Origin of the sequence: Leptospira adleri, from assembly GCF_002811985.1 — a bacterium.
GTDB classification, from domain to species: domain Bacteria; phylum Spirochaetota; class Leptospiria; order Leptospirales; family Leptospiraceae; genus Leptospira; species Leptospira adleri.
The window spans coordinates 1-115343 of the sequence record NZ_NPDU01000001.1 but is presented as its reverse complement, the minus strand read 5'-3'; the positions used below and the strand labels follow the sequence as shown (position 1 = coordinate 115343).

Sequence of the window (115343 nt, the reverse complement as noted above, 5' to 3'; positions counted from 1 at the left end):
CGGAAGGTTCGTCCGCGAGAAGAAGTTCAGGTTCGTTGATGAGCGATCTCGCGATTGCCGTCATCTGAATCTGACCGCCCGAAAGTTTACTCGGATAACTCTTACGAATCGATTCGAGTCGAAGGCTCCGGATGAGGTATTCGCATTTTTCCAAATATTCTTTTTGGCTGAACTTTCCGACGAGAAGGGCCGGAAGCAGAATATTCTCCTCAACGTCGAGATGAGGAAGCAATTCCGAAAACTGAAAGATGAGTCCGATGTTTCTCGCGCGAAAATTCGCCAAGGCTCCGTGACCCATGTCGCTCACCTTGGTCGTGTCGAAATAAACTTCCCCCGAAGAACTGGAAAGCATTCCCGTGATCATCGAAAGAAGGGTGGTTTTTCCGGAACCGGAAGGCCCGACGATCGCCACGTAATCGGATTGGTTCATGTCGAAAGATACGCCGTTCACGGCCTTGGACTTTCCGTATTCTCTTGAGAGGTTGTTGATGCGAAGAATCATTTGCCCCTCCGGATTGAACGATATGGATCTAAGAATGTAAGAATCACGGAAACGATTCCTCCGGTTCCCGATATCAAAGAAATGCAGATGAGAAACGCCTTTCCGTAATCCAAAAGGCTGGAACTTTCGCCGAGCCAAGGAGGAAATAGGATCGCTGCCAAAACGCTCAGGAAGAATCCGGTCCCGTGTAAAATCCAGAGTTCCGCGACCAAAAGTCGGACGGTTCCGATTCGATTGCCTCCGACCGCCATCATAATTCCCGCGTCCGCGGTTCGAAGAAGAGTCCGGGAAAGCGCCATAAAAACCAATCCGGCGCCGCTGAGCAATAAAACCAACTGTGGATAATTCCGGAAGAGTTCGATACTAGAAGGGTTAGAGGGGACTTTGTCCATTCTCAGTAGAAAAATCCCGAAAATCAGGAAAAAACAAAAGAGTACTGAAAATCCTATATGAAGAATACTGATTGTAATATCGCGTTTCACGATAGAATACGCAAATCTGAGGTAGGTAAGTTTTCCCATCTGGTTTTAGTTTCTACAAATGATTTGATTTTATCCCAAGATTGGGCAATACCCGGATCGGCTCCCGGGATTTTATCCATTTACTAACTGGAACCTGAAAGAAAAACAAAAAAAATGATCTTCGTCATTCTTGTAGCCATTGGAATCATTCTGATCGTCGCGTTTGGATCTTTTCTGATCCAGACCAAGAAAGACGCTTTTGAAAAAGCCCTCGCGCTGGCGGCTATGGGCAATTATGTCGACGCCCGAGTTATCATTCGGGACATCCTGGACAATTCTCCTTCCAACGTTCGGGCCCACTACGTGATCGCAAAGATCTATGCGATGGAGGGGGATACGACCAACGAAGCCCGTCATCTTGAGAAAATCAAAAAGATCGGAACCTATGAAAAGGGAATCAACGAGGTCGCCGTTTCCAATCGGATCGCGGACATCTACTATCAGCAAGATCTTTTTGAAGAAGCCTTGTTTCATTATTTGGATACGGTGCAGATCGATTCGGAAAACGCGGAAGCAAACGTTCGGATCGCCTTTATGGCCTTGGGTCAGAAAGAGTTCGGAATCGCGGATCGATTCTTAAGCAAGATTCCGAACGAAAAAATCAAGGTGGCTTCGATTTTTATCGGGAAAGGAGTGATTGCCGCGGCGCTTCGCAAAGGAAATCCGGTGGAATTCTTCGCAAAGGCGTACGAGCTGGATCCGGCTTCTCCGGTCGGAGGATTTCTCTACGCGCTGAGTCTGACTCGGGACGGAAAATACGACGAGGCGACTAAGGTCGCAAACTCGGTCGCGGATCTGATCGAAGACGATTACGTGCGTTATACGATCTTTCAATTCTTAATGTGCAATTATATTCTTCAAAAGAATTTGAGCGAGGCTCTGAAACACGCGAGGCTCTGTATGGAGATGGCGAGGAACAGCGGTTGGAAACAGGAGATGATCGACTCGGACGTTCACTTTTCCCTTCTCGCGGTGAAACTCGGAAAACTCGAAGAAGCGAGCGAATATCTCATCGAAGCCGAGTCGGAAAGAATCGACGACAAACGAATCATCGATCTCGCCAATTATAAATTCCAATTGGAAACAAAACGAGCCGACGCAAACAAAGCGGCGCAGAGCGGATTCTCTTTGGACGAAGAGATCGGAAGAATCTTCGGAGAACTTTTTCCGATGGAAAGATTCTACGAACTTTCCGGACTCAAATCCTCCAAATCGTTTCATATCAAGGGAATTATCGACGAACAGGGAAACAAACTCTTAGCGGACGTTTCCAAAATCGGAGTCGGAGTTCTGGATCACTATCGTCAACTCAAGGGAGTCGAGTTTAAGAATCTTTGCGTTCGAATCGTGATGGCTCTGAATTACACGGTAAGCCGGGAGGTTCCGAACAAGGAAGGGGACGGACTCAATCTGACGGGCTTAAATAAAACGGACAAAGAGACTAGGGCCCTTTTTAAATTTAGAAAGTGGAAGGACGCGAAGATCTCCGACATTTTTTTACGGGATACGATCGCTCAGTTGAAAGAATTGGGCGTGGACAAAGCGTTCGTCTTAGGAGACGCGGAGTTCACGGAAGGAGCCAAACGTTTTCTCACCGATAACCCGAGTCTTCTCACGGTTGTCTACGGAAAAGATCTCGAAGAGCTTTTGAAAAAAGCGCTTCGACTCGAAGCGAAGGGAGCGTAATTCGGAATCGCTCGATCTTCGAAGGTCCTAACCATCTATTATTAAAATTGAATCTCTTTATTCTCAAATACGAAGTTTGATTTTATGGGCCCGTTTGAAACCGGGCTCAGATTCGTACGGTATTCAATTCCGGAAAATTCTTGATTTAGAATCTACGCTCCAATCGAAAGCGCGAGTTCCAATTGATTGCATCGTATCACCTTCAATCCGGACTTTTGTCACGGAAAAACTAAAACACCGGATTCCGAAATCATATCTTTTTGTGATTCAGGAGAAGGGATCTTAAGTTCAAAAGATTCCGACTTTTTAGATTCGTATTTGATTCGGAAAAAACCGCGCAGACTTCTACCCGTTACAACAGACCATATCAAAAATCAAAATTTGTTTTTTCTCTTCGAACAATTCTTACCTGCGATGATCGGGGAATTCTCCGCGAACGACCGGTGATAATTGACGAACGAAGGATTGATCGTTCACGAGGCCGGCATTTCATGATAACAAAGGGAAACGTCTAAGAAAGACCCGAATTGTTCCGAACCGGTTTCCCTTTTTTGTTTTCCGATTTCTTATTTTCACATTCTTAGAAAACAAGGCCGTCTTTTTTGGGAGGATCGGATCTTATCGAAGAGTCCGTTCAGTCGATAAAAAAGAAAACTTTCGTTCGACTTTCAGGACGATTTTCAGAGACTGGACTCGTTCCCTGATTCTTCCGAGTTCAAATCCGTTATGATGCCCTTGTTCTCACATTCGATTCGAAAAATCGCCCGAGGATTTCTCTGGTTCGGGATTCTCTTGTCTTTTTCTTGTCATACTACTTCCGAGCAGGAATTGTTTCTTTCCCGAGGAGATCTCCAGGCTCCTGAAATTCTCGCCGGAAAAATTTTTCTCGCGGGTCATACGGGAGATCACAGCAAGGACACTCCTGAAATTCTTCTCTTAATGAAATCTTTGATAGATGATACGATCCGTAAGGATTTTTCCAAATTACCCGAACGAGTGGCTCCGAAGGACGGATTGCTTTTGGATCTCAAAGGGACTTGGACCCGGGAACAGATCGCAAAGGAACTTCAAAAAAAAGAGAATTATTTTCAGACTTACTTTTTCGATCGGGAACTTCTCAAAAAACAAAAGAACTCCGAGAACGTTAGAACCGTTCGGGATTTATTTTTACTTTCGGGCGGAATCGAAGCCGAGTTTTATTACGAAAGTTTGACGGAATGCGAATTGAAACTCAGATTCAAAGATAACATAGAACTGGAGAAGGAACTTCTCAATCCATACTTTAAGAAAGTGCAGGGAAAATGGTATCTTCACAGAATGTTCTAACCAACCGCAGTAAAGAATTCTTTGTTATGAACAAAGTTTTTTCCGGAGACGGAGAAAGAGAGAATTCTTTTTCTCCGAACTTTCATCCGTTCCGATTTCTCAAAACCGTTTTGGTCTTGGGTTTTTTGAGTTTCGTTTCCTTTGTGATCGCCCCCGTTCAAGCGGAAGTGATCCCTTTGGAATCGACTTCCGCGACCGAAGAGGATAAAAAGAAAAACGGCGTTTCGGATAACGATAAATCTCTTTCCGCACCTTTGGACGCGACCGAAAAACAGCCCGCTCCGACTTCTTCGATTCCGGTTACGTTTTCCGGAAAGATCATAGACTGGGACGTGGAACGACTGACCGAGTATGCGGTTTCAAACAATCCGCTCTACTTATCCGAAAGACAAAACATGGGAATCGAAAGAGGAAAGGTGATCACCGCTTCTCTTTCGAGAAACCCGATCATTCAGTTTCAACAGCAATTCATCGGAGTTCCCGGCGGAGGATCCTCGAGCCCGAACGTTCTCGGACAAAACGGATCTCAGGGCGGAAGCACGGAGATCGCTCCCGCGATGTATCAGGACTTGGACGTCTACGGAGTCATCTCCTTGCGCTCCAAAGTCGCAAAAAAATCCTTCGAAGCGGTCTTGGGAGAATTTGAAAACTTCGACAGACTCTTTCGTCTTCGTCTCAGGCAGAACTACTGGGCTTATCTCTTCCTAACTAATTTAGTAGATTATAATAAAGAATTTTACGAAAACTACAGCGACCTTCTCGAACTCACTAAGTTTCGGGTCGAAAAAGGGGACATTTCTCCTCTCGAATTCGAAAGACTCGAGCTTGAAAGAATCCAGGTGGAAAAGTTTTACAGGGACGCCTTGGTTCGAAGACAAATCGTCGAAAAAGAACTCCGCATTCTTTCCGGAATCCGGGAATCGGAAGGGGTTTTCGCGTTCAAGTCGGAGATGAAATTTAAATCCCTGGAAGATCTCGGATTGCGATTGAAGGATTCTTCGGTAGCCGCGATCCATCGTCCGGACATCGCCGCACTCGAAGAAAGGGTCAAAGAGAAAAAACTCAATATCGATCTTCAGAGAAGGGAAAGCCTCGGTTATCTCCAAGTCGGCGGAGAATGGAGAATCAAGGGAAACGAACACTACGCGGGCGTTTTTGCTACGATTCCTCTTCCGATCAACGATCGAGGACAGGGAAAAGTCCTCTCCGCCAAAGAAGAACACAAGAAGTTCGAACTCGCCCTGGAAGCGAAAAAGAGGGAAGTCAACGAGGAAATCGAGGCTTCTAAGAAGGAACTCCTCGCGCGAGAAGATCTTCTTGCAAAGTACGAAAGAATCAATCTATTACAAAAAAACAAGCAGTTAGAACAAAAATCCAGGATAGCTTATGTCCGTGGTGCGTCCGACCAAGTGACCTTTCTCCAGGCCGAAAAGAATTATCTCACGGTCTTGAGGGATTACTACGAAGTGTTGTATCTCTATTACAACGCCGTGGAACTCTATAAGGCCGCGGTCGGTAAAAAAACAGAGAGGGATTAAAAATCCGTCCCGGAGATTTGTATGATCAATTTCTTGAACCGCTATAAAACTACGATCGTTCTGCTCGCAGTTTTAGGAGCGGCCTATTTCGGTTACAAAAAATTCTTCTCGAAGAAAGCCGACGAGAAGAAGCCGGTCGCCGTGAGCAAGAGTAGGTTCACGGTCTCGGAAGAAATTCTCAAACGGCATCCGCTGAGCGTGGTTACTCTGAGAGAAGTCGCTTCGGTGGACGAGGTCGCGCTTCCGGGGAGAATTTCCTACGACCCGGAAAGTATGGCGAGAGCAGGTTCGACGGTGGAAGCGAGGATCAAAAAGGTTCTCGTGAGAGAAGGAGATCATGTGAGCCAAGGTTCTCCTCTTGCGATTCTTTCTTCCGTGATGCTCGGAGAAGTGGAAGCCTCTTATGTGAAGGCGAGGGCGAGTTTGGAAGCTCTGAAACTGCAGGCGGATCGCGCGAAAGAACTCTTCGATATGAAAGTGACTTCCGCAAAAGATTTTGAGTTTGCGAACATGCAATACAAAACCGCGAAGACCGAAGTCGAAACGACTCGGATCAAACTCGAAAACTACGGACTCACTCCCGGAGAAATCGCCGGAATCGAAAGAGGGGTTTATGTTTCCTCCAATCTGGTTCTTCGAAGTCCGATCAATGGAGAAGTCACCGAAAGAAAAGCGATCCAAGGTCAACAGGTAACGCGCAACGAAGATCTATTCACGATCGCAAATCTTACGAACCTGATGGTTCTTTTGGAAGTTTACGAAAAGGATATCGGTTCCATCTCCGAAGGCGCAAGCGCGATGATCTATCCTCTGGGCGACGAAAAATCTCCGGGAATCAAAGGAGAAGTCGCGTATGTAGGAACGGTTTTGGACAACGTCAAAAGAACCGCAAAATTAAGAATCATGGTTTCCAACCGAAACGGAAAACTCAAACCCGGACAATCCGTGACCGCCAAGGTGAAAGGAATCGTCGCGAACACCGGATCCGAAGCGAGAAAAACCCTTCCTCTCGAAGCCGTGCACGAAATCGAAGGAAAGTCTATGGTCTTTGTCCAGAACGACGACGGAAGTTTTGAGGCGACCGAGGTTCTCACGGGAGAAACGGTGGGAGACGAAGTGATCATCAAGTCCGGGCTCAGAGACGGGGCGCAGGTCGTTTCCAGAGGATCCTTTATTCTAAAAAGTGAATATTTGAAACTCTAAGGAGAAGGGCGTTTTCGAACGTCCCATTCTACCCCTTCCTTTTTACTATTTTTGTGTTGACTTAGCATTTATTCACTACTAAGTTGTTTAGTATGAAAGACCTGACAGACAAGCAACAGGCTGTTCTCACATTCATTACCGGCATCATCAAGGAGCGGGGTTTTCCGCCGACGATTCGAGAAATCGGAGACGAGTTCGGAATTACCGCAAAAGGCGCCTACGATCACCTCAAGGCGATCGAAAAGAAAGGATATCTCAAAACCGCCAAGAATCAATCCAGGGCGATCGAACTCATCCGTCAGAGTCCTTTGGAATCTCTTCCCGTTCAGGCGACGAGTATTCCCGTGATCGGTCGGGTTGCGGCGGGTCTTCCGATCTTTGCCGAGGAAAACATCGAATCCTACATCCCCGTTCCGGACGAAATGGTTGGATCCAATGTTCCGACTTACGCGCTTCGGGTTCAGGGAGATTCTATGATCGACGCGGGGATCAACGACGGGGACATCGCGATCATTGAAAAAAGAGACATCGCGCGAAACGGGGAGATCATCGTAGCCCTCATCGAAGACGAGGCCACTCTCAAAGTATATTACAAAGAACAGGACCAGATTCGTCTCGAAGCGAGAAATCCGAAATACAAACCGATCCGCACAAAGAAGGCGACGGTGATGGGAAAGCTCGTCGGACTCTATAGAATTTACTGATTGACAGAGGAAGAAACTCGACTGAAACTTCGGACAGAGTGTTTCAAAGAAATTTCTTCCTCTCCATTCTTCTTCTCCTCACCCTCCAATGCAGCGCGCAAAAGACCGAAATCACCGATGGTGATGTAAAGCGGGTTTTGGAGAGAGTCAGCATCGCGAGAATCAACGCGAACCTCAAAGCCACTGCGGGAAAATCGGCTCCGAACGATCTGACATTTTTTCTCGAAGCGTGTTCAGTCTATCGATTGAATCCCGATAAAGTACTGGAACGACTCAAAGAAAAAAGCCCTGCGCTGTATGAGGCCTTAAACAAAGAATATGAAAAATAAAGAAAGAATGATCTGGATCGGAGTTGTCTCCTTTCTCAGCTTCGCACTCATTCTCCCGACCGGAACCGTAAAAGGAATTTCTAAAAATGGAGAATCCTATCTCCAGATTTTCCACGAAGTATTATCTTATATACAAACCGACTACGTAGAATCCGTGGACGAAGAAAAGCTCTACGTAGGAGCGATCCGAGGACTCATCTCCTCTTTGGGGGATCCCCATTCTCGCTTTATGGATAAGGATGATTTTTCCCAGCTCCAAGAAGAGACGAGAGGAAGTTTTGGCGGCCTTGGAATGGAAGTTTCTTTTGCCGACGGAGCCATCGTCGTCATTTCTCCGATCGAAGATACGCCGGCGATGAAAGCGGGAGTTCTTCCTCAGGATCGAATCGTGGAAATCGACGGAAAGAAAACCAACGATCTTTCTCTTTCCGATTCCATCAAACTGATGAGAGGAAAAGTAGGAACTTCCGTTAATATCAAAATTGAAAGAAAGAATCAGAAGGAACCGATCAATCTCACGTTAACCCGGGAGATGATTAAGATCCGGTACGTACGATCTTCGTATTTGGAAAAGGAAAAGCTCGGATATATCAAACTCAATCAGTTCATGGGAAAGGATAGCACACTTACCGAATTTAAAAAAGAACTGAATTCCCTCAAAGAAAAGGGTGCGGAAGGACTGATCGTGGATTTAAGAATGAATCCCGGAGGACTTTTGGATCTCGCGATTTCTCTTTCGGATCTTTTTCTAAAGCCGGACATGGATATCGTTTCCGTGAGAGGGAGGGGAGGAGAACTCGTCCGCGTTTTTCGTTCTACTCAGGCGAACGATAAGTTTACCAGTCTTCCTCTCGTCGTTTTGATCAACGAAGGATCCGCGAGCGCTTCCGAAATTTTTGCGGGCGCGATGCAGGATCATGGAAGAGGAAAAATTCTGGGGACCGTTTCTTTCGGAAAGGGTTCGGTCCAAAATATCTATCCGCTTTCGCATAACACGGGTATTGCGCTCACGATTCAAAAGTATTATACTCCGAGCGGGAAGTCGATTCACGGTAAGGGAATTCAACCGGACGTCGTAGTAAAATCGGTGGAACCGACCGAAGACGATCGATTCTACATCAGAAAGATGGCGGAGAAAAAAATGCTCGAAGCCTTTCTTGCAAAGAATCCCGCTTATTCCGAAGCCAACTTTCTTCTTTTTGAAAAGTATCTGACTGAAAAAGGAATCAAACTTTCCACGGACGTCGCCAAATTCTTATATAAAACTAGAAGCGTTCAAGAAGGACAGAATGGAATTCTGGATTTGGAATTGGATCCTCAGATGAGAAAGGCGATCGAAATTCTTACCGGTCCCAAAGAGGGAGAAAAGAAAATACAGACCCAATGATCGGATTTTCCCCGCTTAATAAGTTAAGGTAAAAAACGATTTTAAAAAAGTCTTTGTAGGAGTTCCTACAGAGACGTTTCGATTGCAAAATTATGATTTTATGATAGAGCAGAATCTCCCGATTTTTCCTTACGACTTGAAGCAGAGAGAGCAGCGTCGCGCGGAATTCTCTAAATCCGCACGAACCCAATCTGAATTTTTATCGGAGTTCCGACTCAAAGGGAAGATAACTTTATACTTGCAAAAATTATGTTTTTATGATAGAGCAAAATCCTCCGATTTTTTCCCGCGAGCCCGCTTCCTCCGCCCCGCATGGCGCCCCATAGGAAGCGAAGCGCCTAGTTTCTGGGCGGGGGCGCGCGCCTTTTACGGAGGTCTGTCGTTGTTACGACGGTCCTCTTCAAAACTCAATTCATTTGTGGGTCGGGATCTCTCATGATCGGAATCGGAATCGAAACCAGTTGCGACGAAACTTCGATCGGGATCGTCCGCGACGGAAAAGAAAATCTAAGCCTCCGGATTTTCAGCCAGATCGACCTCCACAAGCCTTACGGCGGAATCGTCCCCGAAATCGCTTCTCGAGCGCATTTGGAAAAAATCAATCTTCTCCTGGAAGAAGCGATGGAGGAAGCGAAGGTTTCCTTCGAAGAACTTTCCTATGTCGCCGTGACTTCCTCACCCGGCTTGACCGGTTCCCTGATGGTCGGAGCTCAGATGGCCCGTTGTATCCAGATGGTCTACGGAACACCGATCTTACCGGTCTGTCATCTTCAGTCTCACTTCGCCGTCCTTCACTTAGAGGGAGTTCCCACAGAATTTCCGGTTCTCGGTCTTCTCCTTTCCGGGGGCAATTCTGCAATTTACAATTTGAAAGAATTTGGAAGAATGGAACTGGTCGGTGATACGATGGACGACGCTCTCGGAGAAGCCTTTGACAAGGTCGCCGGTCTTTTGGATCTTCCTTATCCCGGCGGCCCCTACATAGAAGCCAAGGCCGCAGAATACAAACCGGCGCCGGACGAGAAGCCGATTCTTCCCCCGCTTTTGCGCAATCTTCCTCAGGATCAGGTCTCTTTTTCTTTTAGCGGGCTCAAGACCGCTGTGATGGTCCTTCTTGAAAAGCAAAAAGATATTTCCAAAGAACAAATCTGTTGGAATTTTCAGAATTCGGCTTTTGATCTCGTGGAAAGAAATCTCAAACGAGCCGTTTTAAAAACGGGGATTCGAAGGGTTTTTGCCGGAGGAGGGGTGCTTGCAAACTCCACACTTCAGAAACGATTGCAGTCTTGGGCGGAAAGGAATTCTGTGGAACTTTTTAGCCCGAAGAAAAAAATTTATTGTACGGACAACGGGGCGATGGTAGCTACACTGGGATACTATTTGTTCCGGAAAGGTTACAAAAGAGATATTGATTTTACCGTAAGTCCCTCTAGACAGGAGATCTTTTTATGAAACTCAAACTCGGCTGGGTTCCCAATACAATCACTCTTGGAAATCTCACGATGGGATTTAGTGCGATGCTCGTCGCCTCCGAAGCCGGAACAAGAGGCGGAAGCGAATTGCAGGCATATACGCTTGCAGGATTCTTTATATTGCTTGCGGCTCTTTTCGACGGATTGGACGGAATGGTCGCGCGAGCATTGAATGCGACTTCCGAGCTCGGTGCGGATCTCGACAGTCTCGCGGATCTCACCGCCTTCGGAATCGCTCCCGGATATCTGATGTATCAGATGGTTCTTTCGGAATACAAGATCGACGTCTTCGGAAAAGAAGATCTTTTCCCGATCGGTATGCTCATAGCCGCGATCTTTCCGATCTGCGCCGCATATCGACTCGCGAGATTCAACGTCGCCCACGATCCGAAATCTTTTACGGGACTTCCTTCCCCGGTCGCCGGAGTTACGGTCGGATTTTTTCCGATTTTTTTAAACGCGAACTCGGCTCCTCATTGGCTCACGATCATCGGGTTTGTATTGATCGCGATTCTGATGGTATCGAACATACGTTATTCGAAACCGCAAGCCGCAATCAAATCCAAACTCAATCCTACGAGAATATTTTTGTTGATCGGAGGAGTTACACTTCTTCTCGTTTCGATCGGACTCAATCGTTGGCCTTGGCTTATCTACGGATTGATTTTCTTTTATATCTTTTCGGGAATCATGACCTTTCTCATCCATCTCATTCAGGAATTTAGAGTGAAACTCGACTAGAGTTCCGTAACTTGCTATTTCTCCGAATTGAAATATTAGAGATTCGTAATTTACCCTAATTTTTTTCCGAAAAAAGGAAAGCCTACGTTACCTCAAAAGAATATTCTCAAGAAAACGGGAGTAGCGGACTTTCAAGTCCGGAAAATACGAGAGTCGGAGAAATATTGGTTTTGAAAAAACCAATTGGAACCAACACGATTCAAAATGGTTCTTTTGTAGGAGTTCCGACAAAAATTCGGAGAGAATTTTACTTGTAAAAAACCTCATTTTCTGATAGAGCAAAGTCACCCGGGGTTTTCCGCCTCCCACCCCTCCACCCTAAATTTGGGTGGGGTGCGCGACGTTTTACAGAGGATTGTCGTTGTTGCGACAGACTTTTCCGAGGATTCAAACCATTCTCAAATAGAGTGATTCGTTTGAAACGGTTCTTCCACCAAAAAACTTAAGCTTCTCCGGACGAACCTCGTTAAAGCTCTCCCCAAAAAACGCAGGAGTTCCCGCAAATTCCCCGCGTTCGCGGTTCAGAATCGTTTTCGGAAGACGGTTTTTCGTTTAGGAAGCTAAGCCAAAAACGTAAGACGTAGGAACTCTCACATCCTCTATTGGACGAAAGAAGAGCGGTAAGAAAAAGAAGCAAAAAATTGAACCGTTGCACTTCTCGAAAATCCATAGAGTATATTCGAATTTTATAAAGTAATGTATTTTTTTCTCCCGGTGTTTTGGAACAAGTTTACGATTCGCATAGGTGTTCCTACTTTTCCGGCGTTCGCTTTTGGTGAATTCGAAAGTCTTAATTCAAGAGTTAAAAAGGAAATTGAACCTGAAGATTGATCCAGATCCCGTCGCTTTTATTTTCTTTTTTTCGAGAGTGACTGACCGTAAAAGCGATGTAAGGCGAAAGAAGCCTCAGACGAAACGAAGAATTTCGATCGGTGAAGATCAGACTGGTTTCATCCCTCGCGGTCCTCGCCTCGAAAAGAGAATCCGTTTGATTCCCTTCTTTCTGAAATAAAAAAGCGCCTTCCAAATTCCAGGATTCATCCAGACGAAAGGACCATTTCCCTTCCGTGATCGAATCGCCGTTGGTTCTCCATTCTTGACCGGCCTCGATCGAAAAATTCCTCTTTTGAAGGGAATAGTAAAGACCTCTTCCCAAAGTTTCCGAAGAACCTTGGTTGTAGTTTCGGAGCGAAAAAAGAATTCCACCGAATTCTCCGAAATAAAGAGGAGCCTTTCCGCCGACGATCTGCCAGCGCCGAAAATCGGAAGAAGTCGGCTCCGCAGAATTCGGAAAAAACGCCGGAAAAGGCGCTTCAACGGGAAGAGATTTTTTCCAAGCGCGGATCCATTCCAAAGAAAAGTAAGAATGCGAAGTGATTCCAAAACGCGCCAGAGAAGCCTTTCCGTCGAGTTCTCCGCGGTCCGGATCGATCGCGAAAAGATCCCGGCCTTTCCCCCGATAACCGGTCGCTCTAAATTCGGAGTCCAGCCTCTGCGAAAAGACCGAAGTATAAAAAGTTCCGTCCCATTCTTTTTTGATTCCGAATGTTTGGATCCGGGAAACGATCTTAGGGCCCGGGAGATCGAAGTTTTTCGACTTAAAATCGAGGGACGCATAATGGGTGCCTAGTTCAGGAGCATAAGCAAATTCGAATATTCTCCGCGGAGAAATTAGAAAATAACCGCCGCGTTTACGAGCTTCGGCTTCGGAATAAAAGGAACCGAAGGCCCAGCCCGCAAATTTTAAATGGACGAACGCGGATCTATGGATCGCTTGTTCGATCTCGGGAAGAGCCGTGTAAAAATCGTTGTCCCGCAAAAAATAAAAATTCTCCAGAGGACGAAAACGATGGCCGGCGCTCGCTCTTCCAAAACGATTTTCCCATTGAACGGAAAAAAACGGACGACCGTCCCTCGTTTCGAAAAAAGCGTATCGGCACGAAGGAAATTCTTCGCTCGGTTTTTTGAGTTTTAACGGACAATTGGAGGTCTTAAAAAACCAGTTCTCTTTTTCGTTTCGGAGATAACGGGAATTATAGGTTTCAAAGGTCGCTCCGATCCTGGATTCTTCGGAGAAAATTAAAGGCGGAAACGCAAAAAAAAAGATTCCCAAAAAGACTTTCCAATAAAAAAGAAGAATAGAATATTCTAAAAAAAGAATGTGTTTTCGGCGCGAATCGGAAATCCTCCGTAAATTGTATGCGAGTTCCCGAACCGGAGGCCCTAGGTGAAAACCCGATTTCCGGAAAGCGAGGATTTGTGAGAAAGGACGATCGCCTGCAAGCCGGCTTCGAAAATCGAAAGCGAGCGGGGATGGAGATATTTGAAACCGAAGAAAGGAAAACATCAGGAATTTCCCTTTTTCAAAGTTTTCGAAGTCGGATTCTTTTTTCTCAAAAGAAGGAAAACTTTGTTTTTGTCCTTTTCGGAAAGGGAATCTATGAATTCAAAAAATTCTTCGCGTGCGCGAAAACTTTCCCTAGAAATTTTTAACGCGGAGTTTAAGGAAAATCCGGCCGACAAAAGTTCCTCGGTCGAAAGGGAAAAGACGGCGAACGGAGGATGTTTTTTTCTTTCGAAATTCTTCTTAGGCTCCGGATCCGACTTTTCCGCGTTTCCGACAGGATCAGGAATATTCTGAAATTCAAATATTCCGGAAATAGAATGTTCATTGCTTTCCGTTCCTTCGCCGGAGACGGAAGCCTGGAAACGATCCCAGGAAAAACCGATCCCGAGAAAAAAACGGTCTTCCGTCCGCGTTTCGTTCCAAGTCCTGGAAACTCCCAGAAAAAGTTTGATTTCCTTTTCCAGAGGAGAATGGAGTAGAATCGAAACGTTTTCGAAATCTCCGCCGCGTTTCCCGAAAAACTGAATTTCTTGTTTTCCGGAAAATTCCAAACGGGTTCCAAAAACAAAAAGATCGATTTCTCCCCTTTCCCAACCTGCGAACCAGGAAATACAAAATCGATCTTCGAAGGAAAGATAAGAATATTCCAAACCGGAAAACGTCCGATGGAACGCGCGATTCTCCCTCGCCGGAATCCTTTCGTTTTCGTAGAGAAAATTTATTTTCCAGAGATGTTTTGAATTCTTCCGGAAGAATGGGACCGAAAGTTTCGCCCCATAGGAAGGGAGGTTTTCCTTTTTGGATTCGGAGAGAATTCCAAAAACCAAAGAAGAATCGGGTTTTGCGGAAAAGAAAAACGGACTCAAATCTCCGGAAGAATTTTCAGCGGAACCGCTTTCTGCGCGGATCGCAGAATACAGAAAAAGAAAGGGAATGAGGAACCGAAGCCCCCTCATTCCCTTTCCAAGTTCTATGCTTTGAGTTTTCCCCACACCGGAGACGGTTCTCGGGTCCGAAGGGTCGGGGCGGAAATTCTAAAAAAAAAGTAAGGAATGCCTTAAAAAAAAATCCAAATGCAAACGTTTTGTCCGGGGGAAACGTTAAGATAAAGAACAGAAACGGAGGAAAACCACGGGTTTTATTACTCAAGATCATTCTGGATTCTAAAATCGAAGGATTTTAAAAAAATGGAACGTTTTTTGTTGACATTTACTAATGTTTTGAGTAGTATATACATATCCGTTAAGTGGAATTATTTGTGGTTTTATCGGTTTATGTCGTCTAATTTAATAAGAATGGAGAGAAGACTATGATCATTCGATCTCTGCAAGAATCAGCAAATTACCAGAGAAAACGTGGTGGTCTCGCAGGCGCTGGCCCTAATTGGAGGGAAAGAAGTCGTGCGGGAGAGTCCAATCTGAAATCCTTCGCGGATTATCTGGAAGAAGCGTTTGAAGGGGAAGTAGTTCAACAGGGAACCTGGTTTGCAGATTCTTTGTCTGAACTCAGTAAAAACAACCTGAAGCGGATTTGAAGTCTGGCGGAAAACTCTCGGAAAGGTTGAGTCCTTTCCCGGATCCCAGAGCGCGCATAGCGTACGAAGCCGAATCCCTGCAAGATTGGGAACTTTTGGCGGTACTTCTGGGAAGGGGAAATCGGGCTCAACCGATCGACGAGCTCAGCCGGAGCATTCTGCATCACAGTCGAGGACTTGGTGGACTTCTGCAAAAGAAAGTTTCGGATCTAATGCAGGTTCCGGGCGTCGGTCCCGCTAAGGCTACTACGTTACTCGCCGCGGTAGAATTCGCAAGACGCCTCAAATGGGAAGCCCTCAAAGGAAAACGTTATTCTTCCGAACATCTCATCAACTATCTTTCCACCAGTCTCATACCTAAAAACAGGGAATGTTTTGTTCTCATTACGCTTTCGCCGGAGAGGGCCGTTTTACGGGCCGAGATCGTTGCGGTCGGAAGTTTGGAAGAGGTGGGGGTACAAACCAGAGATCTTTTGAAGATCATCTTAAACGATGCGGCTTCTTCCGTCATCATTGCACACAATCATCCCGAGTCGAGTTCCAGACCGAGTAAGGACGATATTTGGATCTATAAGAATTTCAAAAAACTTCTGGGATCGCTCGGATTGGAACTCGTAGACCAGTGGATTTTTGGAATTGACGGGATCTATTCCTGTAAGGAAGGTAAGGTTCTTCAGGCTGAAACGAAGTGTTGAAAAATTTACCGATTCTTTGGATTTTAGTAAGGAGAGATTACGCCTTACAATTTGCCGGAAGCTCCCTCGGAATCTCCTGGATGCTCGTCCAAAACATCAGCATCATTCTCATCTACACGATCGTATTTTTGTTCTTACATCTCAAAGGGAATCCTGAATCCGCGGTTGATTTTATAGGCTACGCGTTCAGCGGTCTCCTTTTTTGGGTTCCTCTTCAGGAATATATGATTCGCGGAACTTCCATCCTCACCGAAAATCGTCAATTGATCAAAAGATCTCCTCTGGGTCCGGAAATATTTCTTTGGATTCCGTTCGTTCAGATGCTCGTTCATTTTCTTGTGACCGGGATTCCCGTTCTGATCGTTCTTATTATATTCCAAAAATTGAATGTGTATTTATTTCCGCTTTCTATCTTGGTGATGTTCGGGGTCGGTTATCTTTTGTCTTTTGTGCAGGGATATTTGGCGAGGGCTAACGTGATTCTTCGCGACATTACTCCTTTGATTCGGCTGATCTCCCAATTCTTCTTTTGGTCTTTGCCGATCCTTTATTTATCTTCCGGTTTTTTACATTCGATCAACGTCTGGAATCCTCTTAACTTTCCGTTGGAGGTTTTTCGTTTTGTTTTGTTAAACGACTTCGTCCCGGTTTTCCACTGGAAAGAATTTCTTCCGTATCTGATTCTATTTCCCGCCGTCGGGATTCTCTGCCGTTCAAAATTTCATTCCGTGATCCTGGACCATCTTTGAGCTTAAAAGTAGAAAATCTCAATAAGGTCTATAACGGTTTCAGCGGACCTTTCAAAAGAATTCTCAACGTCCTTACGCTCGGTTTTTTCGGGAACGACGTGCGGTATAACGCTCTCAAAGACGTAGGCTTTCAGGTGAAACCCGGAGAAATCGTCGGTTTGATCGGAAGGAACGGAGCCGGAAAATCCACGCTCTTAAAGGTTCTTACGGGTGTTTCGTCTTACGCGTCCGGAAAAATCACAAAAACCGGATCGCTTCGTTCCATTTTGGAACTCGGAGTCGGATTCAATCCCGAACTTTCGGGAGAGGAAAATCTCTACTACAACGGTCTTGTCTGGGGACTCAGTCCGAAGGAGATCTCGTCTTCGATGGACGAAATTTTCGAATTCTCGGGTTTAAAAGAATTTAAGAATATTCCAATAAAGCAATATTCTTCCGGAATGGTGATGCGCCTCGGTTTTGCATTGGCCACGTTTTCAAGACCCGATATTCTGATCGTGGACGAGGCCCTCGCAGTCGGGGACGCGAGCTTTCAACAAAAATGTCTTCACCGTTTCCGTTCTTTTCAAGAACAGGGAACCATGACCTTGATCGTGAGTCACGATCTCGAACTTCTGAAATCCGTATGTTCGAGGGTTTTGATTTTGGAAAAGGGCAAACTCGTTTTTGACGGAGATCCGGTGGAAGGATTTCGGGAATATATGCAGATCATTGCGGATTCCGGAACGGGAGAAGAATCGATTCTTCCCTTACAAAAGGATTCTCCTTTGGAAAATCTTTCCCTGAGTTTGAAGTATAAGGGCCAGATCAATCCGAAAATTCTTCCCGTAGGCGCCGAGATCGAAATCGAAGTCGGAGCTAAATTTAGAAAAGACATTCCGGATTTGACGGTGGGTTTTCATATCGACGACGCGAGAGGGATCCGCGCGTTCGGAACCAACACGTTTCATCTCGGTAATTCTTTGAAAAACGTCAAAGCGGGAGAATCGGTTACGGCGAACTTCCGACTTCCTCTCAACTTTTCGGCGGGAAAATATTCGCTTGGTCTCGCTTTGCACGAAGGGGACAATCACGTAGGAAACAGTTATCTCTGGAAGGACGGGATTCTTTCCTTCGAATTGGAACGTCTGGATCTTCCCAAATTCGAAGGCGCGGCTTGGTTGCCGGTAAAGAGCAGTCTCAAAAAAGACGTTTGATCCCGATTTATTTTTCTTTCTAAGCCCGGAAACTCCGGAATCCTGGTTCTCAATATGAAAGTTTGCGTGATTGGAAGCGGTTATGTCGGCCTTGTTGCAGGCGCTTGTTTTGCAGAATACGGAAATCAAGTGATTTGCGTCGATAAAGACGAAACAAAGATCTCAAATCTCAAAAAAGGAATCATTCCCATCTATGAACCCGGTCTTTCCGAGCTCGTTTTGAACAACGCCAAGGAAAAAAGACTCGAGTTTACCACTTCTCTCAAAGAAGGAGTGGAAAAAACGGACCTCATTTTCATCGCCGTGGGAACTCCCACGCTTCCCGACGGTTCTTCCGATCTTTCCGCGGTTTTCGCGGTCGCGAGAGAAATCGGGAAATCGATCAACGGCTACAAGGTCATCGTTGATAAATCCACGGTTCCAGTCGGAACTGCGGCGCAGGTCAAAGCGATCATCGCAAACGAAACAAAAGAAGAATTCGACGTGGTTTCCAATCCCGAATTTTTAAAAGAAGGCGCGGCCATAGACGACTTTATGCGCCCCGAAAGGGTGGTGATCGGTTCCGACACGCAGAGGGCCGGGGACTTGGTCGCGCAACTCTACGCTCCTTTCGTATTAAACGGAAATCCGATTTTAAGGATGGGGGTCGTTTCCGCCGAACTCACGAAATACGCGTGTAACGCTTTCCTCGCGACAAAAATTTCCTTCTCGAACGAGATCGCCAATCTCTGCGAAGTCGTGGGAGCCAACTACGAAGACGTCCGCAAAGGAATGGGAACCGATTCTAGAATCGGGAGACAATTTCTCTACGCGGGAATCGGTTACGGCGGATCCTGTTTCCCGAAAGACGTTCGAGCGCTGATCAAAACTTCCGAAGACGAAGGCGCTCCGCTTCAGATCATCCGCAAAGTCGAAGAAGTCAACGAAGCGCAAAAGCTCAGACTCTATGAGAAAATCGTAAAGTTTTACGGAGAATCGGATCTTTCCGGAAAAACCTTCGCGGTCTGGGGACTTTCCTTCAAACCGGGAACGGACGATATGAGAGAAGCTCCGTCGATTCCTCTTCTCTTACAGCTTCATGATAAAAACGTTAAGTTGCAGGTTTACGATCCGGTCTCCAAGGAAACTTCTGCGACATACTTTCAGGGAAAGGTGGAATATTCGGCGGACGCTTATTCCGCTCTCAAGGGCGCGGACGCTCTTCTTCTTCTCACCGAATGGAGAGAATTCAGAGAACCCGATTTCGGAAAGATTAAAACATTATTAAAATCGAATGTGATCTTCGACGGCAGAAATCAGTATTCTCCGGAGCTCATGAAAAAAGAAGGGTTTCAATATTTTTCGATCGGTAAGCCGAACGTTTGATTTTCGGACTTGGAAGAAACGAAGGTTCGCCGGCGTTTTCTTCCTAAGATTTTCCTGACGGATCTCGATCGGGTTCTAAATTTAGCTTTCGGATAAGAACCTTTAGAAAAATTGAATATACGGATGATTTTTTAGTATATTCAATTTCGGATTAAGTCCGTTTGCGATCTTTTTTAGGCAGAATTCTTTGTCGGAACAATCGATCGCAAAATAAAAGAGAATCCTGTTTTACAGCTTATCTCAAAAGATTCTTTTACTTTGTTAGAAAGATCTATCTGCGAGAACCTGTCCCAATTTTGGAACACGTCCTCTTACAATTTGAATTTATCTGCGTGAGTTCCCGCAATTTACGTCGTATCGATCTTTTGGCGAGATTCAATCTTGATCCATCTTGAAAATCCGTGTGAGTTCCCACGTTTATTTTTTAGAAAAAGATTCAATCGGGTCCCAAAGACAGGCTTCCCGCCGCCTTCTGTCCGAACAAATTCTATCGAAATAGAAACGAGACGTTTGATTCGAAGAAATCGATTTGATCCAAAGCGATCGAATTTCCAAAAGAAAGTCCGTTCGAATAAGTGAGAGTGGCCGTAGCCCTCCCTCCCACGCTTAGATTTTGATTACCTGGACCGACGGAAGGAGTATTTTTAAAAAAATGAACCTTACCTTTTCCTGCCTGCGAAGCTCCGGTCGCGATCGGATCCGGAGCCGATACGAGAATATCGGACAATCCGTCTCCGTTTACGTCCTGAAGAACGGAAAAAATGCCGAAGTTCAGGCCGGCGGATTCTCCACCTAACACTGCAACGGCGGAACCGCCGGAGCCTAGGTCCGTGTTTGCGATTCCGCTCGTTCCCGCGCTTTGAAATAAATAGACGTTTCCAAAATTGGCGGAGCTTTGATAGGCCCCGACGATCAGGTCGGCAAATCCGTCCCCATTTGTGTCGCCTGCGGACATGGAAGCGCCGAAGCTACAATTGTTTCCGGCGTTGCAAGTGGAAAGTGCGGGGCCGAACAAAGTCGTGTTAGGCAAATTCGAAAAAGGATTTGCGGAGCCGCAATTGGAATGATAAACGAAAACAAGCCCTCTGTTCGTGTTGTAACCTTGTGCGGTTGTTGCGAGATCCGCGCAAGAATCTCCGTTGAAATCCGCGAGCTGAATCATGGAACCACCGTAGCTACAACCGCCTCCGGGAGGACATTGTGCGTTAGGCGAAACCAAATACTGAGGAGTCTGCGGAAGAACTCCCGCATTCGAGATATAAATATAAATTCTTCCTTGGTTGCTGTTGAATGTAGGAGCGCCCACGACAAGATCCATATATCCGTCGGCGTTGATATCTCCGACACTGGACGTTTGTCCGAAGTTATCGGCGGCGCCTAAGTGTTTGATGTCGGCTAACGCACCGGCGCCTAGGTTTTTGGAAGGAACACCGGACGATCCTTGGCTGTAAAAAATATATCCGACGCTGATCCAGGGAGAAGTAAGAATCGCGTCGTCATAACCGTCGTTATTTACGTCTCCACCTAACACCATTGATCCGAGTCGTTCCCCGCCGTTCTGTCCTTGGATCATCGTATTGTACGAACCGCCGGATTGTAAATTTTGACTTCGGATTCCGTTTTGACCGGCGCTGTGAAAAATATACGCGGCCCCGATGGTCCCGAACGCCGGATAGGCTTGTGATCCGATAAGCATATCCGCATAACCGTCCCCGTTAAAATCGCCGGCGCTGATTCTGTCTCCGAAATAGGTTCCGCCCGCTTGCCCGTCCGTAAGAATCGAGTCCGGAGTGGAAGAGGGCATCCCCGTATCTCCGTGGCTTAGAAAGACAACGCCGTAACCTACGACCGAGTTGCTCGGAGAAACCGAAAGGATCACGTCCGCAAAACCGTCCCCGTTCGTATCTCGATTATTTCCTTTGATCACATTCACGATCTTTTCGCCGAAAGCGTTTCCGAACGCATCCACAGCTTTCACCGAAATTTTGTGTTTCGTTCCCAACTTCCAAAACGATCCCGTGACCGCGGGAGCGGGAAGCTGGTATCTCCAACTGGAAATCCCGTCCACTGATACTAGGGTTCCGGGAGCGTCGTCTAAGGAAACATACACCGAGGGTGTGAGCGCCTTCCCCACTAAAAAACCGGATTGTACAATAGAATAATTTACTAAATTAGAAATTGTGACCGCGTTTTCGGCGTATAAGAATCCGGCAAGAATGCCGCTCCAAAAGAATCCGAGAGAATCCTCTTTCGGACAAAGTGTGTTGTTGATCTTTCCTAAGCATTCCACCGGAGGTTTGTAAAAAGGGTTGGACCAGCAATTGATCAAAGACGCGCTTAAAAGAATGAAAATAAAAAAACGAAGAATGGAAACGCATAACCCGGATTTGATTACATTGGAGAATTTCACTTTGCCTTTCCTAAGATACAACTGCTCTTCGATTTGAAGAGCGAGGAAAGAAAAAAAAGTCTTCTTATAAAAAAATATTAAATTTTAGAAAAAAATCAGCGTAGAACTTACGTTAGTTTCCGTGAAAATCAGGATCTGTTTCCTTTTTAAGCAGATCGACGGGTTGCCTCAAAGATACTCTTATCGGAGAATCCGGATTCTATTTCCAATCGTTAAACGCGGATTCAGGATTTGGTCCCGAATAATTCCAGTGACCCATTTTTCTTCCCTTTCTTGCTTCCGTTTTCCCGTAGAGATGAAGACGATAATGAGGATTCTCTAATGTTTGGCTCCAGAGCTTCGATTCCGGTTTATAATCTTCACCGAGAATATTCTTCATCGTTACGGATCTTACCGGAATTTCCTTCGGAGCCGGAAGTCCGCAGAGAGTTCTCAATTGAAGAGAAAACTGAGAGAGGGAACCGCAGTCCTGACTAAAGTGTCCGGAGTTATGAGGTCTGGGAGCGAATTCGTTACAAAGAATCCGATCTCCTTGGATGAAAAACTCGATCCCGAACACGCCGACGTAGTCGATCTCTTCAGCCAATTTTTTCGCGTAGTCGACGAGATTCTTTTCCACATCCGGAGAAAAATTTCCGGGATGAAAGGTAAGGTCCAAGATATGATTTTTATGAACGTTCCGCGACGGGCGAAAGTTTGCGATCGTTCCGTCCTGAAATCTGGCAAGAATAACCGACGCTTCCGAAGTAAAGGGAAAAAACTCCTCTACGATATGATTCGGATTCTTTAGAGAGGAAAGGGCCTGTTCCAATTCTTCTTTTGAATTGCATTTCACTTGTCCCTTTCCGTCATAACCCATCGTATTCGTTTTTAAGATACAAGGGAATTTCACCTTCGTAGGAGTCTCGCTCTTTTCTGATTCCGTAAAAACGGGAAAAAAATTTACCGTGGGAATATGCGCTTCTTGAAAGGCGGATTTTTCCTTCCACCGATTCTGGGCGATCCGGATACAGTTCGCCGAAGGCCGAACGATCAGATCGGAATTTTTCTCGAATTCCTCGACGACGGAAAGTGCAATTTCCGGAATATTCTCAAATTCGAATGTAAGCGCGTCGATTGATTTTAAAAAAGTCAAGAGCGCTTCTTTGTCTTCGTACTCCGAGACGAATTCTTTAGCTCCGACTCCCCCTGCCGGAGAATGTAATTCGGGAGAATAAACCGATACCTCGTATCCGCTTGGAATCGCTTCCAGCGCGAACATTCTCGCGAGTTGACCTGAACCCATCACTCCGAGTTTGGCCCCCGGAAGAAGAACTTTTTTTTGCGTCACAGAAGATCCTTATTCTTGGAAAGCGCGTCTTCGCGGATTTGATCCCTATATTTGGAAAGTTTTTCCGAAAGTTTCAAATCCTGAAGAGATAAGATTCGGATCGCGAGTAGAGCCGCATTCTTGGCGCCGGCTGCTCCGATTGCCAAGGTTCCTACGGGAACTCCGCCCGGCATCTGAACGATGGAAAGAAGGCTGTCCAATCCATTCAACGCTTTGCTCTGAATTGGAACGCCTAACACTGGAAGTGTGGTCATGGAAGCGACCATTCCCGGAAGATGAGCGGCTCCTCCGGCTCCCGCGATGATAACTGAGTATCCGGCGTCTTTCGCAGTTTTAGAAAATTCCAACATAAGCTCGGGAGATCTGTGCGCGGAAACGATTTCTTTATGAACGGAAATTCCGAAATCCTTGAGGATGAGTTCGGCTTCCTTCATCGTTTCCCAATCGGAATGACTTCCCATAATGATTGCAACTTTCGCGCTCAAGTTTGTTTCTCCTGCGTTAGATATTTCTTTCGGATAAGAGGTCTGCAAGTACTAAACGGGAAGACGTTCCACGAAACGTTCCAGTTGGATTCCTCTCGAAGCCTTTGCTAAAACGACGGCGGATTCGGGGACTTTTTCTACAAAGGTCTCGACGAGTTCCTTGAGACCGTCCTCCGTTCCCGGAAAATGAAAGGAGAATTTTTGCGGGTCCGCACGTTTGCTGAATTCTTCTTGGATCCATTTTGAATCCTGTCCGAAGGTAAAAAGTCCTTTTAGGTTTTTAAATCGAATACAGTGTTTTCCCAATTTTTTATGAAACGCAAAAGAATGTTTTCCCAATTCTTTCATGTCTCCTAAGACCGCGTAGAATTCTTTTCCGTCGGCGAGCTGATCCGCGACTTCAAGAGAGGAAATCATAGATTCGTAATTCGCGTTGTATGTGTCGTTGACGATCGAATACTTTCCGTTTTGAAGATCGAGACGTTTGTTGCCGGATCGAAAGCCGGAAATTCCCTCCGAGATCCATTCCTCCGGTGTTCCGATCGTTTTCAGACATTCGACCGCAAGGGCCAGATTCCCGAGGAGTTTTTCTCCGGGAAGATTCCAATCTATCTTTTTACCTTTGTAATCGAGGACGAACCCGAGAGGTTTTTTTTCTACGATCTTGAAAGTTTTTTCCGGTTCCGTTAGAACCAATTCTCCGTGGTGTTTTCTAAGTTTCTTCTTTAGGATTTTTGAATATTCTCCGGAGTTCGGGAAAAAAAGTTTTCCTCCGCTGGGAAGACCTTCGACAACCTCGGCCTTAGCTTTCGCAATATTTTTCTGGCTTCCCAAAAACTCTATGTGTGCGGTTCCGATCGTCGTTATAATCGCTAGATCCGGTTTTGCGATCGCGGAAAGTCTGGAAATTTCCCCCTTGTGATTCATTCCCATTTCACAAACGACGATCCGGGTTCCGTTCGTGATTCTAAAAAGCGTGAATGGAAGTCCGATCTCGTTGTTATAATTTTTTTCAGTGACGACTAACGCGTCCGAGCCTATATTCCGGAGGCAATTCCCCAGAAGTTCCTTTGTTGTAGTCTTTCCACTTGAACCCGTTACCGCGATGAGAATCGGCCGAAACCGCGAGCGATGAAACGCGGCGAGGCCACCAAGAGCGAGTAACGTGTCTTTTACCGGAATCGCTTTCCGTTCTTCTTCCGAAGAAAGTTGCTTGCGGAGGGGATGATCTTTTTCGATCAGAAAATACGATGCGCCTCTGGAAATTGCGTCTCTTATAAATTCATGTCCGTCTCGGTTTCCCCGGAGCGGAACAAAAAGAGAACCGGCTTCCGCTTCGCCGGACGCGGTCGTGATATTGGTGATCTGAACATCCTCTTTGAACCAAGTATCATCCTCTGTTCCCAAGACTCGCCGGATCGTTTCCGGATCGTAAAAGAAGTCTGCCTTCATGGGTCCAGGATGTGGAGGGAGAATGATTTGAAAATTCTATTTTTTGAAAGAGGAAGGCTGATTTTCTCGGGAACCTAGTCGTCGATGTTTCTCGAGTTTTTTAAAGAGATATTTTTGAGAGAATTTGCGTTTAGACGAAGTTCGTATAAACGCCGAATTTAAAAAAGAATACGATTTCCTCCTTAAATTCGTAGTCTCACAGCCGGGATTTTCCGTAGCCCTTTATATAAAAAAAACGGGTTGTAAATTTTTTATGAAAAGGAACCGATTTGGATTCAATGACGATCGTTAGAATCAGCCGAAAGAGTTTCGTTCTCTCAAAACAAAAGCAATTAGACGAAGTTCGTATAAACGCCGAAATGATGAAAGATCGGAAGCACGTATCTCTTTCTACGCGGAATTTTCCACTGTTCGTATAAACGCAAGAATTCGGAAGCGGGCGGTTCCAGTCCCCGATTTTCGGTTAACCTCGGTCCCGGTTTTGGCAAAGTTTGCGATCGTTTCAAAGTGAGCCGTAACGAAGATCGTTAAGTTTTACGAAGTTCGTATAAACGCCGAGGTTCTAATCCGATGCGTTGACATCCGAAACCGTTCGCCGGGTTAGGAAGTTTTTCAAAACGAAAGCCGATTTAAGATCCTCTTGGCCAAAGTCTTCCTTGTATGAAGACAAGAAACGTTCGACCTTGAAATGAAAATAAGATGGATCGTAATTGTTAAAAGGAAAAGGAGAACCGAGCTCGACGTATGGAGAAAATATTTATTTACAATCGGCCCGCTCCTCGCACTTTGCTTTGGAGTTCGATATCGATCGTACTCGGCTGTTTATTTCTTTTTATTGTCTATTCATTCGTGCGCCAGACGATGGAAAGACCCGAAAGAATCAGCGATCAATTCTCTTCCGATTTTTTTGTCCTCGTCATCATGTCTCTTTTTTTTCTATCCCTTTCCTTGTTTTTACTTTGGTTCGGTTTCAAACGTTCAATAAGAATCGAACGGATCATAGTGAATCAAGAATTTATTTCTTTATCGGGAGGCCTTTTTCTTTCTTCCGGAAAACGGTTTTATGCCGGAGGTTTGCTCAAGATTCCGATATCTTCCGATTTTCGATTTCGAGCGGTTAAAGACGGTTTTCTAAAGAGTGTAGGCTTTTATCTCGATTTACCAGTGGAAAGCGGAAGTCACTCGTATTTGATCGTGGAACACTGTGTGGACCCGCTTCGTTTGGCGCAAAGGATCAACTCGGTCCTCGAAAAAAACGGATGCGCTCCGAGGGAAGTGCATATGTCCAGAGCTCTGGAAAAGTCATTGTATGAGAAAAACGTAAAGAATCAAAACGCCCAAACAACGAAAAAAGCCCGCAAAAAAAATCCACACAATCGATAAATCTTTGATTCGGGTTTTTACTTTCGATAGAGGCCGTTCTTCTTTATGTATTGGCGCAGATTGGAGGCGATCTTCGAAGTTTCACTAGAGGATTGAAATTCCCGCCGTAATTCCGTAGAACTCACCGGGAGAAGGGGATTGTCTAAAAAGATGAATTTTTCGGAAGCGTCTTTGAGGTTTGGATTTACCGGAATTGTCTCCGAGGCTCTGCGAAACACACAGACATTCTTAACGTTTTCGAGAATTTTTTTCCAGTTCTTCCATTCGTGAAAGTTGTCGTAGTTATCCTCGCCTATCAAAAGGACGAACTCCCGTTTCGGATATGCCGCCCGTAGTTCGATCAGGGTATCAACCGTATAACTTGGATCTTTTCGTCTTAATTCCAAATCCAAAACCGCGACACGGTCCTTGAAATCAGAAACAAACAAATTCAACATTTCTAATATGTCTTCCGCCGACGTCATTTTTTTTTCTTTGAGAGGATTTTGACGATTGGGGACGATGAAAACTTCTTTGCATTCCGGAACTTCCTCAAAAAAAGACTTTAGAATTCCTGAATGTCCTTCATGAGGAGGATCGAAACTTCCTCCGAAAATTCCGGTGAGTATTTTTTGTTCCGAGGACATTTTTATCCTCGGATTTGTCCGTTCCCGGTAACGTAAGTGGTCGTCGTCGTGAGGTGAACCAAACCCATCGGTCCTCTTACGTGAAGTTTTCCGGTGGAAATTCCGACTTCCGCGCCGAGACCGAACTCTCCGCCGTCGTGAAAACGGGTGGAACAATTGATAAAAAGAGCCGCCGAATCCAAAGAACTCGTGAAAATTTTAGCCGTGCTTAAATCTTCGGTTACGATCGCTTCGGTGTGACCGGAAGAAGTTCTTTCGATAAAAGATAACGCTTCCTCCAAAGAAGAAACCGTTTTTACGGAAAGTCTAAGATCCAAAAATTCTTCGAAGTAATCCTCTTCTTTAACCGGCTTCCCTTTTGGATAAAGAGAAAGCGAAGAAGGATCAAGCAAAAGTTCCACTCCTTCTTTTGCAAGAGCCTCTAAAAGTTCTTTGCGAAAAGGATATCCGGTATGAAGAATCAAATTCTCCGTCGCGTTACAAACTCCGGGTCTTTGCACCTTGGAGTTGATTACGATCGGAATCACTTTTTCCGGATCCGCGTCTTGATCGATATAAAGATTACAAACGCCTTTGTCGTGTTTTACGACCGGAATCTTGGAATGTTCTGAAACAAACCTGATCAATCCTTCGCCGCCCCTCGGAACCACGATATCGATCGTAGAAGTTTGCTGAAAGAAAGGAAGCATAAACGCGCGATCCGTCTTGTCCACAAAAGTAACGGCTCCTACGTCGATCCCTTCTTTTTGAAGAACTTCGTGAAACAGTTTTACCAAAGCCGTGTTGGAATGAAACGCTTCGCTTCCGCCGCGGAGAATACAAGCGTTTCCTGATTTAAAAGAAAGCGCTCCGACGTCTATCGTAACGTTTGGTCGCGATTCGTAGATTACCATTACAACGCCCAGAGGAACTCTTCTTGTGACGAGTTCAAGTCCGTTCGGAAGAGTCAATCCTCTCGTCACTTCTCCGACCGGATCGGGAAGAGATACGATTTCGCGAAGAGCCGAAGCCATTCCGGAAATTCGTTTCTCGTTGAGAAGAAGGCGATCCATGAGTGCGGACGAAAGATTTTTTTCCTTTCCGTCTTTAAGATCCAGTGCGTTTGCTTTAAGAATCTCTTCTTTCCGTTTTTCTAATATATCTGCGAGATCAAGAAGGACTTTATTTTTCAGGGAAGACGGAAGCGACTTGAGGGTTCTGGAAGCTTTTTTGGCGCGGGCGCAGAGATTTTCGACGTATTCCGATTCTTTCATATATGATTTCCTCCGTTACCGTTTCCATTCCGATTCTTACGAATGATTTCCTTTACATCCTCTTCCGAAAACACACGGTTGCCCGAAGGAGCGACTAACGTTCCGATCGAGTTTTTATCCAAAAACTCCCGAATGACGTGCATCTTCTTTCCGTTCAAGATCGCGGTCGGAACTCCGGCCTCCGAAAGTAAACCTGCGGATTTGAGTTTTGTAAACATTCCCCCGGTTCCCGGTCCGCTCGGTCCTCCCGCGAGATCCAAGTCTTCTTTTCGGATTCTTTCTAAGAATGGAACTACTTTCTCTTCTTTTAAAAAACCGTCCACACCGGTGAGAATGATCAGCAGATCTGCGCCTACGATCAGACTTACCAATGCGGAAAGCATATCGTTGTCTCCGAATCTTACTTCTTCGGTCGCGACGGAATCGTTCTCGTTCACTACGGGAAGAATTCCCCATTCTAAAAGTTGGGTGAATGTGTTCTTTAAATTCTTGTATCCTTCTTTAGACTCCAGATCCAAAACTCCGAAAAGAATCTGCGCGATGCTTAGGTTGACCTTGGAAAAAAAACTGTCGTAGAGATTGACGAGTCGATTCTGACCCATGGCGGCTAACGCCTGTTTTTCGGAAAGAGAATCTCCGGAAGCGATCGAAGAGGGGAGTTCGCTTAACAAAAGTCTCCCGCGAGCGATCGCACCGGAAGAGACCAGAATCACTTTTTTACCGAGATCCCTGAGGTGACGGATGTCGCTTACCAATTGAAAGAGAAAGTCGTTCACTTCCGACTCTGGACCGGAAAGCCGCGCCGAGCCCACTTTGATTACGATCATTTCCGAAGAGCGGATTTTTTCAGAGAGAGAAGAACGTTCCATGTTCGAAGATCCTATTCCGTTTCATCCGAAACGCTTTCCTTAAAAAGCGAATCGTCGTTTGCAAAAGAAGAATTCGTTTTTGATTCTTTCGGATTTAGGACCTTTTCGATCTCATCCTTAAAAAAAGTTTCATCCATCGTGATTAAAAGTTCTTCCAAGTTGGTTTCTTGGTCCGCCGAAATCGCAACTACCTTTCCTAGGTGAGAAACCTTTTCGATCAGATCTTTCGTAAATTCGGGATCGTCCCAGATGTCGATCTTGTTGAGAACGATGAGATAAGGACGTTTGAGAAGTTCCGGATTGTAAGTCGAAAGTTCGTTTCGGAGCATCTTCAAATCCTCCTCGATATCGAGAGAAGAAGAATCAAAAAGATAAAGAATTCCCTTTACACGTTCGATGTGACGGAGAAAAGAAAGGCCGAGTCCGATTCCCATGCTTGCGCCTTCGATGATTCCCGGAATATCCGCGATCGTAAAACGAAAGATATCGCCTCTTCGCTTAACAACGCCGAGGTTCGGAGAAAGTGTGGTGAATGCGTAACCCGCGATCTTCGGATGCGCGTCGGTGATCTTTGAGATCAGCGTGGATTTGCCGGCGTTCGGAAGACCGACGATTCCCACATCGGCTAAAAGTTTGAGCGAAAGTCGGAGGAACTTGTATTCTCCGTCTTCTCCCGGTTGTGCGAAACGGGGAGTTTGATTGGTGGAGGATTTAAAATGAGTATTGCCTTTTCCGCCGCGTCCGCCTCGAACCACGACGTATTCTTGCGTGTCGGAAACGAAATCGAAAAGAAGATCGCCGGTTTCCTCGTCGTAGATCTGGGTTCCGAGAGGAACGAAAAGGACCAAGTCTTCTCCCTTTTTACCGGAACAGTTGTCTCCGACTCCGGGAAATCCGGCCTCCGCTTTGAACTTTCTTTTGGAAAGATATTTGTCCAGGGTGTACATGGAAAGGTTCGGGCGAATGATGACGTTTCCGCCGATTCCACCGTCGCCTCCGTCCGGACCGCCGAACTCCACGTATTTTTCTCTTCGAAAATGTACGGAACCGGGGCCGCCGTGTCCGGCGTAAACTTCTATGGCGACTTCGTCTACAAAGGATTCCATGGTATTTGAATATTCTAAAATTCTTAAATGAGTCTTAAAAACAAAAAACCGCAGAGTCCGGACCCAGAAACGGGCAGGAGACTGCGGTTCATCCGGTTTGAATTTGAATATGAGGGGTTATTCCGGGTAAACGGAAACCTGCATTTTCAACTTGGAAACCATCTCGAACTTTACTTTTCCGTGAACGAGAGCGAAGAGAGTGTGATCTTTGCCAAGTCCTACGTTATTGCCAGCGCGGAATTTTGTTCCTCTTTGGCGAACGAGAATGTTTCCTGCGAGAACGGATTCTCCGCCAAAACGTTTTACTCCGAGTCTCTGGGAATTTGAATCCCGGCCGTTCTTTGAGGATCCACCACCTTTCTTATGTGCCATCTTCTGGTACTCCTATCAGTTCAATTTCTTTCGGGTATTGATTCTTCAGATTTTTAAGTCCGGTAAGAATCAATTCAAAACTATTATGAATTAAAACATCATCTTGGGGAAGAACTTCGAACCGAAGATATCCGTCGCGGATTTCAGCGGGTTTTGCGTTGCCCGTTCGGAAGAGGTGCAGATAAAGAGTCTGAACCAGGACCGAGACGGCAGAGCAGAGAAGATTCTCACCCTTTTTTCCTAAGGAAGTCGGGGAATGTCCCTCACTTTCTAAGGAAGAATACAATTCTTCTTTGCGAGTGATCCGGATCCGGATCAAACCGCAGAGAGAGAAACGACTTTTACTTTTTGAAGCTGTTGTCTGTGACCCCAGGCTTTTTGATAGTTCTTACGTCTTTTGTAAACGTAGGCGTGAATTTTCTCGCCTTTTACGTCTTCCAAAACTTTCAGCGAAACCCGAGCCGTTTTGAGCTCCGGTTGTCCGATATGAACTTTATTGCTGGATTCTGCGAAGAGAAGAACCTTCGCGTCAAAGGATTCGCCCGCGTTTTTACCGGTTTTTTCGGTCAGGAATTCCTGATCTTGGGTTACTTTGAATTGTCTGTTTCCAACTGAAATAATAGCGTACATATCGATCCGGCCTGTTTTAAGTCGTTTTCAACCAATTTGGTCGACCTGGCCCTCCGGTCAAGGGGAAAACGGAAAAACGCTTGTACGGAAGACGGTGAGTTTCTAGATCGGTCAAAACGAACTGGTATTTCCAGAAGAATAGGGTTTTAAGACGGGCTCGGTCCGCAGTTGAACCGGAAAAGTAGGAACTCATACTTTTGGAAGGGTTTGCACGGAACGATCCCTCGATTCTGGGAAAGCAAAAAGGAACGTGGGCCAAAGCGCTTCTATCGTAACAGTCGATTTGCAATCTTAAGACTTTGGAGAGAAAAGTATCGGTTTTGCCGCTGATCTCGTATTTTATCGGGCTTTGTTCAAGGCAGGATCAGGCGTGGACGGAACTCCAGCCAAGTAAGATTTTGTCGGTTTTCCCTTCCGGTAGAATTTTCACCCTTCAGAACTAAAAAGTAGGAACTCCTTCTTTTTTGAAGATCCAAGGGAAGAATTTCGAAAAGAATCGCATTTTGTTTTCTCGAACAAACTTCCGTTCGTCCAAAGTTCGCTCGAAAGACCCAAAAGTAGGAACTCCTTCACTTCCAAGAATTTTAAGATTCAAATCGGTTAATCGGTTTTCCTCCAGGAAAAGAACGCATCGCGTTCTAATCAAAGTTCGAAAAGGACGGACGGCGATTTGTTTCACTTTTCGTCGAAATCACTTTTCCAAAATAGCATCGGTGAATCGAAAAAGACGATTCATGTTATTCTATAGAACAGGATTAAAAAAGGAAAATGGAATCGAAAAGAAATCAAAGAGGGAATTCGAGGATCGAGCCGACTACCATGACAAAAGCATGTCGATAATTGTAAAGTCAAGTGGCAATATTAGATATTTCGAATTATATAATATTTGTTAAATTATAAATCAATGTTTAAGAAAAGTTTTTATTTTGACCAAGAAGGCTTTTGTTTTTAAAATTCTAAATAAGAAAAAGCAAAGAAGAGAAAATTTTTTCAAGAATCGACAAACCAGTGTTATTCGCATTTTCTTATAAAAGAAGTATCGAAAACCAAAAAGAATGCAAAAAATAATTACTCAATCAGTTAATGGATCTAAGGATAACGTACCTTTCGTTTCTTAAGGATTAGAAAGAAACGGTCGGATCCGATTTAAACAAACAGGAGATACAAATGGTATCAGGAATTACACTCATTTTGCTCAGCATTCTTGCTGTGCCTTCTTTGCTTCTGGCAAAAAAACCCGATGCAAAGGAATTGCTCGCTAAGATCTCGCCTTATCAAGGATGGCTCGGCCTCGTTTTTTGCTTCTGGGGAATTTACGGAATCGTTTTCCAAGGACTTCTTGGTCTCGGCTGGCTTCCAACTTGGCCGATCTATTGGGTAACCGCTCTTGCAGGAAACATCGTTCAGGCGATTCTCGGATTCATCCTTGGGTTCGGGACAATCTCTACCTATGTTCTTTCCAAGAACGAAGAAGCCAAAAAGAAAGGGGCCGAACTCCTTGCAAAATTGGCTCCCATCCAAGGTAAGTTGGGAATTTTTGGAATTGCAGTAGGGATTTGGACCATCGTAGCGTCTTTTCTTTTCTACGGAGTATAATTCCATTTTTCCGGGTGATCGTGTTTCACCCGGAACCTTCCTTCCAGATTTAAGATTGCCTTCTTTTGAAAAAACGATGTTCATTGTCGTTTTAGAATGCAAATCCACACGACGAATCAAACGATCTCCGAATTCAAAAAAAACCGATTTCCCGAGATTGCACACTTCCCGAAACATTTTGTAGAAGATCGAATCCCGATCGACGTTCGGAATTCTTATACGATCCGAGAAGAATTCTCCGTAAAAGGAATTTCCACACTGGAGAATCAACCGTCCACGATCCGCGTGAAACCGGCGTCCGGTTCATTTTCTAAATTTTCTCATTCTCAAAAAACTCTCGAACTCAAACCGGAATTTTGTATCAAAGGAAATCATAATATTCAGCTCGGGGAAGTAAAGATCATAGAGCATCCGATCGCGCTTCAATCCGCTTTCGGTCTTTATCTCGATTTCGAATTGGAGAAGCCGAGTTTTCCCACGTTCGATTTTTGCGATCAGATTTATTTGGAAGGGTTGGAGAAGAATCTCCAAAAAATCGGGGAAGTTCCTCCGATTACGGTTTCGAAACCGTTTGCCGTGAGTTGGGAAAAAGGATATTGTATTTTGGAACCGGATTCGGGGGATCAAAAATTGATTCTGGATCATCAAGTGAGTTATCCCGGCGTTACCGTAGGAAATTCCAGAATTCTTACCGAAATGACTCCGGAAATTTTTTCCTATATCGCGTCGGCGAGAACGACCGCGTTCCGTCCCGGAGAGGAAGCTGAAAAGTTTTACCGGATCGGTTTGGCCGGAGGTTTGAAGGATTATCCTTTCACCTTGGAAAACGTGATTTTGTTAAACGAAGAGAAAATTTTTAACCCAAGGGAAAAGTTTACGCACGAAGGAAAGAATTACGAGTTCCTCGCACACGAACTGATCGACATCCTCGCGTGGCTCCGATTCGTGGAAGAAGAATACAAGGGACGATTTGTCGGAAAGATGACCACTTTCCTTTTTGATCATCATAAACAGATCGACATCGCCCGGTTCGTATGCGATCGGAAAGAATTCTCCGAAATCGGAATTAGAATCCTCTAATATATTATTCGCAATCTTTAGGAGCCTATTCCAAAATTTGAATCTTTCCTCAGAAGCCGTTCGGATCTTCAAAAAAAATCCTTCGTAACAACGGCTGACCTCCGTAAAACCCGCGCGCCCGTCCGGATCTTGGATGGAGGCGGTAAGGAGCGACGCAACAGGAGCGAATCATTGAGTTTCGGCGGCGGGAAAAAACTCGAGAGACTCCCCTCTATCAGAGGAATCCACTTTTTACAAGTAAAATTCTCTGATAGAATTCTTGTAGGAACTCCTACAAAATTCTTCTTTGGATCCTTGGTTCAAAAATTACTTGGGCGAGGTTAGGCAAAGCACGGAAGATCGAAAAAGACGTTTTTGTAAAATTTGAAACCTTCGTGCGAGTTCCTACAATTTACAATACATCCGGCTTTTTCGGAAAATTTGATTCCTTCCGTGTTTGCAAAAAAAGTATGAGTTCCTACTTTTTAGATTTCAAGACAGAAGCTAAATTTAAAATCCGATCATCATTCCTCCGTCGACACGAAGCGTCGCTCCCGTGATCCAATCCGCTTCTTCCGATGCGAAAAAATGAATCGCGGAGGAGATGGATTCTTCCGGATTTCTTCCGATCTTGAGGGGAATCGTTTTCAAAATTCCTTGTTTTATTTCTTCCGAAAGTCCGGGTGCGAAGTCGTTGGCGATAAAACCGGAGGCGACACAATTTACCGTAACGTTTCTCGAAGCGAGTTCTCTCGCAGAAGATTTTGTGAGCGCCATAAGTCCCGCCTTCGCCGAAGAATAATTCGCCTGACCTCCGTTCCCGTAAAAACCGGAAACCGAACCGATGTTGATGATGCGACCCCATTCTTTTTTGATCATGTATTTTGCGGCGGCTTGAGTTCCTAAGAAAGCTCCTTTGAGATTTACGTCGAAAACCTGATCCCACTTTTCTTCGCTCATCCTCAAAAGAAGATCGTCCTTGATGATCCCGGCGTTGTTTACCCAAACGTCAAGGCTGCCCGTTTCTTTGAATGCGAAGTCCGCGAGTTCTTTGATCTGATTTTTTTCTTTCACGTCGCAGACCTGACCGAAAACTTTTCCGATTTTCAGGGATTTCAATTCTTCGATCGTTTTTTCAAGAAGAATCGGATCCATATCCGAAAGAACGACGGTTCCGTTTTTGGAAAGAAAATTCTTAGCGGTCGTTTTTCCGATTCCTCTGGCCGAGCCGGTGATCACGATTGTTTTTTTCGAAAACATAAACTCCTCCGTTTTTTATTTCGATATCGAAATAAATGATTTTAAAAAATAAATTTCAGATCATTTTTCAAAATTAGAATGAATCCTATCCAAAAGACGAACAAAGGTTTCCTTTTCTTCGGGAAGAAATCCTTTGTATAATTTCTGAGTCGTCGTCTGGGAAGCTCGGATCACGGCTTCTCTCGTAGTTTTTCCCTTTGCGGTTAATACTGCGGTAAAGACGCGTTCGTCTTCGTCGGATTGAATCCTTTTGATATATTTCAATTCTTCCATTTTATCCATGAGCGCCGTGATCGTGGAATTCGTTCGATCTAACACCTTCGCGAGTTCGCTCATAGTCATTTCTCCGGAGATTCCGAGGGCGTAGAGAACTCCTCCGTGAGCCGGAACGAGATCCTTAATCCCTTCCTTTTCGAATTCTCTGGCTAAGAATTTCTGAACCCGATCTCGGGTCCTCGATAAGAGATGAATTGCAAATTCGTTCCTCATTTATTTCGATGTCGAAATAAATGAGATTTTTGTCAATCAAAAAAACAATTTTTAAAATTACCATCGGCTCAGAATTTTTATCTTTGTGAACGGATTCGGGTCGTCTCTCGGATCGATTGCCGTATTTTCCAAGACTTCCACTTCGATCGGAAGTCCTTTCTGATCGATACAAAGGTCCACATTGTTGTCGTTATCCTCGATGTCCGCTATTTGGAACGGGAATACTGTTAACGTTTTCTTTTCGTTTAACAATTTGATTTTGAACCGCTTGAGTTCCCGTATTCCGAGTTCTTTGCCGTCCGTCGCCCTCACTCCTCCGGACCAAACCGTGCGAACTACCGAAACGGTTTTGAATTTGGGACAATCTGCCCCGCGTTCGGTTTCGTTGTACGGATAGTCCGGACCGAGTTCGAAGTGTTCCGCATAACTTAGGAACGGCCCTTCGGTCAAAGACGTTACTCTCGCTTTTTGTCCTCGATAGTTTTGTCCGTCGCGGCTTTTTAAATCGCCGATGATTCGAATCTCGACGGGTTCGTTCTCCGGAAAATCGCCGAATTCTCCGATCAAAAGAACCGTCCTGAGTTCGAATTCTTCCAATGCAGGACGGAATGTCGCAAAGGGAACGGCGAGCAGTTCGCCTTTCTTTGTTAGGATTTGAAAATCGGAAGCGTCGAGGGTTGACGGATCGATCTCATGCGAAAACACGAGAGGCATTCCGTCTTTTCCGGGCGCATTCTTCCATAAATACATCGAACGAAGCGGCAATGCATTGTCTAACCCGAAAAAGGCGGATATTATGGTCGCTTTTCTTGTGTGATTGATCGGCGGATTTTTGATTGATAGTCGATAAGTCGGCGCCGAAATGCAACTTCCAAACAATAGCAGTAATAGTAATATTCGACTCAGGCGGTCGGACATAGTGAATTCCTCCGAAGGCAATTTGGTTCTTTCTTTCTGTATGGAACCGTGTGTGTAGAAGAGAGGATTCACTGATAAAGAAAGCCGGCTTTATTCTCTGTCAACAAAAAGAATGAGGAGGAATACCGTCTTGACAACCTCCATTCTAAGATTTTTGATTCCATTAAAGACGAAGAGATATGAGTTCTATAAAATCCAAAAAGAAATCCCAAATCCCTAATAACAAATGGTGGCAGACGACCACGATTTATCAGATCTATCCCCGTTCCTTTGCGGACACGAACGAAGACGGGATCGGCGATATCGCCGGGATCATCTCTAAGTTGGATTATCTAAAGGATATGGGTTTTGAAACCCTTTGGATTTCTCCGCTTTACAAAAGCCCTCAGAGAGATCACGGATACGACGTTAGCGACTATTACTCGATGTCTCCCGAGTATGGAACCCTCAAAGACGCCGAAAGATTAATCAAAGAAGTTCATAAAAGAGGAATGAAGATCGTCTTCGATATGGTGATGAACCATACTTCCGATGAACACGAATGGTTCAAAGAATCCCGTTCCAGCAAAGATAACCCGAAGCGGGATTGGTATATTTGGAAGGACGGAAAAGGTAAGGGCAAACCGCCTAACAACTGGAGTTCCTTTGTCACTCCCAACGCGTGGCAATACGACAAGAAAACCGATCAGTGGTACTGCGCGAGCTTCTTGGATTTTCAGCCGGACTTAAACTATTACAATCCGGAAGTCAAAAAAGCGATGTTCGACGTTCTTCGTTTCTGGCTGAAAAAGGGAGTCGACGGATTTCGTTTGGATATCTTTCACGCGATCTACAAAGACAGACATTTCAGGGACAATCCGTTTCGTTTTAAATATCTAGTTACCGAAAACGATCACGACGGTTATTTTCAGAGAAGGCTTTATACGGTCAATCATCCGAACAACTTCGAATTTGCGAAGGAACTCAGAGCGGTCCTGGACGAATTCGACGGTGACCGTTTTGCGGTCGGGGAAGTTGCCGGCGACGATCATACCATCAAACGCTACTTAGGCGAAAAAAGGGACGGACTCAACCTGATCTTTCTTTTCGAAACCCTGATGCTGAAATTCAAAATGAGTTTTTTCAAAGGGATCATCAAAAAGATGGAGGAAATTTATCCCGCTCCTTATACTCCCACTTACGTTTTCGGCAATCACGACCAAAGACGTTATATGCGTAAGATCAACAACAACCTGGAAAAAGGGAAGTTGGTCGCACTGTTTCAGTTTACTGCGAGGGGCGTCCCGGTTACGTATTATGGGGAAGAGATCGGGATGACCAACGAAACGATCAAACTCACGGAGGCGCAGGATCCTCTCGCGAGAATTTATCGCTGGTTAGGCGATACCCTTTCGGAATTCTTAGGCTTGGCCGATATCATCATTCGTGATAGAGCCAGATCTCCGATGCAGTGGGACGATTCGCCTAACGCGGGTTTTACGACTAAAAAAGCCAAACCATGGATTCGCGTTCACGGAAATTATAGGGAAAGAAACGTAAGTACGGAATCCGAAGACAAGGATTCTCTTCTAAGCGTTTATAAAAAAGTCATCCACCTTCGCAACGAAAGTAAGGCGTTTCGAGAAGGAAGTCTTACTCTGATCGAAGAAGACGTTCCGAAGGACATGCTCGTTTACCTCCGGGAAGCCGGCAGCGAACGAAAGATGGTGATTTTTAATTTCGGAAAAAAAGAACGTCTTTTTAACAATACCACCGATTGCAGGAAGTATTGTTTTTCGACCCACGTCTATGACCACAATGAATTCGATCTATTTAAGGTTCCGCCTTGCTCCGGTTTGATCTTGGAGAACGATCATTCTCCAAAGGTCGAAAAAAAACCGAAAGGCAAGAATAAAAAATAACCGGACACTCGCGATAACAATTTTCCAAGAAAAAGAATTCTTTCTTTCGATCTTCACAAAATCGAAAGAAAGAATATCGAGTTTAAAGGATCAAACCTTCGGCTTTGGAAAAATTTCCTTAAAGAAAGCAAGCAATTCTATCCAGGATCTACGATCCGCCTTTGCGTTGTAAGCCGCTCCTTTGGAATTATCGTTTCCGGCGTCTTTGATCGTGAACGAATGAACGGCTCCTCCGTATGAAATGAATTGCCAATCGATTCCCGCCTTTCTCATCTCGTCCTGAAACGTCTCCACCTCTTCTTTTTTTACGAAAGGATCGTCTGCACCGTGTAATACGAGAATCTTGCCCGTGATGTTTTTTGCGTCTTCAGTATTAGGAGTTTGTAATCCTCCGTGAAAGCTCACAGTGCCTTTGATCGGAGCGCCGCTTCGAGCGAGTTCCAGCGCGACCGTTCCGCCGAAACAATATCCGATGGCCGCGACGTTTTGCGCGTCCACTTCGGGTTGTGCTTTCAACGTTTCTAACGCAGCGGTAATTCGAGCGCGCATGAGTTTGCGATCTTGTTTGAATTGCCCCGCTAATTTGGAAGCCTCTTCCATTCCTTTCGGACGGATTCCCTTTCCGTAGATATCCACCGCGAAGGCAACATAACCTAGTTCGGCGAGTTTATCGGCGCGCATTTTGGAATTTTCTCCTAAACCCAACCAGTCGTGAACGATTAAAACTGCGGGAGCGGTTTTTTTGGAACCGAGTTCCGGATAAGCGATGTATCCTTCCAGTGTCGTTTCGCCTTCCTGATAGAGGATGTTTTTTCCGATCGTTTTGGCCGCGATGGAAACGGAGAAGAAGTGTAAAAACGCGAAAAAGGCTAAGAATTTTTTCATGAATCGATTTACCTCGGTTTTCTTTTGACAGATCCGAACCGAAAAGCAAATGAATTTTAAGACACTTACTTCTAAAAAAGAAGTTTTGATTCTTTCCGAGAATTTTAAGGAGAATCGATTGTGAGACGGGAAGCCGTTCTTTTAAATGTTGCGCCGTGAAGCTGAACCTTGTACGGAGAATATATTCAGAATCCATTGTATTCTTGAAATCGCTTAGTAGTTCGCACGTATTCGATTGTAAAGCTCCGGCTCTTTTTTGTCGGGGAGTTGCGCGTAGTGTATCGGGAGAAAAGAAACACCGCGTTTTGAAAAGGGCCGATTCCGGAGAATCCTTTTTCTTCGTTCCTCGAATGGAAACCAGGAATTTAAAAACACGAGGAATTAAAAAATTGACAAAAATAGTTCGATTCTCCCGGAAAGAGTTGAATGAAAACGGATTCCGGCAATTTTTGTCACTCGCCATTTTGAAAATCTAAAAAACGAAATCCTAATGCGGGGCCGAAATGTTAATACGAAAAGAGTTATTATTCTTAAAGTTATATTTTGTAGTTTGGATTCTAACATTCAGCGGTTGCGGACCTTCCGGAAATTCTAAAATCCCTCCTCGAGCTGAAAAAGGAATTTTGGATTTGAGGGAATGGGACTTCAACTCGGACGGAATCGTAAAGTTGGACGGGGAATGGTCTTTTGTCTGGAAGCAGCTTACACTTTCTAAACCGGACTCGATTCTTCCCGATTCTAAATCCTATTTTGTTTCGGTCCCGGATAACTGGAATTCTTATAAAGAGATCGGGGATATCGATTCCGGCGCGGCTTACGGTTACGGAACGTTTACTCTCAAGGTTTTGTTAAACGACAATCAAAGTCCGCTTGGAATCCGCTTTCAGGACGTAGGCACGGCTGCTGCAATTTGGGTGGACGGAAAAAAATTAATCCGAAGTGGAGTAGTCGGCACCGACGAAAATACTTCCCGACCGCAATATCTTCCTCGGTACATCGAGTTCAACGCTTTCGAAAACGAAGTCCTTATTCAAGTCGAGGTGTCTAACTTTCATCATTTCAAAGGCGGGATCTGGGAAACGATTCGTCTCGGAAGTAAGAAGAGCATCCAGGACGATAAAGAAAGCCGTTCCGCCACAGAGATGTTTCTTTTCGGAAGTATCGCGATTATGGCTCTCTATCACTTCGGTCTTTATTCTCTTAGAAGAAAAGACAGCTCAAGTTTGTTCTTCGGTTTGTTCTGTTTTGTCATCGTTATCCGATTGCTCATGACCGGGGAAAGATTCATCGTACAAAAATTTCCGGACATCCCTTGGGAATTCGGAAGCAAATTGGAATATCTTTCCTTTTATTTGGCGTGGCCGATTTTTCAGAAATACATGGACAGTATTTTTCCGGGGGACATGCCTCCGTTGGTTACAAAGATCGCAACTGCGGTCGTCGGTTTCTTTTCGCTTATCATTCTGTTTTTTCCCACTAAATTTTTTGCGCTGACCTTGATTCCCTACCAGGGAATTCTTCTTCTTTATATACCTTTCTTTTTCTTTTGGTTGGGACGTTTTATCTATCGCAAACGGGACGGAGCGATCATTGCGGGACTCGGAGTTTTGATGCTGATCGCCGCCGCGATCAACGATATATTACAAAGTCAAACTCTCGTAACTCACGGATACTATCTTCCGATCGGACTTTTTTCGTTCATTTTCGCCCAATCCTATATGTTGTCTTTGAAGTTTTCCGCGGCTTTTGTCTCTATCGAAAATTTATCCGCGGATCTTACGAGAACGAACCAATCTTACAGTCGTTTTGTTCCATTGGAGTTTTTAAAATTTCTAGGTAAAAAGAATATTACGGAAATTGAATTAGGAGATCAGACTCAAAAAGAAATGACGATTCTTTTCTCGGATATTCGGTCTTTCACACAGTTGTCCGAAAAGATGACCCCTAAGGATAATTTCGATTTTTTAAATTCTTACATGGGAAGAATGGGGCCGATCATACGGAAGCACGGAGGTTTTGTGGATAAGTATCTCGGCGACGGGATCATGGCTTTGTTCCCCGATTCTCCGGACGACGCGGTTGAGGCCGCAAAGGAAATGAAGGCGACCTTGGAAGATCACAATCAAAGTCGTCTGGAAAGAAATTATGATCCGATTCGGATCGGGATCGGAATTCACACTGGTGTTTTGATGTTGGGTACGATCGGCGAAGAAGCGAGGATGGACGGGACCGTCATCTCCGACGCGGTCAATCTCGCGTCTCGTATCGAGGGGCTGACAAAAGAATACGGAGTGGACATTCTTTTATCGGATGAAAGTTATCAGAAGATTCGGAATCGTAAAAAGTACGTGTTTCAGGAGTTGGGAAAGGTTTCCGTAAAGGGAAAGGAGAATACGGTCGGGGTCTACGAAATCAAATAGGATTTAAGAATCTCTTTCGCGGAAGCGGAAACCGCTTCCCGCAACTCTTTCGGTTCCAATACGATCACGGAACTTCCGAATCCCAGAGTATGATGGAGAGCCCACTCCATCGTTTCAAAGTTAACCCTCGCTTTTATCCATGAATCATCTATTTTAGTAGATTCTAATATACAATTATACGCAAATAATCGGAAACGTTCGAGTTCTTCCGTTCTGATCTTGAGGAGGACCGAGTATGTGGGGAGTTTCGAAAAGAAGGCCTGAGTGCTTTCCTGCCAATATTTTTCCAGATCGAATTTTTTCGGTCTTTCAAACGTATCGCCGAGTTGCGCCTCGAGGATTCTTGAAATCCGAAAGGTTCTGAATTCTTTTCCGTATTTTGCGATCAGATACCAAACCTTTCCTTTCGCGACCAATCCCAATGGAAGAACGATTCTTTTTTTAGACGCTTCGTCCGATTTGTAACGAAGGATCACTTTTCGATTCTTCCAAACCGCTTCCTGTAACAAAGGAAGAAACGGAAATTCCTCCTTCCAATTTCCCCAGCCGGCACCGTCGATATGAATCCTCTGTCGAATCATCTCCGCTTCCTCTTGATACGCCGCGGGAAGAGAAGCCATAAATTTCATAAAGGCGGAATCGAATTCTTTTTTTCTTCCGAGATCGGAGGCGACGCGAGTGGAGCTTGTAAGAATCATCGAAAAGATTTCTTCTTTTTTCATTCCGGTAAGATTCGTTCGATAACCTTGGGATAATTCCCAGCCGCCTTTCGAACCCCTTTCCGCAAATACCGGAACACCGGACGCGCTCAACGCTTCCATGTCTCTATGAATCGTTCGTTCCGAAACCTCGAGTTTACGCGCCAAATCTTTGGACGATATTCTTCCCTTTGCCTGGAGTTGAAGTAGAATGGAAAGTAATCTGTCCGCGCGCATGATTCGATTCTACCGTTACAAACATGACAGATAATGTCATGTATTTCTTTTTAACAGAAGATCAGGATCGAAAAAAAACGAATTCTAAGAAATCGATTTGAAATATATGACAGAAATTGTCATCTTCTTCGAAGTAGAATGGAGGAATGAAAGAAAGAAATTTAGAGGGTAAGGTCGCCTTGGTAGCCGGGGGAACCCGCGGTGCGGGAAGGGGCATCGCGGTTGCGTTAGGCGAAGCCGGCGCGATCGTTTATGTGACCGGAAGGAGCACTAGGAAATCCCGTTCCGAGATGAATCGAAAGGAAACCATCGAAGAGACCGCGGAGTTGATCAACAAAAACGGAGGAAGAGGAATCCCCGTAAGGACGGACCACACGGACTCGCAAGAGGTTAGGGAACTCGTCCTGAAAATCGAAGAGGAGCAAGGCAAGTTGGACATTCTCGTCAACGATATCTGGGGAGGAGATCCGTACATCCGATGGGAGGAAAAATTTTGGGAGCACTCTTTGGAGAATGGGATCAAGGTTCAGAGGACCTGTTTGGAATCTCACCTGACCACGAATTACTATGCGGCTCCTTTGATGATTCGCAATAAATCCGGTTTGATTTTGGAAATCACCGACGGTATCGATTATCGGTATCGTGGAAATCTATATTATACTTTGATAAAGTCTTCGATCATCAATCTATCTCGCTGTCTTGCCGAGGAGTTGAAACCTTTCGGGATCACGGCGCTTTCCCTGACTCCCGGTTTTTTAAGATCCGAAGCGATGCTCGATCATTTCGGCGTCCGTGAGGATAATTGGAAGGATGCGGTAAAAAAAGATCCTCACTTTATCGTTTCCGAAACGCCCGCTTATATCGGTCGCGCGGTCGTCGCCCTCGCGAAGGATACGAACGTATTTTCCAAGACGGGAACTTCGACGAGCACTTGGAAGTTATCGGAAGAATACGATTTCACCGATCTGGACGGGAGCCGTCCCCATTGGGGAAATTACTTCAGGGATAAATTCGGAGAAGAATTATGAAAATAGAATATTCTAATGATGGAATGGATTTGAAACCGGAGGAACTTCAAGTCTCCACCGGAACCTTGAGCATGGTTTCCCGGCTTCTATTCCCGGGTTCGCTTTTGAAGACGTATAAAGTGCATCATTTCGAAAACGAATCGAAATCTCGCGCAAAAAATATCCCGGATCGAGTATAGAAAGAAGTAAGAATCGATTTCGGACGTTCGAGAAGAACCGACCGCCCCGGACGTTTGCTTTATATCCAAGCGAATTTTAATCTTAATAAGAATTAGGATTGAAGTAAAAGGGCTTTGGTAAATCGTCCTAAAGTTCCTGTCTGGATTTTTTAGATTAGAAAAAGACATCGAGGTAAAAAATGAAACAACATTTGGTTAGAATTTTGAGTTACGGTTTTTTGGTTTGGTTGATCCCTTTTGCGGTGGCGATTCCGTTTCATACGAGAGACGGAAAACTTTTGACCGATATTTTTTTGTTTAAGAGCGTTATGATTCTTGTCGGCAGTCTCACGGGAAGTTTTCTTTTGGCCTCGCTCGCGATAAGAATTGAGGGAAAAACTTTGCCTACTCTTTTGTTCACCGGTCTGATCTGGTTGGTTATCAATTGGGGTTTGGATTTTCTGATCCTGCTTCCGATGTCCAAGATGAGCGTTTCCGATTATTCGATTCAGATCGGAATGGGATATCTCACCATGTTGATCGTCGCGTTCGCACTCGGTCGCGCGGTTGATAGAAAATCCGCCTGATCCGTTAAGTAACAGTTAACGTGTGATTTCTTATCTTTTTGAAGGCCGCTTTTTATAAAAGACGTTGCTGACGGCGAGCGCGGTTGGAAAAAAATGGAAGTCGAACGTAGGATTCTTCAAGAGGGATCTTGAAGAATCCTTTTTGCATATCGAAAAGTTTCCTAAATACGTTCCCGTTTTTGCCGATCAACTGGATATGAATCGCCTTTTCTCCGAACTCGAAATAAACTTCGCCCTTGTTTCTGATTCCGACGTCCAAGAGCAAAGGATCGTTTAGAAGTCGATCGTGTTTTTTACGCAAACGTAGTTGCCGGATTTAAGAAAGCTTAAAACGTCCTCCGGTTCGAGCGTTTTTGAGTTTAAGAGCACATAACGTGTTAAGGATTGACCTTCCGGACGATACAAAAGCGAAACCCGTCCCGCATCGTAAAATACGAACGCACTTTTACTTTTTCGTATTCTTCTTTTGGAAGATAGTGAAGGTCGTCGGAGGCCTTGCAGTGAGGAAATTTTTCTTCGTTTAATATTCGATCCCAGAGTTCGGTATGATCGCCGGAAGGACTGAAAATTTCGAGAGCGTCGTAACGACCGAGCTTTTTTAACATCTCTTCCGAAAAACTGAAGTTGAGTTTGGGACGGTTTATAGCGACAAACGAGCCTTGTTCCGAAAAACGGTCGATCATCCATTGTATATTCGAAACGGAAGCATAGAACGGAAAAGGATCGGATTCCGCCTGGCTCCCAACACTAAAAGATGTCGTTTCCTCAGATTGGTTCCCCATTTGAATCCCGGAAGCAAAGCCGGCTGGAGTATCACACTTCATTCGTGTGATTGTGAAACGATGCCTTTGGCCATCTGAGAGGAACTTTGTTTTGATATGGGTCTTCAAAGGTTGTCTTGTGATCTTCGAAATGCCGGGTCTGCGTTTTAGGTTCGGCTCGAAAGGATAGCGAAGTATACACGTTGAAACAAGCGGCCAGAGAGGATGTAGATAAAAATAATCGAAGAATTCTTCCGTATGCTTTTTTTATCGATTGGCATTCGATCCTTTTACCCGCTGATTCAAATCCTAATTCGGAGTACTATCTTTCTTCTTGGTTACAAAGAATTAAGTAATTGTAATGTACTGATTCGAAAAATGACTTGCGGTTTTGTTTTCTTTTTTTCTTCTGAGTGTTGGATTCCCGTCCGGAACGGAGAAAGTTTTAAACTTCGTTTAACATTTTGAGACGGCGAGGTTGTAGGTCGCGATCGTTCTCGGATGAATCTTTTTGTTCGTCTGAATCAGATCCTGAATCGTGTTCTTCGCCTTACAAAGAACTCCCGAGTAAAGATTTTTGCGGGCCTGTTCTCTCCATTCGGGATAGAGAGGATTCTTTTCCGCGTATTCAGATCCTAAAAAATCGGCGGCATAAAGAATCAAATCCAGAGGACCGGGGGTTTCGGAGCCCAGGGTATGATTTCGAACCGCCGAAAGAACGGATTCGTTTTTCAGATCGTATTGAGATTTGAGATAGATGGCCGCAGAATAGGCGTGCCAAGCCGCGGAAGGGAGTTGTTCCAATTCTTCTCCGCCGGATTCCTTGAATAACGTTAGGTGAAATTCCGGCGTCTTTTGTTTTGTGATGTCGTGGACGATTCCGGCAAGATAGGCAAGGCCGGCTTGCTCTTTCGAATGAAGGATCGCCAACTCTTTTGCGATCTCCGCCACCTTCAGAGAATGTTCCCAGCGAGTAATCGTTATTTCGGTGGGAACGATCTTTTTAAATTCTTGCGTCTTTGCTTCCAACTCGGAAGAGGTCATCGGGTTCTCCTCACAAAATTCAAAAATGTGCGTCGTCGGATTGGAGTCCAGTGAGAATTCTAATTTTGATTCTTCTTTGATTTGAGAAAGGCGTCGATTCTTTCAGGAAGATTGTCTCGAATGTTTTGATAAAAGATTCCGTAATCTAGGACGTGATAATTCTCTCCGAACCATCTGGAAAAACCGGAAGCGTTCGGTTTTGAAATACGAAGCACTCCGTTGTCGCATTTTGCGTCGCAGAGTTTCGGTTCGATCGTTCTGAATTTTCCGTTCACTCCTCCCGAATGCGACTCGGAACTTGCGAGTAATTCGTCCGCGTTCCAACTGATCGGATTGACGCACATATAAGGTCCTTTCAGATCGTGGGGGAGTTTGCCTATCTCGGATGTTTTTCCTAACGTTCTCCAGCTGATCACACAGCCGGTCTGTGTTCGATTGGAACAAACCGGAATTTTTTTGTAAGAACCGATCGGAACCGCGCCTCCAATCAGATAAGCGGCGACAAGTTGATCGACTAGGGGAGAATTGTCGATCCTTTCGCGGAGGAGACGGATTGCGTGGTGAGTCCCTTGGCTATGCGAAGCGACGATAAAAGGTCTTCCCTGGTTCCATTCCCTGAGATACGTTTCGAAGGACTTGAGTATATCTTGATATGCTAATTCAAGAGCGAGTTTTCCGTTTTCGGGATCCACAAAAGAATAGAGAGTCGCTTGTCTGTATCTAGGAGCGTAAATCTTTGCGCAGCAGTTGAAAACGCTCGCCTGTTGTCGAATCGTGGATTCGTCCGTCCTTTCGTTGATGCGCTCGTCTTCGAGAGACGCGTTCCAGTCTCTCCCGTAAAAGGTCGTAGGATGGACAAAAAAAACGTCCACCAAAGCCCCTCTCTGATTGTCTTGGAGGGAGGATTGCGACGGAACCTTGTCCGCTTCGTCTTTCGTTTGAGGGAGCGCGGACCAGGATTTGAGAATTGAATAATCCGGTTCTTTCGGTCTTTCGTATTCGGAGAAGTTGCGGGGAGGCCGAATGATCCAAAGGCAGGAGATTGAAAAGAACAGGGAAATAAAGAATGAGGAAATCAATAAGAATCTACTTCGCATAACAAACCTCGAACGGTCGAATTTTAAATCAAGAATACGGACTTTAAGATCTTTTGATTTTTTTCGCCGAAACGGAGTTTGTCAATTCGGTTTATCGGATTTGAAAACGGGAAAAAAGTTTTCACAGGAGTTTATTTAGGGATGATTTTTTTCTTAAAAAGTGCGACAGTTACGAAACTCTTTGTTCAAATTCAACAATAAGGAATTGAAGTTTAATGAAACTTACTCAAACGATCTTGGTAGTCTTCGTAGCGGTGGAGCATATTTTATTCTTAGTTTTGGAGATGTTTCTCTGGGAGACTCCGTTTGTTCTTAGGCTTTTTAACATGACTCCCGAAGTCGCAAACGTATCGGCGAAACTTGCGATGAACCAAGGTCTTTACAACGGTTTTTTATCGGCGGGACTTTTTTGGGGAACGTTCTTCGTAACCGATAAAAGACAAAAGAACGATACGGTTCTTTTTTTCTTAGGTTGTATCGTCGTAGCGGGAATTTTTGGATCGGCGACCGCAAAGTTTTCGATCTTATTCACGCAAGGACTTCCCGCCGCGTTGGCTTTGATCCTTACGATGTTAAATCGAGAAAAATAAATAAGCGGCGATCGTTCGGATCTATCGATGCACCCGCCGAGAAGTTGACAAAGCGCTTTCCTTTTTTAAGATCGACCTCATGAAAATCACGGACGAAGTTTTTAAGAATGCGCTTTCGCATTTTCCGTCGGGTGTGACCGTAATTACGTATTCTCATCTTGGGAAACAAAGCGGGCTCACCGTAAGCAGTTTTAGTTCTCTTTCTCTCAATCCTCCTTTGATTCTTTTTTGTTTGCAGAAGAATATCGCAAGTCACGATCCGATCCGAAGCGAAGGCAAATTTGTAGTCAATATTTTGGCGCAGGGTCAGGATTCTCTTTCCAATCAGTTCGCATCGGGAAAAACCGACAAACACGCGCTCATCGAAGAACTCCGATGTAAAAAAGGGGAATTGGGTCTTCCCATTCTTCCGGGAACTCTTTCTTACATTGAATGTGAAGTGGATCAATTTGTGGACGGAGGAGATCATTCGATCGTGATCGGAAGAGTTATATCTGCGGGAGCCGACGATTCGCAGCGCCCTCTCTTGTATTATCGCAGAAACTACTATTCGATATGAAAGAAATGAATTGCAAGTCGAGTTGATTTTCTTTTTTTCTGGAAGTCGATTTGCGTTTGCGGCTTTCCTAGTTTCCTCTTCTCTTTTGAGAATTTTTTTTCGGTTCGGCTTGGGCATGAAAACTTCGGAGAATTTCTCCTCGGTTTGAATTCGGAAGGCGAAGGTCGAATGGGAAAAACTTTCGGGGATCGAATCCGATTGCGACCGAATCCGTTCCGTCTCCGTAAAACATGATTCTTTTTGAATGTGTTTGATAAGATTCTTTTGCAAAAAAATGAAATCGAAGTGTTGAACCTAACGCTGCCGTCTTTGGAACGGCAAAACCACGGAGGTCCTTGTGGAATATTCTTATGAACTGGATATCAAAACGCAGAAGAAAAATTATCTATTCGGTTACTACAACAGACCGGTCCTCTGGTTTCAGAGAAGGTTTCTGCCGATTCTTCTTTTGATCATTTCCGCTTTCGAGTTTTTCTTTTATAAGAATACGGATCGCTATTTGATCCCTTTGTTTTTCGGAATCCTCGGGGCTTATTATATCGTGAGACCTTTCGTTTTTTTAAGGAGAATTCATTTCCAAAACACGGTCGGGACGATTTCGATTTCGAAAGAAGAATTGAAAATTTCGGACGAAAAAGGAGAACTCAAAATTCTTCCGAGCGAGTTGTTGAAAATTGTTCCCAAAAAGCACTATCTGTTTCTCAAAGTGAGGATTCACGCGATCCAATACTTCCTCATCGATTTGAATTCCATCCGAGGTGATTCTAAGAATTTTGTGAAGGAGTTGGAAGAATTTACGAGCGAACGAAAGAACTGAACTTTTTGTAGGAGTTCCTACGTTCGTATTCTTTGCCGGTTTTTTTCCTTCCGCACTTTGTTTTCGTTCTGAATTCTTATCCTAAAACAGTTGCAGGGGTTCCGACCCGGACTTTCCCGGCTTTGAAAAGTATGAGTTCCTACTTTTTGAGGGTCGCCGGGGCTCGGTGCTCCGGGAATGTTTTCCCGGATTCAATCTCTCGTTTTGGAAGAATCCTCTTTTAGAGGATTGGAATGGTCGGATCTCCCTCGGCCTTTGCAAAGGCCGATTTCCATTGAAAACGTAGGAACTCCCATGGAAGACTTAAAAACGAAAACGCCGAGTTCGACGAAATCTACGTCCTTTCTTTTGGTGTGGGAACTCTCACAAAATTTTGATTTCTGAGTGACTTGGTTCTTCTTGTTGCGAACGGAATTCTTTCTAAGAGAATGTAGGAACTCCTGCACCCGCGATTTACCGGGAATATTTGATTTTCAGAGTGCGACTCTGAAAAAATACTGACAATCGATGGAAAAAGACGCCGTCTCCTTACAAGATGCCCTGGAACACGGGCTAACCGCAGAAGAATTTCAAAAAATCCAGGATATCCTGGGAAGAATCCCGAACTCCACCGAACTCGGAATTTTCTCCGCAATGTGGTCGGAACACTGTTCTTATAAAAACTCGATTCTAAAATTGAAGACGCTCCCTACCTCTTCGGACAAACTCCTCGCCAAAGCCGGAGAAGAAAACGCAGGCGCGATGGATATCGGAGACGGACTCGCCGTCGTCTTTAAGATCGAAAGTCACAATCATCCGACCGCCGTCGAACCGTATCAAGGCGCCGCGACCGGAGTCGGTGGAATTATGAGGGATATCTTTACGATGGGCGCCCGTCCGATCGTTTCTCTCAATTCTCTCCGCTTCGGAAATCCGGACGAACCGAGAAACAAATATCTTCTTTCCCGCGCCGTAAAAGGAATCGGCGATTATGGAAATTCTCTCGGGATCGCAGTCTCGGGCGGAGAACTTTTTATCGATGAATGTTTTTCCAAAAACCCTCTCGTGAACGCGATGACCGTCGGAATCGTCCGTCACGATCAGATGGCGAGCGCGACGACCGGAGGACAGATCGGAAACGCGGTTTATATCGTAGGAGCTACGACCGGAAGGGACGGAATCCACGGAGCTTCTTTCGCATCGAAAGATCTTTCCAAAGAATCCGAGTCCAAACGATCGGCCGTTCAGGTCGGAGATCCGTTTATGGAAAAACTTCTTATGGAAGCGAGTCTCGAAGCGATTCAGAAAGGACTTTTGGTCGGAATTCAAGACATGGGCGCGGCTGGAATTTCCTGCGCGACATCGGAGATGAGCGCGAAGGGAAAAACCGGGATGAAGATCAACTTGGATCTTGTTCCCTTTCGAGAAACGGGAATGAACGCCTACGAAGCGATGCTCTCGGAATCCCAAGAAAGAATGTTGGTGGTTCCTAAAAAGGGAAAAGAAACCGAACTCGTATCTATATTCGAAAAATGGAATTTGAATGCGGTTCAAATCGGCGAAATCACCGGAGACGGTTTTATCGAAATTCTTATGGGAGGAATCCGCAAGGCCCATATCCCAGCCGACTGTCTCGTGTTAGGCGGAGGGGCTCCGCGTTACGAACGCGAAACCAAACGTCCTTCCTATCTGGACGCGGTAACATCCTGGAAACCGGATTCTCTTGCGGACGTAACCGCGGGAAAGAATGCGACCGAAGTTCTTATCAGAATTCTTTCCTCTTGGAACGTCTGTTCCAGAAGACCGATCACGGAACAGTACGACAGCGAAGTCGGACTCGTCAAACTCATCGGACCGGGACTCGACGGAGGACTTTCTTCGATTCCGGATACGAACAAAGCCCTTGCTACCGCGACCGATTGTAATTCCAGATACACTTATCTCGATCCTTACAAGGGGGCCGAGTTCGCCGTTTGCGAATCCGCCAGAAACGTCTACGTCACCGGGGCTCGTCCGCTCGGAGTGACAAACAATCTTAATTTCGCAAATCCTTATATTCCGGAAAACTACTATATGTTTTCTGAATGTATTCGGGGAATGGGGGACGCCTGTCGTTTTCTCGAACTTCCGGTCACGGGAGGAAACGTTTCCTTTTACAACGAGTCTCCGGAAGGGCCTATCTTTCCGACCCCTACGATCGGAATGGTGGGAATCCTCCAAGACAAAACGAAACTTATTTCCAACTTCCCGAAAGAGGCGGGCATAGAACTCGCAGTTCTCGGAAATTTCCGTCCTTCCCTCGGAGGAAGCGAATACCTGAAAAAAATTCACGGACAAGTCAATGGGTCCATTCCCGAACTCGATATCAAAGAAGAATCCGCTCTCTGCGAATTGATTCTTTCCTTAAACGAGAAAGGACATTTGAAATCGGCGAGAGATCTTTCTTTGGGAGGAATCGCGATCGCACTTTCCAAGACCGTTCTTTTTTCCCGTCTCGGAATTTCCGCCGACCTAACTTCTCTGAAACAGGATCGACTCGATACGACCCTTTTCGGAGAAACTTCCACTTCGGTCCTCGTGGGTTTTTCGCCTTCTCAGAAAGAGGAGATCGAAAAACAAACCAAGGCGGCCGGGCTGAAGTTCTATTCGGTCGGAAAAACGAATACGAGCGGAACTCTGGAATTTCAAAAAGAGGGAATCCGTCTTTCTTTGGATCAATTGACCGAGCCCTATGAAAACGGCTTGGAAGCCGTATTTGCACTCTAAAAAAGGAAAAGAAAGAATGAAGTTTTTTCTCTCAAAAAAAAAGCGGACCTCGATTCTGATTCTCTCCGTAATCTTTCTCTTCTTAGAGACTTGCAAAAAGAATACGGAAGAAATATTAAACGAGGCGAACGCAAACGCCGATTCGATTGCGGTTCTCGATTTGGGAATGCAGAAATTGACTTCGATACCCGAAGGGGTTTGTAAATTTCCCAATCTGAAACGTCTGGATCTTCGTCTTAACAGCTTGGCCTCTCTTCCGGATTCCCTCGGAGATTGTAAGAGTGTGGAACAGCTCAACGTTTTCGGAAACGACCTAAAAACTTTTCCATCCGCGCTTTCTAAATTAAAGAATTTGAAAGTGCTTCTCGCGGGAAACAACGATCTGACCAATCTTCCTTCCGAGCTTCTATTTTTACCCGAGATCAAAACGATTTATATGGATCAGAACAAACTGACTCTTACGGAAGCGGACGTGGATATTCTCGCGAGTCTTTCCAACTTGGAAGAGTTGGACTTGAACCTGAATTCCGGAATCAAATCCTTGCCTACCAATTACGCGAAACTTAAAAATCTAACTCGTTTAAAAAGATTGAATATTAAAAAAACCTCACTCAAAGGAGAAGACGCGGATAAACTCCAAACGATTCTTCCTAAAACAAAAATCGATTATTGATAATTATATGAGCGAAACACAAAAAGAAAATCCTTATTCTTCCACCGTATTGCTTCCAAAGACCGATTTCCCGATGAAGGCGGATCTTGCAAAAAGAGAACCAGCGCAGATCCAGGCTTGGAAGTCGGGTCAGATCTTTCGCAAAATGAGGGAGCAGAGAAAGGGAAAAAAAGAATTCATTCTTCACGACGGTCCTCCGTACGCGAACGGAAATTTTCACTTGGGCCATTCTCTCAATAAGATCTTAAAGGATACGATCGTAAAGTCCAAGGCTCTCGCCGGATTTTATACGGACATGATCCCGGGATGGGATTGTCACGGACTTCCCATCGAAGTTCAGGTATTGAAGAATCTCGGAAAAAAAGCCCGCGAAACCGGACCCGAAGAGCTGAGACAACTCTGCAGAAATTACGCGGAGGAATTCGTGGGAAAACAGAGCGAGGACTTGAGCCGGTTTCTCTGTTTTTGGGAAGAAGGAAGAATCTACAAAACGATGTCTCCCGATTTCGAAGCGAGGATCGTGGAAGTATTCGGGGATCTTTTTCAAAAAGGATACGTGTATCGCGGAAAAAAACCGGTCTATTGGTCGATCGATTTGGCGACTGCGCACGCGGAAGCCGAGATCGAATACTATCCTCACGTTTCTCCTTCTATCTACGTGAAGTTTCCCGTGGTCGGAGAAAAAAATCGTTTCTGTCTGATTTGGACAACAACTCCGTGGACTCTTCCCGCGAATCTTGCGATTTGTTTTAACAGAAAAATTGAATATTCTATTTTTAAAACGGAGTCCGGAGAGGAGTTAATTCTCGCGGACGGACTCGCAGAAAACGTCACCAATGCGACCGGGTTCTCGTTGACAAAAGTGAAACCGATCACTACGGACGAACTCGCGTCTCTAAAGTTTCAACATCCTTTTATCGATCGGATAGGAATTCCTCTTTTTGGAGATCACGTGACTCTGGAAGCGGGAACCGGTTGTGTTCACACGGCGCCCGGACACGGACAAGACGACTATAAGGTCGGACTCGCGGCCGGGCTAGAACCGTTCTCGCCCGTGGACGACTACGGAAAATATACGGATGAATTTCCGTTGATGCAGGGAACCAAGGTCTTCGACGCCAATCCTCTCATCATACAACTCCTGAAGGACAAGGGGCTTCTCTTTCATCACAGCGAGTTCGAACATTCTTATCCTCATAGCTGGAGGAGTAAAAAACCTCTGATCTTCCGCGCGACTCCGCAGTGGTTCTTCAAGATGGACTTCAACGACCTTCGGGAAAAATCTCTCGCAGCGATCGACGGAGTTCAGTGGATTCCGAATTGGGGGATCACTAGAATTCGATCTATGGTCGAGACAAGACCGGATTGGTGTTTGTCTCGTCAGAGAAATTGGGGAGTTCCGATTCCCGCGTTCAGTTGTGAAGCCTGCGGTGAAACTCATATCGATGCGGAATCGATACAATTTTTTACAAAGAAGGTTCGTGAAAAAGGAATCGAGATCTGGTATTCCGAAAAAGCAAAGGACCTTCTTCCCGCGGACGCGAAGTGCGAAAAATGCGGAAGCGATTCCTTCAAAAAAGGAAACGATATTTTGGACGTATGGTTCGACTCGGGAGTTTCCAACTTTGCGGTGTTAAACGAAAGAAACGGCGAACCTCCTGCGGATCTTTATCTCGAAGGATCGGACCAACACAGGGGTTGGTTTCAATCTTCTTTATGGCCGTCCATGGCTCTTAGGGGAATCGCACCTTACAGGACGGTCCTAACCCACGGTTACGTTTTGGATGAAAAAGGACATCCTATGTCCAAGTCGCTCGGTAACGGAATCGATCCTACGACCGACGTCATCCAAGTTTACGGAGCGGATATTCTCCGTTTATGGGTTAGCTCTTTGGATTTCAGGGACGATATCAGGGTCGGAAAGGAAGCTCATAAGATCGTATCCGAGCAATATCGTAAGATCAGAAACACATTCCGTTATCTTTTGGGAAATTTGGACGGTCATACTTCCGAACAAAATCTTCCTTTCGAAGAACTCGAAGAGATCGATCGTTTCTATCTTTCCAAACTCGCGCAGTTCGTGGAGGACGCGAGTGCGAGTTATGAATCGTATCAGTTTCATCAGATCTATCAAAAACTAATTTTATTCTGCACCGTAACCTTGTCTCAGGATTATTTTGATATGATCCGGGATCGGATGTACTGCGACGCAAGAGATTCTAAGACGAGAAAATCCTCGGCGACGGCGTTGCAACACATTCTGGAAACGTTATGTATTTTAACCGCGCCAATTTTGAGTTTCACCGCGGAAGAAGTCTGGGCTTCCAACGGGAAAAAGGAATCCGTATTTTTACAGACGTTTCCCGATCTAAAACTTTGGAAGAACTCCGCGCTCGAAGAGAAGTTCGAATCCGCGTTGCAGGCAAGAGAAGCCGTTCAGAAAGCGCTCGAGATCGCGAGACAGGAAGGAAAGATAGGAAAATCTTTGGAAGCCGGACTTGAGATTCTTCCGAAGAACGGATCGAAGCTGACGACATTCCTGCCGAAAGAAACGTTGGAACTCCTCTTCGTCGTTTCTCAGGTCCACGAGTCCAATCCGAAGCTGGAAGTATTGTCTGCTCACGAAAACGAAAAATTCTCCGTTAAGGTTTTAAAACCGTCCCAAGCGGAATGCCCGCGTTGTTGGAGACATACCGAAGATATCGCGAAAGAAGGGGATCTCTGCGGTCGTTGTAAATCCGTAGTAGGTTGAGGAATCAAAGAGGGGGAGGTTTCCCCCTCGCTGCAAACGCGTCCGCGTTTTTCGCTACCCCCTCGCCGGGAAATGAATCCTGATTCAGCCCGGACCCGATCTATCCTTTCAGATTGAGTTTCCGATCTTTTGTGAAAACGCTGGAGTTCCCGCGATTTTCTAAAGAGCTCTTGGACTGAATGCTAAACGTCATTCAAAGGAACGAAACTTCGAAAACCTGTCGGAGAATATTTCAAATCGGCGGTAACTTTCACTTTTGCATTTGGGCAACGGATTCGGAAGAAGGGTCAGCATTCCCGTTTCCGAGAAAACGATCAGAAAGATTTCACAGAGGATTGAAAGATGTGGGAACTCCTGCGTTTCTTTCATGGACTTATCTTTGGATTCTTCTATGAAAAAGTAGGAACTCATACTTTCATTCGGGGGCAGAAGTTTGGTTTTACAAAACGATCTTAGAATTTTTAAAAAAAAGAGCCGAATCTTTTCTTAAAAGTAAAAGTAGGAACTCCTGCTTTTTCGGACGATCGAGGCTAAACCCGGAAATTGGGATTCTCCTAAAAGTAGGAACTCACACATTCTTTGTTCGAGGAAGAGGCTTTTCTAAAAGTAGGAACTCATACTTTTATCAGAAAGAGCGTTTTAAGTTGGCTAAGAATTAGATCTGAAAACCTAAGAAAGTAGGAACTCACACAAGTTTCCTAAATTCTCGACAAAGCCGAAAACTTCTACCGACAAATCAACGCTCTAAAGAAAAGATTGCCCGCCTCGACCATCTCTTTGGAAACGATCTCTAAAAAAATCACATTCAAAAAATGGAAACAAGTTTTTCTCGAAGAATTGGATAATTGAGCGGGCTACGCGGAATTCGTCGGGAAAAAAAATCAAAGCGAGAGATTCTCTTTTTTGGAAATCTCCCGTTTAGGAACAATAGGGATCGAAGAATGAAAGGAAAGAACGAAAAAAAAATCAACCGCCCGGCCGGTCATTCTCGTCCGTCAGTTTTCGAATCTCGTTTCTCTTTCTCGGTTTGAACTTATACTGATCCATTTGATCCAAATTGAAAACGACCCATTTACGATTGGGAACGTTTCTTACGGTTTGAAATTGAACGGCTCCGTTATCCGAAATCTCGGTTCCGTCCGAAACGTTTGTGAGATAGATCTGTCTGATATCGGTCCAAAGAGCAAAGTCTAAACCGACATTCTTATCGATGATTTCCCTTTTGATTTTTCCGAAAACGACGTTCACCTTCGTCTTCTCGCCCCAAATAAGGGCGGTGGTCAATTCTTCCGTCGAGATCACGGATTGAATGTCATCGTATTTCGTAATCAAAACGAGGATCTTATTTTCAGGAAGGGATTTTATAACATGAGGAAGATCTCTTGCGATGATCTCTAATTCTCCGTCAGAAAAAACGTGATCCGTAAAAAAACCGAGGGACGATTTTTTCACATACTTTAGATTTCCTAAAAGATCTTTCCACTGTTCCGGTTTTAGATCCACCGGATGAGAAAGCGGACCCGGAGGAACGAATTCCTCGAATTGATCGACCTTGGAAGGAGAAATTTTAAAGTACGCGACTTCTTCGGAATTATAGATGAGGTTTTGACTCTTCGACCAAAAGAAAATTCCTCTTTCATGGACCCAAGAACATTGAACAAAAAGGAGAATGAGAAAAACGGAGAAAGTTTTGAATATTAGTTTCATTTAGAATTTTGATCCACAAACTCCTGAAAAATCGGATACTTGTTTAGAAACTCGTCGTTCGTATAAAGGTTCACAATTTTGTCCAAGCCCGATAGCCGAAACACCGAGTTTAGGGATTTGTTGAGACCGAATATGTTCACGGTGCCGTTTTTTTCACGGATTTGATTTCTGACTTTGATGATGATGCCGATTCCGGAAGAATCTATGAATTTGACCTTGCCGAGGAAAAAACTGATGATTTCGGGGCTGCTGCTTTTTACGGATTCTTCGAATTCGTAGTAGAAATCCCTCGAATTATCCATCAGAATATCTTCAAGAACGCTAAGAACGATATGGTTCTCTCGAATCTCGCTGCGGATGATCATCAGATCGAAAAAACACCCGGAAGAAAGGTCTGTCAAGAAGTAAAATGAATCAGTATCTTTCTTGATTTATTTCTCAGAACTGCAAATTTGAACTGAGACGCGGGATTGCAAGGTTGCATTATGGCTGAGTTTGATAAAACAAAACGCTCCATCGGAGTGAACAATCTGGATGATAAGGCCAGAAAAGAAATGTTCGATAAATTCCAGTCCGCTGGCGGTAAAGTCGTCAACGATAAGGATAAAAAGAAAGAAGAAGCCGCACGTAAAACCAGTCAGCCCAATATTCGTCAAGGCCAGAGAAGTCAGGCGGGAGGAAGAGATTCTTCTTCCCGTCCGGGCGGCGGTTCCGGAGGAAGATCCGGAACGTCCAATGTTTCCGGAGGAAAGGGCGGTTCCGTTTCCCGCGGACCGGCTCCGAGAGACAGAAAGGCCCTCGAAGACGAGATGGGAAACTTTATCAACCGTCTATCCGTTCGAATCAAATGTTGGTTAGGAAGAGTCACGGGTTTTTCCTCTTCGGAACTCCTTCCTTCTTTTTTATCCGAGTTCAATCTTTCCGGAAAAAAATCCATCTTAGAATTGAACTTTGTGGGAAACGATATTCTCGGAAATCCGGCGTATGCAGGAAAGATCGCGAAGGAACTCGACGCACAAAACCCGATTTATATAGAACTCTTAGGAAGAATGCACAAACTCTACGACAACAACGAAGTCAACCAAGTCATAGAACCGCATAACGCGGCTCCCGATCTTCCGGTGAGTATTTCCCGAGTCAGAGATCCTATCTATTCGATCTTTAGAAAATTATACTATGTTTATCCGTTTCAGGGAAGTTACGTGAAAGCGGTTAACTTAGGTTATGCGGCGCTTGAAAAACTGGAAGGAAAACCTTCGAGCATCTACAACACGAAGAAGAAAAGAGCGTTACAAGAATTCGATTATCTCTACGGAACCTTGTTTGAAAAACTATATCTTGTGGTTCTTAGAAACGAAAATAAGAATATCCCGCTTCTGAGCAATACGATGGAAGCCGTGATCGGAGTGATCCCGGAAGAAAAGCCGGGACAAAGACAACAGGGAGAGGAATTGGACGAGATCTCCGGAGGCGCGGCGCCGGAAGAGGAAGTAGTAGAAGAGGAAAAGAAGGAAGAAGTCAATCCGGAAGATTCTTTGAGCAAGGAGTTAAAATACGGTTTGAAATTGATGCGTATGCTCCCTCTCGATCAACTTCGAAAAAAGCACGATCCAAAGGGGGAATACGAACTGATTCCTTCCGCAGATAAGGCGTTTCTAACTTGGTTGTTCTTCAAAGAATTCGACACCGAGTATTCCTTCGTGATGACTACGAAGAAGATAGAAATCAAACCGACGATCGTTAACGGCGCTAAGGTGGACTATCGAGAGCGGATGGTGGATCACTATGAGACTTCGAGGGCGTCGATCGAACAGTTCAGAATCTACGATCAATATTATAAAGAGCTAAAGAATCATCTTAAAAATCCCGGCGCCAACTACATCGAAGCCTCCAAAAAAACGACGGCGCTTGAAACAAAAAGAAGTCAGCAGTCGCGAAACGTAAGAGTTACCGTGAAGGAATTCGTGGAAAAAACCGGAGAAACGTTGGAAAAGTTGATCGCGGACATGAAATCGAAAAAAGAGATCGTTACTAATATGGACGAGCTTATGAGTTTCGATCTTATGGAATCCAAAAGAAGACTCAATAAAAAACCGATCAAACAGTGTATTATGGAATCCTATTGTTATGCGATCGCTCTTGCGGGAAGACTCGAAAACGGAGATCTTTTCGGAGGAGTCACCGAACTTTCCGCCGAGGAAATGGAGAAAGAGTTCGGAATTAAGACCGAACAACCGGCATCCGGAGAGGCCGATCTTGGAATTCCCGGAGGCGGCGCTCAAGGAGAAGTCGGTTCTTCCGAAAACCTGGATGCGGATTCGCTCGGAGTGGATCCTTCCATCTTAGGGGATTAAATCAGGAAGGTATCGATTATTGGCATCGGCAAAAGTAACTCTTTTTCAAAAACATCTCAATCAACCGATCACAAACGAACAAAAATCAAAACTGGCGAAGGAGAAATCGGACTTTCTCCTTCTTCCGGAATATTTTCCATTTTATAATTCTTCATCCACACCCGAAGGTTCCGCCGAGAAAGCGAAGGTTTTGACGGACGAGTTGTTGCAGATTTCTGAATATTATGCGGGCGTAATAATAGGTGGTTCCGTTTTTAGAAAAGACGATTCAGGAAAATTGAAACTTTCGGTTCCCATCATTCAGAACGTCGTAGTGGCGGATTGGTATGAAAAGCGGGAATTGTTGCCTTCTGAAAAACCCGCGGTCGTCGGAGAATCGGAAGACATTTTTATCATGAGCGGCTTTCGATTCGGAATCGTTGCAGGAAAAGAAATCGAAAACCCAAATCGACTGGAAGAATTAAAATCCCAGAACGTAAATCTACTGTTTCATATCGATTCGGTGTTGGAAGCCGACTCCTCACATTCACAGGACTTGGAACGTTATGCGAAACTTTCGGCTCAGTCGGGAATTTTTATCGCGCGGGTTAGCGGAGTCGGTTCCGCTTTAGGCCGCGCGGGAATCGGAAGAAGCCTTTTGTCGACGGCCTCCGGAGTCAATTGGAAAGTCGCTGAATCCGAAAAAGATAAGGAAGTGATTAAGACGGTAACGATCAACGGAGTGAACGGACTTTTTTAAATATTTTTCGAACTTTAAAAAAATGAAAGTTTGAAACTCGGTTTACGATAGGGATCTTTTTCGATAAGAGGATCTCTTTGTTTTGTAATTTTGGTCTCGTAAGAATGGGATTTCATTGAAAGAAGACCTTTTCGTCGGAACGACGCACGTTCGATTTGTCCGACATAGAAGATGCTTTTTCGAAAACAACTTAAAATCGGGCTTTAAGTCCGTTCGAAATAGGATTACGGAAGAGTCTGCCCTTGTTTTTTGAAGGAAACGATCCGCTTTCAGATCTCATTTTCGATTCTAATTCTACAAAAAAACATCCGGTAAAAATGAGATGCAAATCACTTACGAACTGACCTTGGAAGATATCATCAACTTCAACGAATATCATTTTCGGAATTCCAAGGTTTCAAAAAGAAAAAGAATGATAGCCAAGTTGATCATTCCGGTTTGGACCTTGTTCGTCTTTTGGTTTTTGAATCGTTCTCAAATAGACGAAACTTCTTTATTATTGAATATTCCGATTTTCTTATTTGCCTTCGTTTGGTTTTTTCTGTTCGATCGTCTTTACTTTTGGAGACTCAGAAGCAACGTAAATAAAATGCTTCGGGAAAAGGAGAACAAAGGAATGATCGGAAAACAAAAGATCACGTTAACGGACGATCTGCTCGTTTTTGAGACTTCGCTTAGCTCCGCTCAATTCAAGTTAGGATCGATTAGCGAGCTTGTCGAAACAAAAGATTATCTTTTTCTGTATGTTTCTTCTTTGAGCGCCTTGATCATCCCCCGATCTTCTTTTCAAAATTCGGATAAAGAAGAATTTCTCAAAGAGATCAGACGTTTTATCGCTTAGACATTTTGCAAAGGGATCTTTTCGAAGCGTCAAGGCAGCGATTTGTTAAGATGTTTTGAATCATCTTCTCGCGATGATGGACGTTTTGTTCCAATTTTATTGTAACGTTAGAAAATCGAACGGATCCATTCTGCCTGATGATTTAGCTTCGTTCTTCCGAGACGGATCGAGCGTGAAATCCATTTCCTTTCGAAGAAAAATTGCGACCGTCGGAAATTCTCCGCTTACCGTTTTTGTCGTTAATCGCCGATATAGATCGGTAAATTCTGATTTCAATCGAGTAGCAAAATTATCTTTCCATTTTAACGGAAGGAAAACGATCTGCTTCGAAAAAAAAATTTCCATCGGCGCATCCAAAAGGAGTTCGAGCCAAATCCAACCTTGTTTTTAAAAGAAAGAGAAAGAATGTACGGTTCAGTAAAAATTTAAAAGCCCAGGGTTTTTCGGGCGTGTCCGAAATGTCGGATCAATGGAAATTCTTAGGTGAGAATTCGATTCGGAGAAAGGAAACGAGAAAAAAAAATTCCGTTTTGGACCAAAGGTATGCCCAAAAACCTAAAAAGTAGGAACTCATACTTCTTAAGATGATACGGAACGGTTCAAAATTTCTAAAAAAAAGGGATAGGTTGTAAACTGTAGGAACTCATACAAAAAGGATTCTTTTGTCCTTTCAGGTTTTAGGAAATTTCCTACAGAAGATTGTGATCCTTCATCGAACTGTAAAAGGTCTGGATCGTAACTTTTAAAATGGCGGCCATCGGCACCGCGATCAACATTCCCACAAGACCCAGTGCGGCGCCGCCGACGGTCACCGCGCCGACGACTACGATCGGATGCAAAGAAACCGATCCGGAAATCACGACCGGTTGTATGATGAAATTGTCTATGATCTGCGCGATCAATACTACGATTAAAATCGAAGTCATCAGTTCCGTCGCAGCGCTTCCTCCGATGACAAGCGAGAAAAATAGAGGCGGAATCGCTCCCATGATCGGGCCGAGATAAGGCACCGAATTTGCGACTCCCAAAAACAAACCGAAGATATAAAAGTAAGGAAGGCCGATGATATAAAAACCAGTCGTCGAAACCACGCAGATGATCGCGCTCTGAATCATAAGACTTTTGAGATAATTCGTCATCTGTTCGTTGATCTTATAGGTGACCATGAGTGCCATTTCGAAGTAACGATTCGGAATCAGAGAGATCAGATTCTTATACATTCCATTTCCGTTTAGCAAAAATAAGAATGCGAAGAGGGGAGTGATGATCATATAACCGATCAAAGTCGGAAAGTAGGAAACCAGACTTTTCACCTGTTCATGCATAAGTTCGGCGATTTTTTTGATGAGTTCGTCCGGTCTCAAGGTTTCGTTCCAGCTCGCGGGGAATTCGTTGAACTGAAGGTTCACCGTCACGGTGAGATATTTGAACTTAGCGTCGTCCAGGTCCTGTTTCCAGTTTTTGAGAATCGGATTGAGAGTCGAAACGATCGGCGGGGCCACGGAATTGATAAAGATGTAAATAGGAATGCTGATGACGATCATAAGAATCGCGATCGAAATGATTCTCGGGATTCCGATACTTTCCAGATTGTTGATCGTTCCGTTGAACGCGTAAAAAATCAAAAGGGCCATCACGATCGGGACCGCCAAAAGTTGCAGTCCCCATAAGGAAACTACGATCGTAAAAGCCACGATTAGAAAAAAACTGATTCGAATAAAATACTCGGAGAGTTCTTTTCTTTCCGGATCACGCATTCTTTTGTTTTCCTCGAAAGTAGGCTTTTTCCAAAAGTCCGTTCGTTCTGTGAAGTCTTTCCACGATGACGGTGGAGAGGCTCATGAGAATTTCGATTCCGATCCGCGGTTTTGTTTCGATGATTTCCTTTAGATCCGGTTGAAAAAATCCGAGCAACGTCGTATGTTCCATCGCGATCGCACTCGCGGTTCTTCTTTCTTCCGTAAAAAGCGAAAGTTCTCCGAAGAAGGCGTGTTGGTCGAGGTGCGCGAGATCGAGTTCGATTCCATCCCGCACGGAGCGAATCACGACCGAACCTTCGTAGACTAGATAAAATCCCGCTCCGACTTCTCCTTGTCTGAAGACGGTTTCACCTTCTTGGTATTCTCGGACGTGCACCATTCTCGCGATTTCGATCAAGGTTCTCTTTTTCATTCTTCCGAAGACGCTCGTCTCCCGTAGAAAATGAATGATCTCCTTATTGTTCGCTTCCTTTCGATTGAATATCTTTCTCCAGATGGGCAAATCCAAGGCTTTCAAAGAATTATTTCTCCTCTTCGAGTTTCATCGTTAGGATAAGAATCGTGAGTCCCACCGTGACGCAGGAATCGGCCACGTTGAACGCGGGCCATCTTGAAAAGAGCAAAAAGTCCGGCCAGTCGAAATCTAAGAAGTCGACGACTCCGATGTATTCTCCTGCGTTGGGCTGAAATCCGATTCTAAAACCGGTTCCCGGAATCTTAACGAAGAATTTGTCGAGGAAGTTTCCGAACGCTCCGGCCATCACGAGATTCCAACCCCAAGGATTTCCGAGATCGAAATTCTTCCATCTGTATCCGATCAAAAAGATGATCGCGACTCCGGTCGCAACCAAGGAAGGAATCGCGTTGTCTTGGAAGGCGCCGAAAACAAAACCGGTGTTGAACGTAAGAGTCATTCGGAAAAAGTCTCCGAGAACTTCCACGTAACGATGCGGTTGATAGTAAAGAATCACGAGAAACTTCGTAAGAAGATCCAAGACTACGCCGATAAAGATGACCCCCAAATACAGAGGACGATAGACATCTAAAAATCGTTTTTCAAAATATTTCACAAGGGGTTTCCTTTCTTTTTAAGTTTATTCTTCCAGAATGAATAGATGAGTACAAGTCCGAAAAAGGCGGAGGTTCCGAAAAATCCCCAGCTCTGCATCTCCAATCCTTTTTCGAGATAATAATTTCCGAAATGAATTCCTGCAATCAAGAATCCCGAATAGAGAATCTGATGTCCCAGGACATACATCTTCCGGGTATGGCGTTCCACTTCCCGAAGATGAATTCCCTGTTTTCCCCGATTGATATTCTGGAGTACTTTATAAAATTCTCCGGGAATCGAAAGTGCGTTTCCTAAAAGATTTTTGTCTTCGTTTAACAAAAGGGACTCCAGTCCGCCTTCTTTCCCGGTGGCGACCGTCCGGAACGGCTTTTCTCCGTAATCTAAAACGGTTCTATACGGATCCAGGATCGCGGTGATCCCTACCAGTAAACCCAATACCCTTTCCAGGAAAATGAAATTTTCAGGGATCTGAATCATTCTAAAAATTTCTTTCAGACTGGAATTGATCTCTTTGAGAAATAGGACGTCCTCTCTCGTATGAATCTGGTCCAAGGAAAGATTTTTAAAGTAGTCCGTGTCGGCGATAAATCTTCCCAGTTTTTCCAAAGAATAACGAACCACCTCTTCGAGTTTGTCCCGGTCCGCGTTTTCCGATAGGGCCCCTATGTCTTCCAAACCGGAAACTACCCCGTAGTAATCTTTGCTGATCGCGGAAAGAAAAATCTTTTTGAGTGCGAAAACTCCGTTCGCTCCCATCTCTCCGACGGCGCCGAAATCGATAAAGCAGAGTTTTTCATCCGGCGTGTAGATCAGATTTCCGGGATGAGGATCCGCGTGATAAAAACGATATTGGAAGATCATGAGGACATACGCTCTCACAAGAAGTTCCACGGGTCTCGACTTGGCTTGTCCTTTGAGAACGGGAGTCGCGCGGGTGATTTTGACGCCTTCGATGAACTCGGTGACAAGAACGCTCTTTCCCGAAAATGGACGGATGACTTTTGGAAAGACATAGTCCGGTTCATCGGTAAAAAAGGTTCTCATTCGATCGTAAGAATCCGCTTCGAGTTGGAGATCTGTTTCCCTGGTTACAAGACGGCTGATCTCGTCGTGGACTTTTTTGTATTCGAAACGAAAGAGATAACGGTTGATCCGTTTGAGAAAGGAGCGGATGTTTTTGAGATCGTTCGCGATGAGGGCTTCGATTCCAGGATAAAGAACTTTAACGGCGACCTTTTGTCCTCCGATCGAAGCTACGTGAACTTGTGCTGTGGAAGCGCTGGCTTCCGGAACGTTTCGAATATCGGGAAATACCTTTGTGATTTCTTTTCCGAATTCCAAACGAAAACGTTCTTCGATTTCCGAAAACGGATGAGGCGGAACTCTGTCCTGCAAGTCTTGAAGAGACTCGGTGAAAGAATCCGGAAAGATATGAGAGAGGTTTCCGAGATACTGACCGAGTTTGATATAAACCCCGCCCATAGATAAGAAGAAATTCCGACTGTCCGTTCCTAAACTTCGAAAGTATTTTTCTTGGACGGCTTCGCTTCGATAAGAAGGGAAGAGGATTCTTCCCAGTTTAAAAAACCAGAATATAGACCAGATCTTTTTCCAGACAAATGCGCTCGCGTTCCAGAATCTCCAGGCGCTACTATGCCTTTTGTAGGATTGTGTTCCCTGAGGTTCGGCTGTTCCGGTTGTGGAAGAAACGAGCATGGACAAAAATTCTAAACCTCTAGGATTCTTTTTTCGGCTTTCTTCCGAATCGTTTCCAGGATGGTAAGAATCTGAAGATTCTCTTCCATGTCTCCCGTGATCTCGGAAGGTTTTCCGCTGAGATGTCGGAAAAGAGCTTCGTAGAGGTTGAGGAACGGATTTGAGCCTGCGGAAGATTTTTCGGAAATTGAAACCGGAGTCAAACTATTAAATCCTTTGTATTTGCGGGAAGGTTTGGATTTCCAGAATCGAACCTCGTCGTTTCCTACGAGAAATCGAGCCGATTCCGTTTGGATGTCCAACTCAAACTGGAAGTATTTTCGCATTCCTCCCGTCTCCAAAAAAACCGTTTCTCCTTTCGGATACGTAAGGAGCGCCACCGCTTGTTCCTCCACGGGAGAATGTGGGTACGACCGAAGAACGGAATGAACCCGATCCGGGACCCCGAGATACCAAGTGAGGAGATCCACTGCATGAGTTCCGTCATGAAAGAGAGGGCCGGTTTGATCCAGGATCGCACGCCCCGGATTTCTGGCGGAAGTGAGAACGGAAGCGCGGATGGTTCGGACCGGGCCGAAGGTTTCCTTTTGAATCCACTTTCGAACCTGTTTGTAGAGAGGGTGATAACGCCGCTCGTGATTGACCCGGAGATCCGTCCCCGTCTCGCGACAAAGTTTGGCGAGTTTTTTTGCGAGAGGAAGAGAATGGCAGACCGGTTTTTCCACGAGCAAATGTCGGAATCCATACCCAATCACGGTCTTCGCGAGTTCGAAATGCGTGTCCGAGGGGGTTGCGATTACGACGAGGCAATTTTGAATTTCGAAATGGACAAAGGCGGCGTTGGAGTTCCCACGTTTTCGGTTTTGATCGACGTTCTGTGAAATACTTTTGTCCTCGTTGGAGTTCCCGCGTTTTTGTTTGTGATCGACGTTTGAAATATCTTTGTCCCCGTTGGAGTCCCTACTTTTTTCGTGGGAACTGATACGAACGGACAACTTCTTGTCGGAAGTCGTCGTGTTCGAAGAAGTGCGTATGTCCGTCGAGGTCGGAACAACTTTTTTCAAAGCCGAAGAATTCAATCGAAGTTCCGTTTTGGAATTTCGGCTTTTCGTCGGTTCGTTGCCGTTTTGGGGAGAATGGAACGAGGCGGACCAGTCTTTGAAATCGGAAAAACATGCTTCTTTTGGAATATTCCAATCTTTGCAAAATTGTTTCGTTCGTTCCTTCGACGGATCGATCGCTCCTACGAGAAAAAATTTCTTCTTCCCCCAAGGTGAAAAGAGCGATCCGGCATGGGTGCAGGGATGATTTCGAAGAGAATCCTTTTCCAGAAGGGACGCGATTCTTCCGAGGCCGATGAGTAGAACGGGGATCATGGTGGGCAAAGCATTTCGGTGTTCCGACTTGGAATCAAGAGTTATTTTGTTCTGAAAAACGAATCGAAGAAGGAGTTCCTACTTTTTTGCGAGAGCATTTTTTTTCTTGGGAGCTTCGGTTGTTTCCTCTTTGATTCGGAGCTGGTTCGATGAAAAAGTAGGAACTCATACATTTTATCTATCGAATCAAGCCATTTCAGAAGCAAAAAAGTAATTTTTGAGAGTATATTAAAAAATAGGAATGTCTTTTGCCATTTTGTCTTTGATGACCCGCGCAGTTTTTTTGCTTAGGTCGACTGAGATAGAATCATATTCCGTAGGAATGACAACTTTACCTTTTCTATCGATGAGGCCGTAATGTCCGCCTTCGATTGTCGAGTGTTCGCCCATGGATACGGAAAAACAACCCAAACAAACGACGGAAAAATCGTCCTCGAAAGGAAACGCGAAGTCATATTCTGCTTCAATAACCTTTTTACAACCCGGCTCATAAAACCCTATTTTTTTATTTTCCGTAAAACGCGCCAATCCTTCGACAAATGGATCCGGACCGTTGTCATATTGAAACGGAATTAAGAGTATTCGATTCTTCGTATCGATGCAGCTCCATCCATCTTTCCCAAAAACGTGCGTTACTCCTTTCTCGTTGAAATCATAAACAAAAGAATACTGCGGCGCAATGATCACTTCCCCGTCTTGATTCTTAAATCCAAAGTTGTCATTTTCTTCGAACGAACTCAGTGATTGTTTTTTGCAATCTAAAGAAAAGAAAATGAGAATTGTGAACGCGATTAGATTCAGAAAGAACCGATTCATGTATGCTCCTTTTGCGCGCGATTTCAGGATAAGAAGATAAAATCCGGCCTTTGTCGTTTTGTCATGTATTCTTTTTTGTAATCAACAGTCTCGATTGGCCGATTGGCATATACGAAGTTCGCCTAACCGCACAAAGAAAACTCTTCCGCAAGGAGTTCCCACAGAATTCTCGACTCGTATATGCGAAGTTAGTATAACCGCGTGTCCGCAAGTCCGTCTTCCTCGACAAAGTGTTGTCGTAACTCCGACAAGAGTTCTTCTCTATCGACTTGTCGAAGTTCGCCTAACCGCACAAAGAAAACTCTTCCGCAAGGAGTTCCCACAGAATTCTCGATTGCGCATATACGAAGTTCGTATAACCGCGCCTGCGAGTCCGCCTTCCTCGACAAAGCGTTGTCGTAACTCCGACAAGAGTTCTTTCCTTGTTAACTTGTCGAAGTTCGCCTAACCGCACAGAAAACTCCTCCGCAAGGAGTTCCTACAGAATTCTTCCATCGCATATACGAAGTTCGCCTAACCGCACAGAAAACTCCTCCGCAAGGAGTTCCTACAGAATTCTTCCATCGCATATACGAAGTTCGCCTAACCGCACAGAAAACTCCTCCGCAAGGAGTTCCTACAGAATTCTTCCATCGCATATACGAAGTTCGCCTAACCGCACAGAAAACTCCTCCGCAAGGAGTTCCTACAGAATTCTTCCATCGCATATACGAAGTTCGCCTAACCGCGCGTGTGCAAGTCCGTCTTCCTCGACAAAGTGTTGTCGTAACTCCGACAAAAGTTCTTCCTTGTCAACTTGTCGAAGTTCGCCTAATCGCACAAAGAAAACTCTTCCGCAAGGAGTTCCCACAGAATTCTCGACTCGCTTATACGAAGTTCGCCTAACCGCGCGTGTGCAAGTCCGCTTGGAATGAAAAGGGATCTTAAGATCCGTGTTGGATTGTTTTTTAAGAATAGGAATCGGCGGTTTCCTTCTTATCTTCCAAAAGCGACTCTTCCGATTTTTCTATTTGTGTTTCGACCAAGGAACCGCCTTTTCCAACTGAGCGCTCAGACGAAAGAGAATGTCTTCTCTTCTTCTTGCCGCGGTAAATTGAAGGCCGAGAGGGAGTTGATCGCTCGTCTGTCCGATTGGAATCGAAACCGAAGGTTGTCCCGTTAGATTTGCGAGCTGGGTAAAGGGCGTTCTGGAAAGACTTTTTTCGACGAGTTCATCCACGAGGCCGGAGGCAAGGAGCATCCTTCCAAGACCTAAACGTCCTACAACTTGCATCGCGATTTTCTCGCCTAACTTCGGTTCCAGTTCTCCTATCTTTGCGGGTGGCATCGCAGTCGTAGGGGTAAGATAAACGTCATACGTTTTGTGAAAGTTTTCCATCGCAAGAGCCGCCTTATCCCATTCTTGTAAAGATCTTACAAATTCACCCGCGGAAACGGTTCTCCCTAAAAGTCCTAAAATCCAAGTCACGGATTCCACGTCTCCCATCCGAGCCTTTCTTCCCAAAACTGGCTCTAAGTTTTTTAACTGAGCCGCCATTTCGCCGAAATACATCGTAATAAAAGCTCTTCCGATCGCCTTTCCATCTACGGGAGCTTCTTTCTCTTCCACCTTGTGTCCGAGAGAATGTAAAATTTTCGCCGTATGAACGACCGACTCCACACAATCAGGATGTACTTGAGTTCCTATGGGAGATTGGGTGGAGAATGCGATCCTCAGTTTACCGGGAGATTTCTTGATCTCGGAAAGATAACTCGTTTTGGATTCTTCAAAACTGAACGCGTCCGAGCTTTCGATTCCGCATAACGCGTCCAAAAACGCCGCGCTGTCTCGCACGGTCCTCGATAAGACGTGATCCACAGAAGCCCCTTGCCAAAGTCTTCCCGAATAAGGACCGACCGGAGTTCTTCCTCGAGTGGGCTTGAGACCGAATAACCCGCAATAGGCGGCGGGAATTCGAATCGATCCTCCTCCGTCGGACGCGGTTGCAACCGGAACCATTCCCGCTGCTACGGCGGCGGCCGAACCTCCGGAAGAACCTCCGGGGGTTCTCTCTAAATTCCATGGATTTCGGGTCGGACCGTGTAACTTCGGTTCGGTGATTCCCATCAGAGCGAACTCAGGAACGTTCGTCTGTCCTAAGAAAAGAGTTCCCGCGTTTCTCAATCTTCTTATGAACTCCGAATCCACGGGAGAAATATAATTTCGAAACGACTTCGAGCCGGAGCTAAGTGGAGCGCCTCCGATCGCGTGTATGAAGTCTTTGACCAGAATCGGAACTCCTCGAAACGGACCGTTCGGAAGTTTGGATTTGGCGTCTTTACGAGCTTCCTCGTAGAAACGATGGATCACGGCGTTCAGTCCGGGGTTTGTGGATTCGATTCTTTCGATCGCCGATTCTACGAGTTCGGAAGGATGAACCGATTTTTTTCGAACTAAGTCGGCGAGACCTGTGGCGTCGTAGTAGGTGTATTCTTTGAATGATTTTGACATGATCCAACTCCGAAAACAAGAGGAACTCCAAGAAGAATCGCGGGTCAAGATAAAAAGGGCGTTTTTAGGATTCCGGGAAAAACGGGATTCTAAAAATGTGGATATACAACCATCGGAAATCCGATCTAATAAAAAGAACGGCCTTTGATACGAACAATGATTTCTACAATTCGCAAAATTCCTTATCTCATATTTGTTTTTCCTTTTTTGCTCGTTGCCGATCCGGTTTTGGATAACGAGTTCTTGAGATCGGTTCAGGAAGGGGATCCGAAAAAGACGCAGATTCTGCTCCAGGCAGGAGCAACGGTAGATGCGACGGATTCTCGCGGAAAAACGGCGCTAATGATCGCCGATCACAGACCGGAAGTCGCCGAGGTTTTGATCCGCGCCGGGGCCAACGTTAACGCTCAGGATGAAGACGGGAGTTCCGTTCTCGCGGAAAGTCTTTCCGGACTTTTGGACGTGAAGGTTTTGGACATCGACGATCTCGCGGTTCCAAAACGTCTCATCGAATCCGGGGCGAAGATAGAATATTTATCCAAGGTCGATTCCTCGGGCAAAACGGTTCCCGTTTCCATTTTGAATCTTGCGATCCGACACGGAAATCTCGTGCTCGTTCAATTCTTAATCGAAAACCGCGCGGACGTAAATTTTGACAAAGGGAGTCCGGAAGAATTTCCGCTCTTCCTTGCGTGCGGCGCCGGAACTTCGGCTCAGAATTTTTCGATCGTCGAGGTTTTGTTAAAAAACAACGCGAAGCCGGATTATACGAGCCGTCTGCACGAAACGAATTCGGAAGGAAAGACGATTCAATTGGGGGCGGATAACGCGCTTCATTTTCTTTCGGAAGAACCTGATTTCGACGCAAGAATCGTCGATCTTCTCGTAAAGTCCGGGACAAATCTCAACCACAGAAACGCGGAAGGAATTTCTCCTCTTCTGCAGGCGATCCTGAAAAAGAGAGTCGGTCTCGCGCAAAAACTTTTGGAGCTCGGAGCCGACCCAAGTCTCGCCGACGTCCATGGGAGAACTTCTTTGGAAGAGGTTCGTAAGCAAAAATTGGAATCCTTGGAAGTCTTGATATTAAAGCGACTTGGAATCAAAGAGAATTCCGATCGGATCTCTCAATAAGATCGTTCCATCTCCGAAGATCCAAGTTTCTACCTTGGATAAAATCTGTTTTTAAAGAAGAATCGATTTCGAACGACGCTTCTCTTTCTCGCCTTAAACTTTCTTTTTTTACTCGGTATCGAAATTTCTTCTCACTTAAGGGGCGAAATTTTTATTTCGATACTACCTGAGTCGTTCTCGTCAAAATCATCCGAATCGATTTTCATTTCGTATTAGCATTTTGCGAAAACGTTAACTCATATTGTTCTTGGAAATAACGGCAATTCACGATATCTGCTCTTATACTCTTTAAAAAACCGAAAACGATGAGAATTTGAAACCGCCCTGGAAAGAACTTGCCCCATCCGAATGCAATTATCTATTTCTATAACTCCGCAACTTCGAATGAAGTGGAAAGAAAAGAACTTACGAGTTCGGAAAGAAGTAAGCGAGAACATTTGATTCAGAAATAACTTCATTGATCCCTTTTCATGATTCGACACTATGAAAATACATAGTTTTAATTCGATTCGGTCTTATGAAATTCTCGAAACAAAGTTTAAACTCGTTTTATCTCCATTTCGCTTAATCTTTTTGTATACGTCTTGCGCGAAGACCGCTCCATTTTGAACGAATGCCGTGTTATAGAATGACTTATAGTATACTCCTTCTCACCTAATAGCCGTAATACTATCCAAATAATTTACTGGTTGTTAGCATCTCAGGATCTGAAATTTTTGTCTATATAACAGACGTTAACTCCTTGAGTAGAGTTTGTATGAAGAAAATTGCATTCGTTTGAACGGCGAAAGAAATGGAATTGCACGGTATAAATGTCTCAAGAGGCAAATCGAAAAATAAAAAATAAATTTCTAGGACAGTTTTTTACTCCCGAAAAAGTAGCGGATTTCCTGGTGGATTGGGTTCTCGGCGCGGATCGCATCTCTTCGCCGGAAAATTCGAAACGTATACTGGACCCAGCGATCGGAAACGGAGTTTTCTTTTCTAGCCTTCTTGACAAACGACCTGATCTAAAAGCGGAATGGGTCGGCTTTGACCTCGATCTTCAATGTTTAGAATCCAGTAAAACTTCCTTAGAAGATAAAGTTTCGCGGCTCGGTTCGCTGAGATTCTTCGATCAGGATTTTCTTTTGCAGGCGCCGGATCAAAAATTCGACGTGATACTTTGTAATCCGCCGTATAAAAAGATAAGCGATAGGGATTATTCGAAGGAATTGAATAAACGTTTCGGCGGAGACTTGGAAAAAAAACTTCCGGGGACAGCTAATCTCTACGTGTTCTTTCTATTAAAATGTTTGAATATGCTTAGCGTCGGCGGACGCGCAGCCTTTCTAGTTCCGCAGGATTTTTTTAACTCCGGCTACGGAGTTTTCATCAAAACCGCCCTAAAAAGATCGGATCTTCTTCATTCCCTTTTCCTGCTATCTCCTCAAGACAGTCTTTTCGACGAAGCGGTAACAAGTTCTTGCATTCTTCTTCTGGAGAATTCGGGAAAAGAAAAAAAGTCGGGGTTTTATTGGGCGAGATTAAAGCCCGGATTTTTTACCGATAAGTCAAAGCTCGTCTCCGGCGCCGTAAAATCGATCGAGACCGAATGGATTCCGTTCCCGGATCCGGAAGCGAAGTGGAGTCCGATATTTCATAGTATGGAAAAGAGAACTCATCCGTTCGAGAGAAAAGGGCAAGTCGTAGGACATTCTTCCGATTTGCAGGTTCCTCTATTGGAATTCGGAAAGTTTACGAGAGGAATCGCCACCGGTGACAATGATTTTTTTCTTTTTACAAGGGCGATGGTCGAAGATTCCGGAATTCCGGAGAAATTTTTTAGAAGTTGTATTCCAAAATCACAATATGCGAGAAATAGAATATTCTTATATTCGGATTGGGAAGAGTTGAGTCGAAAAGGGGCGAAGGTCTGGCTTCTGGACGTTAGGAACGAATTGGATCCGGATGAATCGGCGGCGGTTAAAAAATATCTGGAAAGCGGTCTCACGAAAGGAGTGAACCGAAGATTTCTTCCTTCAAGGAGGAAAAATTGGTACAGTCAGGAGGCAAAGTCTTCCTGCCCTATCCTCGCATCCAGTTTTCATAGAAACGAAATTCGGATCGTCCGGAATTTCAGTAATGTCGTTCATTTGACTTGTTTTCACGGATTCACTCCCGCTCCCGGGATGGACGAATGGGTGGACGCGGTCTACGCGTATTTGATTTCTGCGGATTCGAAAAGGGATTTGGAATCGAGAAGAAGGGAATACGCGAGAGGACTCTGGAAAGCGGAGCCGGGAGATCTGAATTCTCTATGGGTCCCGGATTTTAGAAAGTTGGATCTGGTTTTGTTAAACGAACTGAAAACTCTCATATTAGATCTTAAAACTGCACGGTTTTCCGCCGATAAGGAAATAAAAATCCTCCAAAGAATCGATTCTATTTTCGGCGCGGAATCCGCCTAAGTTTCAAAAACCATTTCGCTTAACAATTCTGAGCGTATTCTGCGTTCAAAAAATCCTTTACTAAAAACGCCGATTTCGATCGTCTTTCACAGACGTCACTAACGTATGAGAATATTATGATACTCAATGTCTCTTTTTTACAATGCAGAGTTTCCGTTTTATGGATCGTTTTGTTTTTTAGCTCCTGTAAATTTTTAGGAGTCGGTTCGATACCGACGGAAGAATTAAAATCGAAATACGCCGATTTCGAATCCGAGTTTATCGAAATCGAAAACGTAAATCTTCACTACCGGGACGAAGGAAGCGGCCCGGCTGTCGTTCTTCTTCATGGAGTTTGTTCTTCTTTGCATACTTGGGACGATTGGACAAAAATTTTAAAGACTAAATATCGCGTCATTCGATTGGATCTTCCCGGACACGGTTTAACCGAAATCGGAGAAGAGGAATCCGTTTTGAAAACGGAAGGTATGATATCTCTTTTGGAAAAATTCAGGGAACGGCTTAAAATCGAAAAATTTCATATAGTCGGAAATTCTTTAGGAGGCCTTATCGCCTGGAGATACGCGTTGGATCATCCGAATCGAGTCGACAGGTTGATTCTTCTCAACTCAGTCGGCTACCCGCAGCCGTTGCCTGAGTTAGTCGCCGTTGGGAGTCATCCGATTGTACAACCTCTGATGAAAATCTCCACGCCTCGTTTTGTGGTGAGCAGGGGAGTTAGGCAGGCTTACGGAGATCCGAGCAAACTCAAACAAGAAGTGGAAGAAAGATACGTCGAACTTTCCATGAAAAAGGGAAATCGATCTTCGATCGTGAAAATTTTCAAAGAGCAGAGGGATGGTTTTCAGGACGAGGCAATGGGAAAAAGAATTTCCGAAATTAAAAAACCGACTCTGGTGATGTGGGGAACCGAGGATCATTGGTTGAGTTACGAATACTTCCCGAATTGGAAACGGGATCTCCCCGATGCGAAGTTCATCGTCTACGATGGAGTGGGCCACATACCGATGGAAGAAATTCCGGAACGTTCGGCTAAAGATTTGGATCTGTTCCTTTCCGCAAAGGATTCAATGGCATTTCGAAAGCGAAAGAAATGATTTTGGCTTGATCGATCGCGGATTAAAATCGAACTTATTCGAAAGGTTCTTTCATGTTACAATCATCGACTCTTGACTTCTTGAAAAAATTAGCGAAGAATAACAACAAACCCTGGTTGGAAAAAAACAAGCCGCTCTTTATCGAAGCGAAGAACGATTTTGAAAAACTAATCACCGAGCTCGTGATCGGCCTTGCCAAAGTCAATCCATCGCTTGCGGGTGTGGATCCTAAAAAATGTATTTTTAGAATTTATAGGGACGTTCGATTTTCTAAGAACAAAGAGCCTTACAAAACAAATTTCGGCGCCAGCATCGGCGCTTCCGGTAAGGATTTGGGACGTCCTCTTTTTTATATTCATATCCAGCCGGACAATCAATCCTTTATCGCGGGCGGGCTTTATATGCCCGAACCCAAAATTTTAAGGAAGGTTAGAGAATCTATTTTAGAAAATCCTAATGTGCTTAAGAAAGTGATTCAGGACAAAAAAATCCAAAAAGAATTCGGAAGTCTTTCCGATATGAAATTGAAAACCGCGCCTCGGGGGTTTTCGAAAGACCATCCCGATTTTGAATGGATTCAATACACGAGTTATATCGTGGAAAAAAACGTCGGCGATTCGGACGTCCTTTCAAAAAATTTCATTGAGAATACAATCGAGTCTTATAAGATTATTCAGCCGTTTTTGAAATATTTAAACGGTCTCGTTCCCTAAACACCGACGCGTTTGGGAAATGTTTGCCTGCGTTTTTAGAAGGCGGATAAGTAAAGCAGTTTTATCGTTTCAAATTTATTAAGCGAAGTCCTGTCCGAAGCGTATCTTACCGAGTTTCGCGACAGGAAGTTTTCCACGTTAACAGATGTGTCGCGTCCTCGCGTATCGCCGCTCTGCACTCTTCTTGCGTATTGAATTCTCCTAAAAATATGTTTCCCCTTACGGAGTGCAGCCAAAGGATCCAAGCGCTTAGGAGTGTCAGACTTGTTTTCATTTCTAAAATCCTCTCAAAATCGCCGACTTTTGGGACGATTTCGAAATTTAATTCTTTATATGCCGATAAGGCCGATTAAAATGTAGAAATATTTTATTTCCAATGTAAAGTAAAGATTGTCCGTCCGGATACTGTTTGTTTCTTTTTTTTGGCGGAACATTCCCGTTTGGTTTGTTTTGTGGGCTTAGGCGGTCTTTTGGGGAGAATCTCTTTAGTCTAATCGGGAGTTTCAAAAAAATGCGAGGTCTACGAAAGGTTAAGCGGAATATCCTAAACGGTTTCGTACGTCCGCCCTTTGAAGTTTGTATCCAGTCCTTCGTTCTAATAATAGTATAAACCGGTTTGAACTATGGATTCTCCTGGGTCGGTTAATTCAGTTTTTTTAATATTCTAGTTTTCAATTCCTTTCCTAGGAATTTTCTCATAACGATATCGGTTATAAAATTTCTTTGATTTGATCCTCCGTTTTCAATCCGTCGGCTATCGTAAAAGGATGTGATCGGTTTTTTTTCATAGGTCGGAGATGAGCCGTTTCGGATCACGGTATTCCTTATTCAAGTCTCGTTGCGGTATGAATTCCGGATGCTAAGGCCTTAGCATCCGCGATGAAATCGGGTATATCGCGATATTGAGGTCGCGCGTTATTTTTTTTCTCTTCTCGGATCTTTTACCTTTCATTATTTACCGAACTTACAAAAAGAGCGGATTTTCGAATCGGAAATTCTTTTTTCTAATTTGTTAAGCGACCGTGATGGGGGGTGCGAGGGAACGTACTCGTTAGATCATTTCTTAGAGTCGAAAAGTTGTTCCCTGCATCGAATTCAGGTCTGATCTTCCGCCAAAACGATCAAAGAATCCTCCGGTTTGATTGAAAACTGAGTGTCCTTTGGCGGAATCAGATGTACTCCGTATCCTTTTTCTTCGTCCTTTTCTTCGGAAGCGATCCTGATTCCAAAACAAGTTTCCCCTCTTTTGAGGGCCGCGTTTACGCAATCTGCGAAAGAAACGACTTGCGAAGAATTTTCAAAATACAAGGACACCGGTTTGAGATAGATTTCGCTTCCTTCCGGACTAAAAAGATTTTCGTAAACGCGCATAACGTCCGGTTCTTGGGAAACTTGAGCCATCATTTTCGAAACGAATTGATTCGAAATCAAGAAGTCTTTGACGCCTGTTTCTAAAACGATTTCCGTATTTTCGGAATTCATAATCTCCGTAATCAACTGTGTTCTCGGTTGGTTTCCGGTCTTGAACGCGTATCTTTTGAAATACTGGCGGAAACGGAGAAGAAGGGAAATCGTCTGCGCGTCCACTTCCTCTATGTTTTCCTTTTCCTCGGCCAAGAATATTACGGAATCGTAAGATTCAGGAGCGAGTCTTTTCATCACGGATTCCTGGGAAAGGTCGGCTTGAAAGGAGCGTAACGTGATTTTAGGATATTTTTTCTTTAGCCTAACCACGGAAGCCTTGAAGTCGTCGTCTATCTGTTTCACCAAAAGATCGATCGTAGAGCCGGGGGCCACGAACTTGGCGTATTCTTCTACGATGAGAGGACTTTTTGAGTTCCATCCGACGATCAGTTGTTTGTCGATCGGGTTGGAGCGTTTCTTTTTCGGAGTTTGAAAATCCCTTGGATTCGCGACCGCGTTGTCCGCGTATCTTATCTTAGAATCGTCTTCGGCCAAAAGAACTGCGTCCTCGTCTTCTCCGGGAGTGTAATTTGCGGGAGGATTTAAGACGATCTCTCCTTCCTCCTTTCGAAAACCCAAAGGAACAGATTCGTTAAACCGAAATGAAATTTCCTGGAACGACAATCCGTTCCAACCGGCTTTCGGTTTGTAAAAATAGATTTCGTCTCCCTCAAATCCCACCAAGTTCGAATAGACTACCGCAAGTCCGGAGGTCCTTGAAGTCTGTACGAGAAGTTTCGCGAGTATGTTTCTTTCGTCCATCACTTGAATCGAAGAAGAAAGTTCTTGAGCGATCTGACGGTTTTCTTCTCCGTAGAGTTCCGCGACGATAGGAGGAAGTTCTTTGTCCTGTCCTAATGCTACTAAGGCCATCAACGATTTTAGAACTTTTGCGTCTCCGATGGATCGTCCTTCTTTGGATTCTTCGTCGCCTGACGCGTTGAGGACGAGTACGGATTTTGCTTCTCCCGCGTTTACTTTTCTCAGAGAATGCAAACTGGACGGAGTTCCGGATCGTGTGATTACTTTCGTGGTTTTACGATCGGTCAGGTTCTCGGCTAGATAGTCGTCCATCGCTTCTTTGTCTTCTTCCGCAAGGATCACGACGACGGCTCTGGATTCGGATGAGTTCGCCTCGATCAATTCTTTGATGATCTCGACCACTCGGACTCCGAAACCGAGGATGATCGTATGATCGGATTCTAATACGTCGCTTTTTCCCTTTCTTAGATCCTGGATCTTCTGGTCAAATTGATTCGTGATAAACGCGACTAAACTCGAAAATAAAACGAGTCCCAAAAAAACCGTGAGAATTCCGGATAATTTATTGAACCAGTTGGATTCTCCGTCCTCCGCGACCGCGCCCGCGTCCGAGATCTGCAAGAATACCCTCCAAAGAAATTCTCCTTTTCCTTGAATCGATTCGTCCGGAAAAACCAAGCCGCCTAACACGCGCAATATGGATAACGTCAGGAATGCGATTAAGAATAAAGTGATCAAGGCCGCAAATACCGCGCCTCCGCCTTTGGACATAAAGTTGTCGAAATGATAACGAAGTTTATCTGAGAATGTATGTTTTGATTTCATGCGGGTGAATGGAAATCCAACCCTCGATTTTATCAAATGGAAAATAATTTCTTTTCGGAAAAATCCGAATTTCTTTCTTAGATCGCGGAAAGAAAAAGAAGGACCGAAAGAAAAAGACAGAGGGGAGAATAGTATTTTGTATCGTATTCCGCGAAGGAAGTTCCCTTTACGCTTTTGAAAAACCCGACCAATCTAAATTCTCCCATCGCGCGCAGGAAAAAAATTGCGGAAAGAAAGTAACTTCCGTATTGAAACGTTGATTTTGAAATTCCGAAGGGATTTTCGATCGTCGATCCGATCGGCGCCAAAGAGGAGACGAGGAGAAGAATTCCGACCGTCGCGGTCGCAAATTTTCCCGGCTGAAAAGCCGATTTTCCGTTAACCGTCGGAATCACTTTGTTCCCGACCGTTTGACCGCTCGACAACCAATAGAAATGGATTCCGGATAAAAAAAGAAGAATCAAACCCGCGGTCCAAGAAAGAATCGGTTGTAGAGAAGTCATCGCGTTAGTCCTTTCTTCTACTGAAGAAAGAAGTCTCCGATCGGCGAATCCGGATTCTGATTGTGATAGAGTTTTACGAGAAGCCGCGCCAATTCCTTTTTCTCATCCTCCGTAAATCCCTTGTAGAGATTGTTTACCAAAGCCCTCGAAATTCCTAAGAGCACCGGGCGAACGGAATAGGCTTTCGGTGTCAGCTCCAGATGTATGATTCTTTGATCGTCCGGATCCTTCGTTCTTTCCACAAATCCTAAGGATTCCAACTTGTCCACAAGGGCGGTTAACGTGGATTTATCCCGATTGATCATCTTGGCTATCTCTTGCATCTGCGCCCGCTTTTTCTTTACGAGAGCGAACAGGATATCCGCGTGGGTCGTTGTAAGCGCACCTAAACCTTTTTCTTTTAACTCAAAGTTTAAGTGCCTGTGAAATTCGTCTCGAATTCTCGAGACCATATAGATGATCAGCCTAGGACTCATATTTTACCTAATTTTAGAAATTTTTTTCCATCAGGCAAATTGATACAGATAGATTACCTCTCCGACCGCGGCCGCTTTTGCTGAACCTTCGGTTTCAAAAGTCATCTTCAGAGTCATTCTCGCCGTACCTCTTAGGTCTTTCAGCTCGATCAACTCCGCTCTGATTCTCAACTTGCTTCCTACTTTTACGGGTTCTAAAAACCGAAGTTTTTCCATTCCGTAATTGATCCCCATCTTAATATTCTTTAATTCTAATATTTGAGACAAGAGGTAGGGTGCCATGGAAAGAGTAAGATATCCGTGCGCGATCGTAGTGCCAAAAGGAGATTCCTTCGCCGCTCTCGCGGGATCCGTATGTATCCACTGATGATCCAGGGTCGCGTCCGCGAACAGATTGACCTGTTCCTGGGTGATCGTGTGATAATCGGAAACCCCGATTTCTTTTCCGGTGTAGGCTTCTAATTCAGCAAAACTGGATAATACTACTTTAGCCATGTTGTTCTCCTTTACTCCGTTTTTTGTTTTAATCTATTTGTCAGTTGTTCGAAAATTTCGGATTCTAAATTGGAAAGATCGATGCCGTCCTGAAGACCCAAGGCCTTTCCGGAATACATCGCTTTCCAGACGATTTCTCCGTTCTCCACGTCCATCGCTTTTACGGTGACTTCCAAGATCGAGTTTCCGGACGCGGTTCCGTAATCGGTAAAGTCCGTAAAGACCGCGACGTCGCCTTTGAGAAGTTTGGCGATCTTGATTCCCTTTTCCTCGCTGAAAGCCGATTCGTTTTCTAACGTCGAACGAAACTGTCTTTCCGCGTTATATCTTTCCTGCACTTTGCCGCCGTAATTTAGAATCGCGAGTTCTAACTTTTCAAAACTCCTGGATTCTACGAATTTTCTCTGATCTGCATTCTGATCTTTTAAGAGCCAACCCGATCGAATCTGAATCGGAAAGACGATGTGTTTCGTTTTTTTTTCGGGAGTAAAACCCCGTCGAACAAACACCGTTCCGAAGATGGAATTTTTGGAAGTAGAACATTCGGTAAAGAGAAGAAAGAGTAGAATGAGGGCGATGGGAAAATGATAATAAGAAAGAAGAATGTTCTCTTTCCGGGAAACGGGATCTGCGTTGAATGCGGAGGACAATTCGTTTTCCTTTGTCGGGACCTTTCCTAGGAGAAGTCAGTGCTTTGATTTGTCCATCTGTTTTTTGTCAAACTAATTGAGGCTCTTCTTTCGAAAGAAAGTTTGAGTGAGTGAAAGTTCCCATTGATTTGAGTAGTATAACACTCGTCTTTTCAGGTTATAATTTCTTAATTCTTGCGCTTCGTTTTTTCGATTGGATGAATCGAATTTGCACAAATATTACAGTGCAGATTTGGATTCTTCTCTCCGCTTGGATGGATCCTTTTGATTCTCTGTTTCAATTGGAAACTTCGGATTTCCGAAGAGTTTTAGGAAACGGTAGGATTACGCTTTCTCATCTCGGTTTTGGTTTGTGTTCTTCCGGGGCTTTGTCGGGAATCGCTCGCTTCGGTTCCGCTATTCGTCCGATTTTGCAACTTTGTCGAAAACCGATCGCAAAACTCAACCTCGCTTTACGGGTTTGCGTTTTCAGTTCGCTCGTCTCAACTTTGCCGAGAGTCAACGTTTTCGCTTCGAGGCTTTTGGCGATCTCGCTTTCTACGGGTCGTTCGTCGGGGCGCTCGATATACTAAATTGATTGACAGGCTATATGCGAAACGGAGTCTAATAGGAGCTATGGATAGCGCTCCCGAGCACCTTGGCCCTTTATTAATTCAATTCTTACTCGGAGTTGGTTTCTCGGCTCTGATTCTTACCCTTGCCATACTCATCGGCCCCAAAAAAAAGTCGAAGCCTCAAGACACTTTCGAGTGCGGTGTGCAGTACTACGGGGATGCGAGAGGACTTTTTAACATTAAGTTTTATCTCGTCGCGGTTCTTTTTATTTTGTTCGACATCGAGGCCGTTTTTCTTTTTCCTTACGCAGTCAATCTGATCGGATTTAAGAACGCGGGAATCGGTTTTTTTCTCGTCTTCGAGATGTTTGTGTTTGTTCTTACCTTGGTCGTGGGTTTATACTATATCTGGAAGAAAGGAGCGCTGGAATGGGATTGAGTGATATGAGCAAAGCTCCGGGCCAAGCTCTGGGCGACATGATTCAACTCGGCAACGTCGAGTCCGTGATTCAATGGGGAAGAAGTTATTCCCTTTGGCCGTATCCTTTCGCGACCGCGTGTTGCGGAATCGAATATATGAGTACTTCCTGTTCCGATTACGATATCGCCCGTTTCGGCGCGGAACGTCCTTCGTTTTCTCCGCGTCAGGCGGACATGATTCTCGTACTCGGAACGATCACCTACAAGATGGCGCCCGTGCTTCGTCAGATCTACGATCAGATGGCGGAACCGAAGTTCGTCATCAGCGTGGGAGCTTGCGCTTCCTCGGGCGGAATGTTCAATACGTACGGAGTTCTGCAAGGCGTGGATCGGATACTTCCCGTCGACGTTTATGTTCCCGGTTGTCCTCCTCGTCCGGAAGCGATCTTGGACGCACTCGTAAAATTACAGCAGAAACTGAAAACTCAGGGGCTGGAAGAAAGGCGTCAGGAAGTGATGCATAAAATCCAGGAATTGAACGAAAGAAATAAACCCCTGGTCGTACGATGAAAGAAGCAGTAGAAAGTTTCCTCAAAGAAAAATTTCCCCAGTTTTTGGACAAACAAGAATCCGTTGTTTCCAATCTTCCCGTTTTTTTTCTAAAACCGGAAGGTCTGGTTCCCGTGCTGACGGCTCTCAAAAACAATCCAACACTATATTATAATTTTCTAAACGATCTCACCGCGATCGATTGGCTCGGAAAAAAAGAACCCCGTTTCGAAGTTTGTTATCTTCTCCGTTCCGCGAACAAGGCCGCGAGCAGAATTCAAATCAAGGTTCGAGTGGAAGAAGGGGAATCCGTTCCGAGTATCGTCTCCGTTTTCAAAGGCGCCAACTGGCCGGAAAGGGAAGTTTTCGATCTTTTCGGAATTCAGTTCGCCAATCATCCGAGTCTGGATCGAATTTTGATGCCGGATAACTTTCAAGGCCACCCTCTGCGGAAGGATTTTCCGTTGGAAGGATTCGGTCAGGATTACCTCATAGAAGATCTTCTGCAGATGCATATCTCCGAAGACATCGCGGAAGAAGGAGGAAAGTAAAATGATGTACGAAAAAACGGCGCAACATTTCGGACAGAAGTTTGCCAACCTTCCCGAAGGTCATCTTCTCGTAAACTTAGGACCTTCTCATCCGGCGACTCACGGAATTCTTCAAAACGTGATTCAACTCGACGGAGAACGAATCGTAGAAGCCGAATCCGTAATCGGTTACGTTCACCGCTGTTTTGAAAAATTAGGAGAACGTTATACTTACAATCAGTTCCTGGTCTGCACGGATCGGATGAACTACGTTTCCACGCCGTTGAACAATATCGGTTGGATTCTCGCCGTGGAAAAGATGATGCAGATCGAGGTCCCCGATCGTGCGACCTACGTGCGAATGATCATCTCGGAACTTTCGAGAATCATGGATCATATCATCTGTTCCGGAATTTTGGGAGTGGATTTGGGAGCGTTCTCCGGACTTCTTCACCTCTTTCATCATCGCGAGAACATCTATCAAGTCATCGAAAAACTCACTGGCGCGAGACTTACCACCACGTTCTGTAGAATCGGCGGACTCGAACGAGACATTTATCCCGACTTCGTAAAAGAAGTGAAGATGGTCTGCGCCGGACTCAAACCGGCGATCGAAGAATTCAACAGTCTTCTTTTAAAGAACAAAATCTTTCTCGGACGCACGGACGGGATAGGCGGCATTTCCGCGGAGGACGCGATTGCCTATGGATATTCCGGACCGAATCTTCGGGCGACGGGAGTGGATTGGGACGTTCGTAAAGACGAACCGTATATGTTGTATGATAAAGTCGATTTCGACATTCCAGTAGGCGAGGACGGTTCCGTTCTTCACAGGACCTTGGTTCGTATGGAAGAGATGCGTCAGTCGATTCGGATCATCGAACAACTTGTGGACGGAATTCCCGAAGGAAGCTGGCACGCGAATCTTCCGCACGCCTATCTTCCGGAAAAGAACAAGGTCTACAACAACATGGAAGAATTGATCTATCACTTCAAGATCATCATGCACGGAGTTAAGGTCCCTCCGGGAGAATATTATATGGCGACCGAGGCGGCCAACGGAGAACTCGGTTACTACATCGTTTCCGAAGGCGAAAAATCTCCTTGGAGAGTTCACGTTAGACGCCCTTGCTTTTGGTATTATCAATCTTATGCGGATCTCGTGCGCGGCGGTTTGCTCGCGGATTCGGTCGCCACGATGAGTTCTTTGAACGTGATCGCCGGGGAGTTGGACTGCTGATGAGTTACAAGTTCAGTGAGGAATCCGAAAAAAGATTCCAGAAGATGCTGGAAGTATTTCCGGAAAAACGTTCTCTGATTCTTCCTTGTTTGTACATTCTACAAAGAGAGAACGGTTTTGTGGATCAGGACGGGATGAATTACATCGCACAACGCCTCGGAGATCCGATTTCGCTCGCGCAAGTCTACGGAGTCGCGACGTTTTATACGCTCTACAATAAAAAACCGGTCGGAAAGTATCATATCCAGATCTGCGGGACTTCGAGCTGTTATCTGCAGGGGAATGAAGGAATCGAAAAACATCTCTGCGAACGTTTGGGAATTCATCTCGGACAAACGACCCCGGACGGAAAGTTTACATTGGAAGAAGTGGAATGTCTCGGCGCCTGCGGTTATTCTCCGATGGTGCAAATCAACGACGATTTTTACGAACAGCTTACGCCTGAAAAGGTGGATCAGATTCTCAAAAGTCTGGACTGACAAAGGAAACCCTTATGGCAGAAATGAAAATTCTCACGAAATACATCGACAATCGTCAGTCCGCAGAACTCGAGTTTTACGAATCCGTTCACGGTTACGACGGTTTGAAAAAAGCCCTGAAGATGAAACCGGACGATATCATCGCCGAGGTGAAAAAATCGGGTCTCAGAGGAAGGGGAGGCGCGGGATTTCCGACCGGCCTCAAATGGTCCTTTATTCCGAAAGACATTCCAAAACCGAAATATATCATCTGCAACGCGGACGAAGGCGAACCCGGTACATTCAAAGATCGTAAACTGATCGAGAATCTTCCACATCAGATCATCGAAGGGATGATCATCGGAGCGAGGGCGATCAACTCAAACAAAGGATTCTTTTACATTCGAGGAGAATTTCAGAAGGGCGCCAAAACCATGCAGAAGGCGATCGACGAAGCCTATGCAAAAGGTTATCTCGGTAAGAATATTCTGGGTTCGGGTTTCGACTTTGATCTCGTCCTCTACGAAGGAGCCGGCGCTTATATCTGCGGAGAAGAAACCGCGCTCATCAATTCCCTAGAAGGAAGGAGAGGTCATCCAAGATTGAAACCTCCGTTCCCCGCAGTCTCCGGCCTGTATCGTTCTCCGACGGTGGTGAATAACGTGGAAACTTTTTCCGCGATTCCTCATATCATGGACAAGGGCGCCGATTGGTATTCTAAGATCGGGACCGAAAAATCTCCGGGAACGAGACTCTTCAGCGTTTCGGGTCACGTAAAAAGACCGGGCGTTTACGAAATCGAATTAGGAACTCCTTTATTAGAACTTGTGAATGATCTTTGCGGAGGAATCGTCGACGACAAACCTCTGAAGGCGATCATTCCCGGAGGCTCTTCCGTTCCGATTTTAACCGCCGAAGAATGTAAAACGGCGAACATGGATTTCGAATCCATGGCCGCCCACAAAACCATGCTCGGTTCCGGCGCGGTCATCGTACTCGCGGAAGGGACGGACATCGTGGAAACCACGTATCGATTCGCCAGATTCTACGCTCACGAATCCTGCGGTCAGTGCACTCCTTGTCGCGAAGGAACGCATTGGGTTCGGGACATTCTTTCCAAAATCAGAGACGGAGAAGGAACTACTCAGGATATCGATCTGATTCTTTCCTTGTCCCGCAACATGGAAGGCGGAACTACGATTTGCCCTCTTTCGGACGCTTGTGTGGGCGCGGTTCGTCCGGCGCTTCAGAAATTTCGTTCCGAGTTCGACGCAAGGTTGAAAGTGAAACCGGAACCGGTGACGGAACTCCGTAGAAGGAAGGAGGACAAGGCTCTTCTATGAATTGGAATGAAATTCTATTTTGGCTTTTAAAGAGCGGTCTTTTCTTTTTTATCCTGATCACGGCCTGCGCTTATTACACTCTTGCGGAAAGAAGGGTCGCGGGTTTTATCCAGGACCGGAAAGGTCCCAATCGCGCGGGAATTTTCGGACTTCTGCAGCCTCTTGCGGACGGAATTAAGTTTCTCACAAAAGAAGAAGTGTTTCCTCTGAACGTCAATCGTGTGATGTATCTCATCGCTCCCGCGATTTCGATGACCTGCGCGATCATGGCTTGGTCGGTAGTACCTTTGGGAGGTCAGATCCCGCTTCCTGAATTTTTACAAAACGCGACCGGTCTTCAGTTTTTGGATCTTCAGGTCGCGAATCCGGATACGGGAATTCTCTTTTTGTTTGCGATCTCTTCTCTCGCGGTTTATGGAATCATCATCGCGGGTTGGGCGAGTAACAACAAATATTCGTTGTTAGGCGGAATTCGCGCGACGGCTCAGATGATCAGTTACGAACTGCCTCTTTCTCTGAGCGTGGCATCCGTCGTGATCATCACCGGTTCCTTAAAACTTACCGATATCAGTTCCTCTCAGGCGGGTCTCTGGAATATCTTCAAACTTCCGGGATTCATCGCGTTCTTTCTTTTTGTAGTGGCGATGTTCGCGGAAACAAACCGACTTCCTTTCGATTTGGCCGAAGCGGAATCCGAGCTCGTCGTAGGTTTTCACACGGAATACGGAGCGTTTAAGTTCGCTTTATTTTTCATCGCGGAATATATGAACATGATCACGATGAGTTGTGTGGTGACGTTGCTCTTCTTCGGAGGATATCAGGTTCCGTTCGGCATTTTGAACGGCCACGTTTTACAACCTCTTTTCGGACTCTTTTTCTTTTTGGGCAAGGTTCTCTTTTTTACGTTTTTGTTTCTCTGGGTGAGATGGACGCTTCCTCGTTTTCGTTACGATCAACTCATGTCTCTCGGTTGGAAAAAACTGATCCCGTGGGCGATCTTGAACATCGTCATCGCAAGCATCTATATACAATTTTAAGAATATAAGAATATGCCACTAACAGATCAACCTCAACTGCTTCTATTCTTTCTATTCGCGACGGTGATGGTCCTCAGTTCTCTGGGTGTGATCTTTCATCCGAACGCGATTACGGCCGCCGTTTTGCTCGTTTTGAGTTTTTTTTCATTAGCCGCCATCTACGCCGTGATGAACGCGATCTTTATCGCGACGATGCAGCTTCTCGTTTACGCCGGAGCGATCATGGTTTTGGTGGTTTTCGTTTTGATGCTTCTTTCGCTCCGGGACGAAAATTCCCAGTTTTTCATCTTTGAAAAACCCGTGAAAAAACTATTGTATCTTTCCCTCGTCGCTTTTTTGGGAATTCTTTTGATCACCGCCGTTCACGACGGAATTCCTTCCAAAACTTCGGAAAGAATCGGCTATCGCTCCAACAGCAATGTTGAATATTCTTTCGAAATTCCGAAAGGCGGAAATACGGCGAACGGAACCGGATCGACTTCTTCCGGAAACACCGCCGTGGTGGGAAGCGCGATGTTTCTGCGATATCTGCTTCCTTTTGAATTGATTTCCATTCTTCTCCTCGCGGCCGTATTAGGCGCAGTCGTACTGGGGAAAAAGAATTTAGCCAACAAGGAATTGGAAGGGGATAAGTTATGAACCTCTGGATTTCCGGAATTCCCGTGGAATACTTTCTAACTCTGGCGATGATCATCTTTACGATCGGAGTCGCGGGTGTGATGGTAAGAAGAAGCGCGGTTCTTATTTTTATGTCCGTGGAATTGATTTTAAATTCGGTGAATCTCGTTTTTGTGACTTTTTCGAAAGCGCTTCACCAAGTGGACGGAGAAGTTGTGGTCTTTTTCGTGATGGCGATCGCAGCAGCCGAAGCCGCGATCGGACTTGCGATCGTGATCGCGATTCACAGGCTCAAAAAGACGAGCTACGTTGACGAAATGAATCTGATGAAATGGTAATAAGAATGGAAATCTCCAACCTCGTCCCTGCGTTAGTCGCGCTTCCTTTGATCGGATTTTTGATCTCGGGACTTTTCGGCAAATGGCTGAAAGGTTTTACCGGGATTTTATCCACTTCAGTGGTCTTTTTATCTTTTATTCTGGCTCTAATTTCTTTTTATCTGTTTCACCCGATGGAGCGGTCCGTCCCCGAAATCGTAACCCTGTTTCCTTGGTTTGAAGCGGGGGGATTGAAAGTTTCCCTCGCGTATCAGGTGGATCAGCTTTCCTTATACATGATTCTGATCATCACCGGTATCGGATCCTTGATCCATCTCTACAGCATCGGTTATATGAAAGAGGATCCGGGATTTACCCGTTATTTCGCGTATTTGAATCTTTTTATATTCGCGATGTTGAATCTAGTACTCGCAGAAAATTTAATTCTTCTTTTTCTGGGATGGGAAGGAGTCGGACTTTGTTCCTATCTACTCATCGGGTTCGACTATCACAAGGATTCCGCGGCGAACGCCGGAATGAAAGCCTTTATCACAAACCGGATCGGCGACTTGGGAATGCTCCTCGGAATTGCGCTCGTGTTCTGGTTCACGGGTTCTCTTTCTTTTACCGAAATCGCTGAGGCGATACCGGAAGTTCCTTCGTTTCGTTATATTCTTCCGATCGCCGCCGTTTGTTTTTTTATCGGAGCGATTGGAAAATCGGCGCAGATTCCTCTGCACGTTTGGCTGCCGGACGCGATGGCTGGACCGACTCCTGTGTCCGCTCTGATTCACGCGGCTACGATGGTGACTGCTGGAATTTTTTTGATCGCAAGACTCAATCCGATTTTTCTGTCCGCTCCGCAGGTGGGACAATGGATCGTGATCGTCGGATCGGTGACCGCTTTTTTAGCCGCAACCGTCGGCCTTTTTCAGAACGATATCAAGAAAGTATTGGCGTATTCCACCGTATCACAGTTAGGTTATATGTTCGTCGCGATGGGAGCGGGCGCTTACGTCGCGGGGCTCTTTCATCTGATGACGCACGCGTTTTTCAAAGCCCTTTTGTTTTTGGGTTCCGGCTCGGTCATACACGCGCTTCATCACGAACAGGATCTCCGCAATATGGGCGGACTCAAAAATCAGATGAAGATCACCTGGATCACGTTTCTTGTAGGATCTTTGGCGATTTCCGGAATCCCGCCTTTTAGCGGATTCTTTTCAAAAGATCTAATATTAGAAAAGAGTTATGCTTACGGAACGCTCTTTTACGGTCTCGGAATCGTCACGGCGCTTTTAACCGCGTTTTACATGTTCAGAATGACTTACTTGGCTTTTTATGGAGAATCCCGCGTCTCCTCACACAAGGCTTCCCATCTCCACGAATCTCCCCTTGTGATGACGATTCCTCTCGTGATTTTGTCCATCGGCGCTGCGATCGCCGGATTTTTGGAAGTTCCTCATTTTCTTTTCGGGGGCGTGGATTTGTTGACCAGATATTTCGCTCCGATCTTTCTCCGAGGAACCGAAATTTCTCAGATGATCGTCAAACAAGGTTTAGACGTTCACGAGACAAACACTTCCGTAGAGTTGATTCTCGTCGCGGTTTCGGTCGCGGTCGCGTTGTCTGGAATTTTTATCGCGAGGACGATTTTTCTCGCGGGTAAAAACGTCCCCGCGGAAGAGGAATCTCTTACCGGTTTTAAAAGAATTCTTTCTAAAAAATATTTCGTGGATGAACTCTATCGCGACTTTATCGTGGATCCGATTCTTCTACTTGGCAAATTTTTAGCGAATTACGTGGAAAGAAATTTCCTCGATTTGATGTTGCGCGGAACGGGAAGGTTTGCGGTTGCGATCTCTTTGGTTTTGAGAAGGGTTCAAACCGGAATCGTGGTAGACTACGCGATCTTGATCGTTTTTGGAACGGTCGCCATTCTTTCCTTTTTTCTACTGAGGGGGCTATAACTTGGATTTCCCGCCGTTTATACTGAGTGTCTTTTTGTTTTTGCCTCTGATCGGGGTTCCGTTTTTATTTTTTTCCAATAAGGTCTATTGGCTGAGATTGATTTCCGGAACGTTTACTCTCGTCCCTTTTTTGATTCTCGTCGGTTTGTATTTTAAATACGATCCCGACAACGCCTCTTTGCAATTTGTGGATCGGATCCGAGATATCGTGGTTTCCGGAAACTTAAGAGTGGACTATCATATCGGTCTCGACGGCTTCAGTCTTCTGCTCTGCGGAATGTCCTCTTTGTTGTTCTTTCTTTCCACACTCGCTACTTGGTCGAGCATCACAACTCGGATCCGGGAATTTTACGTTTATCTTATGATCGTGGAAATGAGCGTCCACGGAGTATTTCTCTCCGGCAATCTCGTTCAATTCTATATTTTCTGGGAAGCGATGGTTTCACCGATGGTCTTGATGGTGGGAATCTGGGGAGAGGACCAAAGGGTGAAAGCAGCGATCAAATATCTGATCTTTTCCTTTACCGGATCGGTTTTGATGCTTGCAGGAATTCTAATATTGTATTTTAAGACGGGAACGATCGTGATCGAAGATCTTTCCACCGGGCTTTTGCCTGAGATTCCGAAAAACGTCCGTCTTTTTATGTTTTTCGCTTTTGTGCTCGCGTTTGCGATCAAGGTTCCCTTGTTTCCGGTTCATACTTGGATGCCGGACGTTCACTCGCAGGCGCCTACGGTCGGTTCGGTGGACCTTTCCGGAATTCTATTGAAGATCGGACTTTACGGCTTTATCCGTTTGGCGATTCCGCTTTTTCCGGAAGAAATGCTCGAATACAGAGAACTTTTAGGGGGACTCGCGATTGCGGGAATTCTCTACGGGGCGATCGTAGCGATGGCGCAGGAGAATTCCAAACGGGTCGTCGCGTTTTCATCCCTTTCTCACATGAGTTTTTGTATGCTCGGAATCCTGAGTTTTACGGAAGAAGGAATGGCCGGCGGGATGCTGCAGATGATCAACCACGGGTTTACCGCGGGGATGCTCTTTTTTATGTTGGGAATGCTTCACGAAAGAATCGGAAACAACGATATCGCAAAAGCGGGCGGCTTGTCGAAACTTCTTCCCGTGTTTTCCGTATTTTTGGCGATCGGAATTTTTTCCTCTCTCGGAGTTCCCGGAACCAACAGCTTTATCGGAGAATTTTTGATCATCCTCGGAAGCATCAAGGCCAACGTCGTCTACGGCGCGTTAGCCGCAACAGGAGTTGTTTTCGCCGCTGGATATCTTTTGCTTTTTGCAAAGAGAATGATCTTCGGCGAACCCACGAAAAATCTAACCGAACACCACGACCTCAATCTGAAGGAGTGGGCGATTCTCATTCCGACCGTGATTATGATTTTCTGGATCGGAATCTATCCGAAACCTTTTTTGAGAGTGCTGGAACCTTCCGTGAAAGTCGCGTTAAATTCCGCTTCCGCGAAAGTGATACAGGATCGTTCTCTAAAGGAAAAAGATTTAAACGATAAACCCTTTGAAAGAAAATACACTTCTTATAAGGCATTGGGGTCCGATCCCGCCCGATACGAGGAGCGTCTGAAAGGTTATCAGAGTAAGTTCGCTCTTCCGGAATCGATCCGAAAGGGCAAGGAAACATCTCCCGAAGGAGACGAGGAGGCGGTTCAATGAATCTGATTCCAAATGTCCTCGATTTATTTTCGATTCTTCCCGCGTTGATTTTGGCGGCAGGCGGGGTATTTTTAATTTGTCTCGGCGTCTTGTTTAAGACAAAAGAATTTCTGATCGTAAGATATGTCTCGGGTTTGATTCTTCTTATAGCTCTCGCGAGCGTGTTCTATATTTCGTTTCGTTTTCCGGGAAACGGAACCTATTTCGGCGGCCAGATCGAGAACTCGATTATTACGTTCTGGTTGAATCTGATCTACTTATCTATGGCGATCGGAACCGCCGCGGTCGTCCCAAGAATATTAAAGAATCATAAAGTAGAATTTCCCGAATTCTATCCGTTGCTGCTTTTTGCGACTTGTGGAATGATGCTGATGACCGGCGGACAGGATTTTATTCTCGTCTTCGTAGCGCTCGAGTTGATGAGCATCTGTCTTTATATTCTGATCGGAATGGCGAGAAGCGATCTTTTTTCCCTGGAAGCGACCCTCAAATATTTCCTTTTGGGAAGTTTTTCATCCGGCTTTATGCTGATGGGAATCGCTTTTCTTTTTGGAGGAAGCGGCTCGACGAATATCACGGTCGCTTTGAAACCGTTGATCGTCGCCGGATATCAGGGGAACTTTGCAAAGATCGGTCTTGTTCTCTTCTTGACAGGAGTCGCTTTTAAGATCGCACTTTTTCCTTATCACGCATGGACTCCGGACGCCTATGAGGGAGCGCTTACGCCGGTGACCGGTTATATGGCGACCGCGTCCAAGTCCGCGTCTATCGGTCTGCTTTTGATTCTTTATACCAAACTTCCGATGGCCTTGGAAGAAACAACCTGGGCATGGTTACCCGGAATTCTTGCGTTATGCTCCATGGTTTACGGAAATCTGCTCGCATTAAAACAGGAAAATTTAAAACGAATGCTCGCGTATTCGTCGATCGCTCACGCCGGTTACGTCGTTGCCGGAATTTCCGCAGGAGTCCACGAAGAGGCGTTGTTCTACTTAATTGTTTATTCTTTCGTTAGCTTGGGGGCCTTTGCGGTGCTTGCTTATTTGGAAGAAGGAACGAGACAGGTTACGTTCTTTTCGGTTCAGTCTTTGTCCGGAGTGAAACCTTTTACCGCGATCGCGATTAACATTTTCTTTATGTCCTTGGCGGGAGTTCCGCCGTTCGGAGGGTTTTGGGCAAAACTCTTTTTGTTTCAGAAGCTGGCTGAGTCGGACACGCTTATGAATCGGATTTTACTCATCGGGGGAGTCACAAATTCCGCGTTAGCGCTCTATTACTATCTCCGAATCGGGATAGCGACATTTATGAGCAGCGACGAAGGAGAAGTGACCAGAAATCATTCGGCGCCGTTCAGCCTCGGAGTCACGTCCGTCGTAGTCGTTTGCTTTTTTATGGTGGCTTTGGGTTGGTTTCTACTTGTTCCGGGGAATCTTCTCGCCGTCGGCGCGCTCCAGTATCTTAGCGGTTTCTGACGTTATCTGTCGTTTCCGTTCCGGACATAGGCTCGGAATGGAAACAATACATTCAAAAATTCTAAAATACTTTTTTGAACCGAAATCAAATGAACTTTCTGATCGTATTCGTGATGATGTTTTTTTCGAATGCGGAAAGGAATCTTTACGCGACCCCGGATAGCGATTTTATTCCGGTCGCGGGTTACGAGAACAATCAGGACGCGATGAGGTTGAGAAAGTTTGCGAAAAATTCCAGAAGGGTGGGAGTTCGTATCGTTCTCAAGGGTTACGCGAAATCCGAGGAATCGTCCCAAAAGAACGCAATTCTGGAGACGTTTCGCGAGAATTCCTATTTTATCCTGAACGACCTTTCAGAACGAAAGAAAAGACGAAACCGGGACGGAGGACATCGGCTCGGCTCTAATCAGTCTTTGCAAGAGAATCTTCTGATGACGTTGTCCTTGGATAAATCCCGGCCGGAGAATGGACTGACGATGAAGGCGATCCGGATGGAGTGGTTGAATCGAAAGACAAAGGAGCGGATTTATTTTCAAACCGATTTTTTGTTCGAGAATGGGAGCGCGAAAGATATTCAAAAAATGTTATATATTTGGAAATCTAAAATTCTTCCGAAATTGGACGTTTTTTTTATCGCCGATGTCCGTTGTGTTTCCTACTACCCGAAGATGACCCGATTTCTGGAAATCGGCTGCGGAAATTTGACTCAGAAGGAACAAGATCCGGACTTTGCCGCGGAATATTGGGAGAAGGCGGAACAAATCTCCGCCAACGACTACGACCGTGAATCCATCCAAAACAATTTAGCATATTATTATATTTCAATAGGCGATTTTAAAAAAGCGGAAGAATGTTTTCGAAACGCTGACGCTTTGGACGTTTCCGAAAGTTATCGAAGTCATCGTTATCAATTGGAGGACATCCGAGCGTTTCGGGAAAAATACGGTTACTACGAGGAAGAAGATTCCCGCTGACCGTTTTTAGAAATCTAAAAAGAATCGGCCATACGGCTCCGTTCGACCAAGATTTCAAGAAGGTCGGAAAGAATCGTAATTTAAAATTTGATCCTTCGAAAGTTCTTGAAGCGGATTTTGTTTATAGTAAGATCAGAACATGAAAGTCGGACGATTGTTTTTGCTGATTCTTCTTGGCTTCTCCTTTTTTTGCAGACCGAGCTCTTCTCCGAACAAGTTCTCCGACTCGGATCCAAAGGAAACATTTCGCAATTATTGGGAGTCAGGTAAAGCCGAGATCGACAGTTACGAACTCAGTCAGGTTCGTTACGGCGAAAATCACGTTGGAAAGGCGATACTTATCTTTGTCACGGAAGATTTTTCCAAGACTAAGCAGGTAAAGTTGGATCGACCGGAAGAAAACGAAAAAGACCGAGCCAAGATTTTAAAACTCAATTTTGTTAAGAACTTTGTGACCGGAATCTACGCGTATTCCATGACCCTTTCCGTTTTTACGCCGATCGATACGCAAATCTATCCTCGAAGTTTTAAAGAATCCATGTCTTCTCAAGAATGGTGCGGAAACGTATTCACGCAAATCAATCTGGATCGGGATCGATTTCGGGTGGAATCTTATTCTTACTTCGAACAGGAAGGGGATCGTAAATTCTTCCTAAAAAAAGAATGGCTCGAGGACGAGCTCTGGACTCGGTTTCGATTGGACCCGGATCAAATTCCTCTCGGAGAATTGATTTTGATTCCCGGCCTTTTTCACGTTAGGCTCAATCACAAAGAATTAAAACCTCAGAGTGCGAGGATATCGAAACAAAAACAGGACGACTCCACGGTGTTTACGATTCAATATCTTAATGAGGAAAGGACTTTGAAGGTTAGGATCCAATCCGATTTTCCACGTAAAATTCTTGCTTGGGAAGAGACGTTTCGAGACTTTAACGGACATCTTATGACTACGTCCGCAACTCTGCAATCGACCGTTCTCGGCGACTATTGGAATCAAAACGGAAACGAATTTAGAAAATTACGAAAAGAACTCGAACTTCCGGAAAACTTTTCTTTTTAGGCCGATGTTCCGCCTCGTTTAGATAAACGAAGAATGAAACCAAGCCGACTATATTCTAAAAATATGAAATACTTTTTTTATCGGGACGATCGATTTCTTAAGTTATGGAATTCCTTTCAACTGCTTTTGTAGAAACGAAACGTTCCATACGGCATTTTTTATACGAATCGATTCTAAACGGATTTTAAGAGGTTGTCAGTCTTGGGAGTTCCCGGGAGTCTGTGATTTAGTCGGTCTGAAAGTTTGAACAAAACCTTTGGAAGCCGCGGGAGGAAATGTGAATATCGAAATCGGAAAAGGGCTAAACGGACTTTATTTCGGAATGTCAATGGACGAGCTAAAGGCGAAGTTGGGAGAACCGGACGAGGTTTACAACTACGACTATGAAGGTTCGGAGTCTACCGGATTCGAATATTTCTCTCAGGAAGCGGAATATGAATTCGACGCCGACGAAGATAACAAACTCTATTCGATCACGATTTCCAATCCGTCGATTCTTCTTTTCGGACAACCGATCATCGGTGAATCCATCGAAACAATCCGAGCCCTTCTCGAAAAAAACGGAATCGACGATCTGGAAGAAGACGACGAAGAACACGATCACGAAGAGGATGATGAAGACGAAGAAGAAGGTGTAACCGCGTTTTCGGATAAGTTGAATGCGATCTTTCAATTCGAAGAAAACGAATTGATCTTTTTCGGTTTCAGTCCTCTCTTCAAGGACGACGCGATCGTCTGGCCGAAATACTAAAAATAATAATCCGAACTGCTTAGATTCGGACGATTCATATTCTTTTTTTCTCATTTTTCGAAGAATTCGGAAAAAACAAAGATAAGAATCGTCTTATAAGTTGATCATGTTTGGAAAGACAAAAGCCGGTTCTTTTTTTCTTCTTCTTTCGATCTTTTGTTACAATGAGTGCGCTTATTTGAATATAAACCCGAGTCTCGTGACGGGAAAGGAAGCGAAGGATATCATTTCCGATCGTCTTCTTGTCAGCCAACTGGTTTATATCATGGGTCTTTCCGAAAGCGAACCGGTTCGATCCGCTTCCTTGGCCGGCCTGACCTTTACGATCGTCATTCCCGATTCAATGGGGATCGACGAAAAAAAAATGTATCAGAAGGACGCGGTGGACGAATGTGCGGATCGGATATTTCTGACTTCCATCGTTTCGACTGCGCTTTCCACTTTTGTGTGCAATGCGACCAACCCTCCGATCAGCATTCCCGTAATCAGCAAAAAATTATAAATTAGAATTTATTAATATTCTAATATTTTCCGGTTTTGAAGCCGGTTTAGAAGAAAGGGAAAACTTCGATCGAATCCCGACTCTTAAGGAATCAATTCCAGTTCGATGATTTCCTTTTTATCTATATCGATCCGGTCGCCTTTCTCATCCGTGAGAATGTAAGAATTCTCCTTTTCTTCCACCGTCCCTATGTAAGATTTTCTGTTTTTCAGAGTAATCTTATATGTCGGATTGATAAAACCGGAATCAACCTGGATTTCCTTTTTAATGTATTCGATTGTTTCCGAATCGTGTTTTGAATCTTTGTCGTTTAACAAACGTTTGGAATTTTCGGAAAGATTAAAGTATCTCGTACGCTCTTTTGTTTCCGTTTTTTCGAACTTCAATTCGGATTCGTTTTTAGGATCCGCGGAATTTTCGCTCTCGAAGACCGAATAGCCGCTGAATACGTCTTGGTTTTTTCTTTGTCCGGACGAGGATGTTTTTACCCGAATGCCGCCTTCTAATATCAGAATTTTATAATTTTCGGAATTTTCCTCCGAAAAAAGAGCCAGGGTAGTTCCTAAAAGTTCGGAACGGATTTTGTGAACCTCGGCGTGGATTTTCGTGGACGGGTTCTTTTTCTGAGTGGTAAATATTACGATTCCTGAATTGAGTTTCAGAAAAAAAGCGTCCTCTTTTTTGAAAACGTGAAATTCCGAATTTGGAAGAACTCTTAGGATTAGACCCAATTCTCCTTCGATTTTATAATCGCAAAAGGAATCCGCCTTGGAACGAATTTGAAAATTCTCCTTCGCATTTTGAACCTCGCAAGTTCCGGTAATCACCGATCTGACGATTTCAAATTCGTTTTTGGTCTCGTTAAAAAACCGGAAGTAAAAGGCGAACGCGGATATCAAAAAGAAGGAAGCCGCCGCTGCGAGACCGATTCTAAAATCGAATCCTCTTTTTGAGGAGGGATGTTCGACGTCGTTCCGTTCGTTCGAGGAGTTTTCTTCGATCGAACCGATTTTGTGTTTGAGTTTCATGAGAGCGAAAAATTCTTTTTTGGATCTTTCATCCTCTAAGAATTCTGAAAGTTCGGATCTTGTCATTTCGTTGGAAAGCGCTTTCTGCATACGCGTTCTTCGGTTCGAATCATTTTCTTGCGCCATGTTTTACCTCCTAAATTCCAAAACCGAAATCCGACTTTTGCAACCTCATACGCAGGACGGTCAAAGACGCGTATGTTTTCCTGTTTACCGTACGAACCGAAATTCCCAACAACTCCGCCGTTTCTTTGATAGTATGTTTTTTAATATAACGAAGCTGGATAATATTTTTTTCCAACGAGGGAAGACTTTCCACGCTTTCTTTCAATAGATCAAGACGAAACTTCTCGTCTTCGTCTTCTTTATCATCCTGAACGATCGACTCTATGATGTTTTGAGAATTTTCGATTTCTCTCTTTTGCGCCGAATTCTTCTTTCGCATCAAATCATAGAATTGATTTTTTGCGATCGTTATCATCCAAGAACTCTCGCTTCCTTTGGAAGAATCAAAGTTCTCCCAATGATGGAGCACTTTGATAAACGTTTCCTGGCAGACCTCCTCGGCTTCTTCCTCGGAAGCGCCCTTGCCTCTGAGGAATCGAAAGATCTTCTCGTAATTTCTCGAATACAAACCGTCAAAGTCGAAAACTCGACCTTTGGAAATGTCGTTCATTCTAATAATTAATAACGGATTGACTTCTCAAAATGTGCCACCTTTATCTGTAAAATCTGAAATGTTTCCGAATTTTTATAAACCTGGATTTACGATCCTGATCTTATTTTTCGGTCTTTGCTTCGAACTCAATGCGAAGTCGGTTCTTCTTAAGAATGGAAAGAAGCTGGAGAACGTCGGCGTAAAACCCGTTTCAAACGGGTTTGAGGTTTCTCATCCGGATGGGAGGATTGAAAAAATATCCCTTTCCGAAGTTTTGAAAATTTTTATTTCCGATCGAGTTCCTAAAAAAGACACAATTCAAACAAAACCGATTCTAACAAAAAAAGAGGAAGCCGCTCCCTCGGAGCCGAAAGAAACGATCTCATCCGAAGATCCTCCGAAAAAAAAATCGGGCGTTGCCGTCTTTGCCGAAGGTTTGATACCGGGTTGGTCTCGCATGGCGCGTTCCGATTCTTATGCGGTGAAAGGTTTGGGATTTCTTTTTATTTTCACGGAACTATATCTCGCTCATAAAACGTATCAGATCACGCGACCGCCCGGTCCGGCTTCGGATTCTTCTCATCCTCTTATCTCGCCTTATGTGCTCGCGGCGTTCGCTTTGCGGGATAACAACTTGCTCTTTGTCGCTTATGCGAACAGCATCATCTCCGAGCAAAATCAAGTAAGACTTTCGGACGGACGTGTTATTCAGAAGGGACGTTATGAGCAAGAAAGAGAAGCCTATATTTCCGCGTTTCTTTTTGTCTTGCTGATGGACGCGTTTCTCGGTTATCGATTTGAAGATTGGACGGTGGTTCCGAAAGTTAACGTTTCCGTTCAGAGCCGGGAAATTTCCGCGGGAGTTACGATTCGATTTTAATTTTTCCTGGCACAAGTTAGTTCTTCTTGGCGTAAGCTGGTCAGTCCATTAGGAGGATTCGATTATGCTTATAAAAAAAATTTCCGTAGTGCTCGCTCTTGCGCTCTTTTTCGCTCAATGCAATGGAAAGGGCGATCATTCTTCAAATGATCAAAACCTGCTTCTTCTCGCCGCTGCGGTCGCGCCGAAAAATCCAGGAGCTTCCGGTTTGTACGCTTCCATCAACGCTTTGAGAACCGCTGGAGGCGGAGGCGGAGCGGGTAATTATTCGAACGGTAACGCCTCTCCCTTCGCGCAGCTTAGCGGAACGCTTCCTTGTCCTAGGGGAGGAACTTTAACGTTAAACGGAGACGTCTCGGGTCAGATGAACGGATCGGAGTATACGTATCAATACAACGGAGTAAAGGTGAGTTACGTAGGATGTGCTTTGCTAGTTCCGCAAATCGACAATTCCAATCAAACCGCTTCCGCGCTTACGATCGACGGAGATATTACCGAAGACGTAAATCAAACTCAAAGTCTCGATCCTTCGAACACAAGCACGAACTACGCTATTAGAATGAGCGGAACCACAAGAATGCGTTCCAGCAATTACAAGGTGAACGGATTCACTTTTCCAACGTTCGACGTTACTTTTACGAACACAAATTCCAAATATTCTTTTGAGAATATGACGGATATCGATAACGCCTACATCCAAGTGGAAGAAACCGTGCACATGAGCGGAACCATCGGAACGGAAACCGTAAATCAGGATTTCAGTTACAAGGCGAAGTATAGATTCAAATAATTCCTCATTTTCTTTCACCGAGGCAATCTGGCCTCGGTGAATTTCTAAACCCATATCAATCGTTCCGTTGAATCGTTCATCGCCGACGCGATGCGCTCTTTCGTCGGTTTCTCTTCCATTTTTTGATACATTCTTCACTTCGTTTAACAATTTTCAAGAATCGAAAATCCCGATCGATTCATGAGTTTGACGATGTTACAAATAGAAATCATCGAATTCATTTTATAATTAATTTAAAAGAAAGAAGAAAACTCCCGATTTTTTTTTCGATCTTTGTCTCAGAATAAAAACCCTGGTTCTATATTTATTCATCCTTAAGGAGGATCTTAAGTATGAATCGAAAGAAAATAATCCTATCGTTGGTATTACTTTTACTGTTATCCAATTGCGGAGGTAAGAATGACGATGATTCCAAAAACAACGCACTTCTTTTGTTGGCTTTGGAAAATCAAAAAAAACCCGGCATCTCCGGTCTCTACGCTTCTTTGATGGCGTCGCGTAATGGAAACAACGGTGGCGCTCCCGGAAATTATTCCAACGGAAGTGTTTCCCCCTTCGCGGTCGTAGATGAGTCACAACCTTGTCCGAAGAGCGGAAGTATCAAGTTATCCGGTAACGTAAACACGACCAACAATGGAAATCAATTTTCCGTGCAATTCAACGATGTAAAATTCACTTATCTATCCTGTGCCTTGACAGCTCCACAGATCGATTCCTCGAACGGTGCCTCTTCCGAGATGCTCATCGACGGCGAAATTAAGCAAAATGGAACTATGACGATCACGCTCGATCCTAGCTCCAACCAGGATTTGGTAAAGTACAGCGAAGACAGCGTGGTAACGATGAGTTCCGATTCTTATAAGGTAAACGGATCTCTCTATCCAAAATTTGCAATTACCTTCACTTCGAACGGATCGAAGACGACCATCGAGAATGCCAGTGACATGGATAAAGCCGTCATGACCAGAGAAGAAACGGTTCGTGTTACCGGATCGATGGGTGATGAAAAGATCGATACTTCTTTTACCTTCAAGTCTCAATTTAAGTTAAAATGATCTCAATTTCATCGAGGGCCCTCGCCCTCGGTGAAATTATTTTCTTATTCAGTCTTCCTCTAAATCCGCATTCTCCATTTTCGTGCGGGCTTTATCGACTTCGACCGAATGTCGATTTCGTATTTTGTATCAACGAAAAAGAAAAACCGGTTTTCATTCTTTGCTTCTCAAAGATAGCGCTTCGCTTTCGTATATTTATTTTATTCCGCAGGAGCGGATCGGTTGTTACCGCCTCTGAAATGGAATACCCGCCTTACAATGCAATGACGGAAACCAAAAAGAGGAATCAATTCTCCGCCAGGTTTCTTCGTATTAAATTTGCCTTTAGCATGGATTAGAATCGAACCCTTAAAAAAATAGAGTTGAGCGAAATCGAAAAGGGAAACAAGTAGTCCTGCGATGATTTTTATAAAACGTTTACTTCTCGGTTCTTTGGTTTTTGTACTCGGTCTTTATACGATTTGGTCCAATGGCGGACGAACCCCTTCTTTGCCTTCGGTTCAGACACGTTTGGAAAGAACGTTAGTCGACGGTGTCGATTCGGGGAAGGGAAATCTTTTGGGAATTCAACCCTGGATGTTATCCGAAGACTACGCGAGCGCGGATCGATTTCGAGAGAAAATAGAATCGTATCTCCTCGTCGCGAAGGAAAGAGGCTTTCTCAATCCGAAGACGATCGTAGTTTTTCCCGAATATTTGGGGACTTGGCTCGTGGTATCCGGCGAAAAAGAATCCGTCTACGGTGCGGATCGGATGAAAGAAGCAATGGAGAATCTGGTCTTAAGCAATGTTTTTTCTTTCGTCCGGAATTGGTTTCGCTCCAAAGGTGAGGACGGCGTTTCCGACGCGGTCTTTCGGATGAAATCGAAGGAGATGCTCTTCGCTTATCAAAATACGTTTTCCGCTCTTTCCAAAAAATATTCGATTACGATCGTGGCCGGTTCCATTCTTCTTCCGGAGCCGTCCGTCGAAGGCGGTATCATAAGAATCGGGGAAGGTTCTTTGCAAAACGGATCCTTCGTTTTTCTTCCCGACGGGAGCGTAGCGGAGAATTCTTCGTTAAAAATTTTCCCGGTCGACGACGAGAAACCCTTCGTTCGAGCTTCTTCTTTGAAAGATCTCAAGACCGTCTCCACTCCCGCGGGGAAGATTGGAATACTGGTTTGCGCGGATTCCTGGTATCCGGAGGTTTACGAAACATTCAGAAAAGAGAATGTGACTATGGTTCTCGTTCCTTCCTTTGTGGCTCCCGATAAGGCGATGGACGAGATCTGGAAGGGGTACAACGGCTCCGAAAACCCGTCCGATATTCAGAAGGAAGATATCGGAAAGATCCGGGAAGGGCAGGCTTGGTTGAAATACGCCCTTGCCGGCAGGATTTCGAAGTCGGGGGCTTCGTTCGGCATGAACGTGTTCCTAAGGGGTGATCTCTGGGACTTGGGTTCGGACGGAGAAACCATCTTTGTAAGTGGTTCGACTTCGAAAACTCATCCTCGAATTTACGGCGCGAGCATCGTAAATCTCTGGCTGCATTGATCAGAAAAATTTATTTCTTGAAAACTCTTTGGAAAGAATTCTCTTAGTCGCATGTCTCATTCTAACTTTGAAGTCTTTTCAGAAAACTTTATCAACAAACACAAACAAGCTTCCTTAGGAAAGTGGTTCGGTCTCGAATCCCTGAACTTGGACGGAAAGCCCTTCGGAGCTTTCTTTCAAGGGGAGCTCGTTTTAAAACTCGGCGCGGAGAAAATCTCCGAGATCATCGGGCGTTATCCCGGCGCTAAACTTTTCGATCCTTCCGGAAAAGGAAGGGCCATGAAAGATTGGCTTCAGATTCCGAACGAATTTCAGGAAGATTGGGATTCCCTTTCGGAGACCGCTATTCTTTTCGCGCTTTCCAATCTTGGTCCGGCTCCTAAAAAAGCGGCGGTAAAAAAGGCCGCGAAAAAGAAAGCTCCTGCTAAGAAAAAGAGCGCTCCGAAGAAGAAGGCCGCTAAAGCTAAAAAGGCCGCGGTTAAAAAAGCGAAACCTAAAACGAAGGTGAAACCGAAGACCAAGAAAAAGGCCGTGAAGAAAAAAGCGCCTAAGAAAAAAGCAACGGCGAAAAAGCGTAAGAAATAGGATTTATTTCCGAATGTTTGTAAACCTCGAATGGAATCCCGGAGGTTTACAAACGGATCTTCTTTTTTAAATCTTACCTTTAACCGCCCGTCATTTTATTTCCGGTAAAACCTTTCTGATAAAATCCTCCGATTCTTTGAGGATTCTTTCCTTGTCGCTAACCATATATTTTGAAAAAAGAACGTGATCTCCTATCTCCAAACGAACTGCCTTGTTCAAAGGATTCGCTTTCCCATTCTTCTGAATTTTATCAAAAGCGTTTAACATCGATTTTACGGAGGCGGATTTGTCCTGTTCCTGATCGTTCTTATAATAATAAAACATGAGAACCGGCGACGTGATCTGCGAAAAAGGATCCGAGTTTAAAACGAATTCTCTCATATCGGAAACGTTTTGAACTGCGGCGAGATATTGGTCTCGATACCAAAACGCGCTCGAAGGATCCTTTCTTTGCTCCTCGGTCGACTTACGGATTTTTCCGAGAAGCAGATGCGCGAATTCTTTTCCCCAAGAGAATTGATACAATCCTCCGAATGGGTTTGTAAAATCATAGAAGGGAGACGCTAAAATTAAGACCTGCACTTTTTCGGGATACTTCGCCGCGAGATACGTTGCGATCAATCCTCCCATACTGGTGCCGATGAGAATCGTTTTTTTCCCGAGTTTTTCGGTTTCTAAAAAAGAGGTTTCGGCGTCCTGGAGAATTTGATCAAAGCGCGTATCACGATGATCTTCCAAGTTGGTTCCGTGTCCGGGAAGACGGAGGTAGTAGAGATTTGTTTTCAGATCTTTCGCGAGCTTATCCGTTACTTCTTCGCCTTCCGCGCGGGAGGCCCCAAAGCCGTGAATGTAAAGAATCGCAGCCTCCGTTTTTCCGGGAGAATAACGCACCAACTTCTCCTCGTTTCCCGGCCTTGCTTTTTTGGAAAGGCTGATCTGAAGTTTTTCCTTATAGTAAGTGTCGAAGTCGGAATGCAGTTGTGCGGGTTGGTATTCGTATTTCGGAACTTCGGAATAAAATGTTATCACAAGGAAAAGGGCAAACGCTCCCGATATTCCTAATATCCACTTAAGTGTCTTCATCTCTATTTCCCTCTCTCTTCGAATGGAACAATTGAACCGATGGGATTCTTCCGCGCAATAAAAATATAAGAACCTGTCCCAAAGCTGGGACAGGTTCTTGCAGCTTGATCTTTCCGAAAAAATAAAATACGGTTTTGGGACGCCCTGTAAAGAGAATCAGGGAGAAGAATCCGGCGATCCGTCCGTCGCGTTAGTCTTTCTCGACGGAAGGGGTTTCACCGGGGACATCCTGTATCAAAGATTCTTCTTAGAATGAAGGAATTACTTTGGGATGCTCGCAAAAATCGAAAAAAAAGAGCGCTCTTCGTTGGATACGAAGGTTACAAGAATTTTTGTAAGGCGAAATCCGTTTCAGAATGAATCGAACGTTTTGTCCAAGCCCATCCGGCCGGACCCGCGCGATTTTTCAAACGAACGAAATGAGTGGACGTTTGACGATGACGTCTAAAGTTAACGGTAAAGGTAAGAGAATCAATTCGTTGCTTATGAAACGTTTCAGTTGTGACGATTCAAAACTTCTATGGATTTTCAAGAGATGAGTCCGTTCTATAGGCGAGTTCAGATTTGTTTCGATCTCGATCCTCTTGAGAATACCAAAGATCTGTTCATTCTTCGGGAACCGATCGTCAGAAACTTTCACTGGATAAAACAGATGTCTTCCGGCGGTTCCCATGTTACAATATTCTCCGTTCGTATTTCCACACTCTCGAAAGAAAAACAGATTCGCATCGCAGACTGCACAAGCAAAGACCAGTCGAAGGACATAGCAGAAGTTCTCTTACTCGCATTCAGGGACGGCGTTGAGAATTTTATCAAAATCGATAACGAAAGAATTTTTCCGTTTCACGGACTCTGCCTTGACTTACTCGATTTTGTAGATCATCCGGTCGACTTGAAACAAGTAAAATATTCCCAAGCCATCCGCTTGATCCTTCTCGATTTACTTTCGGAACTGAGAACCGGTCGCCTCATCCCCTCTAAACGAATCGACGGACCGATTTGAATCCTCATATCCTGATGAAAGGAATTTTCTCAAAAAATTGCATACTACCGGGAACGCGAATTTCTTTTTTTCCGACTTCGATAATTTTCGAACGCCTCGCAGTGAATTGCAGTTATGAGGTTTGATAGAATTTTTTGTGGTTTATACGCACTTCGTCTAAACACGGTCAGGTTCCGCAGAATCCAGTTTTTTCGGGAATTATACGAAGTTCGCCTAAACGCCGCGATCTCAGTGTGGAACGATTGATAGAATTTTTTGTGGTTTATACGAACTTCGTGTAAACGCGTTCAGGTGCGCAGAATCCAGTTTTCTCGGAAATTATACGCACTTCGCATAAACGCCGCGATCTTCCGTGGGAACAATTGAGAGAATTCTTTGTGGTTTATACGCACTTCGTATAAACGCGTTCACTTCCGCAGAATCCAGTTTATTCGGAAATTATACGAAGTTCGCATAAACGCGCAAAAAAAATCCATTTAGCGATATGAAATAAATTATTAAAATTTTCTTTTGCTTCTCTGGAATTTTTCAAAATTACGAATCAATCTTTTATCAATCTTCAGGGGTTGATCTACGGCATTCTCGTTTAGATCATTCCATTTGCATTTGCGATACCTCTGTTTCAGTGGATCGGCGATCATCGAATCGTTTTCATATCAATCATGGGGGTTCCTCTCGTATTTACGGTCGTAGTCTTGAGGAGAGAGATCGGATCTTGAGTCCCATCCAAGAGTTGATAAGGGAGCATTTTTCCGATTTCTAACGGAAAATGCCTTCCTGCGCGGTTTAGTTCTTCAAAATTTATAAATAAGACATTTTAGTGAATTAGAATATTTTGAATATTTAATTGACATAAAAAGAATATACTCGTGAAATATGCGCGATTTTGAATCAAGAGAAACAAAAAATAGGAGTAAAATATGAAAAAAATCACTTTATTGGTGTCGGTTGCGCTTGCAATCCTCATTATTCAATGTAAAGAGTCAAACAACGACTTAAAGGATACGAGAAGACAGTTGGATGGAACCTGGGTTATGGTAGGTAGCTGCATAGAAGGGGGGCCTACGCCAAGCGCTTGGTTGGAAATTTCGGGAAACAACGTGCGTTCTTGTCAGCAAAGCTCTGGCGCATACAAAACGCTCAAAGGGATTCTTGTGAAAGGTTCGATCGAAGGAAATTATAGGATCGATTGGGAAAACTCGTATCATCAAAACGCTCAATATCCGGTCGGAGTATTGAGATTGCTTTCTTTGGAATCCCAGCCGAATCCGACATGTTATACGCAGAATCCTCAATATCCTCTTCCCTCCGGTTGTAATCAATAGCCCGGATGATCGATCTCCTTCGTTACGTATTGAGAATGCGTAACGGAGTGGAAAATTGATTTCTCCGAACCGCTTCGAGGTCGATCAAAAATCGAATCCATCTCAATCGCGCAGTCCTAAAGAATTCGTTAGGATTCATCGGAAGGAATTATGACGATGAGTTCGAACTTGAGATTCGTCGAAACTTAAAATTCTTCCATTTGTCTCTGATCAAAAAAGAGGCGGTTTCGGCCGTCAGTTTCGATTTTCAGGAATGGATTGCGCTGGCCGGGGATTGATTTAGGATCGGTCGCGAAAAAGAAAACGTCGCTTTAAACAAAAAGAATAAAGGAAGAATCGATGCCGTTTTTGAATCTAAGAATTTTTGAAAATTCAGGGAAATTATTCGTAGTTTTAATGTTAGGCGGCATCGGACTCGCTGCCTGCGATCAAATCCATGTGCAATACGAAGTGTTGAAATACTTCCATAACGGACTTTGGGGACAAGCCTGGTGGGTTGCACCTCAATTCTTTCTTGCAACTTTTCTTATGTATCTCGGAGTTTTTTTGATTCGAAAAGAGACTGGTGAATTTGACGGGAAAAAATTTGTGCTTTCCGTACTTTTGTTTGCGGTCGCCTATTACGCGAGCGGACTATTTGCAACTCGTCCTTACACGCTCGCGGCGGCATATCTCCTTTTTTGGATTTTCAGGATTTTTTTCGAGAAAGAAAGAGAAAGGTTTGTTTTATTTTCCGTGCTTCTTGCAATCTCCGGCACTCTCGCGGAAGGATTGATTTCCAGAGCCGGACTTTTCATCTACATGCAGCCTGATTTTCTTTTGGTTCCCATCTGGCTTCCGGGTTTGTATCTTCACGGAGCCCCTCTGATTTGGAATCTCGCTTCCTGGATTCGTAAATGAAATCCGCTTGAACGACAAGGGTTTTTAGCTCTTGCCCGCGAATTCAAATGCGTTCTAAGAATAGGATATGATTTAGATTTTGCATCGAATGCTTTTTTTAAAATTCGAGATCCCGAAAGATTGCAAACAAGTAGAATATAATAAATACATTATGCTTCTTCTTTTATCGCTCACGGAGAAGATGAAATAGGATAAAACTTAAAAATATTTTACCGAGATTCGCCGAACGATCACTTGGAAAGAGCGTCATGCGGACCTGAAAATCCCGGCCGAATGAAAACGATGAGATCGGAATCCGTCCATGTAATTCTGTTTTTGAGTATCAGTTGAGATTGGGAACTCGAAATCAATCTCTTTTTGCACAAGGCAGCCTTGAGGGAAGTATAACGTTTTTATAAAATGTTTTTTTAATAGATATGTCCGTCTTCAATATGAAAGGAAACGCCAGGCATCACATAGATTTCGTTCACGGTCTGTTTATAACTTGAGGAAAGTTCGGCAAATCCGATTCCCTGGCTTCCCGCCGTATAATCCGCTCTTGCAATCGAACCGACCGTGTCTCCGAAGTAAGAATTGTATTTTCTTTTGATATCTTGTCTAACGATGCCGATGTCTAAAGAAAATCTGCAATATCTTAACGACGCTTCTAACATGAAAATCGTCCCAGTATCCTTTGCGTTTCCCGCATAGATTGGAATCGCACCTAAATAAGTTCCTTGTCCGTTCGCATTTTGTTGTTCTAAGATCTGAGAACCGAAGAGTGAAAAATTGCCCTTTCTGTTGAGAAGCTCGAATCGGGAACGGATTTCCAACCAGGGAAGCACTTTGGCCTTCATAAAGATTCCCGGAAGAATTCCTGACATCGTATATTCCGCGTTAACGCTTCCTCCTATGCTCCAAGTGATCTGATTCGGATTCGGTTCCGTTTCTCTGGTTGTGGAATAAGAGCCGAAGCTGATTTCGTCCCTTTCGGAATAACGATGGATTCCGATCGAAGGGCCGATCATGAACCAGCTCAAGACCGGATGTGTATAAGAAATTCTTAATGTTTTAGAGATTCCTCGGAAGTTGATCAATCGTTTTCCCTCGAAAGCCGACGCGTAGTAACGATCGGATCGCGGAGATAGAAAATTTACGGAGGCCGGATTTTCTCTGCCGTATTTCCCGGAAATCCCGTCCTGGCTCAGTATAAGATCGATTTTATTTTTCCATCCGTAAGAGATATCCGTATGTTGCGAGAATATATCCAAATTCTTCGCTTCCGTAAAAGGGATCGCAAGAGGCGCCCCCGGGTCGCCGATCTGTCTGAACAGAGAATTTTTTAACCACGAAGGTCCGGTCTCGTCCAGAATCGCGGGACTAAGATCTCCCATTCCGGCGCCAATTCTAAAACGAAGTCTGTGATCGAAAGACTCCAGGTAACGCTGCATCGATTTTCCCGGAACCGCGGACGCCTGCCGATTCGAGTCGGGGTTTCCGCTTCCGTCCGCGTTCGGTCTTGTTTCGTTTTGTGCGTTTATGAGAGAATTAAAAAATAAGAATATTATAATAATTAAAAATCTTCTTTGAGTCGTTTTCAATGAATCATTCCTTAGGGCTTAAATCGATCGTCACGCGTTTATAAGACTAAACGGACCGTTCCTACGTAGATTTCGGTTCTTCTGTTTCTAGGTTCTGCGAGCATCGTGTCGACGATCTTGAATTTGTCCGCGTAACCGTCGACTTCTCCGAATCTATTTTCAGGGAGATTGTGTTTTTTGGATAATTCAGATTTAACCGAATTGGCTCTCGCTTTACTCAGAGTTAGGTTTGCGTAAAAATATCCCACACTGTCCGTATGTCCTCCGACTCTGACTTTTGTCTCGGGATACGCGTTCATCGCGTCCGCGATTTTTTCGATCAGAAGTTTTGCGGCCGGGGTAAGAGTCGCTTTTCCGGTCGGAAAGGAAACGTCTCCGTCGATCATCAAAAGTATTTCCCTTAATTTTTTATTCTCATCCGTCACTCTTTTTAATGCGATTCCTTTCGTTTCCAAGCCGTCGGCGACCGTATCAAATTTGGTTCCGCTATATTCGAAGTCGGCTTTGATTCCGGTATAAACCTTTTCCAAATAATTAGGAGTTCCTAAATCTTCGAGCGCGCCTTCGGGTAATCTTCCCAACGCCTCTTCTCTAGAGCCGCTTTCTATGGGTTCCGGACTGGTCGGGGGGCAGCCGCAGAATTTTCGAAAGGCCGAGGAGTTAGTGAAATCTTTTACGCTGCTCGAAAGTCCGGAGCAAGAAACGGCAAAAAGAAGAATCAAGAGCGAAGCGCATAACGTTCCAAAAGTTCTCTTTCCTTTTTTGTAGGAATTTTTCCATAAGAATCCGGTCTTGCGTTTTATGCGGTCTTGGGTCGTGCGAGCGCGGCTCGGAAGATTACGATTTTGTTTCATTCTGATTCCGAATAAATAGATTCAAATTATTGAATGTAGATCCCGAATAAGGGTTGGGATTGCCTTTTCTACGGAATTGATTCCAATTTATTTAGACTTTTCGACGTATTATTTGAATGAAACTAACGTTTTGAGCTGAAAAAAATAGATAAAACGGTTGATTCTTTCCGCTTATTTCGTCTCAAGAATCCATCTATTTTATTTCCGGATTTATAAGTTTCATGATCAAAAAGATTCGCATTTCTTTCACTTCTTCCGTTCTTTCCAAAGTTCTTCTTCTGAATCTTAGCTCCTTACTTCTTTTTTCGCCCATGATTTCTTGTAAAAAGGTGAGTGACGCAGCGAGTTATGCGCTCTTTGGAATCAGCGAACAACTGATCAATCTCCTGAATACGCCCACGGGACTTCCTATTTCGCTTCCCGCGGGGCTTGTCGCCGGTTGTCCTTCCGGCACTTCCACTTCGATTCTTACGATCGGGAATTGTTTCGACGACGGTAAGGATAAGTCGATTTCGGGTTTTATAGTCACAAAATCGGGAGGTTCTTCGTGTTCCGCTCCGGAGATTTATAGCCCGACGATCGCCCTCAATTCTTTACTTTCGTCTTTGGCAAACGATTCCACTTCGGCGGAATCTCCTCCTCCCTCTCCTTCTTTTGCGTCCTACAGTTTGATCAATCTCGGGTCCGTTTCTTCCGGCGCTCAGTCCGCGAGGTTTATCCTTCAGACCGATCAACAAAGAACGACGGAGTGGGTCCGCAACGAAATTCAGAAGAAAATTTTTAACGATGGTTCGCAAAACATCGGTACTACGAGCGGGGCTTCGACGGACACTTCCTTTATCGTTACGATTCGCGCGACTGCGACCGGAAACAGTTGTACCGCAACTGTGGATACGAAATACGAAGTTACGGTCGTGAGAGCGGGGGCTTGGGATCTTTATTCTTCTCTCGTGGATGGAAATTTGGGAGGAGGCGGTTCCTCTCCTCCGGATCTGAGAAACGTTTCCTGCACTTGGAGGGAAACACTTCCCACAAAGGCTCCTCCTAAGGCTGACTTTTTATTTGTGATCGATAACTCGGATACGATGACTCCGATCCAGACCGCGATCAAAAGTAAGATGGTCGCATTTTTCGATCGGGTTTCCACGGTCGGTCTCAACGCAAGGATTGCGGTGATCACGACGGACAGTTGGAAACTTCAGTCTCCGAGCGGAGACAATGGTAACTGGTTGGACGTGAGTTCTTCGACGGATCGCACGACTTTCACGGACACGTTAAACGCCATTGGTAACAACGGAGGCCAGTTCGAGTCAGGAATTTTTATGGCTACGAGAGCTTTGATGAACAGTTCCTCAGGCGGCACGAGCTGTACGGGCGTACAACCTTATTGTTCTTCGAGCGGAAGAACTACGAACGGCGACAAATGTTCGATCACTTCCGTCGCTTCGGAAGATCCCTGCAACGCGACGAACCAGAACGCCTGGAGTAAAAAAGTAGGTTTGGGCAGGAGTTCCGTTCCGACCGCGGTCATCATCATCACCGACGAAGGGGACATGTACAATCACTGGGATAGTTTTAATGCGACATTCGGTGCAAAGATGACTCCCTGGGGGCCTTTGGATTCTCCTCCGGATGTTTTCCCCACCCAGAGATCGGTAACGTTCCCTACGAGTCCATTGTATTACAACGCCGGAAGCGCGGGAACTCCGGTTCTGGGGAGCGGGAGAACTTATACTGACTTTTTGGATTCTTTGAGAAATACTTCTACGGGCGTAACGGGAACTCCTTCGATCAACGCGATCTTGAATCTTTTTGCGGACCGCGCGAATACGAAAGTCTACGGGATTATTGCTCTCAATTCGCAAAATAACGATTATACGACGATCGATACGGCAAAGAGTATCGATCCTTCCGCTTACTCGAGTTCGACTCTGACGAATTTTCACACAAAGACCGAAGTTTTTTGCAAAGGGGAGATCACGAGTTCCACACAATGGGCGACGAGCGGACAGGTGGCGCACTATAGAACACTCGCCAACATCGGAAATACGTCTCTCACAAATCAACTTTTGAATACTCCGAACAATTTGGGTCGAGACGACATGGTTTATTCTTTAAAAGATATCGCGACTACGAGTGGAGGAGGGGTCACATCCTTGTGCGGAACTTCGAACAGTATTAGCAATTACTTAAATTCCATCGTGGACAGTATGGTCGCGCTCCAAGGCGGATATCCTGTGGGAAAATACGACGCCGTTTGGAATCGAACCGTAACTTCAGGAAATCCGAACACAGCGTTATTTCCTACTGGAACCGCTCCGACCACCGGAAACATAAGTCCTGGAAGCGTGAAGTTGTATGCCATTTCCGATACTAGAAATATCGACGGAACCGATTTTATAACCGCGAATTTGGTTCCGACGGGAACTCAAACGGCGACTAACGCAACCGGATTTAGTTACACGATGATCAACGGGAATCTTGTCTTTACGAAATATTCGGGATTTACGAATCTTCCGGCCGGCGCGAGCGTAAACCGAATCCTGGGTTTAGAATATAAATATACTTGGAAGGACACGACCGCCGCGGGAAACACAAACACAACGGTCGGAAACGCGGCGAATTGTCCGGCGTATCCGATCGCTTCCTCGGACACGGCGAGTCCATTAACGCCCATTAGTCGGAGAATCTTCGTTTCAGCAAGCACGCATAACGGCAATTTCGGCGCGGACGCGAATGCGGCGGTTACCGCCGCCGATGCCTTCTGCAACGCGGACGGAAACAAACCTTCCACGGGAACTTACAAGGCTTTGTTGTGGGTGGGAACGGTCCGAAATCCGGCGACGACGGATTGGCCTTTGAAATCGAAGGTCGCCTATTTTCAGTCAGGCGACAATCGAACCTGGGTCGGAACTACGGACGTAAATAAAAAGTTTCCGTTCCCTCTCGTTTCCGGCAACGGGAACGCCGCCGACGGAGTTTGGACCGGAATCGACATCGCAGGGACCGGGCCTTGGACCTGGTCGGAAGACACGAATACTTGTAACGGTTTTACGAGCACGGCGGGAACGGGTTCGACCGGAACCGCGAACGCAAGCACGGTTTCCGGATTTGACGATAACACGGGAGACAACTGTAACAACGCAAAGAAGATTTACTGCGTCGAGCAATGATCCAAGAAGAATCCGGCTTCATTGGAACGACAAAGAAAGTCCAAACAAAAAAAATTGAAATCGGACTTAAAGTCCCTGTGGAGCAATAGGAACGGGGACTTTTTGTGGAAAAAATTCTGAGATTGGAAGTCGAGCATCTGTTCAAAACCTAAAAATGTAGGAACTCATACTTCTTGGAATGATCCAAAGCCGATTCAAAATCACCAAAAAAAGGAAAGGTTGTAATCTGTAGGAACTCACACAAAAAATTCAAATTTTATAAAATGGAATCCTTTCCGTCCTTCGTGGAGTTTCGGAAGAGAGGGCCTTTGTTTTTTGGAAGGAAAGTCTAGATTTCAAACAAGTCGGCTTTTAGGAAGATTGAGAATGCGGATTCGTTCTCGAAAAAATAAACAGATAAGAATATTCTAAAATTTTAATATTTTCGCATATTTTTTAAGATCGGAATCTTTTAAAAGGACGGAAGCCCTTCTAAAAAAGAAAGTCGGGTGTTCCTAGAGATTTAGGAGAGGAATCTGGAAGAAATTCTTAAAAAATAGAAAGAAAGAACTTTTTTCGATGCTTGCGTTCCAATGGGATTTTAATCCGAGTGAAATTTTGAAAAAATAAAAGGGTAAAAAGTCGGCATCTTGAATTCGCAACGATCAATCGTTCCTAAAAATGTTCGAAACCGGAACGTTCGAATTTTATTTCGGAACCGTTGGTAAAATAACGGACTCCTTTCCAGTTTGGGTTGGTCGTTCCTATCTTTACGATCGGAATCCCGCATAACGTGTTCGGGAGTTCCTGAGGGCTTAAGAATAGAAGTTCCAATTCTTCTCCCGAACCCAGGGCTTCCTCCAAATTCAAAAAAGAAGAAGTTCCTTCGGGGAGCGGAATTTTCTCGAGAAAAATCGCAAGACCTAGAGAAGAAGAGGCGGAAAGTTTGGAGAGATCCTGGAGAAGCCCGTCGGTGAGATCCATACAAGAAGAAATCGAAAATTGTTTCGAAAGCGCTCCCGCGACTTCCAATCTCGATTTCGGGGTGAGATGTTTTTTCAATGCGAAACTTCGGAGCGGATCGGGAACCTCGACTTGTTTCGTAAGAATCTTATAACCGAGCAGAGAAAGACCGACCGATCCGGTGAGATAGAGAAAGTCCCCCTCTTTTCCGCCGGAACGTTTCCAGGGAAGAGTGGAAGTCCCGACGAGTGTAAGAGTCAAATTGAGGGAAGGCGAGCGATATGTGTCTCCCCCGCAGAGAGAAATTCCGTAGGAGGAAAGAGTTTCTCCGAGAGTTTGAGAGAAGGGAATCATCCATTCTTCCTTTGAGAATTCGGGGCTGAGCCCGAGGTTTAAAAACGCTTTTGTCGGAACTCCACCGCCGGCGGCGATGTCGGAGACGTTGACTTCCACGAGTTTGATCGCGATTTCTTTAGGGCCGCTCCATTCGGTGCGAAAATGAGTTCCTTCGCAGATCGTGTCCGTCGTGTAGATCCGACCTTCTTCGTCCAGATAACAGTCGTCAGTCTGTGCCAAGCCGGGAGGATAGAGGGCGCGGATGATTTCCGATTCTTTCAAATTTGAATTTTCCTTCAAAAACCTTGACTTTCTCTGATTTCGGATCAGTCTGAGAGACTATGAAACGAATCATTCTATTCTATTCTTTGATCCTCCTTCCGTTTGTCGCCGGATTTTCGGAAGAATCGGCCAAAAACCAAAACTGTTCTTACACTTATGATCATTCCTCTACGAAGTTCGGATGGAAGGCGTTTAAGTTTACGGAGAAGAGCGGAGTCGGAGGTTCTTTCGATAAGATCGAAGTGGACGGAACTTCGACCGGAAAGTCTCCCGAAAAAGCGTTGAAGGGATTGAGTTTTACGATCGATCCGAACACGATCAATTCTTCGAATAACGAAAGGGACGCAAAGATCAAGTCCGCATTCTTTTATCCTCTCAAGAAGAATGGAAAGATCGAAGGGAAGGTTCTGAGTGCGGAGTTGAATTCCGACAAAAAAACGGGGAAGGGAGCGATCCAACTTCGGTTCAACGGGGTGACAAAAAAAATCGACGTAAACTTTTCCGTTTCGGAAGAATGGCAGATAGAAGCGACGACCAAGATCGAACTCGGAGATTTCAAAGCTCTTTCTTCGGTAGAGGCTTTAAACAAGGTCTGTAGCGATCTTCACAAAGGAAAGGACGGAGTATCGAAACTCTGGCCCGACGTGGACCTGACGATTTCAACAAAACTGAAGAGCGAATGTAAATAGAAAAAAGAAATTTTGGGCGGCTCCCGCTTCGTCTCCGGAAGAAATTAGATTTTTTGAATGAACCCGCGGGACCGGGGGCTCTCCGCTCCGGTCCTCCGGACCCCGCTCGATCCCTGCCGCTGCGCCCCATAGGAAGCAGAGGCACTGAGTTCAACGAACGGAAGTGAGAGGCCGCTGCGCCCCATAGGAAGCAGAGGCACTGAGTTCAACGAACGGAAGTGAGAGGCCGCTGCGCCCCATAGGAA

At 44.9% G+C, this 115343-nt stretch carries 109 protein-coding genes (1 of these 109 running past the window's edge); 64 read left to right on the top strand and 45 right to left on the bottom strand.

Annotated elements, in window-relative coordinates:
* On the bottom strand, positions 1-502 hold the 5' portion of the coding sequence (locus CH376_RS00600) for an ABC transporter ATP-binding protein (protein WP_100785713.1). Its footprint begins 164 nt before the window's first position; only the first 502 of its 666 coding nucleotides appear in the window; its start codon is at positions 500-502; the stop codon falls past the left edge of the window.
* Positions 499-1023: an ABC transporter permease gene (locus tag CH376_RS00595; RefSeq protein ID WP_100785714.1), complete on the bottom strand. Its 525-nt coding sequence runs from the start codon at positions 1021-1023 to the stop codon at positions 499-501. The genes CH376_RS00600 and CH376_RS00595 overlap by 4 nt, the downstream gene beginning before the upstream one ends.
* 114 nt (positions 1024-1137) lie before the next feature.
* Between CH376_RS00595 and CH376_RS00585 the strand changes: the two genes are divergently transcribed.
* The 10 genes from CH376_RS00585 to pssA all read left to right on the top strand — a co-directional run bounded on the left by CH376_RS00585 (position 1138) and on the right by pssA (position 11409).
* Entirely contained in the window at positions 1138-2709 is a 1572-nt protein-coding gene (locus CH376_RS00585; protein WP_100785715.1) for a tetratricopeptide repeat protein, read from the top strand.
* Between the two features lie 186 nt (positions 2710-2895).
* Positions 2896-3156, top strand: a complete 261-nt coding sequence (locus CH376_RS24770) for a DUF5615 family PIN-like protein (protein WP_338063554.1) — start codon at positions 2896-2898, stop codon at positions 3154-3156.
* 282 nt (positions 3157-3438) lie between these two features.
* Positions 3439-4035 (top strand): hypothetical protein, encoded by a 597-nt coding sequence (locus CH376_RS00575; RefSeq protein ID WP_420843512.1) that lies wholly within the window; start codon positions 3439-3441, stop codon positions 4033-4035.
* Complete coding sequence (locus CH376_RS00570; protein ID WP_100785717.1) at positions 4011-5573, top strand: TolC family protein; 1563 nt, start codon at positions 4011-4013, stop codon at positions 5571-5573. The genes CH376_RS00575 and CH376_RS00570 overlap by 25 nt, the downstream gene beginning before the upstream one ends.
* 21 nt (positions 5574-5594) lie before the next feature.
* Positions 5595-6776, top strand: a complete 1182-nt coding sequence (locus tag CH376_RS00565) for an efflux RND transporter periplasmic adaptor subunit (RefSeq protein WP_100785718.1) — start codon at positions 5595-5597, stop codon at positions 6774-6776.
* Between the two features lie 92 nt (positions 6777-6868).
* Positions 6869-7480: a transcriptional repressor LexA gene (lexA, locus tag CH376_RS00560; protein WP_100785719.1), complete on the top strand. Its 612-nt coding sequence runs from the start codon at positions 6869-6871 to the stop codon at positions 7478-7480.
* Between the two features lie 38 nt (positions 7481-7518).
* On the top strand, positions 7519-7809 hold the full coding sequence (locus tag CH376_RS00555) for an LA_1448 family UV-C exposure upregulated protein (protein WP_100785720.1): 291 nt from the start codon (positions 7519-7521) through the stop codon (positions 7807-7809).
* Entirely contained in the window at positions 7799-9196 is a 1398-nt protein-coding gene (locus CH376_RS00550) for a S41 family peptidase (RefSeq protein WP_100785721.1), read from the top strand. Before CH376_RS00555 ends, CH376_RS00550 begins: the two co-directional genes overlap by 11 nt.
* Positions 9197-9631: 435 nt before the next feature.
* Entirely contained in the window at positions 9632-10648 is a 1017-nt protein-coding gene (gene tsaD / locus CH376_RS00545) for a tRNA (adenosine(37)-N6)-threonylcarbamoyltransferase complex transferase subunit TsaD (RefSeq protein WP_100785722.1), read from the top strand.
* The gene (gene pssA / locus CH376_RS00540) at positions 10645-11409 is read left to right on the top strand and encodes a CDP-diacylglycerol--serine O-phosphatidyltransferase (RefSeq protein WP_100785723.1); all 765 of its coding nucleotides are present in this window, start codon (positions 10645-10647) and stop codon (positions 11407-11409) included. The genes tsaD and pssA overlap by 4 nt, the downstream gene beginning before the upstream one ends.
* A gap of 802 nt (positions 11410-12211) precedes the next feature.
* Here the strand turns inward: pssA and CH376_RS00525 are convergent.
* On the bottom strand, positions 12212-13666 hold the full coding sequence (locus CH376_RS00525; RefSeq protein WP_420843511.1) for a hypothetical protein: 1455 nt from the start codon (positions 13664-13666) through the stop codon (positions 12212-12214).
* 89 nt (positions 13667-13755) lie between these two features.
* Positions 13756-14748, bottom strand: a complete 993-nt coding sequence (locus tag CH376_RS00520; protein WP_100787903.1) for a hypothetical protein — start codon at positions 14746-14748, stop codon at positions 13756-13758.
* A 317-nt stretch (positions 14749-15065) separates the two neighbouring features.
* On the opposite strand from CH376_RS00520, the gene CH376_RS00515 reads away from it, so the two are divergent.
* From CH376_RS00515 to CH376_RS00495, 5 genes are read left to right on the top strand one after another with little or no spacing between them, the layout of a single operon-like run.
* Complete coding sequence (locus CH376_RS00515) at positions 15066-15290, top strand: LIC12298 family protein (protein WP_069608165.1); 225 nt, start codon at positions 15066-15068, stop codon at positions 15288-15290.
* A complete protein-coding gene (locus CH376_RS00510; RefSeq protein WP_100785728.1) occupies positions 15287-15985 on the top strand; it encodes a JAB domain-containing protein in 699 nt (232 codons plus the stop codon). Before CH376_RS00515 ends, CH376_RS00510 begins: the two co-directional genes overlap by 4 nt.
* Entirely contained in the window at positions 15979-16734 is a 756-nt protein-coding gene (locus tag CH376_RS00505; protein WP_100785729.1) for an ABC transporter permease, read from the top strand. The genes CH376_RS00510 and CH376_RS00505 overlap by 7 nt, the downstream gene beginning before the upstream one ends.
* Positions 16731-17930 (top strand): ABC transporter ATP-binding protein, encoded by a 1200-nt coding sequence (locus CH376_RS00500; protein WP_100785730.1) that lies wholly within the window; start codon positions 16731-16733, stop codon positions 17928-17930. Before CH376_RS00505 ends, CH376_RS00500 begins: the two co-directional genes overlap by 4 nt.
* 54 nt (positions 17931-17984) lie before the next feature.
* Positions 17985-19295 carry a UDP-glucose dehydrogenase family protein gene (locus CH376_RS00495; protein WP_100785731.1) on the top strand — a complete coding sequence of 437 codons (1311 nt, stop codon included), beginning with the start codon at positions 17985-17987 and terminating at the stop codon, positions 19293-19295.
* A 487-nt stretch (positions 19296-19782) separates the two neighbouring features.
* Here the strand turns inward: CH376_RS00495 and CH376_RS00485 are convergent, their stop codons facing one another.
* The 4 genes from CH376_RS00485 to CH376_RS00470 form a co-directional block, all read right to left on the bottom strand.
* A complete protein-coding gene (locus CH376_RS00485) occupies positions 19783-21705 on the bottom strand; it encodes an FG-GAP-like repeat-containing protein (RefSeq protein WP_243394730.1) in 1923 nt (640 codons plus the stop codon).
* Between the two features lie 199 nt (positions 21706-21904).
* The gene (locus tag CH376_RS00480; RefSeq protein WP_207767179.1) at positions 21905-23035 is read right to left on the bottom strand and encodes a 5-(carboxyamino)imidazole ribonucleotide synthase; all 1131 of its coding nucleotides are present in this window, start codon (positions 23033-23035) and stop codon (positions 21905-21907) included.
* Positions 23032-23520: a 5-(carboxyamino)imidazole ribonucleotide mutase gene (gene purE / locus CH376_RS00475; RefSeq protein WP_100785839.1), complete on the bottom strand. Its 489-nt coding sequence runs from the start codon at positions 23518-23520 to the stop codon at positions 23032-23034. The genes CH376_RS00480 and purE overlap by 4 nt, the downstream gene beginning before the upstream one ends.
* Before the next feature lie 51 nt (positions 23521-23571).
* Positions 23572-24972 carry a UDP-N-acetylmuramoyl-tripeptide--D-alanyl-D-alanine ligase gene (locus CH376_RS00470; protein ID WP_100785732.1) on the bottom strand — a complete coding sequence of 467 codons (1401 nt, stop codon included), beginning with the start codon at positions 24970-24972 and terminating at the stop codon, positions 23572-23574.
* 744 nt (positions 24973-25716) lie between these two features.
* Here CH376_RS00470 and CH376_RS00465 point away from each other — a divergent pair.
* Positions 25717-26355, top strand: a complete 639-nt coding sequence (locus CH376_RS00465; RefSeq protein WP_100785733.1) for a hypothetical protein — start codon at positions 25717-25719, stop codon at positions 26353-26355.
* A gap of 17 nt (positions 26356-26372) precedes the next feature.
* On the opposite strand, the gene nadD is transcribed toward CH376_RS00465, so the two are convergent.
* The 7 genes from nadD to rplU all read right to left on the bottom strand — a co-directional run bounded on the left by nadD (position 26373) and on the right by rplU (position 31211).
* The gene (gene nadD / locus CH376_RS00460; protein ID WP_100785734.1) at positions 26373-26981 is read right to left on the bottom strand and encodes a nicotinate (nicotinamide) nucleotide adenylyltransferase; all 609 of its coding nucleotides are present in this window, start codon (positions 26979-26981) and stop codon (positions 26373-26375) included.
* A 2-nt stretch (positions 26982-26983) separates the two neighbouring features.
* On the bottom strand, positions 26984-28234 hold the full coding sequence (locus CH376_RS00455; protein ID WP_100785735.1) for a glutamate-5-semialdehyde dehydrogenase: 1251 nt from the start codon (positions 28232-28234) through the stop codon (positions 26984-26986).
* Positions 28231-29103 (bottom strand): glutamate 5-kinase, encoded by an 873-nt coding sequence (proB, locus tag CH376_RS00450; RefSeq protein WP_100785736.1) that lies wholly within the window; start codon positions 29101-29103, stop codon positions 28231-28233. The genes CH376_RS00455 and proB overlap by 4 nt, the downstream gene beginning before the upstream one ends.
* Before the next feature lie 11 nt (positions 29104-29114).
* Complete coding sequence (obgE, locus tag CH376_RS00445) at positions 29115-30209, bottom strand: GTPase ObgE (RefSeq protein ID WP_100785737.1); 1095 nt, start codon at positions 30207-30209, stop codon at positions 29115-29117.
* A 117-nt stretch (positions 30210-30326) separates the two neighbouring features.
* Positions 30327-30581: a 50S ribosomal protein L27 gene (gene rpmA, locus CH376_RS00440; RefSeq protein ID WP_100785738.1), complete on the bottom strand. Its 255-nt coding sequence runs from the start codon at positions 30579-30581 to the stop codon at positions 30327-30329.
* Entirely contained in the window at positions 30571-30900 is a 330-nt protein-coding gene (locus tag CH376_RS00435) for a ribosomal-processing cysteine protease Prp (protein WP_100785739.1), read from the bottom strand. Before CH376_RS00435 ends, rpmA begins: the two co-directional genes overlap by 11 nt.
* The gene (gene rplU, locus CH376_RS00430) at positions 30897-31211 is read right to left on the bottom strand and encodes a 50S ribosomal protein L21 (protein WP_069608149.1); all 315 of its coding nucleotides are present in this window, start codon (positions 31209-31211) and stop codon (positions 30897-30899) included. The genes CH376_RS00435 and rplU overlap by 4 nt, the downstream gene beginning before the upstream one ends.
* Positions 31212-32378: 1167 nt before the next feature.
* On the opposite strand from rplU, the gene CH376_RS00415 reads away from it, so the two are divergent.
* Positions 32379-32807 carry a hypothetical protein gene (locus CH376_RS00415; protein ID WP_100785742.1) on the top strand — a complete coding sequence of 143 codons (429 nt, stop codon included), beginning with the start codon at positions 32379-32381 and terminating at the stop codon, positions 32805-32807.
* A gap of 96 nt (positions 32808-32903) precedes the next feature.
* The gene (locus CH376_RS00410) at positions 32904-33887 is read left to right on the top strand and encodes a UDP-3-O-acyl-N-acetylglucosamine deacetylase (protein WP_100785743.1); all 984 of its coding nucleotides are present in this window, start codon (positions 32904-32906) and stop codon (positions 33885-33887) included.
* Positions 33888-34376: 489 nt separating this feature from the next.
* Here CH376_RS00410 and fabG read toward each other — a convergent pair whose 3' ends face one another.
* Genes fabG through CH376_RS00395 form a run of 3 tightly spaced genes read right to left on the bottom strand, consistent with a single transcriptional unit; the run spans position 34377 to position 36533 of the window.
* Positions 34377-35126 (bottom strand): 3-oxoacyl-ACP reductase FabG, encoded by a 750-nt coding sequence (gene fabG / locus CH376_RS00405; protein WP_100785744.1) that lies wholly within the window; start codon positions 35124-35126, stop codon positions 34377-34379.
* 60 nt (positions 35127-35186) lie between these two features.
* On the bottom strand, positions 35187-35615 hold the full coding sequence (locus tag CH376_RS00400; protein ID WP_100785745.1) for a MarR family winged helix-turn-helix transcriptional regulator: 429 nt from the start codon (positions 35613-35615) through the stop codon (positions 35187-35189).
* A 57-nt stretch (positions 35616-35672) separates the two neighbouring features.
* On the bottom strand, positions 35673-36533 hold the full coding sequence (locus CH376_RS00395) for a hypothetical protein (protein ID WP_165781754.1): 861 nt from the start codon (positions 36531-36533) through the stop codon (positions 35673-35675).
* A 179-nt stretch (positions 36534-36712) separates the two neighbouring features.
* On the opposite strand from CH376_RS00395, the gene CH376_RS00390 reads away from it, so the two are divergent.
* Positions 36713-38434 (top strand): alpha-glucosidase, encoded by a 1722-nt coding sequence (locus CH376_RS00390; protein ID WP_100785746.1) that lies wholly within the window; start codon positions 36713-36715, stop codon positions 38432-38434.
* A gap of 90 nt (positions 38435-38524) precedes the next feature.
* Here the strand turns inward: CH376_RS00390 and CH376_RS00385 are convergent, their stop codons facing one another.
* A complete protein-coding gene (locus CH376_RS00385; protein WP_100785747.1) occupies positions 38525-39319 on the bottom strand; it encodes a dienelactone hydrolase family protein in 795 nt (264 codons plus the stop codon).
* 503 nt (positions 39320-39822) lie between these two features.
* Here CH376_RS00385 and CH376_RS00375 point away from each other — a divergent pair.
* A complete protein-coding gene (locus CH376_RS00375; protein WP_100785749.1) occupies positions 39823-41739 on the top strand; it encodes an adenylate/guanylate cyclase domain-containing protein in 1917 nt (638 codons plus the stop codon).
* On the opposite strand, the gene CH376_RS00370 is transcribed toward CH376_RS00375, so the two are convergent.
* Positions 41724-42674, bottom strand: coding sequence for a helix-turn-helix transcriptional regulator (locus CH376_RS00370; RefSeq protein ID WP_100785750.1), 951 nt, complete (start codon positions 42672-42674; stop codon positions 41724-41726). The two genes, CH376_RS00375 and CH376_RS00370, sit on opposite strands and share 16 nt — an antisense overlap.
* 146 nt (positions 42675-42820) lie before the next feature.
* Between CH376_RS00370 and CH376_RS00365 the strand changes: the two genes are divergently transcribed.
* From CH376_RS00365 to CH376_RS00355, 3 genes are all read left to right on the top strand, one after another.
* Positions 42821-43702: an SDR family oxidoreductase gene (locus tag CH376_RS00365; protein WP_100785751.1), complete on the top strand. Its 882-nt coding sequence runs from the start codon at positions 42821-42823 to the stop codon at positions 43700-43702.
* Positions 43699-43881: a hypothetical protein gene (locus tag CH376_RS00360; protein ID WP_100785752.1), complete on the top strand. Its 183-nt coding sequence runs from the start codon at positions 43699-43701 to the stop codon at positions 43879-43881. The genes CH376_RS00365 and CH376_RS00360 overlap by 4 nt, the downstream gene beginning before the upstream one ends.
* Positions 43882-44060: 179 nt before the next feature.
* Complete coding sequence (locus tag CH376_RS00355; protein WP_100785753.1) at positions 44061-44447, top strand: hypothetical protein; 387 nt, start codon at positions 44061-44063, stop codon at positions 44445-44447.
* Positions 44448-44499: 52 nt separating this feature from the next.
* Here the strand turns inward: CH376_RS00355 and CH376_RS00350 are convergent, their stop codons facing one another.
* From CH376_RS00350 to CH376_RS00330, 4 genes are all read right to left on the bottom strand, one after another.
* Positions 44500-44748: a hypothetical protein gene (locus CH376_RS00350; RefSeq protein ID WP_100785754.1), complete on the bottom strand. Its 249-nt coding sequence runs from the start codon at positions 44746-44748 to the stop codon at positions 44500-44502.
* Positions 44749-44824: 76 nt separating this feature from the next.
* Positions 44825-45229, bottom strand: coding sequence for a hypothetical protein (locus CH376_RS00345; protein WP_100785755.1), 405 nt, complete (start codon positions 45227-45229; stop codon positions 44825-44827).
* Positions 45230-45664: 435 nt separating this feature from the next.
* Positions 45665-46252 (bottom strand): bis(5'-nucleosyl)-tetraphosphatase (symmetrical) YqeK, encoded by a 588-nt coding sequence (yqeK, locus tag CH376_RS00335; protein WP_100785756.1) that lies wholly within the window; start codon positions 46250-46252, stop codon positions 45665-45667.
* Positions 46253-46311: 59 nt separating this feature from the next.
* Complete coding sequence (locus CH376_RS00330; protein ID WP_100785757.1) at positions 46312-47349, bottom strand: DUF3089 domain-containing protein; 1038 nt, start codon at positions 47347-47349, stop codon at positions 46312-46314.
* A gap of 215 nt (positions 47350-47564) precedes the next feature.
* Between CH376_RS00330 and CH376_RS00325 the strand changes: the two genes are divergently transcribed.
* From CH376_RS00325 to ileS, 6 genes are all read left to right on the top strand, one after another.
* The gene (locus CH376_RS00325) at positions 47565-47939 is read left to right on the top strand and encodes a DUF1304 domain-containing protein (protein WP_100785758.1); all 375 of its coding nucleotides are present in this window, start codon (positions 47565-47567) and stop codon (positions 47937-47939) included.
* A gap of 79 nt (positions 47940-48018) precedes the next feature.
* Positions 48019-48498 (top strand): flavin reductase family protein, encoded by a 480-nt coding sequence (locus CH376_RS00320; protein ID WP_100785759.1) that lies wholly within the window; start codon positions 48019-48021, stop codon positions 48496-48498.
* A gap of 337 nt (positions 48499-48835) precedes the next feature.
* The gene (locus CH376_RS00315; RefSeq protein ID WP_100785760.1) at positions 48836-49315 is read left to right on the top strand and encodes a hypothetical protein; all 480 of its coding nucleotides are present in this window, start codon (positions 48836-48838) and stop codon (positions 49313-49315) included.
* 507 nt (positions 49316-49822) lie between these two features.
* Entirely contained in the window at positions 49823-52060 is a 2238-nt protein-coding gene (purL, locus tag CH376_RS00305; protein WP_100785762.1) for a phosphoribosylformylglycinamidine synthase subunit PurL, read from the top strand.
* A gap of 16 nt (positions 52061-52076) precedes the next feature.
* Positions 52077-52733 carry a leucine-rich repeat domain-containing protein gene (locus CH376_RS00300; RefSeq protein ID WP_100785841.1) on the top strand — a complete coding sequence of 219 codons (657 nt, stop codon included), beginning with the start codon at positions 52077-52079 and terminating at the stop codon, positions 52731-52733.
* A 7-nt stretch (positions 52734-52740) separates the two neighbouring features.
* Positions 52741-55485, top strand: coding sequence for an isoleucine--tRNA ligase (ileS, locus tag CH376_RS00295; protein WP_100785763.1), 2745 nt, complete (start codon positions 52741-52743; stop codon positions 55483-55485).
* Between the two features lie 966 nt (positions 55486-56451).
* Here the strand turns inward: ileS and CH376_RS00285 are convergent.
* Positions 56452-57192 (bottom strand): LA_1326/LA_4305 family lipoprotein, encoded by a 741-nt coding sequence (locus CH376_RS00285; protein ID WP_100785765.1) that lies wholly within the window; start codon positions 57190-57192, stop codon positions 56452-56454.
* Positions 57189-57557: an STAS domain-containing protein gene (locus CH376_RS00280; RefSeq protein WP_100785766.1), complete on the bottom strand. Its 369-nt coding sequence runs from the start codon at positions 57555-57557 to the stop codon at positions 57189-57191. The genes CH376_RS00285 and CH376_RS00280 overlap by 4 nt, the downstream gene beginning before the upstream one ends.
* 120 nt (positions 57558-57677) lie before the next feature.
* On the opposite strand from CH376_RS00280, the gene CH376_RS00275 reads away from it, so the two are divergent.
* The 3 genes from CH376_RS00275 to CH376_RS00265 all read left to right on the top strand — a co-directional run bounded on the left by CH376_RS00275 (position 57678) and on the right by CH376_RS00265 (position 61126).
* Positions 57678-59546, top strand: a complete 1869-nt coding sequence (locus CH376_RS00275) for a hypothetical protein (protein WP_100785767.1) — start codon at positions 57678-57680, stop codon at positions 59544-59546.
* A gap of 19 nt (positions 59547-59565) precedes the next feature.
* Complete coding sequence (locus CH376_RS00270) at positions 59566-60285, top strand: carbon-nitrogen hydrolase family protein (RefSeq protein ID WP_100785768.1); 720 nt, start codon at positions 59566-59568, stop codon at positions 60283-60285.
* Between the two features lie 322 nt (positions 60286-60607).
* Positions 60608-61126, top strand: coding sequence for a YcxB family protein (locus CH376_RS00265; protein WP_100785769.1), 519 nt, complete (start codon positions 60608-60610; stop codon positions 61124-61126).
* A 689-nt stretch (positions 61127-61815) separates the two neighbouring features.
* Here CH376_RS00265 and CH376_RS00255 read toward each other — a convergent pair.
* The 7 genes from CH376_RS00255 to CH376_RS00225 form a co-directional block, all read right to left on the bottom strand.
* Positions 61816-62883, bottom strand: a complete 1068-nt coding sequence (locus CH376_RS00255) for an AI-2E family transporter (protein ID WP_100785771.1) — start codon at positions 62881-62883, stop codon at positions 61816-61818.
* Positions 62876-63403: a cyclic nucleotide-binding domain-containing protein gene (locus CH376_RS00250; RefSeq protein WP_100785772.1), complete on the bottom strand. Its 528-nt coding sequence runs from the start codon at positions 63401-63403 to the stop codon at positions 62876-62878. The genes CH376_RS00255 and CH376_RS00250 overlap by 8 nt, the downstream gene beginning before the upstream one ends.
* 4 nt (positions 63404-63407) lie before the next feature.
* Entirely contained in the window at positions 63408-63956 is a 549-nt protein-coding gene (locus CH376_RS00245) for a lipoprotein signal peptidase (RefSeq protein WP_100785773.1), read from the bottom strand.
* Positions 63953-65674, bottom strand: coding sequence for an ABC1 kinase family protein (locus tag CH376_RS00240; RefSeq protein WP_100785774.1), 1722 nt, complete (start codon positions 65672-65674; stop codon positions 63953-63955). Before CH376_RS00240 ends, CH376_RS00245 begins: the two co-directional genes overlap by 4 nt.
* An 11-nt stretch (positions 65675-65685) precedes the next feature.
* Positions 65686-67050 carry a Gfo/Idh/MocA family protein gene (locus CH376_RS00235; protein ID WP_100785775.1) on the bottom strand — a complete coding sequence of 455 codons (1365 nt, stop codon included), beginning with the start codon at positions 67048-67050 and terminating at the stop codon, positions 65686-65688.
* Positions 67051-67278: 228 nt separating this feature from the next.
* A complete protein-coding gene (locus tag CH376_RS00230; protein WP_100785776.1) occupies positions 67279-67866 on the bottom strand; it encodes a WG repeat-containing protein in 588 nt (195 codons plus the stop codon).
* 1006 nt (positions 67867-68872) lie between these two features.
* Positions 68873-70357 (bottom strand): amidase, encoded by a 1485-nt coding sequence (locus CH376_RS00225; protein ID WP_100785778.1) that lies wholly within the window; start codon positions 70355-70357, stop codon positions 68873-68875.
* A gap of 156 nt (positions 70358-70513) precedes the next feature.
* On the opposite strand from CH376_RS00225, the gene CH376_RS00220 reads away from it, so the two are divergent.
* The 4 genes from CH376_RS00220 (at position 70514) to CH376_RS00205 (ending at position 75748) form a co-directional block, all read left to right on the top strand.
* On the top strand, positions 70514-71488 hold the full coding sequence (locus CH376_RS00220) for an ankyrin repeat domain-containing protein (protein ID WP_100785842.1): 975 nt from the start codon (positions 70514-70516) through the stop codon (positions 71486-71488).
* Between the two features lie 812 nt (positions 71489-72300).
* Complete coding sequence (locus CH376_RS00215; RefSeq protein WP_100785779.1) at positions 72301-73938, top strand: N-6 DNA methylase; 1638 nt, start codon at positions 72301-72303, stop codon at positions 73936-73938.
* Positions 73939-74054: 116 nt separating this feature from the next.
* On the top strand, positions 74055-75035 hold the full coding sequence (locus tag CH376_RS00210; protein WP_100785780.1) for an alpha/beta fold hydrolase: 981 nt from the start codon (positions 74055-74057) through the stop codon (positions 75033-75035).
* 53 nt (positions 75036-75088) lie between these two features.
* Complete coding sequence (locus CH376_RS00205; protein WP_100785781.1) at positions 75089-75748, top strand: DUF2461 domain-containing protein; 660 nt, start codon at positions 75089-75091, stop codon at positions 75746-75748.
* 106 nt (positions 75749-75854) lie between these two features.
* Here the strand turns inward: CH376_RS00205 and CH376_RS24130 are convergent, their stop codons facing one another.
* The 6 genes from CH376_RS24130 to CH376_RS00180 all read right to left on the bottom strand — a co-directional run bounded on the left by CH376_RS24130 (position 75855) and on the right by CH376_RS00180 (position 80923).
* Positions 75855-76022, bottom strand: a complete 168-nt coding sequence (locus CH376_RS24130) for a hypothetical protein (RefSeq protein WP_165781755.1) — start codon at positions 76020-76022, stop codon at positions 75855-75857.
* A gap of 821 nt (positions 76023-76843) precedes the next feature.
* Positions 76844-78799 (bottom strand): CASTOR/POLLUX-related putative ion channel, encoded by a 1956-nt coding sequence (locus CH376_RS00200; protein ID WP_207767180.1) that lies wholly within the window; start codon positions 78797-78799, stop codon positions 76844-76846.
* A gap of 77 nt (positions 78800-78876) precedes the next feature.
* Positions 78877-79302 carry a DUF3995 domain-containing protein gene (locus CH376_RS00195; protein WP_100785782.1) on the bottom strand — a complete coding sequence of 142 codons (426 nt, stop codon included), beginning with the start codon at positions 79300-79302 and terminating at the stop codon, positions 78877-78879.
* Positions 79303-79319: 17 nt separating this feature from the next.
* Positions 79320-79778 carry a MarR family winged helix-turn-helix transcriptional regulator gene (locus CH376_RS00190; protein ID WP_100785783.1) on the bottom strand — a complete coding sequence of 153 codons (459 nt, stop codon included), beginning with the start codon at positions 79776-79778 and terminating at the stop codon, positions 79320-79322.
* A gap of 30 nt (positions 79779-79808) precedes the next feature.
* Complete coding sequence (locus tag CH376_RS00185; RefSeq protein WP_100785784.1) at positions 79809-80273, bottom strand: MaoC family dehydratase; 465 nt, start codon at positions 80271-80273, stop codon at positions 79809-79811.
* 11 nt (positions 80274-80284) lie between these two features.
* A complete protein-coding gene (locus CH376_RS00180; RefSeq protein ID WP_100785785.1) occupies positions 80285-80923 on the bottom strand; it encodes a hypothetical protein in 639 nt (212 codons plus the stop codon).
* Positions 80924-81033: 110 nt separating this feature from the next.
* On the opposite strand from CH376_RS00180, the gene CH376_RS00175 reads away from it, so the two are divergent.
* The 17 genes from CH376_RS00175 to CH376_RS00095 all read left to right on the top strand — a co-directional run bounded on the left by CH376_RS00175 (position 81034) and on the right by CH376_RS00095 (position 96399).
* Positions 81034-81495, top strand: a complete 462-nt coding sequence (locus CH376_RS00175; protein WP_100785786.1) for a hypothetical protein — start codon at positions 81034-81036, stop codon at positions 81493-81495.
* A gap of 43 nt (positions 81496-81538) precedes the next feature.
* A complete protein-coding gene (locus CH376_RS00170) occupies positions 81539-81916 on the top strand; it encodes an NADH-quinone oxidoreductase subunit A (RefSeq protein ID WP_100785787.1) in 378 nt (125 codons plus the stop codon).
* The gene (locus CH376_RS00165) at positions 81907-82467 is read left to right on the top strand and encodes an NADH-quinone oxidoreductase subunit B (protein ID WP_100785788.1); all 561 of its coding nucleotides are present in this window, start codon (positions 81907-81909) and stop codon (positions 82465-82467) included. Before CH376_RS00170 ends, CH376_RS00165 begins: the two co-directional genes overlap by 10 nt.
* Positions 82464-82997 carry an NADH-quinone oxidoreductase subunit C gene (locus tag CH376_RS00160; protein ID WP_100785789.1) on the top strand — a complete coding sequence of 178 codons (534 nt, stop codon included), beginning with the start codon at positions 82464-82466 and terminating at the stop codon, positions 82995-82997. The genes CH376_RS00165 and CH376_RS00160 overlap by 4 nt, the downstream gene beginning before the upstream one ends.
* Position 82998: 1 nt before the next feature.
* The gene (locus CH376_RS00155) at positions 82999-84216 is read left to right on the top strand and encodes an NADH-quinone oxidoreductase subunit D (protein WP_100785790.1); all 1218 of its coding nucleotides are present in this window, start codon (positions 82999-83001) and stop codon (positions 84214-84216) included.
* Entirely contained in the window at positions 84216-84695 is a 480-nt protein-coding gene (nuoE, locus tag CH376_RS00150) for an NADH-quinone oxidoreductase subunit NuoE (protein ID WP_100785791.1), read from the top strand. The genes CH376_RS00155 and nuoE overlap by 1 nt, the downstream gene beginning before the upstream one ends.
* Positions 84696-84709: 14 nt before the next feature.
* Positions 84710-86017 carry an NADH-quinone oxidoreductase subunit NuoF gene (nuoF, locus tag CH376_RS00145; RefSeq protein ID WP_100785792.1) on the top strand — a complete coding sequence of 436 codons (1308 nt, stop codon included), beginning with the start codon at positions 84710-84712 and terminating at the stop codon, positions 86015-86017.
* Positions 86014-87054, top strand: coding sequence for an NADH-quinone oxidoreductase subunit NuoH (gene nuoH, locus CH376_RS00140; protein WP_100785793.1), 1041 nt, complete (start codon positions 86014-86016; stop codon positions 87052-87054). Before nuoF ends, nuoH begins: the two co-directional genes overlap by 4 nt.
* A 12-nt stretch (positions 87055-87066) precedes the next feature.
* Positions 87067-87693: an NADH-quinone oxidoreductase subunit J family protein gene (locus CH376_RS00135; protein WP_100785794.1), complete on the top strand. Its 627-nt coding sequence runs from the start codon at positions 87067-87069 to the stop codon at positions 87691-87693.
* Positions 87690-88010, top strand: coding sequence for an NADH-quinone oxidoreductase subunit NuoK (gene nuoK, locus CH376_RS00130; protein ID WP_069608100.1), 321 nt, complete (start codon positions 87690-87692; stop codon positions 88008-88010). The genes CH376_RS00135 and nuoK overlap by 4 nt, the downstream gene beginning before the upstream one ends.
* A 5-nt stretch (positions 88011-88015) precedes the next feature.
* The gene (gene nuoL / locus CH376_RS00125; RefSeq protein ID WP_100785844.1) at positions 88016-89956 is read left to right on the top strand and encodes an NADH-quinone oxidoreductase subunit L; all 1941 of its coding nucleotides are present in this window, start codon (positions 88016-88018) and stop codon (positions 89954-89956) included.
* Position 89957: 1 nt separating this feature from the next.
* Positions 89958-91640, top strand: coding sequence for an NADH-quinone oxidoreductase subunit M (locus CH376_RS00120; RefSeq protein ID WP_100785795.1), 1683 nt, complete (start codon positions 89958-89960; stop codon positions 91638-91640).
* Positions 91637-93112, top strand: coding sequence for an NADH-quinone oxidoreductase subunit N (locus CH376_RS00115; protein WP_100785796.1), 1476 nt, complete (start codon positions 91637-91639; stop codon positions 93110-93112). Before CH376_RS00120 ends, CH376_RS00115 begins: the two co-directional genes overlap by 4 nt.
* A gap of 89 nt (positions 93113-93201) precedes the next feature.
* Positions 93202-94086 carry a hypothetical protein gene (locus CH376_RS00110; protein WP_100785797.1) on the top strand — a complete coding sequence of 295 codons (885 nt, stop codon included), beginning with the start codon at positions 93202-93204 and terminating at the stop codon, positions 94084-94086.
* 139 nt (positions 94087-94225) lie between these two features.
* Positions 94226-95146 (top strand): hypothetical protein, encoded by a 921-nt coding sequence (locus CH376_RS00105; protein WP_100785798.1) that lies wholly within the window; start codon positions 94226-94228, stop codon positions 95144-95146.
* Between the two features lie 277 nt (positions 95147-95423).
* Positions 95424-95897 (top strand): hypothetical protein, encoded by a 474-nt coding sequence (locus CH376_RS00100; protein WP_100785845.1) that lies wholly within the window; start codon positions 95424-95426, stop codon positions 95895-95897.
* A 106-nt stretch (positions 95898-96003) separates the two neighbouring features.
* Positions 96004-96399: a TIGR04452 family lipoprotein gene (locus CH376_RS00095; protein ID WP_100785799.1), complete on the top strand. Its 396-nt coding sequence runs from the start codon at positions 96004-96006 to the stop codon at positions 96397-96399.
* Between the two features lie 83 nt (positions 96400-96482).
* Here CH376_RS00095 and rsx read toward each other — a convergent pair whose 3' ends face one another.
* On the bottom strand, positions 96483-97553 hold the full coding sequence (rsx, locus tag CH376_RS00090; protein ID WP_100785800.1) for an LIMLP_03685 family anti-sigma factor: 1071 nt from the start codon (positions 97551-97553) through the stop codon (positions 96483-96485).
* Between the two features lie 10 nt (positions 97554-97563).
* Positions 97564-98103, bottom strand: coding sequence for an RNA polymerase sigma factor (locus CH376_RS00085; RefSeq protein WP_100785801.1), 540 nt, complete (start codon positions 98101-98103; stop codon positions 97564-97566).
* A 34-nt stretch (positions 98104-98137) separates the two neighbouring features.
* Here CH376_RS00085 and CH376_RS00080 point away from each other — a divergent pair, with 34 nt between their 5' ends.
* From CH376_RS00080 to CH376_RS24125, 5 genes are all read left to right on the top strand, one after another.
* Positions 98138-98965 (top strand): LA_0442/LA_0875 N-terminal domain-containing protein, encoded by an 828-nt coding sequence (locus CH376_RS00080; RefSeq protein ID WP_125231939.1) that lies wholly within the window; start codon positions 98138-98140, stop codon positions 98963-98965.
* Between the two features lie 64 nt (positions 98966-99029).
* A complete protein-coding gene (gene srp, locus CH376_RS00075) occupies positions 99030-99755 on the top strand; it encodes a sigma factor SigX-regulated lipoprotein (protein WP_100785803.1) in 726 nt (241 codons plus the stop codon).
* A 332-nt stretch (positions 99756-100087) separates the two neighbouring features.
* A complete protein-coding gene (gene srp, locus CH376_RS00070; RefSeq protein WP_100785804.1) occupies positions 100088-100810 on the top strand; it encodes a sigma factor SigX-regulated lipoprotein in 723 nt (240 codons plus the stop codon).
* Between the two features lie 399 nt (positions 100811-101209).
* Complete coding sequence (locus CH376_RS00060; protein ID WP_100785805.1) at positions 101210-102346, top strand: nitrilase-related carbon-nitrogen hydrolase; 1137 nt, start codon at positions 101210-101212, stop codon at positions 102344-102346.
* 51 nt (positions 102347-102397) lie between these two features.
* Positions 102398-102931, top strand: a complete 534-nt coding sequence (locus CH376_RS24125) for a DUF773 domain-containing protein (RefSeq protein ID WP_165781756.1) — start codon at positions 102398-102400, stop codon at positions 102929-102931.
* Positions 102932-103021: 90 nt separating this feature from the next.
* Here CH376_RS24125 and CH376_RS00050 read toward each other — a convergent pair whose 3' ends face one another.
* On the bottom strand, positions 103022-104014 hold the full coding sequence (locus tag CH376_RS00050) for an alpha/beta hydrolase (protein ID WP_100785807.1): 993 nt from the start codon (positions 104012-104014) through the stop codon (positions 103022-103024).
* A gap of 97 nt (positions 104015-104111) precedes the next feature.
* Here CH376_RS00050 and CH376_RS24120 point away from each other — a divergent pair, with 97 nt between their 5' ends.
* The 4 genes from CH376_RS24120 to CH376_RS00030 all read left to right on the top strand — a co-directional run bounded on the left by CH376_RS24120 (position 104112) and on the right by CH376_RS00030 (position 107242).
* Positions 104112-104270 carry a hypothetical protein gene (locus CH376_RS24120; RefSeq protein WP_165781757.1) on the top strand — a complete coding sequence of 53 codons (159 nt, stop codon included), beginning with the start codon at positions 104112-104114 and terminating at the stop codon, positions 104268-104270.
* 279 nt (positions 104271-104549) lie between these two features.
* Positions 104550-105017, top strand: coding sequence for a hypothetical protein (locus CH376_RS00040; RefSeq protein ID WP_125231940.1), 468 nt, complete (start codon positions 104550-104552; stop codon positions 105015-105017).
* Positions 105018-105937: 920 nt separating this feature from the next.
* A complete protein-coding gene (locus CH376_RS00035) occupies positions 105938-106342 on the top strand; it encodes a hypothetical protein (protein WP_100785809.1) in 405 nt (134 codons plus the stop codon).
* A gap of 339 nt (positions 106343-106681) precedes the next feature.
* Complete coding sequence (locus CH376_RS00030) at positions 106682-107242, top strand: hypothetical protein (RefSeq protein WP_100785810.1); 561 nt, start codon at positions 106682-106684, stop codon at positions 107240-107242.
* Between the two features lie 407 nt (positions 107243-107649).
* Here CH376_RS00030 and CH376_RS00025 read toward each other — a convergent pair whose 3' ends face one another.
* Together CH376_RS00025 and CH376_RS00020 are read right to left on the bottom strand one after the other, a co-directional pair.
* Entirely contained in the window at positions 107650-108822 is a 1173-nt protein-coding gene (locus CH376_RS00025) for a hypothetical protein (protein ID WP_100785811.1), read from the bottom strand.
* A gap of 38 nt (positions 108823-108860) precedes the next feature.
* On the bottom strand, positions 108861-109676 hold the full coding sequence (locus tag CH376_RS00020) for an OmpA family protein (RefSeq protein WP_100785812.1): 816 nt from the start codon (positions 109674-109676) through the stop codon (positions 108861-108863).
* Between the two features lie 221 nt (positions 109677-109897).
* Here CH376_RS00020 and CH376_RS00015 point away from each other — a divergent pair, with 221 nt between their 5' ends.
* Positions 109898-112849 (top strand): hypothetical protein, encoded by a 2952-nt coding sequence (locus tag CH376_RS00015; RefSeq protein WP_100785813.1) that lies wholly within the window; start codon positions 109898-109900, stop codon positions 112847-112849.
* Between the two features lie 654 nt (positions 112850-113503).
* On the opposite strand, the gene CH376_RS00010 is transcribed toward CH376_RS00015, so the two are convergent.
* The gene (locus tag CH376_RS00010; RefSeq protein ID WP_165781758.1) at positions 113504-114427 is read right to left on the bottom strand and encodes a thiamine-phosphate kinase; all 924 of its coding nucleotides are present in this window, start codon (positions 114425-114427) and stop codon (positions 113504-113506) included.
* Between the two features lie 41 nt (positions 114428-114468).
* Between CH376_RS00010 and CH376_RS00005 the strand changes: the two genes are divergently transcribed.
* On the top strand, positions 114469-115098 hold the full coding sequence (locus CH376_RS00005; protein WP_100785814.1) for a YceI family protein: 630 nt from the start codon (positions 114469-114471) through the stop codon (positions 115096-115098).
* Positions 115099-115343: the final 245 nt, after the last annotated feature.

Coding starts and splice junctions, on each gene's coding strand:
- CH376_RS00165 (WP_100785788.1), top strand. CDS start 81,907: ATGGGATTGAGTGATATGAGCAAAGCTCCGGGCCAAGCTCTGGGCGAC.
- fabG (WP_100785744.1), bottom strand. CDS start 35,126: ATGTTTTCGAAAAAAACAATCGTGATCACCGGCTCGGCCAGAGGAATC.
- CH376_RS00325 (WP_100785758.1), top strand. CDS start 47,565: ATGAAACTTACTCAAACGATCTTGGTAGTCTTCGTAGCGGTGGAGCAT.
- CH376_RS00400 (WP_100785745.1), bottom strand. CDS start 35,615: ATGAGGAACGAATTTGCAATTCATCTCTTATCGAGGACCCGAGATCGG.
- CH376_RS00085 (WP_100785801.1), bottom strand. CDS start 98,103: ATGAACGACATTTCCAAAGGTCGAGTTTTCGACTTTGACGGTTTGTAT.
- CH376_RS00115 (WP_100785796.1), top strand. CDS start 91,637: ATGAATCTGATTCCAAATGTCCTCGATTTATTTTCGATTCTTCCCGCG.
- CH376_RS00200 (WP_207767180.1), bottom strand. CDS start 78,799: ATGAAATCAAAACATACATTCTCAGATAAACTTCGTTATCATTTCGAC.
- CH376_RS00215 (WP_100785779.1), top strand. CDS start 72,301: ATGTCTCAAGAGGCAAATCGAAAAATAAAAAATAAATTTCTAGGACAG.
- CH376_RS00225 (WP_100785778.1), bottom strand. CDS start 70,357: ATGTCAAAATCATTCAAAGAATACACCTACTACGACGCCACAGGTCTC.
- rsx (WP_100785800.1), bottom strand. CDS start 97,553: ATGGCGCAAGAAAATGATTCGAACCGAAGAACGCGTATGCAGAAAGCG.
- CH376_RS00035 (WP_100785809.1), top strand. CDS start 105,938: ATGAAAAAAATCACTTTATTGGTGTCGGTTGCGCTTGCAATCCTCATT.
- CH376_RS00015 (WP_100785813.1), top strand. CDS start 109,898: ATGATCAAAAAGATTCGCATTTCTTTCACTTCTTCCGTTCTTTCCAAA.
- CH376_RS00105 (WP_100785798.1), top strand. CDS start 94,226: ATGAAAGTCGGACGATTGTTTTTGCTGATTCTTCTTGGCTTCTCCTTT.
- CH376_RS00390 (WP_100785746.1), top strand. CDS start 36,713: ATGAGTTCTATAAAATCCAAAAAGAAATCCCAAATCCCTAATAACAAA.
- yqeK (WP_100785756.1), bottom strand. CDS start 46,252: ATGACCTCTTCCGAGTTGGAAGCAAAGACGCAAGAATTTAAAAAGATC.
- CH376_RS00585 (WP_100785715.1), top strand. CDS start 1,138: ATGATCTTCGTCATTCTTGTAGCCATTGGAATCATTCTGATCGTCGCG.
- CH376_RS00265 (WP_100785769.1), top strand. CDS start 60,608: ATGCAAATCACTTACGAACTGACCTTGGAAGATATCATCAACTTCAAC.
- nuoF (WP_100785792.1), top strand. CDS start 84,710: ATGGCAGAAATGAAAATTCTCACGAAATACATCGACAATCGTCAGTCC.
- rplU (WP_069608149.1), bottom strand. CDS start 31,211: ATGTACGCTATTATTTCAGTTGGAAACAGACAATTCAAAGTAACCCAA.
- CH376_RS00160 (WP_100785789.1), top strand. CDS start 82,464: ATGAAAGAAGCAGTAGAAAGTTTCCTCAAAGAAAAATTTCCCCAGTTT.
- tsaD (WP_100785722.1), top strand. CDS start 9,632: ATGATCGGAATCGGAATCGAAACCAGTTGCGACGAAACTTCGATCGGG.
- CH376_RS00240 (WP_100785774.1), bottom strand. CDS start 65,674: ATGCTCGTTTCTTCCACAACCGGAACAGCCGAACCTCAGGGAACACAA.
- CH376_RS00330 (WP_100785757.1), bottom strand. CDS start 47,349: ATGCGAAGTAGATTCTTATTGATTTCCTCATTCTTTATTTCCCTGTTC.
- lexA (WP_100785719.1), top strand. CDS start 6,869: ATGAAAGACCTGACAGACAAGCAACAGGCTGTTCTCACATTCATTACC.
- CH376_RS00220 (WP_100785842.1), top strand. CDS start 70,514: ATGATTTCTACAATTCGCAAAATTCCTTATCTCATATTTGTTTTTCCT.
- CH376_RS00360 (WP_100785752.1), top strand. CDS start 43,699: ATGAAAATAGAATATTCTAATGATGGAATGGATTTGAAACCGGAGGAA.
- CH376_RS00020 (WP_100785812.1), bottom strand. CDS start 109,676: ATGAAACAAAATCGTAATCTTCCGAGCCGCGCTCGCACGACCCAAGAC.
- CH376_RS00375 (WP_100785749.1), top strand. CDS start 39,823: ATGTTAATACGAAAAGAGTTATTATTCTTAAAGTTATATTTTGTAGTT.
- nuoE (WP_100785791.1), top strand. CDS start 84,216: ATGAGTTACAAGTTCAGTGAGGAATCCGAAAAAAGATTCCAGAAGATG.
- nuoL (WP_100785844.1), top strand. CDS start 88,016: ATGGAAATCTCCAACCTCGTCCCTGCGTTAGTCGCGCTTCCTTTGATC.
- CH376_RS00280 (WP_100785766.1), bottom strand. CDS start 57,557: ATGATCATCCGCAGCGAGATTCGAGAGAACCATATCGTTCTTAGCGTT.
- CH376_RS00060 (WP_100785805.1), top strand. CDS start 101,210: ATGATTTTTATAAAACGTTTACTTCTCGGTTCTTTGGTTTTTGTACTC.
- CH376_RS00570 (WP_100785717.1), top strand. CDS start 4,011: ATGGTATCTTCACAGAATGTTCTAACCAACCGCAGTAAAGAATTCTTT.
- nuoK (WP_069608100.1), top strand. CDS start 87,690: ATGAACCTCTGGATTTCCGGAATTCCCGTGGAATACTTTCTAACTCTG.
- CH376_RS24125 (WP_165781756.1), top strand. CDS start 102,398: ATGTCTCATTCTAACTTTGAAGTCTTTTCAGAAAACTTTATCAACAAA.
- srp (WP_100785803.1), top strand. CDS start 99,030: ATGCTTATAAAAAAAATTTCCGTAGTGCTCGCTCTTGCGCTCTTTTTC.
- CH376_RS00495 (WP_100785731.1), top strand. CDS start 17,985: ATGAAAGTTTGCGTGATTGGAAGCGGTTATGTCGGCCTTGTTGCAGGC.
- CH376_RS00550 (WP_100785721.1), top strand. CDS start 7,799: ATGAAAAATAAAGAAAGAATGATCTGGATCGGAGTTGTCTCCTTTCTC.
- CH376_RS00210 (WP_100785780.1), top strand. CDS start 74,055: ATGATACTCAATGTCTCTTTTTTACAATGCAGAGTTTCCGTTTTATGG.
- CH376_RS00005 (WP_100785814.1), top strand. CDS start 114,469: ATGAAACGAATCATTCTATTCTATTCTTTGATCCTCCTTCCGTTTGTC.
- srp (WP_100785804.1), top strand. CDS start 100,088: ATGAATCGAAAGAAAATAATCCTATCGTTGGTATTACTTTTACTGTTA.
- CH376_RS00415 (WP_100785742.1), top strand. CDS start 32,379: ATGGTATCAGGAATTACACTCATTTTGCTCAGCATTCTTGCTGTGCCT.
- CH376_RS00365 (WP_100785751.1), top strand. CDS start 42,821: ATGAAAGAAAGAAATTTAGAGGGTAAGGTCGCCTTGGTAGCCGGGGGA.
- CH376_RS00470 (WP_100785732.1), bottom strand. CDS start 24,972: ATGAAGGCAGACTTCTTTTACGATCCGGAAACGATCCGGCGAGTCTTG.
- ileS (WP_100785763.1), top strand. CDS start 52,741: ATGAGCGAAACACAAAAAGAAAATCCTTATTCTTCCACCGTATTGCTT.
- CH376_RS00385 (WP_100785747.1), bottom strand. CDS start 39,319: ATGAAAAAATTCTTAGCCTTTTTCGCGTTTTTACACTTCTTCTCCGTT.
- CH376_RS00320 (WP_100785759.1), top strand. CDS start 48,019: ATGAAAATCACGGACGAAGTTTTTAAGAATGCGCTTTCGCATTTTCCG.
- CH376_RS00465 (WP_100785733.1), top strand. CDS start 25,717: ATGGAGAAAATATTTATTTACAATCGGCCCGCTCCTCGCACTTTGCTT.
- CH376_RS00110 (WP_100785797.1), top strand. CDS start 93,202: ATGAACTTTCTGATCGTATTCGTGATGATGTTTTTTTCGAATGCGGAA.
- CH376_RS00565 (WP_100785718.1), top strand. CDS start 5,595: ATGATCAATTTCTTGAACCGCTATAAAACTACGATCGTTCTGCTCGCA.
- CH376_RS00185 (WP_100785784.1), bottom strand. CDS start 80,273: ATGGCTAAAGTAGTATTATCCAGTTTTGCTGAATTAGAAGCCTACACC.
- CH376_RS00190 (WP_100785783.1), bottom strand. CDS start 79,778: ATGAGTCCTAGGCTGATCATCTATATGGTCTCGAGAATTCGAGACGAA.
- CH376_RS00195 (WP_100785782.1), bottom strand. CDS start 79,302: ATGACTTCTCTACAACCGATTCTTTCTTGGACCGCGGGTTTGATTCTT.
- CH376_RS00235 (WP_100785775.1), bottom strand. CDS start 67,050: ATGATCCCCGTTCTACTCATCGGCCTCGGAAGAATCGCGTCCCTTCTG.
- obgE (WP_100785737.1), bottom strand. CDS start 30,209: ATGGAATCCTTTGTAGACGAAGTCGCCATAGAAGTTTACGCCGGACAC.
- CH376_RS00345 (WP_100785755.1), bottom strand. CDS start 45,229: ATGGGGAACCAATCTGAGGAAACGACATCTTTTAGTGTTGGGAGCCAG.
- rpmA (WP_100785738.1), bottom strand. CDS start 30,581: ATGGCACATAAGAAAGGTGGTGGATCCTCAAAGAACGGCCGGGATTCA.
- CH376_RS00230 (WP_100785776.1), bottom strand. CDS start 67,866: ATGAATCGGTTCTTTCTGAATCTAATCGCGTTCACAATTCTCATTTTC.
- CH376_RS00170 (WP_100785787.1), top strand. CDS start 81,539: ATGGATAGCGCTCCCGAGCACCTTGGCCCTTTATTAATTCAATTCTTA.
- CH376_RS00300 (WP_100785841.1), top strand. CDS start 52,077: ATGAAGTTTTTTCTCTCAAAAAAAAAGCGGACCTCGATTCTGATTCTC.
- proB (WP_100785736.1), bottom strand. CDS start 29,103: ATGGAACGTTCTTCTCTCTCTGAAAAAATCCGCTCTTCGGAAATGATC.
- purL (WP_100785762.1), top strand. CDS start 49,823: ATGGAAAAAGACGCCGTCTCCTTACAAGATGCCCTGGAACACGGGCTA.
- CH376_RS00275 (WP_100785767.1), top strand. CDS start 57,678: ATGGCTGAGTTTGATAAAACAAAACGCTCCATCGGAGTGAACAATCTG.
- CH376_RS00040 (WP_125231940.1), top strand. CDS start 104,550: ATGAGTCCGTTCTATAGGCGAGTTCAGATTTGTTTCGATCTCGATCCT.
- CH376_RS00370 (WP_100785750.1), bottom strand. CDS start 42,674: ATGCGCGCGGACAGATTACTTTCCATTCTACTTCAACTCCAGGCAAAG.
- CH376_RS00205 (WP_100785781.1), top strand. CDS start 75,089: ATGTTACAATCATCGACTCTTGACTTCTTGAAAAAATTAGCGAAGAAT.
- CH376_RS00410 (WP_100785743.1), top strand. CDS start 32,904: ATGCAAATCCACACGACGAATCAAACGATCTCCGAATTCAAAAAAAAC.
- CH376_RS00255 (WP_100785771.1), bottom strand. CDS start 62,883: ATGCGTGATCCGGAAAGAAAAGAACTCTCCGAGTATTTTATTCGAATC.
- CH376_RS00050 (WP_100785807.1), bottom strand. CDS start 104,014: ATGAAGACACTTAAGTGGATATTAGGAATATCGGGAGCGTTTGCCCTT.
- CH376_RS00285 (WP_100785765.1), bottom strand. CDS start 57,192: ATGAAACTAATATTCAAAACTTTCTCCGTTTTTCTCATTCTCCTTTTT.
- CH376_RS00455 (WP_100785735.1), bottom strand. CDS start 28,234: ATGAAAGAATCGGAATACGTCGAAAATCTCTGCGCCCGCGCCAAAAAA.
- CH376_RS24130 (WP_165781755.1), bottom strand. CDS start 76,022: ATGAAAACAAGTCTGACACTCCTAAGCGCTTGGATCCTTTGGCTGCAC.
- CH376_RS00355 (WP_100785753.1), top strand. CDS start 44,061: ATGAAACAACATTTGGTTAGAATTTTGAGTTACGGTTTTTTGGTTTGG.
- nuoH (WP_100785793.1), top strand. CDS start 86,014: ATGAATTGGAATGAAATTCTATTTTGGCTTTTAAAGAGCGGTCTTTTC.
- CH376_RS00395 (WP_165781754.1), bottom strand. CDS start 36,533: ATGTCCGACCGCCTGAGTCGAATATTACTATTACTGCTATTGTTTGGA.
- CH376_RS00515 (WP_069608165.1), top strand. CDS start 15,066: ATGATCATTCGATCTCTGCAAGAATCAGCAAATTACCAGAGAAAACGT.
- CH376_RS00095 (WP_100785799.1), top strand. CDS start 96,004: ATGTTTGGAAAGACAAAAGCCGGTTCTTTTTTTCTTCTTCTTTCGATC.
- CH376_RS00155 (WP_100785790.1), top strand. CDS start 82,999: ATGATGTACGAAAAAACGGCGCAACATTTCGGACAGAAGTTTGCCAAC.
- CH376_RS00575 (WP_420843512.1), top strand. CDS start 3,439: ATGCCCTTGTTCTCACATTCGATTCGAAAAATCGCCCGAGGATTTCTC.
- CH376_RS00595 (WP_100785714.1), bottom strand. CDS start 1,023: ATGGGAAAACTTACCTACCTCAGATTTGCGTATTCTATCGTGAAACGC.
- pssA (WP_100785723.1), top strand. CDS start 10,645: ATGAAACTCAAACTCGGCTGGGTTCCCAATACAATCACTCTTGGAAAT.
- CH376_RS00135 (WP_100785794.1), top strand. CDS start 87,067: ATGCCACTAACAGATCAACCTCAACTGCTTCTATTCTTTCTATTCGCG.
- CH376_RS00030 (WP_100785810.1), top strand. CDS start 106,682: ATGCCGTTTTTGAATCTAAGAATTTTTGAAAATTCAGGGAAATTATTC.
- nadD (WP_100785734.1), bottom strand. CDS start 26,981: ATGTCCTCGGAACAAAAAATACTCACCGGAATTTTCGGAGGAAGTTTC.